Annotated in this window: 95 protein-coding genes and 3 pseudogenes (1 of these 98 running past the window's edge); 65 read left to right on the top strand and 33 right to left on the bottom strand. The window is 63.7% G+C overall.

The annotated features are described in order from the left end of the window. The 7 genes from glpK to AB3X99_RS05410 form a co-directional block, all read left to right on the top strand. A protein-coding gene (gene glpK / locus AB3X99_RS05440) for a glycerol kinase GlpK (RefSeq protein ID WP_368616326.1) crosses the window boundary here: on the top strand, positions 1–846 show its 3' portion. The gene continues 657 nt to the left of window position 1, outside the view; the window shows 846 of its 1,503 coding nt (coding positions 658–1,503); its start codon lies beyond the left edge, outside the window; its stop codon occupies positions 844–846. A 112-nt stretch (positions 847–958) separates the two neighbouring features. After that, positions 959–1,675: an MIP/aquaporin family protein gene (locus AB3X99_RS05435; RefSeq protein WP_028203061.1), complete on the top strand. Its 717-nt coding sequence runs from the start codon at positions 959–961 to the stop codon at positions 1,673–1,675. Positions 1,676–1,905: 230 nt separating this feature from the next. Continuing rightward, a complete protein-coding gene (locus AB3X99_RS05430; RefSeq protein ID WP_368603415.1) occupies positions 1,906–2,769 on the top strand; it encodes a fumarylacetoacetate hydrolase family protein in 864 nt (287 codons plus the stop codon). After that, entirely contained in the window at positions 2,766–3,518 is a 753-nt protein-coding gene (locus AB3X99_RS05425; RefSeq protein WP_069266107.1) for an SDR family NAD(P)-dependent oxidoreductase, read from the top strand. The genes AB3X99_RS05430 and AB3X99_RS05425 overlap by 4 nt, the downstream gene beginning before the upstream one ends. 94 nt (positions 3,519–3,612) lie before the next feature. Next, positions 3,613–4,971: an MFS transporter gene (locus AB3X99_RS05420; protein WP_069266106.1), complete on the top strand. Its 1,359-nt coding sequence runs from the start codon at positions 3,613–3,615 to the stop codon at positions 4,969–4,971. A 24-nt stretch (positions 4,972–4,995) separates the two neighbouring features. After that, a complete protein-coding gene (gene rhmD, locus AB3X99_RS05415) occupies positions 4,996–6,174 on the top strand; it encodes an L-rhamnonate dehydratase (protein WP_342947114.1) in 1,179 nt (392 codons plus the stop codon). Between the two features lie 53 nt (positions 6,175–6,227). Next, entirely contained in the window at positions 6,228–7,010 is a 783-nt protein-coding gene (locus AB3X99_RS05410) for an SDR family NAD(P)-dependent oxidoreductase (RefSeq protein ID WP_368616325.1), read from the top strand. Positions 7,011–7,028: 18 nt separating this feature from the next. Here the strand turns inward: AB3X99_RS05410 and AB3X99_RS05405 are convergent, their stop codons facing one another. Continuing rightward, the gene (locus AB3X99_RS05405; RefSeq protein ID WP_069266186.1) at positions 7,029–8,021 is read right to left on the bottom strand and encodes a LysR family transcriptional regulator; all 993 of its coding nucleotides are present in this window, start codon (positions 8,019–8,021) and stop codon (positions 7,029–7,031) included. A 213-nt stretch (positions 8,022–8,234) separates the two neighbouring features. Here AB3X99_RS05405 and rhaM point away from each other — a divergent pair, with 213 nt between their 5' ends. From rhaM to rhaS, 6 genes are all read left to right on the top strand, one after another. After that, on the top strand, positions 8,235–8,549 hold the full coding sequence (rhaM, locus tag AB3X99_RS05400; protein WP_321909459.1) for an L-rhamnose mutarotase: 315 nt from the start codon (positions 8,235–8,237) through the stop codon (positions 8,547–8,549). 20 nt (positions 8,550–8,569) lie between these two features. Beyond that, on the top strand, positions 8,570–9,475 hold the full coding sequence (locus AB3X99_RS05395) for an amidohydrolase (protein ID WP_069266102.1): 906 nt from the start codon (positions 8,570–8,572) through the stop codon (positions 9,473–9,475). 28 nt (positions 9,476–9,503) lie between these two features. Beyond that, entirely contained in the window at positions 9,504–11,045 is a 1,542-nt protein-coding gene (locus tag AB3X99_RS05390; RefSeq protein ID WP_368616324.1) for a sugar ABC transporter ATP-binding protein, read from the top strand. After that, entirely contained in the window at positions 11,042–12,097 is a 1,056-nt protein-coding gene (locus AB3X99_RS05385) for an ABC transporter permease (protein ID WP_342947117.1), read from the top strand. The genes AB3X99_RS05390 and AB3X99_RS05385 overlap by 4 nt, the downstream gene beginning before the upstream one ends. Further along, positions 12,090–13,109 carry an ABC transporter permease gene (locus AB3X99_RS05380; RefSeq protein ID WP_368616323.1) on the top strand — a complete coding sequence of 340 codons (1,020 nt, stop codon included), beginning with the start codon at positions 12,090–12,092 and terminating at the stop codon, positions 13,107–13,109. The genes AB3X99_RS05385 and AB3X99_RS05380 overlap by 8 nt, the downstream gene beginning before the upstream one ends. A gap of 80 nt (positions 13,110–13,189) precedes the next feature. Further along, the gene (gene rhaS, locus AB3X99_RS05375) at positions 13,190–14,197 is read left to right on the top strand and encodes a rhamnose ABC transporter substrate-binding protein (RefSeq protein WP_069266098.1); all 1,008 of its coding nucleotides are present in this window, start codon (positions 13,190–13,192) and stop codon (positions 14,195–14,197) included. Between the two features lie 73 nt (positions 14,198–14,270). Here the strand turns inward: rhaS and AB3X99_RS05370 are convergent, their stop codons facing one another. Then, positions 14,271–14,966, bottom strand: a complete 696-nt coding sequence (locus AB3X99_RS05370; RefSeq protein ID WP_368616322.1) for an SOS response-associated peptidase — start codon at positions 14,964–14,966, stop codon at positions 14,271–14,273. Between the two features lie 260 nt (positions 14,967–15,226). Further along, positions 15,227–15,409: pseudogene (locus tag AB3X99_RS05365) on the bottom strand (site-specific integrase); the annotation flags it as partial. Between the two features lie 273 nt (positions 15,410–15,682). Between AB3X99_RS05365 and AB3X99_RS05360 the strand changes: the two are divergent. The 6 genes from AB3X99_RS05360 to AB3X99_RS05335 all read left to right on the top strand — a co-directional run bounded on the left by AB3X99_RS05360 (position 15,683) and on the right by AB3X99_RS05335 (position 22,317). After that, positions 15,683–17,326 carry a fatty acid--CoA ligase gene (locus tag AB3X99_RS05360; RefSeq protein ID WP_368616321.1) on the top strand — a complete coding sequence of 548 codons (1,644 nt, stop codon included), beginning with the start codon at positions 15,683–15,685 and terminating at the stop codon, positions 17,324–17,326. 36 nt (positions 17,327–17,362) lie between these two features. Continuing rightward, positions 17,363–17,827 carry a MaoC family dehydratase gene (locus AB3X99_RS05355; RefSeq protein WP_368603427.1) on the top strand — a complete coding sequence of 155 codons (465 nt, stop codon included), beginning with the start codon at positions 17,363–17,365 and terminating at the stop codon, positions 17,825–17,827. 46 nt (positions 17,828–17,873) lie between these two features. Continuing rightward, a complete protein-coding gene (locus tag AB3X99_RS05350) occupies positions 17,874–19,580 on the top strand; it encodes an alpha/beta fold hydrolase (protein WP_368616320.1) in 1,707 nt (568 codons plus the stop codon). Between the two features lie 65 nt (positions 19,581–19,645). Continuing rightward, positions 19,646–20,068 (top strand): TIGR01841 family phasin, encoded by a 423-nt coding sequence (gene phaP, locus AB3X99_RS05345; RefSeq protein ID WP_176365821.1) that lies wholly within the window; start codon positions 19,646–19,648, stop codon positions 20,066–20,068. Between the two features lie 78 nt (positions 20,069–20,146). Beyond that, positions 20,147–20,998, top strand: a complete 852-nt coding sequence (gene phaZ, locus AB3X99_RS05340) for a poly(3-hydroxyalkanoate) depolymerase (RefSeq protein WP_368591589.1) — start codon at positions 20,147–20,149, stop codon at positions 20,996–20,998. Next, complete coding sequence (locus AB3X99_RS05335) at positions 20,995–22,317, top strand: DUF445 domain-containing protein (RefSeq protein WP_368616319.1); 1,323 nt, start codon at positions 20,995–20,997, stop codon at positions 22,315–22,317. The genes phaZ and AB3X99_RS05335 overlap by 4 nt, the downstream gene beginning before the upstream one ends. 12 nt (positions 22,318–22,329) lie before the next feature. Here the strand turns inward: AB3X99_RS05335 and AB3X99_RS05330 are convergent, their stop codons facing one another. Continuing rightward, positions 22,330–25,083: a LuxR C-terminal-related transcriptional regulator gene (locus tag AB3X99_RS05330; protein WP_368616318.1), complete on the bottom strand. Its 2,754-nt coding sequence runs from the start codon at positions 25,081–25,083 to the stop codon at positions 22,330–22,332. A 267-nt stretch (positions 25,084–25,350) separates the two neighbouring features. Here AB3X99_RS05330 and AB3X99_RS05325 point away from each other — a divergent pair, with 267 nt between their 5' ends. The 5 genes from AB3X99_RS05325 (at position 25,351) to AB3X99_RS05305 (ending at position 30,292) form a co-directional block, all read left to right on the top strand. Further along, positions 25,351–26,100, top strand: a complete 750-nt coding sequence (locus AB3X99_RS05325) for an electron transfer flavoprotein subunit beta/FixA family protein (RefSeq protein WP_368603432.1) — start codon at positions 25,351–25,353, stop codon at positions 26,098–26,100. Positions 26,101–26,124: 24 nt separating this feature from the next. After that, the gene (locus AB3X99_RS05320) at positions 26,125–27,072 is read left to right on the top strand and encodes an electron transfer flavoprotein subunit alpha/FixB family protein (protein ID WP_368616317.1); all 948 of its coding nucleotides are present in this window, start codon (positions 26,125–26,127) and stop codon (positions 27,070–27,072) included. 14 nt (positions 27,073–27,086) lie between these two features. Continuing rightward, complete coding sequence (locus AB3X99_RS05315) at positions 27,087–28,871, top strand: acyl-CoA dehydrogenase C-terminal domain-containing protein (protein WP_368616316.1); 1,785 nt, start codon at positions 27,087–27,089, stop codon at positions 28,869–28,871. A 119-nt stretch (positions 28,872–28,990) separates the two neighbouring features. Further along, the gene (locus tag AB3X99_RS05310; RefSeq protein WP_368603435.1) at positions 28,991–29,692 is read left to right on the top strand and encodes an OmpW family protein; all 702 of its coding nucleotides are present in this window, start codon (positions 28,991–28,993) and stop codon (positions 29,690–29,692) included. 156 nt (positions 29,693–29,848) lie between these two features. After that, the gene (locus tag AB3X99_RS05305) at positions 29,849–30,292 is read left to right on the top strand and encodes a hypothetical protein (protein WP_368603436.1); all 444 of its coding nucleotides are present in this window, start codon (positions 29,849–29,851) and stop codon (positions 30,290–30,292) included. Between the two features lie 48 nt (positions 30,293–30,340). Here AB3X99_RS05305 and AB3X99_RS05300 read toward each other — a convergent pair whose 3' ends face one another. From AB3X99_RS05300 to AB3X99_RS05285, 4 genes are all read right to left on the bottom strand, one after another. After that, positions 30,341–30,637, bottom strand: coding sequence for a hypothetical protein (locus tag AB3X99_RS05300; protein WP_368616315.1), 297 nt, complete (start codon positions 30,635–30,637; stop codon positions 30,341–30,343). 35 nt (positions 30,638–30,672) lie between these two features. Next, positions 30,673–33,003: a nitric-oxide reductase large subunit gene (locus AB3X99_RS05295; RefSeq protein ID WP_368616314.1), complete on the bottom strand. Its 2,331-nt coding sequence runs from the start codon at positions 33,001–33,003 to the stop codon at positions 30,673–30,675. A 438-nt stretch (positions 33,004–33,441) separates the two neighbouring features. Beyond that, the gene (locus tag AB3X99_RS05290) at positions 33,442–33,693 is read right to left on the bottom strand and encodes an ATP-binding protein (protein WP_368616712.1); all 252 of its coding nucleotides are present in this window, start codon (positions 33,691–33,693) and stop codon (positions 33,442–33,444) included. A 113-nt stretch (positions 33,694–33,806) separates the two neighbouring features. After that, entirely contained in the window at positions 33,807–34,817 is a 1,011-nt protein-coding gene (locus AB3X99_RS05285) for a LysR family transcriptional regulator (RefSeq protein ID WP_368616313.1), read from the bottom strand. 374 nt (positions 34,818–35,191) lie between these two features. On the opposite strand from AB3X99_RS05285, the gene AB3X99_RS05280 reads away from it, so the two are divergent. Then, the gene (locus AB3X99_RS05280) at positions 35,192–35,899 is read left to right on the top strand and encodes a response regulator transcription factor (RefSeq protein ID WP_368616312.1); all 708 of its coding nucleotides are present in this window, start codon (positions 35,192–35,194) and stop codon (positions 35,897–35,899) included. Here AB3X99_RS05280 and AB3X99_RS05275 read toward each other — a convergent pair. Together AB3X99_RS05275 and AB3X99_RS05270 are read right to left on the bottom strand one after the other, a co-directional pair. Then, entirely contained in the window at positions 35,893–36,912 is a 1,020-nt protein-coding gene (locus AB3X99_RS05275) for an AraC family transcriptional regulator (RefSeq protein WP_368616311.1), read from the bottom strand. The genes AB3X99_RS05280 and AB3X99_RS05275 overlap by 7 nt on opposite strands. A gap of 141 nt (positions 36,913–37,053) precedes the next feature. After that, a complete protein-coding gene (locus AB3X99_RS05270) occupies positions 37,054–37,425 on the bottom strand; it encodes a response regulator (protein ID WP_368616310.1) in 372 nt (123 codons plus the stop codon). A 256-nt stretch (positions 37,426–37,681) separates the two neighbouring features. On the opposite strand from AB3X99_RS05270, the gene AB3X99_RS05265 reads away from it, so the two are divergent. The 9 genes from AB3X99_RS05265 (at position 37,682) to AB3X99_RS05225 (ending at position 48,560) form a co-directional block, all read left to right on the top strand. Then, positions 37,682–38,554: an enoyl-CoA hydratase-related protein gene (locus tag AB3X99_RS05265; RefSeq protein ID WP_368616309.1), complete on the top strand. Its 873-nt coding sequence runs from the start codon at positions 37,682–37,684 to the stop codon at positions 38,552–38,554. 90 nt (positions 38,555–38,644) lie between these two features. Continuing rightward, the gene (locus AB3X99_RS05260) at positions 38,645–39,874 is read left to right on the top strand and encodes a CaiB/BaiF CoA transferase family protein (protein WP_368616308.1); all 1,230 of its coding nucleotides are present in this window, start codon (positions 38,645–38,647) and stop codon (positions 39,872–39,874) included. A 48-nt stretch (positions 39,875–39,922) separates the two neighbouring features. Beyond that, entirely contained in the window at positions 39,923–40,672 is a 750-nt protein-coding gene (locus AB3X99_RS05255) for an acetoacetate decarboxylase (protein WP_368603445.1), read from the top strand. 21 nt (positions 40,673–40,693) lie between these two features. After that, the gene (locus AB3X99_RS05250; RefSeq protein ID WP_368616307.1) at positions 40,694–41,896 is read left to right on the top strand and encodes an acyl-CoA dehydrogenase family protein; all 1,203 of its coding nucleotides are present in this window, start codon (positions 40,694–40,696) and stop codon (positions 41,894–41,896) included. 18 nt (positions 41,897–41,914) lie between these two features. Beyond that, positions 41,915–42,847 carry a 3-hydroxyacyl-CoA dehydrogenase NAD-binding domain-containing protein gene (locus AB3X99_RS05245; RefSeq protein WP_368616306.1) on the top strand — a complete coding sequence of 311 codons (933 nt, stop codon included), beginning with the start codon at positions 41,915–41,917 and terminating at the stop codon, positions 42,845–42,847. Positions 42,848–42,885: 38 nt separating this feature from the next. Next, positions 42,886–44,439, top strand: a complete 1,554-nt coding sequence (locus AB3X99_RS05240) for a phospholipase D family protein (protein WP_368616305.1) — start codon at positions 42,886–42,888, stop codon at positions 44,437–44,439. 58 nt (positions 44,440–44,497) lie between these two features. Next, positions 44,498–45,298, top strand: a complete 801-nt coding sequence (locus AB3X99_RS05235; protein ID WP_368616304.1) for a TrkA family potassium uptake protein — start codon at positions 44,498–44,500, stop codon at positions 45,296–45,298. Beyond that, positions 45,295–47,046, top strand: coding sequence for a SulP family inorganic anion transporter (locus tag AB3X99_RS05230; RefSeq protein WP_368616303.1), 1,752 nt, complete (start codon positions 45,295–45,297; stop codon positions 47,044–47,046). The genes AB3X99_RS05235 and AB3X99_RS05230 overlap by 4 nt, the downstream gene beginning before the upstream one ends. A gap of 62 nt (positions 47,047–47,108) precedes the next feature. Further along, on the top strand, positions 47,109–48,560 hold the full coding sequence (locus AB3X99_RS05225; protein WP_368616302.1) for a DUF2252 domain-containing protein: 1,452 nt from the start codon (positions 47,109–47,111) through the stop codon (positions 48,558–48,560). Positions 48,561–48,610: 50 nt separating this feature from the next. On the opposite strand, the gene AB3X99_RS05220 is transcribed toward AB3X99_RS05225, so the two are convergent. Next, positions 48,611–54,157: an AAA family ATPase gene (locus tag AB3X99_RS05220; RefSeq protein WP_368616301.1), complete on the bottom strand. Its 5,547-nt coding sequence runs from the start codon at positions 54,155–54,157 to the stop codon at positions 48,611–48,613. Positions 54,158–54,722: 565 nt separating this feature from the next. Between AB3X99_RS05220 and AB3X99_RS05215 the strand changes: the two genes are divergently transcribed. The 10 genes from AB3X99_RS05215 (at position 54,723) to AB3X99_RS05170 (ending at position 65,466) form a co-directional block, all read left to right on the top strand. Next, positions 54,723–55,385 carry a response regulator transcription factor gene (locus tag AB3X99_RS05215; RefSeq protein WP_368616300.1) on the top strand — a complete coding sequence of 221 codons (663 nt, stop codon included), beginning with the start codon at positions 54,723–54,725 and terminating at the stop codon, positions 55,383–55,385. 33 nt (positions 55,386–55,418) lie between these two features. After that, entirely contained in the window at positions 55,419–58,019 is a 2,601-nt protein-coding gene (locus tag AB3X99_RS05210; protein WP_368616299.1) for an ATP-binding protein, read from the top strand. Between the two features lie 307 nt (positions 58,020–58,326). Next, positions 58,327–59,280, top strand: coding sequence for a 3-hydroxyacyl-CoA dehydrogenase NAD-binding domain-containing protein (locus AB3X99_RS05205; protein ID WP_368603455.1), 954 nt, complete (start codon positions 58,327–58,329; stop codon positions 59,278–59,280). A gap of 241 nt (positions 59,281–59,521) precedes the next feature. After that, on the top strand, positions 59,522–59,752 hold the full coding sequence (locus AB3X99_RS05200) for a hypothetical protein (protein ID WP_368616298.1): 231 nt from the start codon (positions 59,522–59,524) through the stop codon (positions 59,750–59,752). A gap of 19 nt (positions 59,753–59,771) precedes the next feature. Further along, the gene (locus AB3X99_RS05195) at positions 59,772–60,068 is read left to right on the top strand and encodes a hypothetical protein (RefSeq protein WP_368616297.1); all 297 of its coding nucleotides are present in this window, start codon (positions 59,772–59,774) and stop codon (positions 60,066–60,068) included. Between the two features lie 49 nt (positions 60,069–60,117). Next, complete coding sequence (locus AB3X99_RS05190) at positions 60,118–60,477, top strand: hypothetical protein (RefSeq protein ID WP_368616296.1); 360 nt, start codon at positions 60,118–60,120, stop codon at positions 60,475–60,477. 3 nt (positions 60,478–60,480) lie between these two features. Continuing rightward, a complete protein-coding gene (locus tag AB3X99_RS05185) occupies positions 60,481–60,768 on the top strand; it encodes a YtcA family lipoprotein (RefSeq protein WP_368616295.1) in 288 nt (95 codons plus the stop codon). Positions 60,769–60,787: 19 nt separating this feature from the next. Next, positions 60,788–61,846, top strand: a complete 1,059-nt coding sequence (gene mdtN / locus AB3X99_RS05180) for a multidrug transporter subunit MdtN (protein WP_368616294.1) — start codon at positions 60,788–60,790, stop codon at positions 61,844–61,846. Positions 61,847–61,855: 9 nt separating this feature from the next. Beyond that, positions 61,856–63,982 carry an FUSC family protein gene (locus tag AB3X99_RS05175; protein WP_368616293.1) on the top strand — a complete coding sequence of 709 codons (2,127 nt, stop codon included), beginning with the start codon at positions 61,856–61,858 and terminating at the stop codon, positions 63,980–63,982. Next, a complete protein-coding gene (locus AB3X99_RS05170) occupies positions 63,979–65,466 on the top strand; it encodes an MdtP family multidrug efflux transporter outer membrane subunit (RefSeq protein WP_368616292.1) in 1,488 nt (495 codons plus the stop codon). Before AB3X99_RS05175 ends, AB3X99_RS05170 begins: the two co-directional genes overlap by 4 nt. A 92-nt stretch (positions 65,467–65,558) precedes the next feature. On the opposite strand, the gene AB3X99_RS05165 is transcribed toward AB3X99_RS05170, so the two are convergent. The 4 genes and pseudogenes from AB3X99_RS05165 to AB3X99_RS05150 form a co-directional block, all read right to left on the bottom strand. After that, the gene (locus tag AB3X99_RS05165) at positions 65,559–66,938 is read right to left on the bottom strand and encodes a glutamate decarboxylase (protein ID WP_368616291.1); all 1,380 of its coding nucleotides are present in this window, start codon (positions 66,936–66,938) and stop codon (positions 65,559–65,561) included. Between the two features lie 124 nt (positions 66,939–67,062). Then, positions 67,063–68,754, bottom strand: a complete 1,692-nt coding sequence (gene aspT, locus AB3X99_RS05160) for an aspartate-alanine antiporter (RefSeq protein ID WP_368616290.1) — start codon at positions 68,752–68,754, stop codon at positions 67,063–67,065. Positions 68,755–69,037: 283 nt separating this feature from the next. Continuing rightward, positions 69,038–69,448: pseudogene (locus AB3X99_RS05155) on the bottom strand (hypothetical protein); the annotation flags it as partial. A gap of 7 nt (positions 69,449–69,455) precedes the next feature. Further along, on the bottom strand, positions 69,456–69,584 hold the full coding sequence (locus AB3X99_RS05150) for a hypothetical protein (RefSeq protein ID WP_368616289.1): 129 nt from the start codon (positions 69,582–69,584) through the stop codon (positions 69,456–69,458). 583 nt (positions 69,585–70,167) lie between these two features. On the opposite strand from AB3X99_RS05150, the gene AB3X99_RS05145 reads away from it, so the two are divergent. Then, on the top strand, positions 70,168–70,785 hold the full coding sequence (locus tag AB3X99_RS05145; protein WP_254332262.1) for a response regulator transcription factor: 618 nt from the start codon (positions 70,168–70,170) through the stop codon (positions 70,783–70,785). Between the two features lie 63 nt (positions 70,786–70,848). Here the strand turns inward: AB3X99_RS05145 and AB3X99_RS05140 are convergent, their stop codons facing one another. Further along, positions 70,849–71,238: a response regulator transcription factor gene (locus tag AB3X99_RS05140; RefSeq protein WP_368616288.1), complete on the bottom strand. Its 390-nt coding sequence runs from the start codon at positions 71,236–71,238 to the stop codon at positions 70,849–70,851. Positions 71,239–71,564: 326 nt separating this feature from the next. Here AB3X99_RS05140 and AB3X99_RS05135 point away from each other — a divergent pair. The 8 genes and pseudogenes from AB3X99_RS05135 to AB3X99_RS05100 form a co-directional block, all read left to right on the top strand. After that, positions 71,565–71,957: pseudogene (locus AB3X99_RS05135) on the top strand (PAS domain S-box protein); the annotation flags it as partial. After that, positions 71,940–73,409: a PAS domain S-box protein gene (locus tag AB3X99_RS05130; protein ID WP_368616711.1), complete on the top strand. Its 1,470-nt coding sequence runs from the start codon at positions 71,940–71,942 to the stop codon at positions 73,407–73,409. The pseudogene AB3X99_RS05135 and the gene AB3X99_RS05130, both read left to right, overlap by 18 nt. 31 nt (positions 73,410–73,440) lie before the next feature. After that, on the top strand, positions 73,441–73,893 hold the full coding sequence (locus tag AB3X99_RS05125) for a response regulator (RefSeq protein ID WP_368616287.1): 453 nt from the start codon (positions 73,441–73,443) through the stop codon (positions 73,891–73,893). Continuing rightward, on the top strand, positions 73,890–75,434 hold the full coding sequence (locus tag AB3X99_RS05120; protein ID WP_368616286.1) for an ATP-binding protein: 1,545 nt from the start codon (positions 73,890–73,892) through the stop codon (positions 75,432–75,434). Before AB3X99_RS05125 ends, AB3X99_RS05120 begins: the two co-directional genes overlap by 4 nt. Positions 75,435–75,507: 73 nt before the next feature. Beyond that, positions 75,508–76,749 (top strand): PucR family transcriptional regulator, encoded by a 1,242-nt coding sequence (locus tag AB3X99_RS05115; RefSeq protein WP_368616285.1) that lies wholly within the window; start codon positions 75,508–75,510, stop codon positions 76,747–76,749. Positions 76,750–77,263: 514 nt separating this feature from the next. Then, positions 77,264–77,590, top strand: coding sequence for a hypothetical protein (locus AB3X99_RS05110; RefSeq protein ID WP_141710740.1), 327 nt, complete (start codon positions 77,264–77,266; stop codon positions 77,588–77,590). A gap of 201 nt (positions 77,591–77,791) precedes the next feature. Beyond that, positions 77,792–78,637, top strand: a complete 846-nt coding sequence (locus AB3X99_RS05105; RefSeq protein WP_342947120.1) for an alpha/beta hydrolase family protein — start codon at positions 77,792–77,794, stop codon at positions 78,635–78,637. A 249-nt stretch (positions 78,638–78,886) separates the two neighbouring features. Next, positions 78,887–79,051 (top strand): DUF1328 family protein, encoded by a 165-nt coding sequence (locus tag AB3X99_RS05100; protein ID WP_028210724.1) that lies wholly within the window; start codon positions 78,887–78,889, stop codon positions 79,049–79,051. A 124-nt stretch (positions 79,052–79,175) separates the two neighbouring features. Here the strand turns inward: AB3X99_RS05100 and AB3X99_RS05095 are convergent, their stop codons facing one another. The 7 genes from AB3X99_RS05095 to AB3X99_RS05065 all read right to left on the bottom strand — a co-directional run bounded on the left by AB3X99_RS05095 (position 79,176) and on the right by AB3X99_RS05065 (position 84,671). After that, positions 79,176–79,970 carry an SDR family NAD(P)-dependent oxidoreductase gene (locus AB3X99_RS05095; protein WP_368616284.1) on the bottom strand — a complete coding sequence of 265 codons (795 nt, stop codon included), beginning with the start codon at positions 79,968–79,970 and terminating at the stop codon, positions 79,176–79,178. Between the two features lie 147 nt (positions 79,971–80,117). Beyond that, positions 80,118–82,250, bottom strand: coding sequence for a phosphocholine-specific phospholipase C (locus AB3X99_RS05090; protein ID WP_368616283.1), 2,133 nt, complete (start codon positions 82,248–82,250; stop codon positions 80,118–80,120). A gap of 102 nt (positions 82,251–82,352) precedes the next feature. Further along, positions 82,353–82,862: a PRC-barrel domain-containing protein gene (locus AB3X99_RS05085; RefSeq protein ID WP_368616282.1), complete on the bottom strand. Its 510-nt coding sequence runs from the start codon at positions 82,860–82,862 to the stop codon at positions 82,353–82,355. Positions 82,863–82,949: 87 nt separating this feature from the next. Continuing rightward, positions 82,950–83,156, bottom strand: a complete 207-nt coding sequence (locus AB3X99_RS05080; RefSeq protein WP_342947124.1) for a hypothetical protein — start codon at positions 83,154–83,156, stop codon at positions 82,950–82,952. 259 nt (positions 83,157–83,415) lie between these two features. Continuing rightward, positions 83,416–83,766 (bottom strand): response regulator, encoded by a 351-nt coding sequence (locus AB3X99_RS05075; RefSeq protein WP_069266090.1) that lies wholly within the window; start codon positions 83,764–83,766, stop codon positions 83,416–83,418. Positions 83,767–83,933: 167 nt separating this feature from the next. Beyond that, entirely contained in the window at positions 83,934–84,236 is a 303-nt protein-coding gene (locus tag AB3X99_RS05070; protein WP_069266089.1) for a DUF2795 domain-containing protein, read from the bottom strand. 132 nt (positions 84,237–84,368) lie between these two features. Beyond that, positions 84,369–84,671, bottom strand: a complete 303-nt coding sequence (locus AB3X99_RS05065; protein WP_368603472.1) for a putative quinol monooxygenase — start codon at positions 84,669–84,671, stop codon at positions 84,369–84,371. Positions 84,672–85,057: 386 nt separating this feature from the next. Between AB3X99_RS05065 and AB3X99_RS05060 the strand changes: the two genes are divergently transcribed. Together AB3X99_RS05060 and cqsA are read left to right on the top strand one after the other, a co-directional pair. Further along, positions 85,058–85,255, top strand: a complete 198-nt coding sequence (locus AB3X99_RS05060) for a hypothetical protein (protein ID WP_368616281.1) — start codon at positions 85,058–85,060, stop codon at positions 85,253–85,255. A 588-nt stretch (positions 85,256–85,843) separates the two neighbouring features. Beyond that, positions 85,844–87,145, top strand: a complete 1,302-nt coding sequence (cqsA, locus tag AB3X99_RS05055) for an alpha-hydroxyketone-type quorum-sensing autoinducer synthase (RefSeq protein ID WP_368616280.1) — start codon at positions 85,844–85,846, stop codon at positions 87,143–87,145. 60 nt (positions 87,146–87,205) lie between these two features. Here the strand turns inward: cqsA and AB3X99_RS05050 are convergent, their stop codons facing one another. From AB3X99_RS05050 to AB3X99_RS05035, 4 genes are all read right to left on the bottom strand, one after another. Beyond that, positions 87,206–88,231 carry a response regulator gene (locus tag AB3X99_RS05050; RefSeq protein WP_069266085.1) on the bottom strand — a complete coding sequence of 342 codons (1,026 nt, stop codon included), beginning with the start codon at positions 88,229–88,231 and terminating at the stop codon, positions 87,206–87,208. Beyond that, positions 88,228–89,589, bottom strand: coding sequence for a sensor histidine kinase KdpD (locus AB3X99_RS05045; RefSeq protein ID WP_256094820.1), 1,362 nt, complete (start codon positions 89,587–89,589; stop codon positions 88,228–88,230). Before AB3X99_RS05045 ends, AB3X99_RS05050 begins: the two co-directional genes overlap by 4 nt. A gap of 284 nt (positions 89,590–89,873) precedes the next feature. Beyond that, positions 89,874–90,695 carry an alpha/beta fold hydrolase gene (locus AB3X99_RS05040; protein WP_368616279.1) on the bottom strand — a complete coding sequence of 274 codons (822 nt, stop codon included), beginning with the start codon at positions 90,693–90,695 and terminating at the stop codon, positions 89,874–89,876. A 14-nt stretch (positions 90,696–90,709) separates the two neighbouring features. Beyond that, positions 90,710–92,323 (bottom strand): benzoate-CoA ligase family protein, encoded by a 1,614-nt coding sequence (locus tag AB3X99_RS05035; RefSeq protein ID WP_368616278.1) that lies wholly within the window; start codon positions 92,321–92,323, stop codon positions 90,710–90,712. A 129-nt stretch (positions 92,324–92,452) separates the two neighbouring features. On the opposite strand from AB3X99_RS05035, the gene AB3X99_RS05030 reads away from it, so the two are divergent. The 5 genes from AB3X99_RS05030 (at position 92,453) to AB3X99_RS05010 (ending at position 98,604) form a co-directional block, all read left to right on the top strand. Further along, positions 92,453–93,409: a helix-turn-helix transcriptional regulator gene (locus tag AB3X99_RS05030; protein ID WP_368616277.1), complete on the top strand. Its 957-nt coding sequence runs from the start codon at positions 92,453–92,455 to the stop codon at positions 93,407–93,409. Positions 93,410–93,535: 126 nt separating this feature from the next. Then, positions 93,536–95,212 carry a 2,3-epoxybenzoyl-CoA dihydrolase gene (boxC, locus tag AB3X99_RS05025; protein WP_368616276.1) on the top strand — a complete coding sequence of 559 codons (1,677 nt, stop codon included), beginning with the start codon at positions 93,536–93,538 and terminating at the stop codon, positions 95,210–95,212. Between the two features lie 39 nt (positions 95,213–95,251). Beyond that, on the top strand, positions 95,252–96,691 hold the full coding sequence (gene boxB / locus AB3X99_RS05020; RefSeq protein ID WP_368616275.1) for a benzoyl-CoA 2,3-epoxidase subunit BoxB: 1,440 nt from the start codon (positions 95,252–95,254) through the stop codon (positions 96,689–96,691). Between the two features lie 52 nt (positions 96,692–96,743). Continuing rightward, positions 96,744–98,003 (top strand): benzoyl-CoA 2,3-epoxidase subunit BoxA, encoded by a 1,260-nt coding sequence (gene boxA / locus AB3X99_RS05015; RefSeq protein ID WP_368616274.1) that lies wholly within the window; start codon positions 96,744–96,746, stop codon positions 98,001–98,003. A gap of 151 nt (positions 98,004–98,154) precedes the next feature. Next, the gene (locus tag AB3X99_RS05010) at positions 98,155–98,604 is read left to right on the top strand and encodes a PaaI family thioesterase (protein ID WP_069266079.1); all 450 of its coding nucleotides are present in this window, start codon (positions 98,155–98,157) and stop codon (positions 98,602–98,604) included. A 20-nt stretch (positions 98,605–98,624) separates the two neighbouring features. On the opposite strand, the gene AB3X99_RS05005 is transcribed toward AB3X99_RS05010, so the two are convergent. Together AB3X99_RS05005 and AB3X99_RS05000 are read right to left on the bottom strand one after the other, a co-directional pair. After that, the gene (locus tag AB3X99_RS05005; protein ID WP_368616273.1) at positions 98,625–99,536 is read right to left on the bottom strand and encodes a ketopantoate reductase family protein; all 912 of its coding nucleotides are present in this window, start codon (positions 99,534–99,536) and stop codon (positions 98,625–98,627) included. Positions 99,537–99,597: 61 nt separating this feature from the next. Then, a complete protein-coding gene (locus tag AB3X99_RS05000) occupies positions 99,598–100,455 on the bottom strand; it encodes an NADPH-dependent oxidoreductase (protein WP_368603481.1) in 858 nt (285 codons plus the stop codon). Positions 100,456–100,724: 269 nt separating this feature from the next. Between AB3X99_RS05000 and AB3X99_RS04995 the strand changes: the two genes are divergently transcribed. Beyond that, a complete protein-coding gene (locus AB3X99_RS04995) occupies positions 100,725–101,585 on the top strand; it encodes an oxidoreductase (RefSeq protein ID WP_368603482.1) in 861 nt (286 codons plus the stop codon). Between the two features lie 9 nt (positions 101,586–101,594). Here AB3X99_RS04995 and AB3X99_RS04990 read toward each other — a convergent pair whose 3' ends face one another. Continuing rightward, a complete protein-coding gene (locus AB3X99_RS04990) occupies positions 101,595–102,236 on the bottom strand; it encodes a hypothetical protein (RefSeq protein WP_069266075.1) in 642 nt (213 codons plus the stop codon). A gap of 14 nt (positions 102,237–102,250) precedes the next feature. Beyond that, positions 102,251–103,645 (bottom strand): selenium-binding family protein, encoded by a 1,395-nt coding sequence (locus AB3X99_RS04985; protein WP_368616272.1) that lies wholly within the window; start codon positions 103,643–103,645, stop codon positions 102,251–102,253. Between the two features lie 250 nt (positions 103,646–103,895). On the opposite strand from AB3X99_RS04985, the gene AB3X99_RS04980 reads away from it, so the two are divergent. After that, complete coding sequence (locus AB3X99_RS04980; RefSeq protein WP_321927677.1) at positions 103,896–104,231, top strand: DUF4148 domain-containing protein; 336 nt, start codon at positions 103,896–103,898, stop codon at positions 104,229–104,231. Positions 104,232–104,360: 129 nt separating this feature from the next. Here AB3X99_RS04980 and AB3X99_RS04975 read toward each other — a convergent pair whose 3' ends face one another. Continuing rightward, a complete protein-coding gene (locus AB3X99_RS04975; RefSeq protein ID WP_368616271.1) occupies positions 104,361–104,918 on the bottom strand; it encodes a TetR/AcrR family transcriptional regulator in 558 nt (185 codons plus the stop codon). A 110-nt stretch (positions 104,919–105,028) separates the two neighbouring features. Here AB3X99_RS04975 and AB3X99_RS04970 point away from each other — a divergent pair, with 110 nt between their 5' ends. The 3 genes from AB3X99_RS04970 (at position 105,029) to pbpC (ending at position 114,465) form a co-directional block, all read left to right on the top strand. Continuing rightward, complete coding sequence (locus AB3X99_RS04970) at positions 105,029–105,817, top strand: SDR family NAD(P)-dependent oxidoreductase (RefSeq protein WP_368616270.1); 789 nt, start codon at positions 105,029–105,031, stop codon at positions 105,815–105,817. 336 nt (positions 105,818–106,153) lie between these two features. After that, entirely contained in the window at positions 106,154–112,192 is a 6,039-nt protein-coding gene (locus AB3X99_RS04965; protein ID WP_368616269.1) for an alpha-2-macroglobulin, read from the top strand. Positions 112,193–112,245: 53 nt separating this feature from the next. Beyond that, complete coding sequence (gene pbpC, locus AB3X99_RS04960) at positions 112,246–114,465, top strand: penicillin-binding protein 1C (RefSeq protein WP_368616710.1); 2,220 nt, start codon at positions 112,246–112,248, stop codon at positions 114,463–114,465. A gap of 13 nt (positions 114,466–114,478) precedes the next feature. On the opposite strand, the gene AB3X99_RS04955 is transcribed toward pbpC, so the two are convergent. Next, positions 114,479–115,343: TolC family protein (locus AB3X99_RS04955; protein WP_368616268.1), on the bottom strand; the 865-nt coding region annotated here is incomplete at its 5' end.

Genomic DNA, 115,343 nt, shown 5'->3' with positions numbered 1-115,343 from the left:
TCATCCGAAGTGTATGGTCCGACCAAGACCACGGTGTTCGCCTCGAAGATTCCGCTGGCCGGCATCGCGGGCGACCAGCAGGCCGCGATGTTCGGCCAGATGTGCACGAGCACGGGCATGGTGAAGAACACCTACGGCACGGGCTGCTTCCTGATGATGAACACGGGCACGAAGCCCATCGAGTCGAAGAACAACCTCGTTACGACGATCGCGTGGCAGATCGGCGACGAGGTCAACTATGCGCTCGAAGGCAGCATCTTCATCGCGGGCGCGGTGGTGCAGTGGCTGCGCGACGGTATGGGCATCATCAAGAGCGCGCCGGAAATCGAAGCGCTCGCCGCAAGCGTGCCGCATACGGACGGCGTGTACCTCGTGCCGGCGTTCGCGGGCCTCGGCGCGCCGCACTGGAACGCGCACGCACGCGGGACGCTGTTCGGCGTGACGCGCGGCACGACCTCGGCGCATCTCGCGCGCGCGGCGCTCGATTCGATCGCGTACCAGTCGCTCGACGTGCTGGCGGCCATGGAAGCGGATTCGGGCATCAGCGTGGGCGAACTGCGCGTGGACGGCGGCGCGAGCGCGAACAACCTGCTCATGCAGTTCCAGGCCGATCTGCTCGGCGTGGATGCGGTGCGTCCGAAGATCACCGAAACCACGGCGCTCGGCGCGGCCTACCTTGCAGGCCTCGCAACCGGCTACTGGCAGAACGTGGGCGAACTGCAGAGCCAGTGGAAGCTCGACCGCCGTTTCGCGCCGTCGATGCAGGGCGCGCAGGTCGACGCCTGTCGCGCAGGCTGGCAGCGTGCGGTGCGCGCGGCCAAGGCCTGGGCGGACGACTCGCACTGAGCCGCGAGTCCGCTTTAGAACATACAAGCATAACTAATTAACATAACCCGCAGCGGGATCGCATGCGCTTCGTGCGCATGCACCGCGCGGGCAGAGAGAGACTACGACAATCATGTCACCCTATATTGCGGAATTCATCGGCACTGCCATTCTCGTGCTGCTCGGTAACGGCGCCGTTGCGAACGTGCTGCTGGCAAAAACGAAGGGCAAGGGCGCCGACCTCATCGTCATCGTGATGGGCTGGGCCATGGCCGTGTTCGTGGCGGTCTACGTGACTGCCTCGTTCAGCGGCGCGCACCTCAACCCGATCGTCACGATCAGCCTGGCGCTCGCGGGCAAGTTCGCGTGGTCGAAGGTCGGCGGTTATATCGCGGCGCAGATGCTCGGCGGCATGGCGGGCGCGCTGCTCGTATGGCTTGCCTATCGACAGCACTTCGCGAACGAAGCCGATCCGGATATCAAGCTCGCGGTGTTTTGCACGGCGCCCGCTATTCGCAGCAAGCGGCACAACGTGTTGACGGAAGCGATCTGCACCTTCGTGCTGATCCTCGGCGTGCTTTATCTGGCCTCGCCGCAGGTGGGTCTCGGCGCGCTCGACGCGCTGCCCGTGGGCCTGCTCGTGCTCGGCATCGGCATTTCGCTCGGCGGCCCGACCGGCTACGCGATGAGCCCGGCGCGCGATCTCTCGCCGCGCATCATGCACGCGCTGCTGCCGATTCCGGGCAAGCGCGACAGCGACTGGCGCTATGCGTGGATTCCGGTGTTCGGGCCGCTTGCCGGCGGTGCCGCGGCGGCCGGTCTCTATCACTACCTGCACGCGATGCACTGACCATGCTGTGACTCATGCCGCGCCTGCGAGCCAGGCGCGTTGCAGTGCACAAAGCCCGCGTACGCCACGGCGTTCGCGGGCTTCTGTTTTTCTGCGTACCCACGACACATAAGGCGACAAAGGGCGCGATCCGCTTTCGCTATCGCCTCATGCGGCTTTCGGATTGTTCGGCTATCGCGACACCCCTATATTGGCTGTCAACGATCCATTCCAATATCAGGAGACGCCGCATGAAGCTGGTCCGCTGGGGCAGTAAGGGGGCTGAAAAGCCGGGTGTGATCGATAACGAGGGGCGCGTGCGCGATCTCTCCGGCGTCACGCTGGACGTCGCCGGTAACGGCCTCGGCGCGACCGCGCTGCGCCAGCTCGCCGGACACGATCTCGCCGCCTTGCCGCTCGTCCCCGCCGACACCCGCCTGGGTCCGTGCGTGGGCAGCGTCGGCAAGATTGTCTGCGTGGGCCTCAATTATTCCGACCACGCCGCCGAATCCAATATGCCCGTCCCCACAGAGCCCGTGCTCTTCCTCAAGGCAACGAGTTCGATCACCGGTCCCAACGACGACGTGCTGATTCCCCCGGACGCGAAGAAGGTCGACTGGGAAGTCGAGCTGGGTGTGGTGATCGGCGAAGCAGCGCGCAATGTACCGCGCGAGCGCGCGCTCGATTATGTGGCCGGTTATTGCGTGGTCAACGATGTTTCCGAGCGCGCATGGCAGATCGAGCGCGGCGGCCAGTGGGACAAGGGCAAGGGCTACGACACCTTCGCGCCGCTCGGCCCCTGGCTCGTCACGCGCGACGAGATCGCCGACCCGCAGGCGCTCGACATGTGGCTCGAAGTCGACGGCAAGCGTTACCAGAACGGCAACACGCGCACGATGATCTTCGACGTGGCCACGCTCGTTTCCTATATCAGCCAGTTCATGAGCCTGCAGCCCGGCGACGTGATCTCGACCGGCACGCCGCCTGGCGTCGGCATGGGGCAGAAGCCGGAACCCATCTATTTGCGCGCGGGACAGACCATGCGGCTGGGCGTGAGCGGCCTGGGCGAACAACAGCAACGCCTCGTGGCGGAACAAGGAGAGCAGGTGCAATGAATCAACTGGATCTGAACAATCGCGTGATGGTCGTGACGGGCGGCGCGCGCGGTCTGGGTTATGCCGTGGCGCAGCGGGCATTGCGTTCGGGCGCGTCGGTCGCGCTCTGGGACATCGACGCGGAACGGCTCGAACGCGCGCGCGCCGAGTTGTCGGAGCTGGGCAAGGTTTCGGTGGTGACGGTCGAACTGACCGACGAAGCCTCGGTCGAGGCAGCCGCACAGCAAACCGTGAAAACGCATGGCGCGATTCACGCGCTCGTGAACAGCGCAGGCATCACGGGCGGCAATGGTCTCACGTGGGAACTACCCGTCGACGTGTGGCGCCGCGTGATCGAAGTGAACCTGATCGGCAGCTACCTGACCTGCCGCGCCGTGGTGCCGCGCATGATCGAGCAGGGCTATGGACGCATCGTCAATATCGCCTCCGTGGCCGGCAAGGAAGGCAATCCGAATGCTTCGCACTACAGCGCATCGAAGGCCGGGCTCATCGGACTGACGAAGTCGCTCGGCAAGGAGCTGGCCACGAAGGGCGTGCTCGTCAATGCCGTGACGCCGGCGGCGGCCAAGACCGAGATTTTCGATTCGATGTCGCAGCAGCATATCGACTACATGCTCGCGAAGATCCCGATGAACCGCTTCCTCATGCCGGACGAAGCGGCTTCGATGATCGTCTGGCTCACGACGGAAGACTGCGCGTTCAGTACCGGCTCGGTATTCGATCTTTCGGGCGGGCGCGCGACATACTGAGGCGGGAAGCAGGACCCGCGCGTATCGGCCGGACAACGCGCGGGATCACGATAACGGCGCGGTGGTAACAGGAGAGCGCCGACAGGAGACATCGATGTCGATCGAGGCACCTACCTTGGCACCTACGCTGGCGGAAGCCGCGGGCCGCAAGGCCATGCGCCGCCTTTTGCCCTTCCTGCTCTTGATGTACGTGCTCGCGTTTCTCGACCGCGCGAACATCGGCTTCGCGCAAAAGGCGCTGTTGCACGATACGGGCCTTTCGGACGCGGCATTCGCTTTCGGCGCGGGCGTGTTCTTCGTCGGCTACGCACTCTTCGAAGTGCCGAGCAATCTCGCGCTGCACCGTGTGGGCGCGCGGATCTGGATGTGCCGCATCATGGTCACGTGGGGCATGATTTCCGCGGCGATGGCGTGGGTGCAGGCGCCGACTTCGTTCTATGTGCTGCGATTCCTGCTGGGCGTGGCCGAAGCGGGTTTCTTCCCCGGCATCATCTATTACCTCACGCAGTGGTTTCCGCAGTCCTCGCGGGCGCGCGCCATCGGCGTGTTTTATTTCGGCGCGCCGCTGGCCTTCATCTTCGGCGGCCCGTTGTCAGGACTCCTGCTCGAGATGCACGGCACCTTCGGACTCGCAGGCTGGAAGTGGCTCTTTCTCGTGGAAGGCGGGCTGGCCTCGGCCGTTGGCGTGTGGGCCTTCTGGTATCTCGTCGACAAGCCCGGGGACGCGCGCTGGCTCTCCCCCGACGAGCGCCGCGCGCTCACGAGCGCGATCCAGCTCGACGCGCGCGAAGCCGCCGCGCACGGCCCGCGCGATGCGCTCGCCGCGCTGTTCGACCGCCGCGTGCTCGCCTATGCCGGCATCTATGCGCTGATCCAGATGAGCGTGTACGGCGTGATCTTTTTTCTGCCGCAACAGGTGGCCTCGCTCGTGGGCGCCTCCGTGGGCCTCGAGGTAGGCCTGCTCGCGGCCGTGCCCTGGCTGTGCGCCGTGGCGCTCACGTGGATCGTGCCGCGCCGCGCGGACCGCCTCGGAGGGCATCGCGCTTGGGCCGCGCGCCTGCTCGTGATGTCGGGCGTCGGCATCGCCGTCTCGGGCCTGGCGGCAGGCCTTGGCGGCACCGCGGGCGCGATCGTCGCGATGCTCGGCCTGTGCTGCGCGGCGAGCGGCTTCATCGCGGCGCAGCCGCTCTTCTGGACCTTCCCGGCGCGCGATCTCGCGGGCGCGGCCTCTGCCAGCGGCATCGCGCTCATCAATTCGCTCGGCGGCCTGGGCGGCTTCATCGCGCCGATGCTGCGCGCCGCCGCCGACCGAAACTTTGCTTCCCACGCGGCGGGCCTCGAACTGCTCGGGCTTGCAAGCATTGCCGCCGCGCTGCTCATTCTTGTCGTCGCGCCGCGCGCCGTTGCGCCGGCGGCTCGCTCATTCGAGCCGCCCGTGCGGCGCGCGCGCTAATCCTCTACCCAGGAGCTACGTAACATGGCCATGCCAACCATCAAACACGTGCGAGCCTTCACCGTGCGCGGCGGCGGCGCCGACTATCACGATCAACCCGACGGCCACTGGATCGACGACCATATTTCCACGCCGATGGCGCGCTATCCCGAGTATCGTCAGAGCCGCCGCTCGTTCGGCATCGACGTGCTCGGGACACTCGTCGTGGAAATCGAGGCGAGCGACGGCACTGTGGGATTTGCCGTGACCACGGGCGGCGAGATCGGCGCATTCATCGTCGAGAAGCATCTCGCGCGTTTTCTTGAAGGGCAGCGCGTGACCGACATCGAGAAGATGTGGGATCAGATGTACTACGCCACGCTCTACTACGGCCGCAAGGGTGTCGTGCTCAACACCATCTCGGGCGTCGATCTCGCACTGTGGGACCTGCTCGGGCAGATCCGCAAGGAACCCGTGTATCAGTTGCTCGGCGGCCCCGTGCGCGACGAGCTGATGTTCTACGCCACCGGCGCGCGCCCCGATCTCGCGAAGGAAATGGGCTTCATCGGCGGCAAGCTGCCGCTGCTGCACGGTCCGGCCGAAGGCGAGGAGGGCCTCAGAAAGAACCTCGAACTGCTCGCCACCATGCGCGAGCGCGTGGGCGACGACTTCTGGCTCATGTACGACTGCTGGATGAGCCTCGACGTGCGCTATGCCACGCGCCTCGCCCAGGCCGCAAAAGAGTACGACCTCAAGTGGATCGAGGAATGCCTGCCGCCCGACGACTACTGGGGCTATGCCGAACTGCGCCGCAATGTGCCGCGCGGCATGATGGTTTCCACCGGCGAGCACGAAGCCACGCGCTGGGGCTTTCGCATGCTGCTGGAAATGGGCTGCTGCGACCTGATCCAGCCCGACGTGAACTGGTGCGGCGGCATGACCGAACTCATCAAGATCTCGGCGCTCGCCGACGCGCACAACGTGCTGGTCGTACCGCACGGCTCCTCGGTGTACAGCTATCACTTCGTCGTGACGCGCCATAACTCGCCGTTCGCGGAATTCCTCATGATGGCGCCGAAGGCCGACAAGGTGGTGCCGATGTTCACACCGCTGCTGCTCGACGAACCGGTGCCGGTGCAAGGACGGCTCAAGGTGCCGGATGCGCCGGGCTTCGGTGTGCGGCTCAATCCGGACTGCAAACTTTCCCGGCCATACACGCACTGAGCGCGCCGAACGCGCACCAGGCGAGGCTCATCACAAGCTACGAGGAGAAACACGTGCTGCTCAAGGACAAGGTGGTGATCGTCACCGGCGGTTCGCGCGGCATTGGCCGCGCCATTGCGATTGCGAGCGCCCGCGAGGGCGCCGATGTCGCGATCAACTACTGGGGAGACAACGACGCCTCGTACGGCCGTCGCTCGGCGATCGACGAGGTGCTAGGCGAGATCGAGCGGCTAGGACGCCGCGCGCTCGCGCTGGAAGGCAACGTGGCCGCGCCGCAAACGGGCGTGGATCTCGTGCGCCAGACGGTGGAGCGCTTCGGCAAGGTCGATGTGCTCGCCAGCAATGCGGGCATCTGCCCGTTCCACTCGTTTCTCGACATGCCGCCCGCCGTGCTCGAACGCACGATAGGCGTGAACCTGAACGGCGCGTTCTACGTGACCCAGGCGGTCGCGCGGCAAATGAAGGAGCAGGGCACGGGCGGCGCGATCGTGGCGACGAGTTCGATCAGCGCGCTCGTGGGCGGCGGCATGCAGACGCACTACACGCCGACCAAGGCCGGCGTGCATTCGCTCATGCAGTCGTGTGCGATCGCGCTCGGGCCCTATGGCATACGCTGCAATTCGGTGATGCCGGGCACCATCGCCACCGACCTGAACGCCGAAGACCTGAGCGACGAAGGCAAGCGTGCGTACTTCGAAAAGCGCATTCCGCTCGGGCGGCTGGGCGCGCCCGAGGACGTGGCCGAATGCGTGGTGTTTCTCGCCTCGGACCGCGCGCGCTATGTGACGGGCGCCGCGCTGCTCGTGGACGGCGGGCTATTCGTGAATCTGCAGTGAGCCCTGGGCCCACACGTATCAATGAGGAGCGAGCACGACCGCGTGCGAACCATCGTGAGCGATATCGTCCATCTTGAAGGGCTGCGAAAAGCGCCGCAGCAAGCCGACGAAATGCTCGGCGGGCTCGGCGAGCGGCTCGTTCTTGCGCGTGAGCACGCCGTAGCCCGGCAGGCTCTTGCCGATTTCGAGCGGCAGCACGACGAGCAGCTTGCCGCGTACATGGTCGCGCACGACCGGCTCGGGCAGCATGGCCACGGCGTCGAAACTTTCGAGCAGTTGCAGCGTGGCGAAGATCGAGGCCGACTCGGTGAGATTGGCGGGCGTGCCGAGACCGGCGCGCGCGAGTTCGCCTTCGAACAATTCACGCGCGGGACTCGTGATGGGCTGCGCAACCCACGGCCAGTCCATCAGTTCCGCGAGCGTGACCTGTTCGCGCCGCGCAAGCGGATGGCGCGCGCGCACCACGAGCACGAGCGTTTCCCGCGCGATCGGTTCGAAGCTGAAATCGTTGTGCTGCAGCGGCGTGGTGAGGCGCCCGAGCGCGAGATCGACTTCGCGGCGATGCAGCAGCTGCACGACCTGGTCGCTCGTTTCGCCGAGGATGCGCACGTGCAGCAGCGGCCGTTCGGTCTTGAGCGTGGCGACGGCTTGCGCGAGCAGGTCGGGCGCGGCGCCCATGATCGCGCCCACGGTGAGCTGGCCGTGCCCGCCGCGGCGCTTCACGTCGAGGTCTTCGGCAAAGCGCGTGAGTTCGGCAAGCGCGCGGCGCGCGTAGGCGAGCGTGACGACGCCGAGCGCGGTGGGCTGCATGCCGCGCGCGTTGCGCTCGAAGAGCCGGAAGCCGAACGCTTCCTCGATGTCGCTCAGCATGCGGCTCGCGCTGGGCTGTGCCACGTTGATGGCATCGGCGGCCTGATGAACGTTGCGCGCGTCGTCGAGCGCGACGAGCAGGGCAAGGTGCTTGAATCTGAGCCGGTTGACGAGTGCGACGACGGAAGTGTGATGGTTCATGGAGCGATCCGGTTTGTGCATCGCCCGATCCCAACATCGGATTGGTTGGCTATCGATGCGGGAATTATAGTCGGATCACAACGCAGCTAACCACGTAAAAACGCGTGCAACCGCGCACCGCGAAGCCAGGGCAAACACCGAGTCGACGCGTGCCCCTGCTTCGCATGAGCGGTACAAGCGCACGACGTATCAAGGCTGGACGGAGACACGATCATGGAGACAATTGCGTTTCGCATGCAGCTCGATCCCGGCAAGCGGGACGAATACGAGCGGCGTCACCGCGAAATCTGGCCCGAACTGGCGAGCGCGCTGCGCGATGCGGGCGTAAAAAATTACCGCATCTTTCTCGACGAAGCGACGCACCATCTCTTTGCCGTGCTCGAGCGCCGCGACGATCACACCATGGACGCGCTGCCCGAGCTGCCCGTCATGCGCAAATGGTGGGATTACATGGCCGACATCATGCAGACGGATGCCCACAACGTGCCGCTGCAACAGCCGCTCGTGCAGGTCTTTCATTTGCCTTGAGCACACGCGAGGAACATGCCATGCAGGTCGTCGATCCGCACGTCCACTTCTGGAACCTCGATACGCATCATTACCCGTGGCTCGCGAATCCGGGCACGTCGTTCGTCTGTGATGCGCGCGAACTCAAGCACAACTATCTGCCCGCCGACCTGTTGCGCGAGGCCGGCGACATCGACGTGCTCAAGGTCGTGCATGTCGAAGCGAATCACGATCCGGACGATCCGGTGGAAGAAACGCGCTGGCTGGAAGGGCTCGCGGATATTGCCAAGAATGCGGGGGAGCCACGTGCGTTGCCCGACGCGATCGTCGCGGCCTGCGATCTCAGTTCGCCCAATGCGCCCGCGGTGCTCGAGGCGCACGCGGCGTTTGCGCGTACGCGCGGCATTCGCCAGATTCTCAACGTTCACGAGAACCAGCTCTACGACTACGTGGGGCGGCATTACATGCGCGAGGCGGCGTGGCGCGAGAACTTCGCGCTGCTGGAGAAGCACGGTCTGTCGTTCGACCTGCAGCTATATCCCTCGCAGATGGAGGAGGCCGCCGCGCTCGCGCGTGCGCATCCCGGCATTCAGCTCGTGATCAACCACGCGGGCATGTTCGTCGACCGCAGCAGCGTGGCGGGCTACCGCGCGTGGCGCGACGGCCTGCGCCTGCTTGCGGCATGCCCGAACGTGGCCGTGAAGATCAGCGGACTGGCGATGTTCGACCATGCATGGAGCGTCGAAAGCCTGCGGCCTTATGTACTGGAAACGATCGACGCGTTCGGCGCGGATCGCGCGATGTTCGCCTCGAACTTTCCGGTCGACCGCCTGTTCGGCGGCTATTCGAAGCTTTGGCATGCGTATGCGTCGATCGTGAGCGGCGCCAGCGAGAGCGAACATACGGCGCTGTTTCGCGGCAACGCGGAACGTATCTACCGTATTTGAGTGTGCGCGCAACGACATGGAGACAGGCGTGGAAGCAGAAGCAAAAAGCAGGTCCGGCGACACTCCGCGGCTCGAACTGCGTAACGCGAGCAAGTCGTTCGGGCGCGTGCGCGCGCTCATCGACGGCAGCCTGAGCCTCATGCCCGGCGAGGTGCACGCGCTGCTCGGCGAAAACGGCGCGGGCAAGTCGACGCTCGTGAAGATCCTCGCGGGCGTGTATCAGCCCGATGGCGGCGCAATGCGCATCGACGGTGTGGAGCGCGCGTTCGCGACGCCCGCTCAGGCGCGCGACGCCGGTATCGCGGTAATTTATCAGGAACCCACACTGTTCTTTGATCTGTCGATCGCGGAGAACATCTACATGGGGCGTCAGCCCGTGGATCGCGTGGGCCGCATCGACTACGAAACGATGCATCGCGAGGTCGCGGCGCTGCTCCAGTCGCTCGGCGTCGAATTGAAGCCCGAACGGCTCGTGCGCGGACTTTCGATCGCGGACCAGCAGGTGATCGAAATTGCGAAGGCGCTTTCGCTCAACGCGAACGTACTCATCATGGACGAGCCCACGGCGGCGCTCTCGCTGCCCGAGGTCGAGCGGCTCTTTACGATCGCGCGCACGCTGCGCGACCGTGGCGTGGCGATTCTTTTCATCACGCACCGGCTCGAAGAAGTCTTCGCGCTCACGCAGCACGTGACCATCATGCGCGACGGCGCCAAGGTGTTCGACGCGCCCACGGCCACGCTCAAGACCCAGGACATCGTCGCGAAGATGGTGGGACGCGACCTTGCGACGTTCTACCCGAAGGCGGACGTGCAACCGGGCGAAGTGATGCTGCGCGTGCGCGGCCTCACGCGCCGCGGCGTCTTCAAGGACATTTCGTTCGACGTGCGCGCGGGCGAGATCGTCGCGCTCGCGGGGCTCGTGGGCGCGGGGCGCAGCGAAGTGGCGCGCGCGATATTCGGCATCGATCCGACCGACGCGGGGCAGGTGCAGATCGCGGGCAAGCCGCTGGCCTCCGGCATGCCCGCTGCCGCCGTGAAGGCCGGCCTCGCGCTCGTGCCCGAGGACCGGCGTCAGCAAGGTCTCGCGCTCGAACTGAGCATTGCGCGCAACGCCTCGCTCACGGTGCTCGGGCGGCTCGTGCGCTTCGGCCTCATCTCCACGGGGCGCGAAGTGGAGCTGGCCGGGCAATGGGGCAAGCGTCTGCGTCTGAAGGCGAGCGATCTGAACGCGCCGGTGGGCACGCTCTCCGGCGGCAACCAGCAGAAGGTGGTGCTCGGCAAGTGGCTCGCCACCGGGCCGAAGGTGCTCATCATCGACGAACCGACGCGCGGCATCGACGTGGGTGCGAAGGCCGAAGTCTACAGCGCGCTCGCGGAACTCGTGAAAGAGGGCATGGCCGTGCTGATGATTTCTAGCGAACTGCCCGAGGTGATCGGCATGGCCGACCGCGTGCTCGTCATGCACGAAGGCCGCATCACCGCCGATATCGCACGTGCCGATGCCAACGAAGAGCGCATCATGAGCGCCGCGCTCGGCGAAACCAACATTCATCTGGGGCACGCCGCATGATGCGCCATTCCACTTCTCCTCATCCCCTGCACGGCGGCGAGCCGCGCCCGCAGCGGCGCAACGCGGGTGCATTGGCCGAAGCGCTGGCGCGCAGCCGCGAGACCACGCTGTTCGTGGTGCTGCTGCTGATCGTGGGCGGTACGGCGCTCGCCCGGCCGCAATTCCTCAACCTGCAGAATCTGCGCGACGTGCTGCTCAACGTCTCCATCGTGAGCTTGCTCACGGCGGGCATGACGATCGTGATCCTGATGCGCCATATCGATCTCTCGATCGGCTCGACGGTCGGCATCAGCGCCTATGGCGTGGGCAGTCTCTACGTCGCGTTCCCGCACATGCCTGTGCTCGTGGCGCTGGTCGCGGGGCTCGCCATCGGACTCGTGGCCGGCTCGATCAACGCGCTGCTCGTGGCCGTGGGGCGCGTGCCGTCGCTCGTCGCGACGCTCTCCACGCTCTACATCTTCCGCGGCGCCGATTACGCGTGGGTGCATGGCGGCCAGATCAACGCCACGAGCCTGCCCGACGCGTTTTCGCGGCTCGCCACGGGCTCGGTGCTCGGCGTTCCGGTGTTGGCGCTCATCGCGATCGTGCTGCTTGCTGCGCTCTCCGTGTATCTGAAGCAGTTCCGGCCGGGCCGCGAATACTACGCGATCGGCTCGAACCCGGAAGCGGCGCGCCTTGCCGGTATCAACGTTGAGCGCCGCGTCGCGACGGGCTTCTTGATCAGCGGCGCGATAGCGGGCCTGGCCGGCGCGCTGTGGCTCGCCCGCTTCGGCACCGTGGACGCGAGCACCGCCAAGGGCATCGAGCTGCAGGTGGTGGCGGCCGCCGTGGTCGGCAGCGTGGCGATCACGGGCGGCGTGGGCACGATACTCGGCGCGACGCTCGGCGCGCTCGTGCTGGGCGTGATCAGCATCGCGCTCGTGGTGCTGCACGTCTCGCCGTTCTGGGAGCAGGCGATTCAGGGCACGCTGATCGTGGCCGCCATCGCCGCCGATACGCTGCTCGCCCGCTCGGTGGCAAAACGCATGATGAGGAAACGCGACCATGGCTAAGAACGCCCCGAAACCCGACGCCGCGCTGCTCACGCGCCAGCCCGGCTTGCCGCTCAGCTGGGAAGCGCTGCTCGTCGTCATTCTCATTGCATCGCTGGTGGTGGGGCGCGTGCTCTCTCCGGTTTTTCTCTCGAGGGCGAACGTCAGCAACGTGCTCGCGGACCTCACCGAAGTCGCGCTCATGGCCTTGCCGATGACGCTCATCATCGTCGCCGCCGAAATCGACCTTTCGGTGGCCTCGGTGCTCGGCGCTTCGAGCGCCTTGCTGGGCGTGCTCTGGCACATTGGCTTGCCGATGCCGGTCGCCATGGCGCTCGTGCTCGTGGCAGGCGGCCTCGCGGGTCTCTTCAACGGGCTCGTGATCGTGAAGCTCAATCTGCCTTCGCTCGCGGTGACGATCGGCACGCTCGCGCTGTTTCGCGGGCTGGCCTACGTGTTGCTCGGCGATCAGGCGATTGCCGACTTCCCGCCCGCTTATACGCTCTTTGGCATGAGCAACCTGGGCAACACGTTCATCCCGTTGCCGTTCCTGATCGTCGCGGCGTGCGCGATCGTGTTCACGGTATGGCTTCAGGCCACGGCGTTCGGCCGCAGCCTCTTCGCGATCGGTGCGAACACCACGGCCGCGTCGTTCTCGGGCATCGACGTGCCGAAGATCAAGCTGCGCCTCTTCGTGCTCTCGGGCGTCATGAGCGCGCTCGCGGGCATCGTCTATACGTTGCGCTTCACGAGCGCGCGCGGCGACAACGGCGAAGGCTTCGAGCTTTCGGTGATCGCGGCGGTGCTGTTCGGCGGCGTGAGCATTTTCGGCGGGCGCGGGTCGATGTACGGCGTGCTGCTCTCGCTGCTGATCGTCGGTGTACTGAAGAATGCGCTCACGCTCGTCGATGTGTCGAGCGAAACGCTCACGATCGTGACCGGGGCGCTGCTGCTGGCTTCGGTGCTGATCCCGAATCTCGCTGCGCGCTGGCGCACGATGCGTGACCGGCGCGCACTGGCGCGGGCGGCATGAACGAGGTGTGAAGAAGGGCAAGGAAGTCAAGAGGCAGTCAATCAGCCGGACGCGTCCGGTACCCATCGAGGAGACGATTCATGAGAAAGCCAGTACGTCACGTGTGCACGGCCCTGCTGTGCGCGATGCTAGTGGGAGGCGGTGTCGCGGCGCATGCGGCCGGCATCAAGGAAGGGTTGAAGATCGCGTTCGTGCCCAAGCAGATCAACAACCCCTACGAGGTGATCGCCGATAACGGCGGTCTGGACGCGATCAAGGAGTTCAAGGGCGAGGGCAAGGCAGTGGGTCCTTCGGACGCGGGCGCGTCCTCGCAGGTCTCGTACATCAATACGCTGACCACGCAGCACCAGGACGCGATCGTTATCGCGGCCAACGATGCGAATGCTCTCGTGCCGTATTTGAAGCGCGCGATGGATCAAGGCATCAAGGTCGTGACTTTCGACTCGGACACGGCGCCCGAAGGGCGGCAGATCTTCGTGAACCAGGCGAACGCGGAGAGCATTGGCCGCGGCCAGATCCAGCTCGTTTCGAAGCTGATGGGCGGCGAAGGCGAGTTCGCGATTCTCTCGGCCACGCCTAACGCGACGAACCAGAATACCTGGATCAAGTGGATGCAGGAAGAGCTGAAGAAGCCCGAGTATTCGAAGATGAAGCTCGTGAAGATCGCCTACGGCAACGACGACGACCAGAAGTCCTTCGTCGAGACGCAAGGCTTGCTGCAGGCGTATCCGAACCTGAAGGCGATCGTTGCGCCCACCTCGGTCGGCATCGCGGCGGCGGCGCGTTATATCTCTTCGTCGCCGAGCAAGGGCAAGGTGGTGGTGACGGGCCTCGGCACGCCTAACCAGATGCGCGCGTTCGTGAAGAACGGCACCGTGAAGGCGTTCCAGCTTTGGGATCCGGGTGCACTCGGCTACCTCGCCGCGTATGCGGCCGCCAATCTTGCTTCGGGCACCATCACGGGCAAGGAAGGCGAGTCGTTTGAAGCAGGCAAGCTCGGCAAGCGCACCATCGGCAAGAGCGGTGAAGTGATTCTCGGGCCGCCCACGACGTTCGATGCTTCGAATATCGATAACTTCAATTTCTGATTTACGTTGCTGGTTTGATTGACGTGGAGTGCTAAACGACCCGGTTTGCCGGGTCGTTTGCCCGGGTCGTTTGCTATTGGCCGTTCGTATCGGGCTTCGGGCTCACGCGCGGGGGCAGGGGCTGAGGCTCGGCCGCCATCCCCTCCACCGGATACAGATTGAGAAATGACCTCGCCTCGTCCATCGAACGGCTCGCCAGCCAGCCCTCATACTCGGAAGGCGGCACGATCACCACGGATCGTTTCTCGTCCCCGGGCTTGTGGAAACGCTTCATGAGCGGATGATCGCTCGCATTGACGGTGAGCATCGTGAACGAGTACGCCTTGCCGGCCTCGCCTTCGTCCCACTCGCGCCATAAACCGGCAATGGCGAATGGCGCGCCGTCGGCGAGACCAATGCGCCAGCGCACCGCCTTGCCGGTTTCGTAGCTCGGCTCGAAAAACGCCTCGCATGGAATCAGGCACAGCTGCAGCTTCTTCCATGCGCCGCTGAAGCTGCGCCTCTCGCCCACCGATTCGGCGCGCGCGTTCATCGTGTCGAACACCTTCACGCCGGGCGCAATCTGTTTGCGCGGCACCATGCCGAACGTCGCGAGCAGGGCTTCGCGCGCATCGGGAGTCCCGGGCAGATCGTCCGTCGGGCTCGCCCGGCGGATGACCGGCGCGGCATAGTCCTTGAAGATCTCGTCGCGCCACGGGTCGTCGGGCGGCAGGACGCCGTAGTGCCTGAAGAGGTAGTCACGGCGTGCGGCGGCGTAGTTCGTGCACATGGTCGTCTCCGTCCCGTCCTTCAAGTCGGTATGGCTAATGGATGCACGCATTTGGAGGATCGGATTGACTGTAAGCAACTGTTTTATAAAGAAAAAATTAGATCATTTATCCACATTTAGATACGTTCTGTGGGTGATATGTCACATGAAGCCCCGTTTTCGACCGTTATCAAGGGACTAGAATACATTTTCGTGCGGCGGGCGTGCAGTCTTCCGAATGGAGGGGAATTGCATTGCCGATTACGAGGGTGAGCGCTGTGTTATTGACGAGCACTGTTGCCCGGGGCGGCGCGGCTGAACGCGGCGCCTACCTGGCGCGCGCGCCGTTTGTCGCTTCCGTGCGGGTAGGTTGAGGTCGTCGCAATCGACGCGTGCCGCAGGTTGTCGCGCGCGGCCACGAGTTCGACCCCGGCGCCCAGCGCATGCGAGGCGTGGGTGTGCCGGGCATGAGGAAGGCCATCTTCCCAATCCCTGAATCCCGTTGAAATCTGCTCGGGTGCCGCCACGCACAGCGGCACGTCTGCGCGCGCGTCCCCCATGGGGTGCCCTCGTCCGCCCCTTCCTCTCTTCGCCTCACCCCCTCGCTCCCCCGTTCAGGGGATGTTCCGCCCCCTTGTCTGAGCCGAAGATGACGTCATTCGGGATGTCACTGTCCACCAGTAGTACGACAAATCTGTGCCAGCCCGCCATCCACTTTCAGACTCAAGGAGAGATTGATGCAGGACGACGTGCAGAAAGCGGCGCCTTCGGCCCATGCCTATCCGCTGTTGATCAAGCAACTGCTGCATACGCCATTCGTTCAGGCGCCGGACCAGGAGATCGTCTACCGCGGGCAGCTGCGCATGACCTATTCGACGCTTCGTGAGCGCATCGCGCGCCTCGCCAGCGGCCTGAAGGGGCTCGGCGTGCAGCATGGCACCACGGTCGCTGTGATGGACTGGGACAGCCATCGCTATCTGGAGTGCTACTTCGCCGTGCCGATGATGGGCGCCGTGCTGCAGACGGTCAATGTGCGTCTTTCGCCCGATGAAATCGCGTACACGATCGACCATGCCGGCGCCGAGGTGCTGCTCGTGCACACCGACTTTCTGCCGGTCGTCGAATCGATCAAGGACAAGCTCGAGAACGTGCACACCTTCGTCTATATCGACGAGCCGGACAGTGTGGCCGCCGCACATTCGATCGACTTCGTGGCGGAATACGAAGCGATGCTGGCGCAGAGCGAAGCGCACTACGACTTTCCCGATTTCGACGAGAACACCCGCGCCACGACGTTCTACACGACGGGCACGACCGGCCTGCCGAAAGGCGTCTACTTTTCGCATCGTCAACTCGTGCTGCATACGCTCACGCTGATGGCGGCGCTGGCGAGTCCCGTGTCCGGTCAGCGCTTCCATCGCGGCGACGTGTACATGCCGCTCACGCCGATGTTCCATGTGCACGCGTGGGGCATGCCCTATATCGCGACGATCATGGGCGTGAAGCAGGTTTATCCGGGCCGCTACATGCCGGACCGCCTGCTGCACCTGGTGCGCGACGAAGGCGTCACGTTCTCGCACTGCGTGAGCACGATTTTGCACATGCTGCTCAACAACGCCGAGTCCGAGTCGGTCGACTTGAGCAAGTGGAAGATCGTGATTGGCGGCGGAGCCTTGCCGCAGGGCCTTGCGCGCAGCGCGCTCGAACGCGGCATCGACATCTTTGCCGGCTACGGCATGTCCGAGACTGGCCCCGTGCTGAGCCTCGCACAACTGCCGATTGGCAGCGAGGCGGTCGATCTCGACGAACAGGTGCGCCTGCGCTGCAAGACGGGCTTCCCGGTTCCGCTCGTCGATCTGCGCGTCGTCGACGAGGAGATGAACGACCTCCCGCGCGACGGCAAGGCCAGTGGCGAAATCGTCGTGCGCACCCCCTGGCTCACGCAGGGCTACCTGAAGAATCCCGAGGCATCGGAGCAGCTCTGGGCGGGCGGCTATCTGCATACGCAAGACATCGCCAATATCGACCCGACCGGCAATCTGCAGATTACCGACCGCATCAAGGACGTGATCAAGTCGGGCGGCGAGTGGGTGTCGTCGCTCGAAATCGAAAGCCTGATTTCGCTGCATGCAGCCACGGCCGAAGTGGCGGTCATCGGCATCAAGGACGAGAAGTGGGGCGAGCGTCCCGTGGCGCTCGTGGTGCTCAAGCCCGGTGCCAAAGCGAGCGAGAGCGACATCAAGCAGCACGTCATGACGTTCGCCACGTCGGGCCGGATCTCGAAGTACGCCGTGCCGCAGATCGTCAAGTTCGTCGATGCACTGAAGAAGACGAGCGTCGGGAAAATCGACAAGAAGTGGCTGCGCGAGCAGTTCGCCTGATCGGTCATTCACAAGGTTAAAAGAGGAATACTCACTATGAGCATCAAGGGATACAGCATCGCCACGATCGACGACTTCGTGGGCCGCGAGCTGGGCGTATCGGAATGGGTCGTCGTCGATCAGGCACGCATTGACGCATTCGCGCACTGCACGGGCGACCGGCAATGGATTCACGTGGACGTCGAGCGCGCCAGACGCGAGAGTCCGTTTGGCGGCACGATCGCGCACGGCTATCTCACGCTTTCGCTGCTGGCCGCGCTCGCCATGGAGATCGGCATGATTCCGGAGGATGCGTCGGCGGGCCTGAACTATGGACTGGACAAGGTGCGCTTCATGACGCCGGTGAAGGCGGGCGCCCGGGTGCGCAACCGCGTGACCCTGGTGTCGGTGGAGAAGAAAGGTGGCGGGCGCATCATCGTCAAGACGATGAACGAACTGCAGATCGAAGGCGAAGACAAGCCCGCGCTGGTCGCCGAGACCCTCGCGATGCTCGTGGCGTAATTCGGGCGTTCAAGGACGCACAATGCGTCGAATAAGGAGCAGGAAAATGGCTGCAACCCCGAAAGACAATTCGCATAACGAACAGATCGACGATATCTCGGCGTCGGCAACGGAAGGCATGCTCGGCCCCAATCCGTTTGTCGGGCTGCGGCCGTGCGATATCCTGGCCACGGCGCAGCAGATCGGCGCGCAGGCCGTGCGGCAGCCCGCGCTGCTGGTCGAACAGGAAGCGGCGCTCGTGCGTAATCTGCTGGCCGTGCTGGGCGGCAATGCGAAAAGCACGCCGCCCGCAGGCGACAAGCGTTTCGCCGACCCTGCGTGGCAGGACAACACGTGGTATCGCATGGCGCTGCAGGGCTATCTGGTATGGCGCGACGCCTTGAGCGGTTTTGTCGACCGCTCGACACTGGACCGGAAGAGCAAGGAGCGCGCGCAATTCGTGATGTCGCTCTTCACCGATGCGCTTTCGCCCACGAACACGCTGCTCGGCAACCCGGCGGCGCTCAAGAAGGTCGTCGATTCGGGCGGCGCGAGCCTGATTGGCGGCCTGAAGAACGCCATGTTCGACATGCTGAAGAATCAGGGCATGCCCGCTCAGGTGGACAAGAGCGCCTTCGAGGTGGGCAAGAACCTCGGTACTTCGCCGGGCGCGGTGGTGTTTCGCAACGAAGTGCTGGAGCTGATTCAGTACAAGTCGGCCACGGAGCAGGTCTATGGCCGTCCGCAATTGATCGTGCCGCCGCAGATCAACAAGTTCTACGTGTTCGACCTCTCCGAAGGCAAGAGCATGGTCGACTACCTCGTGAAGAACGAGTTCCAGGTGTTCGCGGTGAGCTGGCGCAATCCCACGGCAGCCCAGAGCCACTGGGATATGGATACGTACGTCTCGGCGCTGCTGGAGGCCATCGAGGCGGTGCGCGACATCACTGGCAGCGACGATGTGAACCTGCACGGCGCATGCTCCGGCGCGATGACGATTTCGGCACTGCTCGGGCACCTCGCGAGCCGCGGCGACAAGACGGTCAACGCCACCACGCTGATGGTCGCCGTGCTGGACAGCACCGCCGATTCGCAGCTCGGCCTCTTCTGCACGCCCGAAGCAATCGCGGCGGCCAAGCAGAACAGCCTTGCGCGCGGCGTGCTCGCGGGCGAGGAGATGGGGCGCGTGTTCGCGTGGATGCGGCCCAACGATCTGGTGTGGAATTACTGGGTCAACAATTACCTGCTGGGCAAGACGCCGCCCGCGTTCGACATCCTCTACTGGAACAACGATACGACCCGCTTGCCCGCGCGCTTTCACGGCCAGCTGCTCGACATTTTCACGGGCAACCTGTTCAGCAAGCGCCACGCGCTTACGGTGCTCGATACGCCGATCGATCTCTCCGAGGTCACGTGCGACACCTACGTGGTGGCGGGCATGACGGATCACATCACGCCGTGGAAGGGTGTTTACAACACGGCGCGGACGTTCGGCGGCAAGACGCGCTTCGTGCTCAGCTCGAGCGGTCATATCCAGAGCCTGATCAACCCGCCGGGCAATCCGAAGGCGAAGTACTTCATGAACCCGGAACTGCCTGCGGATGCGGATGCGTGGCTCGCAAGCGCCAAGCCCGAAAAGGACTCGTGGTGGGGCAACTGGCGCGAGTGGCTGGCCAGCCGCTCGGGTGAGCGCCGCAGCGCGCCGGCATCGCTCGGCAACGAGCGTCACGCTGCGCTCGCCGACGCACCGGGAACGTACGTGACCGAGGCCTGATATACGACCCGTCGTTCTTACGCTGTGCATTGTTTTTTCAACGTAGTACTAATGGAGCTTTAATCATGGAATCTACCAATCCGACTCATCTTTTCGCCGAATACACGAAGGTTCTCGGCCAGTTCAAACTGCCGGGTGTCGATGTGGCCGCTATTCTCGAATCGCGCCGCAAGGACATCGAGGCGCTGGCCCAGGCCAACAGCGCGGCGCTCGCGGGCGTGCAGTCCCTAGGTCTGAAACAGGCTGAAATCCTGCGCACGACCATGACCGAGCTGCAGTCGCTCGTGGCGAAGCTGGGCGCGCAAGGCGCGGCGCCGGGTGCGAATGCGGGCGAAGTCGTGCAGCAGGCGCTGCATAAGGCGCTCGTCGACATGCAGGAACTCGCGGATACGGCTTACCGAGCGCAGTCGGACAGCATCGCAGTCGTGACGAAGCGTGTGGCCGAGCACGTCGAGGAGCTGAAGGCGCTCCTGCAGCCGAAGAAGTAAGAGGGTACGGCGATGCAAAACGCCGATGTTTCCAATGACGCGTCCCGCAGCGAGACACCCGTGCAAGAGGTCGAGCAGATGAGAGCAGAGGCTTGCAGTCCCGATTCGAGCGGTGGCCCGGCCAGCATGCAGATCCAGACCGTCGACATTGACGGTCAGGTCCTGCGCGTGGGCGTGCGTCACGGCAGCGACGCTTCCCCGCCGCTGCTCCTCTTCAACGGCATCGGCGCGAATCTCGAACTGGTGGAGCCGTTCGTCGAGGCGCTGGGGGACGTGGGCGTCGTCATCTTCGACGTGCCCGGTGTCGGCGGGTCGCCCGTGCCGCTCGTGCCGTACCGCTTCTCGACGCTTTCCGTGCTCGCGGACAAGCTCCTGACGCGGCTCGGCTACGACGGTCCGGTCGATGTGCTCGGGGTCTCGTGGGGCGGGGCGCTCGCGCAGCAGTTCGCGCGCCTCTACCCCACGCGTTGCCGCAGGCTCATTCTCGCGGCGACGTCGCCGGGCGTCATCATGGTGCCGGCGCGGCTCTCGGTGCTCGCGAAGATGATCGGACCGCGCCGCTACACCGACCGCAGCTATATGAAGCAGGTGGGCGCCGAGATTTATGGCGGTGCTTACCGGCGCGATCCCAGGTTGCTGGAGGAACATAGCCGGCATATCCATCCGCCGCGCGGCCGCGGCTACCTCTATCAGCTGCTCGCTGCGTCCGGCTGGACCAGCCTGCCGTGGCTCGGTGCGCTGCGTCAGCCCACGCTCGTGATGCACGGCAACGACGACCCCATCGTGCCGCTGACCAACGCGAAAATCCTGGCGGCCCGCATCCGCAACTCGACGCTCTACGTGATCGACGACGGTCACCTGTTCCTGATCGCGCGTGCGAAGGAAGTCGCGCCCGTAGTGCGCCGTTTCCTGCGCGAGGAACTGGCGTGAACGAGTCAGTCAGCGAACAAGTCGGCGCGATGACCGACGGCGACGAAAGCCCGCTGAATGCGGCTGACCAGGCACTGGCAGCACGCAAGACGCGGCGTCTCAAACGCATGCAGCGCACCGCGACAAGTCTGCTCGCGGTCGTGTTCACGGTGCTGCTCGCCTGCGTTTTCCTGCAGGCGAAATATCCGTGGCTGGCCGGACTTCCCTGGCTCAGGGCATTCGCTGAAGCCGGCACGGTGGGTGCCATCGCGGACTGGTATGCGGTGGTCGCGCTGTTCCGGCGGCCGTTCGGCCTGCCGGTTCCGCATAGCGCGATCATTCCACGAAATCAGCAGCGCATTGCGGTGAGCCTCGGCAAGTTCGTCGAGGCCAATTTTCTCGCGCCCGAGCTCATCATTGGCCGGCTGAGCGGGCATAACGCCGCGCAGGCGCTGGCCGTGTGGCTCGCCGAGCCGCGCAACAGCCGGGCCATCGGCGACGTGGTAGCCGACTCGCTGCCGCGCCTGCTGAACGGCGTCGACGACGCGCACGTCGAGCAGTTCTTCGAGCGCGTGGCCACGCCGCAACTGCGCAAGCTCGACGTTTCCCGCGCCATGGGCGAAATCCTCGAAGTCCTGACCGAAGGCAATCATCATCAGCCGCTGCTGGACCGAGGGTTGGCAGGACTGGAGCATTGGCTCGCAGCTAACGTAGACCTCATCAAGGCCAAGTTCAGCGAAGCGTCGAGATACACGCCCGCGCCGCTCGATGCGTATATCGTGAGGAAGTTCGTCGAGGGCATCGTCGCGCTGCTGCATGAAGTGGCGGCTAGCCCGGAGCACGAGCTTCGACACCAGTTCGACGAAGCGGTGCAGGACCTGATCGTCCAGTTACAGCGTTCGCCCGTGTACCGGCGTTTTGGCCGGTCGCTGATGCGCGACTGTCTCCGCCATTTCAGAAACGAGGCCTATGCGCAGCGCTTGCTGGACCACGTGCGCGCGCGCGTGATCGCCGATGTCGAACGTGACGATTCCATCGTGCGCGGCGCGCTGGCAGGCGTGCTCGCAACGCTTGGCAAAAGCGTGAGCGAGGAGAGCGCGATCCAGCACAAGCTCAACGCGTGGTGGCTGGAACTGGCGCGCGAGCTGGTGGTGCGCTATCGCCATCGACTCTCGGCGCTGATCACCGACGTCGTGAAGGGCTGGAACGCGCAGGAGGTCAGCGGCAAGATCGAGGCGGAGATCGGCCATGATCTGCAATACGTGCGGATCAACGGCACGCTGGTGGGCGGGATGGTCGGCGTGCTGCTGCATGGGCTCATGCTCGTGATCGTGAGGTGACGCCGGTGCGATTCAGACGGTCCCCACCAGTCCCAGCGATTGGGCCCGCGCCACCGCCTGCGCGCGCTTGTCCACCGAGAGCTTCACGAAGATGCTCTTCACGTGCGACTTGACGGTCTCCGGCGCGATGCCGAGCGTGCGCGCGATTTCCTTGTTCGACTGGCCGTGCGCAATCAGCCCGATGATGTCGCGCTCGCGTGCACTGAGCGCCTCGCGCTCCGCATTGCGCGCGCGCGTGTCGCCTGGCTGGTACAGTGCGCGGCTGCCGTCCAGCAGACGATCGACGTAGGCCAGCAGCGCCTTCGCTTGCGCCTCGCCGCGCAGCGCTTCACGCACGGCCTGTAGCAACGGCACGATCTGCGGCCCCTGATCGACGATGGACTGGTAGAGCCCCGCGGGCGCGGCGGCCTTCAAGACTTCGCGAAAGGTCTCGACGGCCCGCGCGCGCTCGCCTGCCGCCATCCAGACGAGCGCGAGCACCGTGCGCAGGCGCAGCGCGAGATAGCAGCCGTGCCGGCACTCGATGGCTTGCAGCGAGGCCGTCAATGTGTCGGCGGCGTCCTGCGTGCGGCCCTGTTCCATCGCGAGATATGCGCGCGCGAGCCCACGGTAGGTGGCGATCTCGGGAGCCGCGGACGTTGCGGCAGCGCTGGCCGCATCCGCAAGCCGGTCGAGCTGCGCCACGCTGGCCGCGGCTTCCACGATGCGGCCTTCGGCGAGGTTGAGCCGCGTGCGTTCGACGAGGGCGCCGGCGCTCAGGCGGTCCCATTTGCGCGCGTAGGCCAATGCCTGCGCCCGATCGATCAACGCATAGGCTTGCACGGTATCCGAACGCGCCCCGGCGGTGCGGATCAGCATCCGGTAGGCCATCAGGGCGCTGTCGAGCAGCACGGCCGCGTCGATCACGGGCATCAGGTCGCTCACCAGCGCCTCGGCTTCGTCCAGCCGGCCTTGCTCGTAGCGCAGTTGCCCGATCATCGGCGCGACCTGCGCGACGGCGATGGACTTCGGGCCGGCGTGCCGCTCCGCGAGCCGCATGGCTTCCTGAAAATAGCGCTCGGCCAGCGGGAAGTGCAGTTGCTGCATCTCCACGTGGCCCAGCAGCGTGAGCCGGTAGACCGACGCGAACACGTTGCGCGAGTCCTCTTCGATCGAATACGGAACCCACGGCACCGCGTAGAGCGCTTCCAGGCTGCCCATTTTCCAGTGTGCGAAGCGCGCGACGTTTGAGGCCACGTTGGTGGTCCAGACGTCGGTCGATGGCCGCCTGAGGCAGCTTTCGGCAAGCGCGAGGCAGGCGTGCGCGTCGTCCTGAAGGGCGGCCACGACAGAGCGGATCGCCTGGCATTCCCAGTGAACTGAGTCGGGATCAGCGCTCGACGCGGCGTCTTTCTCGATCGTATCGAGCATGGCGAGCGCTTCGTCAAAGCGCATGGCGAGCGCCATTCCCCAGGCGATGGCGAGTGTGACCTTGATCTGCGAGCGCATCAGGTGCGCCGGGAACTGCCGCTGCCAGCCGAGCAGTGTGAGCAGGTCGCCTTTCGTGACCAGCGCCATTGCGCAGCGGCCAATCAGCGAGACCGCCTCTTCGGCATCCCCCGCGGCGATGGCATGCCTGACCGCGTCTGTCCATTGCGCTTCCTGTGCGTACCACTGGCATGCGCGGCGATGCAGGTTGGCGACCTCGTCGCGGTGCTGTGTTTGCAGGCGCCGGTGCAGGTATTCGCCCATCAGATGATGGAAGCGGAACCAGGTGCCGTCGAGATCGAGCGGTTCGAGCAGCAACTGGCGCGCGGCGATCGACTCCAGCATGGCCTGGCTCGTCCTGACGCCGGTGAGCGCCTCGCACAGCGGCGCGCTCAGCCGCTCGAGTATCGAGGTGCGCAGCATGAACTCGACCATGCCGCCCGGCAGGCGCTTGACCATGTCCTCCAGATAGGCCGCAAAGGGGCGCGACGCGCCCGAGGCCGGCGCGACCTCCGCATCCGGTTTGTGTGCGGCGCGCGCCAGCACCGATGCGGAAATGCGCAATGCGGCGGCCCATCCCTCGGTGCGGGTAAAGAGCGACTTGATGCTGGATGCATGCAGCTTGCCCGGGCATTCGTGCTCGACAAAGCTGCGCGTTTCGTCGAAGTCGAAGCGCAACGTGGAGGCGTCGAGCTCCAGCAGGCTGTTGCCGGCTCGCAGGCGGCCGAGCGGCAGCGGCGGGTCGGTGCGCGTGCAGATCACCACGTGGACGTGCGACGGCGCGTTTTCGACCAGAAACGACACCGCGTCGTGGACGGCCGGCAGGCTGATCAGATGGAAGTCGTCGAGGAAGATGCAGACCTCGTCGGCGACCTCGACGAGCTCGTTGATGAGCGTCGAGACGATCGCCTGTGCCGGCACCAGCGACGCCGCTGTCGTGAGCCCGATGGCCGACGCGCCGACGTTGTCGCACGCCTGCTGCAGGGCCTGCGCGAGGTGATAGAGGAAGCGCGCGGGCTCGTCGTCTTCGCTGTCGAGCGACAGCCACGCCACCAGTACGCCCTCCCTGCGCAAGCGCTCGAGCCAGGTCAGCGCAAGCGAGGTCTTACCGAAGCCCGCCGGGGCCTTGATGACGGTGAGACGTTTGTTCTCGGCCTCCCCGGCGAGGCAGACCAGGCGCGGGCGGTCGATCAGGCCCGCGGGCAGCCGGGGCGGAAAGATCTTCGTCGCGAGCAAAACGGGAGGTCTGGCCGCGAATGCTCCTCCAGTCACCGCTCCTGACGCTTCGGTCACGTGCATGGGCTGCTCCGTGTCAGCGGGTTCGCCCCGGCTGCGTCCCCTTTTTTTTCGATCGGTCACCCCTGTATGGGGGATATTGCACCGCGTCAGCCTGAGAGACCATGGCATCTAACGAAGCGGACGGAAAAATGATAGCCCAACCGCTACGAAGCTGGTGCGGTTGAGCGCGACAAATTACGTTGCAGCGCACAAGGCCACAGCGTGGGAAGCACGGAGAACAGTTCGTTCTCCATACCATTGGGATGATCTAAAGGAGCGGAGCAGGCAATGAAAGTACTTGTACCAGTCAAGCGCGTCGTCGATGCAAACGTGAGAGTGCGCGTGAAAGCCGACGGCAGCGGTGCGGATGTCGCAAACGTGAAGTTCTCGATGAACCCCTTCGACGAGATCAGCGTGGAGGAGGCCGTTCGCCTGAAAGAGGCCGGCGCCGCGACGGAAGTGGTCGCCGTGTCCTGCGGCGTGCAGGGCTGCCAGGAAACGCTGCGTACGGCGATGGCGACGGGCGCCGACCGCGGCATCCTCGTCGAAACCGATGTGGAGCTGCAGCCGCTCGCCGTCGCGAGGCTTCTGAAGGCGCTGGTGGACAAGGAGCAGCCGCAGCTGGTGATGCTCGGCAAGCAGGCCATCGACGACGACGCGAACCAGGTCGGCCAGATGCTGGCTGCGCTGCTTGACTGGCCGCAGGCGACGTTCGCCTCGAAGGTGGAGATCGAAGGCGGCAAGGCGGTCGTGACCCGCGAGATCGACGGCGGCCTGGAGACGATCGAAGTCGACCTGCCCGCGGTGATTACCGCCGATCTCCGTCTGAACACGCCGCGCTACGCGAGCCTGCCCAACATCATGAAGGCGAAGAAGAAGCCGCTCGACGTGGTGAAGCCCGATGCGCTCGGCGTGGACGTCGCCCCGCGACTGCAAACACTGAAGGTCACCGAACCGCCGAAGCGCGAACCCGGCGTGCGCGTGGCCGACGCCGCGGAACTCGTGGCGAAGCTGCGCAGCGTGGCCCAAGTGATCTGATACGCCAAGGAAAAGGAAACAGAAATGACAGTCCTCATCATTGCAGAGCACGACAATCAGGTGCTCAAGGCAGCGACTCTGAACGCCGTGACCGCCGCCGCGCGTCTCTCGGACGACATCCATGTGCTCGTGGCCGGTTCGCGATGCGCGAACGTGGCCGAACAGGCGGCGCGCGTTGCCGGCGTGACCCGCGTACGCGTGTCCGATGCTGCCCATTATGGCCACGCGCTGGCCGAAAATCTCGCGGCGCTCGTCGTGAAGGTCGCGCCTGAATATAGCCACGTGCTCGCGCCGGCCACCACGACCGCAAAGAACGTGATGCCCCGCGTCGCCGCGCTGCTCGATGTCGCGCAAGTCTCGGACATCATCGCCGTCGAATCCGCCGATACGTTCGTGCGCCCCATCTACGCGGGCAACATTCTCGCGACCGTGCGCAGCGCCGACCGCATCAAGGTCATTACCGTGCGTACGACGGCCTTCGACGCCGCGAGCACGCAAGGCGGCGGCGCTGCCGTCGAACCGCTGGAGCCGGCGCCTGAAATGCCCGGTGCCCGTTTCGTGAGCCAGCAACTGACACGCTCCGAGCGGCCGGAGCTGACCGCTGCGCGACGCGTGGTTTCAGGCGGACGCGGGATGGCGTCCGGAGAGAACTTTGCGCTGCTCGAAGATATCGCCGGCAAGCTTGGCGCAGCGGTGGGCGCTTCGCGCGCGGCGGTCGATGCGGGGTTCGTGCCCAACGACTATCAGGTGGGACAGACCGGCAAGGTGATCGCGCCGCAACTCTACGTCGCGGTGGCCATTTCGGGTGCGATCCAGCATCTGGCCGGCATGAAGGACTCGAAGGTGATCGTTGCGATCAACAAGGATGAGGAAGCGCCGATTTTCCAGGTCTGCGATTACTGGATCGTCGGCGACCTTTTCAAGGTGCTGCCCGAACTCTCGCACGAACTGGACAAACTGCAGCAAGGCTGACGAAGGAGCCGATCATGACGACCTATATTGCCCCCCTGCGCGACATGCGCTTTGTGATGAACGAACTGGCTGGCCTCGAGGCGATCGCGGCATTGCCCGGTTTCGATGACGTCTCGCCGGAGCTCGCCGATGCCGTGCTCGACGAGGCGGCGAAGTTTGCGACCGAAGTGCTCGATCCCCTCAACAAGCCCGGCGACGCACAGGGTGCGCGCCTGACCGGGCATGGTGTGGCTGCCGCCGACGGATTCGCGCGTGCCTATGAGCAGTATGTTTCGGGCGGCTGGTGCGGCCTCGCCGGAGACCCGGAATTCGGCGGACAGGGCTTGCCTGAACTGATGCATGCAGCCGCGGTGGAGATGTGGAATTCATCGAACATGGCGTTCGCGCTGTGCCCGATGCTCACGGCGGGCGCAACGGAAGCGATCCGCCTGCACGGTTCGCAGACGCTGAAGGAGCGCTATTTGCCGAATCTCGTGAGCGGCGAATGGACCGGAACGATGAACCTGACCGAGCCACAAGCCGGCTCGGACCTCGCGGCGGTAAGAACGAAAGCCGTGCCTGAGGGGGAGCACTATCGTATCCACGGCCAGAAGATTTTCATCACGTGGGGCGATCACGACATGACCGGCAATGTGGTCCACCTCGTGCTCGCGCGCTTGCCTGACGCGCCCGAAGGCGTGCGCGGCATCTCGCTCTTCCTCGTACCCAAGTTCCTGCTGAACGACGACGGCACGCCCGGCGCTAACAACGACGTGCGCTGCATCTCTCTTGAGCACAAGCTCGGCATTCATGCGAGCCCGACTTGCGTGATGAGCTTCGGCGAAAACGGCGGCGCGATCGGTTACCTGGTCGGCCAGGAGAACAAGGGCCTGGCGCACATGTTCACGATGATGAACGAAGCGCGCCAGAAGGTGGGTATCCAGGGCCTCGCGATGGCGGAGCGCGCCTGGCAGCAGGCCCGCGAATACGCGAAGGAACGCGTGCAGGGGCGCCTCGCGAGCGGCAAGTCGCCCAACGCGGTGGCGATCGTGCATCACCCGGACGTGCGCCGCATGCTGATGACGATGAAGGCGCAGGTCGAAGCGATGCGGGCCTTTGCCTACGTGATGGCAAGCGACATGGATCGTGCGCACCGGCATCCCGACGGCGACGAGCGTGCGCGTCACCAGGCTCGCATCGATCTGCTGATTCCGGTGCTCAAGGGCTGGTGTACCGAACTGGGTGTCGAGATCGCGTCGATGGGCGTGCAGGTGCATGGCGGCATGGGCTACATCGAAGAAACGGGCGCCTGCCAGTTCCTGCGCGATGCGCGGATCGCGACGATCTACGAAGGCACGACCGGCATTCAGGCGGCAGATCTGGCCGGCCGCAAGCTGGCGGCCGATCGCGGCGCGGCAATGGCAGCGCTGATTGCACAGCTGCGCGAAGTCCTGCCCGCACTGGAGCGCAACGCCGATGCGCAAGTCGTATCGATCGGCACGCGTTTTGCCGCGGCCGTGCAGGCACTCGAAGACGCTACCGCCTGGATGCTGGGCGCGTTCGCCAAAGACGCCGATGAAGCACTCGGCAGTTCGGCGGATTACCTGATGCTCGTGGGCTATGTGTGCGGCGGCTGGCAGATGGCGCGCGCGGCGGCGGTGGCGTCGCAGAAGCTGGCGGCGCAGGAAGATCCGGAGTTCTATCAAGCCAAGCTCGCCACCGCACGGTTCTACGCGGAAAAGATCCTGCCCAAGGCGTCTGCGTTGCTGGAGGCGATCAAGGCCGGCACATCGGGCGCGGTCGTCATCGAACAGCTGTAAAGCAGTTGCACGGAATTTTCAGAAACCTCCGTTGAAGTCAATTCGGAATCCATATCAAAATGAAAGTGAAGAAATTCGTATGTCTCGCCCTGATACCCGGGGCGATATGCAGTAGCGCGATGGCCCAGAGTGCGGGCAGCCTCATCACCAGCGTGGGTGGGGCGTGGCTCGACTTCGGGCAATCGTCGGCGACGCCCATGACAAGCACCACGGCGTTCGGCACCTATACTTCGCCGGGCACGGGCGGGCAGATCCACAATACGTTCACCGCCGAACTCTCGATGACGTATTTCGTCACGGACCACATCGCGCTCGATCTGGCGAGCGGCATACCGCCCAAGCTCAAGCTCTATGCGCAGGGCAGGGTGACGCCAGTCGGGCCGAGCGGTCCGGGGCTCGACCTGGGCAACCTGCAGCCGCTCGCCACCACGCGATCATGGCCGCCGATCCTCTTCGTGAAGTATTACCTTGGGGATGCGCAGTCGAAATTCCGGCCGTTCGCGGGCGTGGGCGTGAATTACACATGGTATTCCCATACCGAACTCAACTCGACTTTTAGCGGCGCATTGCAGCGGTTCGCCGGGCCGGGCAGCCATGTCGAAAGCTCCTTGAGTCCGTCCTGGAATCCAGCGTTCAATGCGGGCGCCTCGTACAATTTCAGCAAGAACTGGTACGCCACGGCGTCGGTCACCTATTTACCGCTCAAGACGAATGCGACAGTGACGGCCTATGCCGCCAATGGACAGCCTGCGCTCACGAACAAGACGCGAATCACTGCGAATCCATGGATTACGTTCGTGGGGGTTGGATACCGATTTTGATCAGACTGGGTGCGCGACTCGTTCGGCCCGGCGCTCGCGCCCCCCTCCATCGACATGGATAAGTGGCTAACACCATTGTGCAATTGAGTTGCCGACCGCTTTGCGCTTAAGCTTCTATTGCTGGTCGAGCCGGCGAGCCGATCGTTCAAGGAGAAGATGCTCGTGAAAGTCTCTCATTTGCCTCGATGCGTCGCCCTCGGCGCAGCGTTCGTCTCGAATGCGATTTATGCACAGGAGATCGGCGCCAGCCTCGATTGCCATCTCGGTCCCCACACGTTCATCGAGCAACTGGTCGATGAAAAGGAGATCGATCCTGTACCAATGAAAGTGTCGGCCAACTCGGTTAACGCGTACCGGCTCAGGCCGAATCAGAACTTGACGGCACTCGGATTCAAGGTGCGAGCCGTCTTCGGCTTCTCCCCGAACGACGCCATGTTCACCCAGAAAATCAGCGAAGGTGAAACGCCCCATCGCGTCTATGGTGTCGTCGTCATGGCAGGGAAAGAGGCGGTCAGCGAACGCATTCGCGAAACGGGTAGCCCGGCGACGGTAAGGGAAGTCATGCCGCTCGTCATGACGGCGGTCGTTTGCGACAAATAGCCTTGCCCCCGAACACATCATACCCCGTGAATCATTCCCGCCGGCCGGTCAGAATGGCGGGTGACACTCGAAGGTCAACTCCGTTCCTTGTTGTTCCAGTTCGCGCCCGCTGCGTATGAAATCCGACCGGGTGCCGACCTGCATGCCGCGTTTGGTGCAGTAGTCACTGGCGCTGCTGACGGCCTTTCGATATGCGCTGACCCACGACAGTCGAGCGCCCCGCGTACTGGTGGTGACGGTAAACACATTCGGCTTGTCGGTAGCGGCGACATCCGAAGTGCTGGTGCAGGCCGCCAGTGATAGGACACAGGCGGCGAGCGACGAGCAGATGAGCGGATTTTGCAATCCGCTCCGGGCGATACCCAATAGCGCGAGGCTGCTCACAGCGACTGCCCGGATGCGACGGTCGCAGACGGTGCCTCGGCAATGGCCGCTGCGCGCTGCGCGAGAATCTTGACAATAAAGTCCCAGGCCATCAACAGGGCACCCATGGCGAACACGATGTCACCCGGCATGCGCATCCACTGCCAGAAGGTGGTGGTGCTGTAGAACTCGAGGCTTCGCGCATACGCATAGCCGTGCGTGTAAACCGCCAGCAGTTGCGGCCAGCCAACCGGGTAGAAGTTCATCGCGATCCACATTACGAGGCCGCCGTTGTAGAGCCAGAATGCCCATACGCCGCAGCGGTCGCTCCACGCGCGATGGCCGTTCAAGTAGCGCAGGACCATGTAGATCAGACCAATGGCGAGCAACCCGAACGCGCCGAACATCGACGTATGCGCGTGGTTCAGCGTGAGGAAGGTGCCATGCTCGTAATAGTTGACCAGCGGCGCATTGAGCGTGCCGCCGCCGAACACCCCGGCGCCCACGAAGTTCCAGAATGCAGAGCCGAGAATGTAGAGATAGGCAAGTCGATACGGGAAATCCTTTTCGTGCTGGATGTGGCGCTGCTGCTCGATGGCTTCCAGCACCAGCAGGAACAGCGGCAAGACCTCGAGGAACGAGAACATGCTGCCGAAACTCACCCAGAGGCTCGGTTCGCCTGCCCAGTACATATGATGGCCAGTGCCGAGCACCCCGCCGACCATAATGAGGATCCATTCGAACAGCACTGCGCGCTCGACCATCTGCCGCGACACCAGTTCCAGCGCCATGAGGAAGTAGCCGGTCACCGCTGCTGCGAACAACTCGAAGGCAAGCTCGACCCAGAGGTGCACGACCCACCAGCGCCAGAAATCGGTGATCGAGAACGACGGGTTGGGCGAGCCGAACGGAATCATGCCGAATACATAGAGCACCGTGACGCTCAGCGTGGCGGCCCAGAGAAGATGCTCGATGCGGAACAGGCCGTAGAGCGTTCCGCCGCTTTGCCTGAACAGGGCTTTGAGGGTGGGCCAGAATGCACGCAGCAAAACCAGACACCAGACGGCGAGGCCAACAAAGAAGAGCACCTGCCAGAAGCGGCCCAACTCGAGATACGACAGTCCCTGGTTACCGAACCAGAACCAGTGTGCGCGGATGATGCCCATCACACCGAGGTAGTCGCCGATCAGCGCCCCCGCCACGATGAGCACCAGTACCCAGAAGATGAGGTTCACCATCGCACGCTGCCCGGCAGGTTCACGCTTGCCGATCAGAGGCGCGAGGAAGAGTCCTCCAGCGATCCAGCTCACGCCGATCCACACTATCGGCGCCTGCAGGTGGACGCTGCGCAGGGCGGCAAACGGCAGCCATTTGTCCACTTCGATGCCGTAAAAGCTGGTGCGATCGGTGTAGTAGTGCGCCATGATCGAACCCGCGAGAATCTGCACCAGCAGGACAGCGGCCACCACCAAAAAATACTTCCAGAGCGCACGCTGACTGGGTGTGGGTTCCTTGAAGCCTCGCAGCACCGGTTCGAAAGTCTCATTCGCGGCCTTGGGCTCGATCCAGAGGCGAAAGATCATCAGGATCGCGCCAATCGCGAAAAATATCATCGTGAACGAGATCCACGTCCACTGGAACGTGGCAGCAGTGGGGGAGTTGCCGACCAGCGGCTCGGGCGGCCAGTTGACTGTCCACGAATAGTCCTTGCCGGGGCGGCGGGCGACGGTCGTGAGCGACGAATACAGGATGAAGCTCGCGGTTTGCATTGCTGAGGACGCGTCGAGCGAACGTGCCCCCGTATACCCTTGCGCAAGGTTGTCGCTGAGCAGCGCTGTGCTGATGCGTGGCCGCAACGTCTGAATCGCCTGAGCCACGCTGTCCGGAAGCACAACCTGCTGCTGACTCAGATCGATGCCCTGAAGTTGTGCCTGCATGGTACGCGTGACGCTTGCCTGCTGATCGGCCGTCGCGGCGTCAAACGACTTGCCGTAGCGAGATAACGCCAGATTGTTGCGCACCTCCTTCGCCAGCTCGACGAGGTACTTGGCGGTGAAATCCTCGCCAAAGTAGGACCCCATGCCATACAGGCTGCCGAAATCCATCAGATCCGCTTGCTGAAATCCCGACTTGCCCGCGACGATATCGGCGTAGCTCATCACCGGTGCGCGGTTGGGCGCGACCATCTGCTGTGGCAGTGGCGCTGCCTGCTGATAGGTGGCGCGCGTTGCCAGGATCATTCCCACCCAGCAGAGCGCGGTGACCACGATGAAAACCCAGATCAGGACCCGGCTCGTGCGATCTTGCGGACAACGATTGCCCGCGGTGAGCGGCGGCTTTGCATTCATGGTTCCATTCCTTCGCGAAATGCCCGTGCACAGTCTTCGGCGATCAAATACTCGTTTGCGATTCCGAGTATCAGTCCTTTGCGGCTGCCAAGTGGCGGATTGGATAGATCTGGAGTGTGATCGGTTTAAATCTCAACAAGTGATAAGGAGTCCAAATGCGGGTGATAGCAATTGACCTCCGGCGCCACGAGAGCCGTGCAGCACCCGGAGCGGATATCATCATGTCGCAATTGCGAAAACAAGAAAATCGTACCAACGGCTCGCGTAGCCCCCCAGAAGGGTAGTGGGATCATACATGTGTATGTTGGGAGTCGTTCCGGGTTAGAAAAACGCGTTGGACGTTTCAGGCCGGTTGCGCCGGTACGATCCGGATGGCTATGAATTCACTGCGGGGGAGTTGTCGTTGCGTGGTGGCGCGCCATGCCGAGCCACCACGACTCACTCAGCGTTGGCGCTTGCTTCAATCACGGGCAATCGACATTGAAACGTTGCACCGTGCCCGGCGTTGTTGAATGCCAATATGGTTCCGCCATGTGCATCGATGATCGAACGGCACATCGCGAGACCTATCCCCTTGCCACCGCGTGTCGTCGTGAAAAAAGCGTCGAACAACCGATAGGCATGCTCCGGCGCGATTCCGATGCCGGTATCGCGCACGTTGACGGTCGAACTGACCGTCGCCGCGATCATCGACAACTGGGTCTCTGGCAGGGGGCGAGACGGCAATACCAGACGCAGTCTCTCGATGAAGCGCAAGCCGCGGTAGGCGCATCGCCGTGCCGGACCGCCTGTCTGCGGGAGGCTCACGCCACCTGCAAATCACTCGTGTTGTAGAGAACCAGTTGATCGTTCTTGCTGGATTCGGCAAAGCTGCTTTTCAGATGTTCAACCCACGTTCTCACCTTGGCGTCGAGAAACATCTTCGATGCGAACAGCGCGTAGATGTCGACGCGTTCGAACTGGCAGGAGGGCAGTATGTGCACGAGGCGGCCATCGCGGAACGCATCGACGGCTGCATGCAGGGGTAGCAAGCCAACTCCCATCCCGAGTTCGAGTGCATCGGCAAGCGACGATTGCGAACTGATGCACAGCCCGGGTTTGACGGAAACCGTTTCGCAGCCGGTCGACCCTTGCGACGTCAATTCGACGCTGTCCGACCACGTGGGGGCGAGACAAACGAGACTATGGTTCGAAAGATCGGCGAGCCGGTTGATTATCGGGTGCTCGTCGAGATAGTGCGGAGACGCGCACATTACGCTGTAAGACCTGCCAAGGCGCGTACCGATGAGCGAAGAATCGCGCAGCACCTCGGTCGCCACGACGGCCATGTCGAATTCACCGGCCAGCAGGTTGACAGGAGAGTCGGATAGCGTCAGTCCAACCTGCACGGACGGATGCCGTTCCCGATAGGTTCTCACCGCAGGCACCAGATAGTGTTGCGCGAGTGATTGGGACGCGTGAACCCTGAGACAGCCTGTGGGACTGAGGTGAATCGATTTGGCTTCGGCTTCTGCCTCGTCCAGGGCTTCGAGAATCGAGTGGCAACGCGCCAGATAGCGCTTGCCCGCGGGCGTCAAGGCAATCCGCCGCGTCGTGCGATGCAGGAGTCGCGTGGCAAGATGCTGCTCGAGGTCGAAAATGAGCCGCGAGACTGAACCCGTACTCATGTTCAGCTCCCGAGCCGCCAACGTATAGCTTGCGCCGTCGGCCACACGCTCAAAAATCCGCATGCTCTTCAACAAATCCATAATCGTCTCTCCGCTCCGGAGTTCAGTCCGAACCTCGATGAAAACCCTTTCGAAGGTTCGAGCCATGCATGTCGATTCGTACTGGATAAAAGGTAACGTAGAGGCGTTCTGGTTACAAATGTGGGATCGGTTGTGGAGATCACGTGATAGGCCAAGAGAATCATACGTTCGTATAACCGTGCGGAATGAAGCTTCGCTGCTATGCAGCGATTTCCCGCCACGCGAAACGAGACACCTTGCTATGGCGCGTGCAGACCGGATTTTCGACCATGAATGGCATGCTCAGACCATCCAGACCGTGGGGGCAGGGATATTCTCACGATACGGGACCGTTGCATTCGCCAATACGGGGCGCGGCTGCGCCGGTAACGTGGAATCGGTTTGCCTGTGAGTGGAGATGCAGAGCGTAGCGGTTCGCAAGTCAGGTGCGGGAGAACGAGATGCGTGCTGAGCCGGTTTCGGCCGTTACGAACATGAACCCTGCCGACGGTCTGGTCTCGATGGTATACGTGATCGACGACGACGAGGCGATGCGCATTGCGCTCGTTGACCTGTTGCATTCAATCGGGCTACGCGCCCAGGCGTTCCCGTCCTGCCGCGAATTTTCGGCATTCCATAAGGAGGACGTACCGAGTTGCCTGATTCTGGACGTCAGGTTGCACGGCGAGACTGGGCTCGCATTCCAGGATGAACTCGTGAAGAGCGGTATTCGGATGCCAATCATCTTCATGACCGGGTATGGCGACGTCGCCATGTCGGTGAAGGCGATGAAAGCCGGTGCAGTAGACTTTCTCCCTAAGCCTTTCCGCGACCAGGACATGCTGGATGCGGTCACAGATGCGTTGACATGCGATAGCGAGCGGCTCGCGGCCCACCGGGCGCTCGCCGCGCTACGCGCTTGCTACGATTCCTTGAAGCCTCGGGAGCAGCAGGTGATGCTGTTCGTCGTGGACGGCTTGATGAACAAGGAAATCGCCAGCGAGCTGAAGCTCAGCGAAATCACCGTCAAGATCTATCGCGCTCAGGTTATGAGAAAAATGGCCGTGCGCTCGGTGGCGGATCTCGTCAGAATGACTGCAGCGCTCGGGATAGAGACGCCAAAAGGCAAGCCTGCATGGGTTGCTTGTGACGCGCAGGATAACTATTGATCTCCATCGCTTTCAGCGGCATGTCCGGCGGCTGTGTCGCTCGAAACGGTGCCGCTGCGCATACGCAATTGCTGCGGTGTAACCCCCATCCTTCTGCGCACCACGCGGGTAAAGTGCGACGCATCCGCAAAGCCAGCGCGGCGCCCTATTTCACCCACCGTTATCCGCGCGAATATCTTCGATTCGAGCATCCGCAGCGCACAATTCATCCTCGCATCGAGCAGTTGATCGGCGAAGGTCTGCTGGCATCCCGTTAGCGCTCGATGTAGTGTGCGCACCGAGATGCCGAGCGAGTCGGCGACAGCTTCGGCGGTCAGGCCATGCTCGTGGCAGCGCTGGGCGAGGCAGTCGCTCACGCGATCCCGCAACGATCGCTCGGCAGGCTTGCTGTGCGGCTCCTGGCCGCTCATCTCATGGGCGATGAGCGCCAGCAGGGCGCCCACCTGGTCGGCGAGCACGCTGCGCGGGATGGGCGCGTTCGCAACCGCCTCAGGCAACAGTTGGACCAGGTAGGCGGCAAGGGCGGCACCCCAGTTGGAATTGCCCGGAATGCGCCTTCCGACAAGAAAACCAACGTCGGGAACCCAGCGCTTGAGCCACTCGACGGGAATGCCGATATTAAGAAATTCGTACCGGCGCATCAGATCAATGCCGCAAATGAGGTCCGAATCGACGAGTACGAGGTCACCGGGCGCGAGGCGCAGATCATTGCGATGCGAGACGTGATAGGTGTGGTTGAGGCTCATCATCAGGTGATACTGGCGCTGGCCGCTGCGCGCCAGTTCGCTGCGCCCCCGTCCGCAGGTGTGCGGGGTGCCCGACTGCAGCACTACTGTCAGCGGCCCGCAGGCCGCCACAGTCATGTTCGCTTCGAACTCGCGTGGATTGCTGGCCCGGACATACACGGGAATCATGGCCGAAGTCAGCACATCCGCCCAGACATCGAGACGGTGCGGGGCAGGCAGGTCGCGGGTCGACCGCCGCGCGACCTCTGCAATTCCAATGCCACTCATGAGCGAACCCCCGGGTTGGGTGGGAATGGGAAAAGGGCTGCCACGCCGCTGCAAGAAGTATAGGTGCTCGCCCAGACGAGGTTGTGCACAAGGCGGCGCGCCGTTCTAGCGAAATCCTTAATGAAGACTCGCAACGGCAGACTAAGGCTGGCGTAAAGCATGATTCAACCACCGCTCCAGTTCGTCGGGATCCATTGGCTTTTCGAGCAAGGCAAACGCTCCCGTTGCCAGAACTTCGGCACGCAGAGAGGCAGTTGCAGCCGCGGTAACGAAAACGGCAGGAGGCGCGAGTCCAAGCTCCAGGAGGCGGCTGTACATTGCCAGCCCGGACATGCCCGGCATTTTGATATCCGAAATGAGGAATGCCGTGTTGTGAACGTCCTCTGAATCCAGGAATCGCTCCGCGGAATCGAATGCCCGCACGATCCACCCGTATGCTTGCACGAGGCGCGCAGTCGCCGAGCGGAAAGGCTCGTTGTCATCGACGATAGAAACGACCTGGGGCGCACGCATGCAGCGATCCCTCGATTAGCTTTGCTCAGTGAACGCTACGCCATCGTGCATCGGTACCAGGCTGCGAGCCAAGCGATGAAGATTGTTCGTTGGTGTAATCGGCTTACACCAAAGTATGACTTGCCTGGCACTCGTATGGGCAGCGCTGGTACATACCATCGCGACTTCGCCCGCTGAATTGCAGTCCGTTCGATTTTCCCACCGTCGAGTTGATCACGGTACGGGAAAATCGGGCGGATTAGTGCGTAGATAGTGCGTGACCGGCAATCCCGGTGGTGGTGAAATCGTCCGTGAGTTGAACAGTTCGTGTGGAATCCACAGACTCATGGAACAGACACTTGCACACCAATCGTTCGAAACGATTGTCTATGAACAGCGGAACGCATCCGCGCTCATCATGCTGAATCGCCCAGAGGTCCTCAATGCGTTGAACCAGAAGGCCATCCGAGAATTGAAAGCGGCATTCGAATACGCGCGGGACGATGCGCGCATTGGCGGGGTCATCGTGACCGGCGCAGGCGATCATGCATTCATTGCGGGAGCGGACATCGGCGAACTGGCCGCCGCAACGCCTGTCGAGGCAGTGCATGCAGCACGCGCCGGACAGGCTTTGCTCGATCTCGTCGAAAACCTGGGCAAGCCCGTCATCGCGGCAGTCAATGGTCTCGCGCTCGGCGGCGGATGTGAAACGGCGTTGGCGTGCACGATCCGCCTGGCAACCCCTAACGCGAGATTCGGGCAGCCCGAGATCAAGCTCGGTCTCATTCCCGGCTTCGGCGGAACGCAGCGCCTTCCTCGCGTGGTTGGCAAGAGCGTTGCCCTGCAACTCATCCTCACGGGCGAAATGATTCCAGCGGAAGACGCACTGCGCATTGGGCTCGTGAGCGAAATTGTCGAGCCATCGAAATTGATCGACCGCGCGCAGGAAATGCTCGCGAAGATCAACGCCAATGCGCCGCTTTCGGTGCGCCATGCGATTGCGGCGGTCAATCGCGGTCTCGACGGCTCACTCTCCGAGGGGCTTGCGCTCGAAGCGGCCTTGTTTGGGGTATGTGCCTCCACCGATGACAAGACGGAAGGCACGAAAGCCTTCCTGGAAAAGCGGCCTCCGAAGTTCACAGGTCGATAAATCGCGGCTCTCGCCACTCCCTTCACGACCGTTTGCGCCGGGCGCGTAAGCGACGGGAGGCGGGCAGAACAAAATTTTGGAGGTGACTCGATGAACGTCGGCAATCACATCTTCTCCGGGTTGAAGGTGCTCGACCTTGCGAGCTATATTGCGGGCCCTGCCGCGACGACGATCCTTGCGGACTTCGGCGCCGACGTGATCAAGGTCGAGCCGCCGGGCACCGGAGATGTCTACCGCTACTTTTCGGCGATGCCGCCGAACCCGACGAGTGACGTCAACTATGCGTGGCAACTGACGAACCGCAACAAGCGCGGCATCGCGATCGATCTGAAGAAGCCCGACGCCAAAGAAGTGCTGCATCGCCTCGTGCGCTGGGCCGATGTGGTCGTCGTGAACTTTCCTCCGCGTGTCAAGGCATCGCTCGGCTGCACCTACGAAGACTTCGCGCCGCTCAACGACAAGCTCATCTACGCCGACGTCACGGGATATGGCTCCGAAGGCCCGGAGGCCGACACGCCGGGATTCGATGTCACCGCATACTGGGCGCGCTCCGGCCTGATGGAAGTGACGCATGACGCCGGCAGTCCGCCGACGCTACCGATCCCGGGAATTGGCGACCATGCGACGGCCACGACGCTCTATGCAGCGATCGTGACCGCACTCTACGTGCGTGCTACGACCGGCAAGGGCAGCCATGTCTCGACCTCGCTGATCGCCAACGGTATCTGGGCCGCGGGCGCGTGGGTCGAGGGCGGCCTGAACGGCGGCCACTTCTTCGCTCAGCACGACCGCAAGTCGCCGCCCAATGCGCTGCTCAATCCGTACCAGACCGCCGACAAGCGCTGGATTCTGCTCGTTGCGGCGCAGCGCAAGGACTGGCCGGGCTTCTGCAAGGCGATCGGCAAGCCCGACCTGCTGGAGGACCCGCGCTTCGTCGACGAAAACCGCATCGCCAACTCCGCACAACTGGTCGAGATTCTCGACCCGATGTTCGCGAGCCGGCCGCTCGCGTACTGGAAGCAGGTGCTCGATGCCGGCCGCGTGATCTTCGGTGTCGTTCAGGTCGCACGAGAAATCATCGACGACCCCCAATTGCCGGCCAACGGGATCGTCGTACCGCTCGCGCAGCCCGGCGGGAAAGTAGCCCGCACCGTCAGCAGCCCGTTTCAGGTGTTCGGCTCGCCGAAAGTGAAGCCCACTGCGGCCCCGCAACTCGGCGAACACGGTGCGCAAATCCTGCAGGAACTGGGGTTCGACGACGCCGAGGTCGCACGCCTGAACGATGCGGGTGCCGTCGCACGATTCAAGCGCGCGTCGTGAGCGAGGCCGTCGCGCCTTTCACCCCGCACGGCAACTATGGAGCATTCCATGACTGAAGACGAAGTGCGCGCATCGGCCTACGCGATGCCCTTGACGAGCCCCGCCTATCCCAAAGTGCCGTACCGGTTCGTCGATCGAGAGTTCGTGATCATCACCTATCGCACCGATCCAGAGGCGCTTGCGCGAGTGGTCCCGGCTCCGCTCATGCCTGGCGAGCCGATCGTCAAGTACGAGTTCATCAACATGCCCGATTCGAGCGGGCTGGGCTCGTACACCGAATCCGGCCAGGTGATTCCCGTTACGCTCAACGGCGTGGCCGGCGGCTTCACGCATGCGATGTATCTCGACAGCGAGGCGGGCATCGCCTCCGGCCGCGAACTGCTGGGTTTTCCCAAGGTGCTCGCGCAACCGAAGCTGGAGGTGCGCAACGACGCGCTCGTTGGCACGCTTGACTATAACGGCGTGCGCGTTGCCACGGCCACGATGGCCTACAAGTACAAGGCGCTCGATCTCGCCTCGGTCAGGAAGACTCTCGAGGCGCCAGGCTATCTGCTTAAGATCCTGCCGCACGTGGACTGCACGGCCCGCGTGTGCGAGATCGTCAGGTATTACATCGAGGATCTGACTGTAAAGGGCGCGTGGACAGGCCCTGCCTCACTGGAACTGCATCCGCACTGCTTCGCGCCCGTCGCCAAGCTGCCGGTGCTCGAGGTTCTGTCGGCCGTGCATCTGCTGACCGACCTGTCACTCGGCAACGCCGAAGTGGTCTACGACTATCTGTCCCATACGCAGTCCTGATCATCACCAACGAGACACACCATGCCAGAAACAAAGCTTCCTCACGCGCTGCCAGCGCCCGATAGCGACTTCTACATGATCCACCAGGTCTTGAGCGACGATGAGCAGGCGCTCCTCAAGAAGGTGCGGAGCTTCATGGAAGGGACCGTGGCGCCCGTCATCAACCAGTACTGGGCCGACGACAAGTTCCCGTTCGAGCTGATCCCCGGCATTCAGGATCTGAATATCGTCGGCATTGGTTTCGAGGGCTATGGCTGCCCCGGCGGCAGCGTTCTGCTCGACGGCTTCATGGCCATGGAAATTGCGCGTGTCGACGCCTCGATCGCCACGTTCTACGGTGTGCACAGCGGCCTCGCCATGGGTTCCATTTACCTCGGCGGGTCGGAAGAGCAGAAGCAGAAGTGGCTGCCGCCCATGGCCCGTCTCGAGAAGGTGGGCTGCTTTGGCCTGACCGAGCCGCTGGTCGGCTCGGGCGCCGGCGGCGGGCTTCTCACGACCGCGAAGCGCAAAGGCGATACCTGGGTGCTCAACGGCCAGAAGCGCTGGATCGGCAATTCGCCATGGTGCGATCTTTCCATCATCTGGGCACGTGACGTCGACGACAACCAGGTGAAAGGATTCATCGTGGAAAACAAGACGACGCCGGGGTTCTCGGTTTCGAAGATCGAGCGCAAGGTCGCGCTGCGGGTTGTGCAAAACGGCGTCATCACGCTCGATAACTGCCGCGTGCCGGAAGAGAACCGCCTGCAGGGCGACTCGACCTTCCGCGACACGGCACGCGTGCTGCGCCTGACCCGCCAGTATGTGGCGTGGGAGTCGGTGGGATGCAGCATGGGCGCATATGAACACGCGCTGAAGTATGCTCAGACGCGCGAACAGTTCGGCAAGCCGATCGCATCGTTTCAGATGGTCCAGGACCTGCTCGCGAAGATGCTCGGCAATATCACGGCCTCGCAGTGCATGGTCGTGCGTCTCGCGCAACTGCAGGACCAGGGCAAGCTAAAGGACGAGCATGCCTCGCTCGCCAAGGCATTCTGCACGGTACGCATGCGCGAGACGGTCGGCTGGGCTCGCGAAGTTCTGGGCGGCAATGGCATCGTGCTCGACTACAACGTCGCGCGCTTCATGGCCGACTCGGAAGCCCTCTATTCCTATGAAGGCACGCGCGAGATGAATTCTCTGATCGTCGGCAAGGCGATCAGCGGGTTCAGTGCGTTCGTTTAACGCCACGGAGTGCTTACCATGAGCAAGACAATCGAGCGCGTGACGATCATCGGGACCGGGGTCATCGGAGCGAGCTGGGCGGCGCTGTTTCTCGCCAAAGGTCTGGACGTCGTCGCGACCGACATCGCCCCCGATGCAAAGCAGAAACTCGACGAATTCATCGCAGCCGCGTGGCCCGCGCTGGAGGAACTCGGGCTCACGCCCGGCGCGTCGCCTTCGAAGCTTCAATTCACGGCGAACTTCGAGGAAGCCATAGCCGGGAGCGATCTGGTTCAGGAGAACGGTCCGGAGCGCATCGACTTCAAGAAGGACCTCTACCGGCGGCTCGATGAAGCGTTGGCGCCGGAGGCGATCATCGCTTCGAGTTCGTCGGGCCTGACGATGAGCGAGATTCAATCCGCCTGCCCGAACCATCCCGAACGCTGCGTAATCGGTCATCCATTCAACCCGCCGCATCTGATACCGCTGGTCGAGATCGTGGGTGGCGCGAAGACCTCCGAAGAGACCATTGATCGCGTCAGCGCATTCTATCGCGGCCTCGGAAAGCGGACCATCCGCTTGCACAAGGAGATTCCGGGCCACGTCGCCAATCGCCTTCAGGCGGCCCTCTTTCGCGAAGTGGTGTATCTGATTGCGGAGGGTGTCGTGAGCGTCGGCGATGCCGACGTGGCCGTTTCGTGGGGCCCGGGCCTGCGGTGGGGGATCATGGGGCCGAGTCTTCTCTACCATCTCGGCGGCGGGCAGGGCGGTATCGAACACTTCTTCGAGCAGTTCACCGGCCCGTTGACAGCCTGGTGGCACGTGCTCGGAACACCGGAACTCACGGCGGACGTGCGGGAGACCATCATCAAGGGCGTGCACGAAGAAGTCCAGTCGCGCTCGTTGCACGAGCTTGCAACGTATCGCGATGAGGTTCTGATGGGATTGCTTCGGTTGCGCAACAAGGAGTGACGCCTTTCACCGAAGGCGCGGATCTGTGAGGTGTGAAGATGAAAAGCCTGCAGCGTCTCATCGTAATTGCGCTTGTCTTCGTGGTGGCCGCTTGTGCCGGTTTGCCGCCACAGACGAACCAGCCACAGACGTTTGCGCTGCAACACACGGAAAGCACCCGGCTCGGCACGCTCTTCGTTCCCGACGAGCAGAAGCATCCGGGCGACACGGCGTTTCACCTGCTGCAAGACCCGACCGATGCGATAGTGGCCCGCATTATGCTCGCCGGAAACGCCGACCGTTCGCTCGATCTGCAGTACTACATCTGGCACGACGATCTGGTTGGCCGTGAACTGGCGGCGGCGTTGCTCAAGGCCGCAGACCGGGGTGTACGCGTTCGTGTCCTGCTCGACGACCTGGGCACGAACGCGGACGACCGGGTGCTGCTCACGCTCAACTCGCACCCGAACCTGCAGATACGGCTATTCAATCCGGTCGCGAGCCGCAACTTCAAGTCGGTTGCGACTGCACTCGAATTCTCGCGTGTCGACCGGCGCATGCACAACAAGGCGATGATTGCGGACAACGAAGCCGCCATTCTTGGCGGGCGCAATATTGGCGACGAATACTTCGGGGCCTCGAGCGTGGTGGCCTTCGGGGATCTGGATGTACTGGTGCACGGTGCGGTTGTCCACCAGGTGTCTAACGCTTTCGATCAGTTCTGGAATTCCGAATCGAGTTATTCCATCGAGCAACTGATGGGACACGCGGCGGATCCGTCCGCGTTGGCCGCCTACCGCGCGAAACTGGACGACTACATCAATTCGGTGCACGACTCCGCTTACGTCGTGCAAGCGAGAGCGCGGATGGCCGCTGTGCTCGACCCCGGCAGCACCGACTTTGCGTGGGGGCAAGCCACGCTTCTGTACGACGACCCGGCCAAGGTCACGCGCGATCCGAACGATCCGAATGGCCACCTCATGACGAAGTTCGCGGCCCTGAACCTCAAACCCACGCGGGAGATGTTGATCATTTCGCCATACTTCGTGCCGGGCAAAGAGGGGGTGGCATGGATCAGCGATCTGACTGCTCGCGGCGTGCGCGTCACGGTGCTGACCAATTCGCTCGCTGCAACCGACGTCGTTGCGGTCAATGCCGGCTACGAGCACTATCGCGAAGATCTCCTCAAGGCCGGCGTACACCTGTATGAGCTGAAACCCGTTGGCTCCGTGCACGTGAAGTCGCAGCGAAAGATCTTTGGCTCATCAAGGGCGTCGTTGCATGCGAAAACCTATGTGTTCGACCGGCAAAGCGTTTTCATCGGGTCGATGAATCTCGATCCGCGCTCGAGTCGCCTCAACACGGAGATCGGCGTACTCTGCAATAGCCCGGCAATTGCCGGCCAGGTGGTCGAAGACGTCGAACCGCATCTGGACGAGGTCGCGTGGCGAGTGGAGCTGCGCACCGACGCGAACGGCTCGAAACGGATCGTCTGGATCGACACCACCGAAAACGGCACGGTAACGGAACTGGACTCGGAGCCGGATGTCACTTTTGGACGGCGTACGAGCATCTGGTTCATGGGTCTGCTGCCGATCGAATCGGAGCTATGAGTGCTGGCGCGCTGTTTGCGGCCGGGCGTGAGGGGCATGTAACCGTACGAAGGTAGCCATGTGGATCTTCCGTGTCGATGAGCCGCGTCTTGGGCGTATCCGCATTCGGGAGTGGCGCCGCCGTGCGCGCCACACCGTGGGCCTGCTCCTGCTGTTGCTAGGCGGCGCGGCTACGGGTCTGGTCATGCTCGACAGTTCCAGTAATCCGTTTCCCAACAAGCTGTTCAACGCCATTTGGGATGGGGTCAATCTCGTCACGACAGTCGGCGACTTTGCCGAGTTCAACGAGAATCAGAAGATCTTCATGCTGCTGGCCATGCTCGCAACGCTGGTGATAGGCGGATTCGCGGTGTCGAAGCTAACCGGCATGCTATCCGGCGACGACGTCATGGCGTATCGGGAGAATAGAACCATGGAACACAAACTCGAACAGCTCGCCAATCACGTTGTCGTGGTTGGATATCATTCCCTCGGGACGATGGTTGCCGATCGTTTGCGCGATGCGGGGCACACCGTGCTGATCCTCGTAGGTGATCAAGCGCAGGCCGAACGCGCGGCGGACCATGACCATCTGGTCGTGCTCGGCTCGCCCGATGCATTTGACGAAGTGCTCAAGCGCGCGCGGCTCGATAGCGCCGAGGCGCTCGTCGTCACGACACCCGACAGCAACAACAACCTGGCCATCACGTTGCTCGCGCATACGCTCAATCCCGCGCTGCCGATCGCCGTGCCGGGTGAAAATCCCCTGAGAAAAGGGCTGTTCGAGAACGCGGGCGCGTCCAATGTGATCATCCTCGATGTGATCATCGCGGATGCGCTGATCGGCAAGCTCACAAACCGAGTGGAGGCGACAACATGAAATCTGCTGCTTCGATGGAACCGCGGCTGCATCGCATGCCCTTCTTGCAGGGCCTCTTGCCCATCAACTCCACACAGTTGCCGCACGATATCGTCGCTGGGATCACGCTGGCGGCGCTTGGCATTCCCGAGGTGATGGGGTACACGAAGATTGCCGGCACGCCCACGGTCACCGGCCTCTACACGATCCTGCTGCCGCTGGTCGCATTCGCCTTCTTTGGCGCGTCGCGTCAACTGGTGGTCGCCGCGGACTCCGCCACCGCCGCCATCCTTGCCGGCATGTTGACCGCCGTCGCCGCGCTGGGCAGCAAGGAATATATCGCGCTGACCAGCACCGTTGCGCTGGCGGTCGGGGTGATGCTCGTGATCGCGCGCGTCTTCCGGCTGGGTTTTCTCGCGGACTTTCTTTCCCGAAGCGCGCTGATCGGTTTCCTGACCGGCGTCGGCGTGCAGGTCGCGGCAGGCGAGTTCGCCGGACTGCTCGGGCTCGCGAAACAGGGGCATGGCCCGATCATGCAAATCGTGTCTGTGTTTCAGCGCGTCGGCGGTATCAATGTGCCGACTGCTGCGCTGGCGATCGCCGTGCTCGTGGTGATCGTAGGCTGCAAGCGGTTTGTGCCGCGTGCGCCTGGTGCGCTGATCGCCGTGATCGGCTCCATCGTGGCGAGCGCGGTGTTCAATTTCGCCTCGCGTGGCATCGCGGTCACGGGCGACGTGCCGGGCGGATTGCCTTCATTGTTCCTGCCGCCGGTGCATATGAATGAAATCAACCAGGTGCTCGCCACCGCGGCATCGTGCTTCATCGTCATCATTGCGCAGAGCGCCGCGACCGCGCGCGCATATGCCAACCGCTACAACGAGAAGGGCGACGACAACGCCGACATCATCGGTCTCGCCGCCGCAAACGCCGCGGCCGCGTTCACCGGCACTTTCGTTGTGAACGGTAGCCCGACCAAAACCGAGATGGTGGACGAAGCGGGCGGCCGCACGCAGATCGCCCATCTCACGACCGCTGCAATCGTGCTGATCGTGCTGCTGTTCCTCACGAAGCCGCTCAGCTTTCTGCCTGGCGCCGTGCTGTCGGCCATCGTCTTCATGATCGGCGTGAAGCTGATCGACATGAAGGGGATGGCTGAGCTGTATCGCATGCAGAAAGACGAGTTCGTCGTGGCGTTGCTTGCCGCCGGCGTGGTCGTGTTCGTCGATGTGATGCACGGCATCCTGGCGGCCGTCGTGCTGTCGCTGATTGCGCATGCGCGGCATAGCTACCGCCTGCGCACGCGTGTGCTCACGCGCGGCCCCGCAGACCGGTGGATCGCGCATCCTGTTACGCCCAATCTGCTCGCGGCGCCCGGTATTGTCGTTTACCGGTTCGAAGCGGACATGTTCTATGCGAACGCCGGCCGCTTCACTGAGGAAGTGCTCAAAGTCGTCAACGAAGCGAGCCCAACACCGCGCTGGATTGTGGTCGATGCCACTGAGATGTACAACATCGATTACACGGCCGGCAAGACCTTGGTCCAACTCGGCGAGGAACTCGACAAGCGGGGCGTGGGTATCGCCGCCGTCGCGCTTGCCACAGGCGTGCGGCATCAGATCGAACGATACAAGGCACTGCGTGCGCACGGTGCGCATCGCGAGATCTTTGCTACGGTGGACGCGGCCGTAGTGGCCCTGCGTGATTTGTCGCCATCGCCCCAGCCATCGGCACCGGGACCCGAATCTCCTTCGGACACGAAGCCGGATTGAGGCAGGGGATGTGGGAAGTAAGGTAGAAGGCCGCCTTGACGGTCAATTGAAAGGAGGGCGAGATGCTCAATACCGTTGCCGCGAAGCAAAACGAGCCTGCCGCGGAACACGTCGATTCGAAGACCGTGGCGGCACCAGGCGATCCGTCCACGATGTTTGCGGGCCGCGGGTCGCTCGCCATGAGAGTCGAGCAGGGCAAGGCGGCGCGAAAGACGATGCCGCGCGAGAGGCTCGCCGACTGCAAGGTCGAGGATCGGGACCCGCTCGCGCTGCTCGAAGCGTCCAACGTGGGGCGCGTGACGGAACTCATTCCCATCCGCTACGGGCGCATGGTGCAGAGTCCGTTCGCGTTCTATCGCGGCGCTGCGCCGCTCATGGCCTTCGACCTGTCGAAGCTGCCTCACTCCAGTGTGAACGTGCAACTCGGCGGCGATGCGCATCTGGCCAATTTCGGGCTGTTCGCGAGCCCGGAGCGGCGCATTCTTTTTGGGCCGAACGACTTCGACGAAACGCTGCCTGGGCCCTTCGACTGGGACGTGCGCCGGCTGGCGGCTTCGTTTGTGATCGCAGCGCGCGAGCGCGGCTTCGCGACACGAGATCAGCGCGGCGTCGTGCACCGGTTGTGCGAGACGTTCCGGCAACGAATGACCGAGTTCAGCCGCATGGACACGCTCGACGTCTGGTACTACCAGTTCCAGGCCGAGAGCATGCTGGCTATCGCCGATACGGACCAGGAACGAAAAAAGGAACGGGCCGTGATTGACGCGGCCCGGCTGCAGTCGTCGCGCTCCGTGATGAATCATTCGACCGAGACGGTCAACGGCAAGCTGCGCATCAAGGACGTGCCTCCGCTCGTGTATCACGTCCCGCTGGAAAGTCCGCACGACCAGAAGCAGTACGATTCGATGGTGCGGCGTTTCTTCGCCGACTACCGGTTGACGCTTCCGGATGACAGGCGCGCGCTCTTCGATCGATATGAACTGGTGGATGTGGCCATTCGCGTCGTGGGGATCGGCTCGGTCGGCACGCGCTGTTATGAGGCGCTTTTCATGGCTGATGGCGAGTGTCCGCTGTTTCTGCAATTGAAGGAGGCGCGGGCTTCGGCGCTGGAGGGCTATTTGCCGCCGAGCCGGTATCCGAATCACGGACAGCGCGTGGTGAACGGGCAGCGCCTGTTGCAGTCGGCGAGCGATATTTTCCTCGGCTGGTCGAAGATGCAGCATACGGGCAACGACTTCTACGTGCGGCAACTCCGCGACATGAAGGGCGCATTCGACTTCACGACGTTCGATGTCGAAGACCTCAGCGAATATGCGGCGTCCTGCGCCCACGCACTGGCGCATTCCATGGCGAAAGCGGGCGATCCGGCGCTGCTCGTGGGATATGCCGGCAAGTCGGATGCATTCGACCAGGCCATCGAGCGCTTCGCCCTTGCGTATGCCGATCAGAATGAGAAGGACTGGTCTGTGCTGAAGGCGGCAGTCAAGGCTGGACGTATTCAGGTTCAAACGTGATTCATGTGCTGCTGCCGGTCACGTCGCAGCCACGAACGCCGCGCCGCCGCTCAGCCGAAGGTATCTTCCGCGTCATCGCCCGCGTAATGACCCGGAAGCACGACTTGAAAAACGGTGCCGCCAGCCATGCTTGCGTCCGCCCACATTCGTCCCCGGTGGACTTCCACGATCGACCGGCAGATCGACAGCCCCATGCCCATGCCGCCGGACTTCGTGGTGTAGAACGGTTCGAAGATTCGCTCGATATTCGCGGATGCGATGCCAGGCCCCGAATCGCGCACCGTGATGCGCACGCCGCCCGAATCGTCCGGCGCGGTGCCAATGAGCAGTTCCCGCGGCCCGGCACGGCTGCCTGTCATCGCTTCTACGGCGTTGAGTATCAGGTTGAGCATCACCTGCTGCAATTGAACGCGGTCTCCACGGACCAGCGGCAAGTTATCCGCCAATGCCAGTTCTACCTCTACTTCGTTCTTCGTCAGATCGCCCCGGATCAGTTCGACGACCTCGATGATGGCTTCGTTGATACGCAGAAGATCTTTGTGTTGGGGGGTCTTCGTGACGAGGTCGCGTATACGAGAGAGAACATCGCCCGCCCGCATGGCATCGGCGACTACACGATCGAGCGCCTGTTGGGCCTCTTTCAGCTTGGGCGGCTCGGCGCGCAGCCATCGCATGGCGGCCTGCGCATTGACGGCCGACGCGGCAATCGGCTGCTTGATTTCGTGTGCGATCGAGGCGGTGAGTTGACCGACGGTCGCGAGCCGGTTCGCATGCGCGAGCGAAGCCTGCATCTCGCGATAGCGTTGTTCGGCCTCGCGTGTTTCGGTCTCGGCGCGCTTTCGCTCGGTCAGGTCCAGCACGAATGCCACGCCCTGATCGGATTGTTCGCCGAAAGCGGCTAAGCCGATCAGGATCGGCACGCGTTGCCCATCCTTGCGGGTATATTCCTTTTCGAAGGGCTGCACGATCCCGGCCGTCTTCAGTTCGATGACGGTGCGCAAATCGCGCTCGCGCCACTCGGGTGCGCTCAGGCCATCCCGTTTGACCCGGCCGGCGACGATGTCGTCGCGGTCGTAGCCCACCATCCGCAGAAAGGCATCGTTGGCCTCGACGATCTGGCCGTCGAGTCGCCAAATGAAGATCCCGATGATATTGGCCTCGACAAGGCGCCGGATCTTCACCTCGCGTTCCGCCAGGTCGAGATACAGCCGGGAGTTTTCCAACGAAATGGCGGCTTGTGATGCCAGCAGTTTCAGCATGGCGATGCGCGTCGAGGTAAATACGTGCGACGCGAGATTGTTTTCGAGGTAAAGCACGCCGACCAGTTTGGCCCCGTTGATCAGCGGCAGGCAAAGCATCGACCTCGGGCGAAACCGGGTGATATAGGGATCGGCAGAGAACAGGTTCTGGACCGATGCATCGCCGAGGATCACACTTTCGCGAGTTCGCGCGACGTAGTGAACGACCGATTCCGGCAATGCAGCGCCGGTCCCTGGCTGCGCGACGACCCTGTCGCAGCCGGCGAGGGCTTCGGCCTCGACCCGCAGGTCATCGTCCCGCGGCGTGATCAGGAGACCGCGCCCGGCGCCCGCATACTCGATCGCATGACGCAATAGCGTATCGATCAGGCGCTCAGGAACCACTTCGCCAAACACTGCCTGCGAGACCTTGATGACGGCAGTCAGATCCAGATACTCCGCAGGCGCGCCGATCGTGATTGCCGGGCGCGCGTCCGATTCATCCTCCAGGAGCTGCGGGAATAGCTCATCGAGTTGCTGCACCTTGGCGTCGGCGCCCCAGCGAAGATAGCCGCAACGCGCCTGGCGCATATGGAGGCGCGCGACGGCTTCGAACCCGCGCGCTGCGTAGAACCTTGCTGCCCGCTCGCAGGCGAGCGCCTCGTTGTGGACGAACCCGCTCTCGCGAGCCGAGCGTATCGCGAGTTCGTAAAGGCGCATGACTTCTTCGAGGTCCGCCCCTTGCAGACGGGCCATTTCCGCCGCCACCAACGCTCGTCGGTTCTCGAAATTCTCCGGACAGTTTTCGGCCCACGCCTGTAGTTTTTGGTGATCGATAGCCATCGCGTCCAGATGCTGTCTGCGCTGAAGCGGTGATCCGGCCTCGCAGATTGCAGCGCGCGAAAGGGCGTCGAAAAAATAGAATTCCACTATCTCAAGCGATCCTAAATGTTTCGTTAGGACAGTTTGAGCCATCGATGAGGATTCGAGGGCGATCGCATAGTCGCCCGCAAGGAAGCGGGCCTGAAGCTTTCGAATCCAGTACCAGCATGCAACTGCCGCCAAAGCGGGTTTGCTCGAGAAGTTCAGCTCGAACTGGCGTTCGTCAAACTGATCATCGTCGAACGATCCGAATTTCCGCGTTGATCCGCGAAGCGTCCTGGCAAGCTGGAGCTGTGGCGTGATGAGATCCGCGGCGAATCCGAACCGAACCGACCGCGCGAATTCGAGGCCATGTTCGGCGCCACGTTGCACCTCGACAAGCGGATCGCCGGCCAGTAGAAGATTCGTGTTGAGGTGGGCACAGCTATACGCCGCATAAGTGTAGTCGCCGATCGCACACGCAACGTCGAAGGCGCGATGCTGAGGTTCACGGGCCGTCCGCACGGGGTTCGTCCATGGCGCGACGAGACCGAACGTCTCATAGGTTCTTGCCTGAAAGCGCTTCATCGCGCGTTGTTCGACCAACTCATAGCCGAGCCGCGCGAACTGGAATCCGGCCGCATAGTCACCGAACTGGAAACCGGCTATCAGGCCAAGCCGTACGTAAGCGGCGCATGACGCATCGCAAATGCCCCGCTCGAGGCCAAGATTCACAGCTCGACAGATCACCAGAGAATAGAGATTGAGGTCGGTAAACAATGCAGCGGGAAAGACCTTGGTCAGCACGTCGAGAACGGCAAGGCATGCAAGGTCGCTCATGACGGGGATGTCGATGAGCGCTTCGATCGTGCGGTCGCCCAGCGTTGACCAGATTCGCTCGTATTCCTCTCGCGCCTGCTCCGCTGTGGGATGAGGAGACCAGTCGACACCCTCATGTCGCAGAAAATCGAGGCCGACCGCGACGGTGCGATCACTCTGACCAAGCATGACGTAGACATCGGCTTGCTGGCTCGCAACCATTGCCCGTTCGACGGTATCTTCGGCTCGCGTTGACAATATTGCCAGGCGGCTTTCGGCGGACTTGAGGTCCCCCGTCAGCATTTCGCATTCGGCGCGGTGAATGGCGAGGGAGAAGGCGAGTTGATGCTGGCACGCCCACCCGTCGTCCGTCAGGAACTCCGCGCCTGTCTTCAGGTAATTGAGCGCTGACGAGTAGGCCGCCGAAATCATGGCGTGCTTGCCGGCAAGCAGGTTCAGCTGGGCAACCCGATGACGCTCCTCTGGCGTCACGATCAGTGCTTTCGCACGATCGAACTGGCTGACGATTTCGAAGACTGACTCCTCCCGTTGCGCCGGCGGAAGTCGGGCCGCGAGCAGCCGCCCGATTCGCAGGTGCATATCTGCCCGGCTGGTGGCCGGAATCAGGGAATAGGCTGCCTCGAGTATCCGGTCGTGAGTGAATCGGTAAGCGCCCTCCTGGCGGATGACCAACTGTTGACGGACCGCCTCCCACATATTGGCACCCACCGTTCGCTCCGAGGTCTCGCACACGGCAGCAAGCGTGGCGGCCTCGGCGATGTTGCCGAGGCATGCCAGCAACTGGAGGGTCTTCAGGGTTCTGGCCGGCAGGCGGCCCAGCTTCCCGACCATGAGTTCGACCACGTTGTCGGTGCAACCCCTGGCGTAGATCTGGCGAAGTTCCCACGACCATTGCCCCTTCGCGTGGTTGAAGCTGAGCAATCCCTCATCGGCGAGCACAGTCAGGAACTGGAGTGCGAAGAACGGGTTGCCGCTCGTCTTCCCTTGTAGCAATCGCGCAAGCGGTGCTGCGCGTTCCGGTTCGCAGCGCAACGAATCGGCGATCAACTGCCCGAGCACGTCAGGCACGAGCGGTTCAAGCTTGATCTCATGCACGACTACCCCCGCCTCGCGGATTGCGGCGAGCTTGCGGGTGAGTGGATGCGTCGCAGCGACCTCGTTATCGCGGTAGCTACCGATCAACAAGAAGTGGTGCAAGTCCGATCGCGTCAGCAAAAATTCGAGGAGGTCGAGCGTCGCCGCGTCGAGCCACTGGAGATCGTCGAGAAATAGCACGAGCGGGTGCTCAGGTGTGGCGAAGACGCTAATGAAGCGCCTGAACACGAGCTGAAAGCGGCGTTGTGCATCTTCGGGAGGAAGCTCAGGAACCGGCGGTTGTTCGCCGACGACGGTCGCGAGCGCCGGCACCAGGTTCACGATCAAGGCGCCGCCTGGGTCTAGCGCTGCGTCCAGTGTGGCACGCCAGCGGCTCAAATCGGCTTCCCTGCTACCGAGGAGTGGCCGGAGCAGGCTTTGCAGGGCCTGCGCCAGCGTCGCATGGGGGACGTCCCGCTTGTATTGATCGCACTTCCCAGCGGCGAAATGGCCTCGCGAAGGGCCCAGCTCCTTATGCAGTTCGTGAACGAGCGCCGACTTGCCGATGCCCGATTGACCGGTGACGAGCACCAGTTCCACGTTGCCGCCGCCGCTCACGCGATCAAAGGCGCGGAGCAGCGTGTCGAGTTCGCGTGTCCGCCCATAGAGCTTCTCGGGAATCAAAAGCCGGTCGGGTGTGTCACGCGCGCCAAGCGGGAAATCGTCAATACGTCCCCCCGTTTCCCACTGTGCCAGGCAACAGCGCAAATCGTGCTCGACGCCGAACGCAGTCTGGTACCTGTCTTCGGCGCTCTTCTCGAGCAGTTTCATGACGATCGTCGAAACGGGGCCTGGTACCGACCGCTCGCGCTGCGCTGGAGGCACGGGCTGACGCGCGATATGGCAGTGCACCCATTCCATTGGATCGGACGCGCTGAACGGCAAGACGCCCGTCAACATCCTGTAATAGGTGACACCCAGGGCGTACAGGTCGCTACGCGAATCGACCGACCGGTTCATTCGTCCAGTCTGCTCAGGAGCCATGTAGGCGAGGGTTCCCTCGATGAACTCCGGGCGCCTTGGCGTTTGCCGCTCCCGTGGGATCTGCGTTGCGATGCCGAAGCCCGTCAACCTTGCCGCGCCGGCCGCGCAGTTCACGACGATGTGGGCCTGCTTGATGTCCTTGTGAACGAGACCTCGCGCGTGCAGCTTGCCTAGCGCAGCGACAATTGCAATGGCGAGCCGAAGAAAGTTTTCCGTGTCGATTGGCGAGGCGAGCCGCTCGAGAGGCTCGCCGCCAGGATCCTCCAGCACGAGCGCCACGAGGCCATGTTCTCGCACCAGCAGGAGCGGCCGCACCGCCGCCGCTTCGTCGAGTTCGTTCGCCAGCGCGTACTCGTGCGCGAGGCGATCGACGACAGCCTGACTGGGATGGGCGTCCACAGGCCGCACGACCAGTACGGACTCGCGCATGCCATCCGCGCTGAGTCGCCATCCCCGATAGAACGCGCGCTCGCCATCTTCCCATACGAACTGAAAGGGATCGCTTGTATCGATGTCAAATGAACTGAATGAAACACTCAACTCGCTCGCTCCCGTGTCGGGTGGTCTGTCCTCGCTTGAACCGGAAGGGTCTACCCAGGCCGCGCCGTCTGTCCTGGGTTCCTATGATCATTGGGCTGCGGATCAAAGACGACCGGCGCGTCGTCGTCAGTCACGTCAGTCATGCTGCAATCGTACTCCCGGCGAAAGCGTTGCTTTCGGATTTAGAACCTTCACGGCCGCCCGGCAGGTTTAAATATCGCATAACTGATTGTTCTAGCGCTCGCCCGTAACGGCGCCCCACTTTGCGCGCGGCTCTGTGAGCGTTGTTAAGCGACTAAGGAATTCATTGCCGCGCTGGAACCTGGTACCCGGCCCGGGCTATCCTTCAGTTTTTCGGACTGCACTATACTTAAGCGTTGCTGTAGCGAGCATTTATTGGATAAGATCCGGGGCGTTAAAGGAAAATTTCTCTACCAGACGACACAAGCTCGAACACGGTAGGACCACGGTGTCTGCCGATGTTGGTCGCTTTGGGGTGGCGCGGTATGGCATCCGGTTCGTTGTAGCGGACACACCAGGCAGCGTTCCCACATGGAGAAAGAGGATGAGTGCGATACCGGTTTCGACTTCGATCGCCGGGATGGGCGGGGGCGCACAATCGGTGGTCTATGTCATCGACGACGATGAGTCGATGCGCATCGCGATGACGAACCTGCTGGATTCCTTCGGCCTGCATGTCGAGACTTTTGCCTCGCCCAGGGAATTTCTCGCATTCCCCAAGGCCGACATACCTTCCTGCCTGATTCTCGACGTCAGATTGCGTGGCGAAAGCGGCCTTGCCTTCCAGCAGGAAGGCGCAAAGAGCGACCTGCGCATGCCGGTTCTGTTCATGACGGGGTACGGCGATGTTCCGATGTCGGTCAGGGCAATGAAAGCTGGAGCGCTGGACTTTTTCACCAAGCCATTTCGTGAGCAGGACATGCTGGATGCCGTTGTCCAGGCACTGGCGCGCGACCATGAACGGCTCGTCGCGGAACAATCGGTGGCATCACTTCGCAAGGCTTACGAATTACTTTCGTTGCGCGAGCGAGAAGTCCTGGGTTACGTCATAGCGGGTTTGCTGAACAAGCAGATCGCCTCCGAGATGGACGTCAGGGAAGTGACGGTGAAGATCCATCGGGCGCAGGTGATGAAAAAGATGGCGGCACGCTCCGTGGCGGAGCTTGTCAGGATGGCAGCGGCCTTGGGGGTCGAGCCAGAAGCCTGAGCGACGGTCTCTTCGGCCCGGGGTGCGTTCTACATGGTAGATCTCTCTACTTATCGGTTGACCACGCTGCGGACCAGCGAGTACACGCTGCGCCGCGGCACTCGCGACGGGCTGAACCCTATTTTGCTCGTCACGCCGGCTGAATCAGAGCGTGCGGAGCTGGTTAAACGGCTAGAGCATGAATATTCGCTCGAACCCGAGCTCAGCTCCGACTGGGCGGCGCGGCCTATCGCGCTGTTGCACTTCGAAGGCAGTACGACGCTTGTGCTCGAGGACCCGGGCGGGGAGCCGCTTGATTGTCTCGTCGGTCATCCGTTGGACATTCCAAGCTTTCTACGTGTCGGGATCGCGCTCGCACAGGCGCTTGACCGCATGCATGAGCGAGGGCTGATGCACCTCGACATCAGGCCCGCGAACGTCGTTGTGGACATGGTCCGTGGCCACGCATGGCTGACCGGGTTCAGCATCGCTTTGCGGCGTCCGCGTGAGCATCGGCTTCCTGACCGGCCCGAAGTCATTGCTGGAACGCCCGCCTATATGGCACCCGAGCAGACGGGCCGGATGAATCGCTGCGTCGATTCCCGCAGCGATCTCTACGCGTTGGGCGTCACGCTGTATGAAATCCTGACCGGTGCGCTACCGTTCGCCACGAAGGATCCGATCGAATTGATCGATTGCCACGTCGCGCGCCAGCCCATTTCGCCCAGCGACGGTCCGACCGGGGCACCCCTGCAGATTTCGAGCGTGTTGATGAAGCTTCTGGCAAAGACTGCCGAGGAGCGCTATCAAACGGCCGCTGGGGTGGCGGCCGACCTTGGAAAGTGCCTCGCAGCATGGGAGGCTGCCGCCCAGATCGAAACACTCGATTCTGGTCAGCGCGGCCCCGGTCTCGCGCTCGCTGCCCAGTTCGAAGAGCGGCACCCTGAATTGCGCGAGCGTGCGCCGGCCGCCTTGCTGCCGACAATCGAAGCTTCGACCGAGCAGATCGACCTTGGCACCGTCGTCAGAATGTCTCAAGCCATAGCCAGCGAGATCGTTAGCGACAAGCTGATCGAAACACTGATGGTGCTGGCCGTCGAGCACGCTGGAGCAGACTACGGGCTGCTGGTTTTCCCCCAGGAGGGGAAACTTCGCGTCGAAGCCGAAGCGAGTATCGATCGCGGGGCCGTGCGGGTGCACATCGTGCCGGCGCCGGTCACGTCGGCGAAGGCGCCGGTATTCATCCTCAATCAGGTCGCGCGCAGCAAGCAGCCCGCGATTGTCGACGACGTGCGAACGCTCGGCGCCCAGCCTGCCGACGCGTACTTCAGTCACAAACCCGTGCGCTCCATCCTGTGCCTGCCGCTGATCAAGCAGGCCGAGCTGATCGGCATGCTGTACCTCGAGAACAGTCTCGCCTCGCATGCTTTTCAGCCCGCCCGGATCGCGGTGCTGGAACTCCTTTCGTCGCAGGCGGCGATCTCGCTGGAAAACGCGCGTCTCTACGCCGAACTGGTTCACGAAAACGCGGATAGATGCGATGCCGAAGAGGCGCTCAGAGCGAGCGAGGCATCGCTCAACGAGGCACAGAAGATAAGCCACACCGGCAGCTGGCGGTGGCGGCCCGAAACCGGCGATGTTTCGTCTTCGGAAGAGCTGCGGCGCATCTTCGGGTTCGAAACGAAGGAGCAGGCGTCGTATGAGTCGTTCTTGGGGCGCATCCGTCCTGAAGAACGAACGTCGTTCGAGCGGGTGCTCGAAGGCGCCGTACGCGAAAGACGTCGATTCCGGCACGAGCATCACATCGAACTCCCGGGCGGAGCCGTCAGATATCTGCAGGTGGTGGGGCAGCCCGATATCACGGCATCCGGGGCACTGGAATTCATCGGCACCGTAATGGACATCACGGAGCGCAAGCGTGCGGAGGAGGCGCTCAGCGATGCGCAAACGGAACTCTCGCGCATCGCCCGCCTGACGACCATGGGCCAGTTGGTCGCTTCGATTGCCCACGAGATTAATCAGCCGCTGGGTGCGATCTCCGCTAACGGCACCGCATGCATGAACTGGCTCAACCGCGAGAATCCCGATCTCGATAGCATGCGCGGCGCGATGGCCCGCATCGTTCACGACGCGCACCGCGCGAGCGACGTGATCCGCGGATTGCGCGCGCTCGTATCGAAGTCGGGGCCGCAACTGACGAAGGTCGACATCAACGACGCCATCACGGACGTGCTGGCACTGACCCGGGTCGAACTGCAGGAGCAGGGCGTGGCGCTTCGCACCGACCTGGCGGCAGACATCGGTTTCGTATTCGGCGACCCGGTGCAACTGCAGCAGGTGCTGCTTAACCTGATCATGAACGGGATCGAAGCGATGGCCGCAGCGACTCCCGATCCGAAAGCGCTCACGATCACGGCACAGGCCGCGGAAATGGGCGGTATCCGCGTTGCCGTTCAGGACACCGGCGCAGGGCTCGATCCGGCGACGTCCGACCGGCTGTTCGAGCCATTCTTTACGACGAAGCTAGTCGGTATGGGCATGGGACTATCGATATGCAAGTCGATCGTCGAAGCCCATGGCGGCCATCTATGGGCGAGGCCGAATGCGCCGCATGGCGCAGTCTTTCAGTTCGTGCTGCCGAACTGTGCCCCCTAGGGTCCGTTCACATTAATAAGGGGTTCGTGCCGGCGCTTCGCCAGTCGTGGCGATGCGCCATGCGACCCTTCAATTTCCCCTTCCTGCTTGTCCATTCGCAGCCGTTCGGCCTCGGTGGGACGCGATTGTCGAAATGCACAAAGACTCTCGTTGCATTCTCCAATGTTTTGCGGTCGTGACATTGCTAGATTGAATTAACTTCTGCCTGAATACCCAGGCTGGGCGCCAGCATGGCGTGCGAGCGACAACGGGGTCCCTCGCGTTCGTGACGCTACGCATTGCGCATCTGACTATAAGGAATGTCTCAGTGACGAAGCAATTCAACCGTGTTGCGGTGATTGGCACGGGAGTGATCGGCGCGAGTTGGACCGCATTGTTTCTCGCGAAAGGACTCGACGTCGTCGCATTCGACCAGGGGCCGGACGCCGAGCAGTGCTTGAAGCAATATGTCGACGCGGCGTGGCCGGCGCTCGATGCGCTTGGCCTCGCGCCTCGAGCCTCGCGCTCCCGTCTCACCTTCACGCGCGACTTGCCGGGCGCCGTGGCGGACGTTGGCTTCGTCCAGGAGAATGGTCCCGAACGGATCGACTTGAAGCGCGCGATGTACGAAGGGCTGGACGTTCTACTTCCACCGGACGTACCCATCGCTTCGAGTTCCTCCGGCCTCACGATGAGCAACATCCAGGCGGGCTGCAAGTCGTATCCACAACGCTGCGTGATCGGGCATCCGTTCAACCTGCCGCATCTCATTCCGCTCGTCGAGGTCGTCGCAGGCGAAGAGACGTCAGAGGAGACCGTCAACAAGGTCACGGCCTTCTATACCTCGCTTGGCAAGCGCACCATCCGTGTTCGCAAGGAGGTGCCGGGTCTTGTGGCGAACCGGCTACAGGCAGCGTTGTGGCGGGAGATGGTGCATCTCGTGGCGGAGGGCGTGGTGAGCGTGTCGGATGCCGATACCGCAGTGTGTCATGGCCCCGGACTGCGATGGGGATTGATGGGGCCGACCATGCTGTTTCACCTCGGCGGCGGAAAAGGCGGCATCGAGAACTTCCTCGATCAGTTCACCGGACCGATGACCGCGTGGTGGAAATCGCTAGGGTCGCCCGAACTGACGCCGAATATGCAGCAGGCGATCATCGACGGTGCGCGGCGCGAGGCAGCGGGCCAGTCTGTTGGCGACCTCACGGCGCAATGCGAGCGCATGCTGCTTGACCTGCTGAAACTGCGCCAGGGTGCGGACTCTGAGGCAAGCACCTCCTGAAAAATGCGTGTGCCCGATAAGCGCTGTTTCTTCCGTTCGTTCGTGTTCTGCGCCGGCCCCTATACCAAAGGATGAGTCGGGCAAACAGCGAGTCAGGACCACCGACCCCTTCGTACAATAGATTTCTTCGCGTTGCCGGGCTACCTTGCAAGCGTGGACGGTACAGTTTCGCGGCTCGCTTTCGGTGCCCCGCTCACTGGCGCCGGTTCGAGAACGAAGGTGCGACGCGAAGAGGCGGAAAATGTTCGGGCAAGCCGAAAATGACTTTGGATTCCTGATTCATACGACTTCGGAGCACGTCGTGCGCGGTGGCGTCAGCATTCTGGCACTCGGCTCCAGGCTTCCGCTCGCGTTCGCCGATGCGATGTGGATCCCGCTGATCTCGCTGGTCGACTGCGGGGGCAAACTCGTTTTTCTGGTTTTCGCCTGTGCACCGCCCCATGAGAATGGCACGCGGGCCACGTCGCTCTGACAGGTCAGGGGCGTTTGGAATGAGACTTACCGAGCGATTCGTATGGGCGTTGCTTGTGCTGGCAGTGTGCTGGGTTCTGGATATGTCGGCGCACGAACGACACCGAGGGTTCTATGAACGATTGTTCAACGAGCAGTGCGACGCTCGCGACTATGTCGTCGAGATATATCGCACTGCATGGGCACCAAAGGATGAGAAATCAGCGGGCGGCGAGGACGTATCACTACGGCTGCCGCTCGCGCGCGCGAACGACGATGACGCGTGCGATCCCCTGCAGGACGGCGCTGAATCGTCCATAACGAAAACTGCGCAATGAAGACATTGCACATCGCCGCTTGCGCGTGATTGGCCATGAGGAGAATCGTATGAATGAGTCGCAAGGTTCGGTGGATAACAGCAGTGCCGATGGGTCATCCGACGTTGCGGTGGCGGCACTGGTCACCGCGATCGAAGTATCCGTTCTCGACGGGACGCTCGACAGTCGGTGCGCCGCCAGCCTCATCTGCCGATTGAAAGAAGAAGCGACTCACATAATCGAGAGTGGCTATTCCACGCCTGCAGGCCGTTCAGAAATGGAACGCGCTTTTGGTGCCGTCGAGGCCGCGCTGCTAAGCCATGACGCGCACCGTTTCGTGGCGACTTATGCAGCCTTGCGAGCAGGGGACGCTTTTTCACACGTTGGCGCGCAACTGCAAGGGGCGAAATCCGGTTGGCAGGCGGAGTGACAGATGCCACTCACCACGGGCGGAGATCCGAAGCGTCCAATTGGCGCCGCCGTGATAGCAACGACGTCCGTTTCAGGGTGCGCAAACTACGCGCCTTCGCTCAACGTGCTCGGCGCGTACTTTCCCGACTGGCTGTTTTGCATCGTCGCGGGCGTCGTGTTGACGGTCGTCATCTATCTGGTTCTGAAGCGCTTCGCGTTGGACCACCTGCTGGCGCCCTCCGCCGTGGTGTATCCCACGCTGGTCGCATTCCTGTCACTCGCCCTCTGGCTGGCGTTGTTCCAATATTGAATCCGCTTCAGGTGAGCTAATGGCGACAGGTGCGAGCAAGACCAGGAAGAAGGCATGGCCGGCGGTTCTCCTGGTCGTGGCGGCGCTGTTGCTGCTCTTTTTCGTGATCCGGCTGCTGGACCGCTCGCCTCGCACCGACGATGCCTATGTCTACGCGGATACGATCGACGTCGTGCCCGAGGTCAACGGCCGCATCGTCGAACTGGCGGTGCGCGACAATCAGGCGGTAGAGCAGGGCGATCTGCTGTTCCGCATCGATCCACGCCCGTACGAGGATGCGCTGGCGAGAGGCAAGGCATCGCTCGTCGCGCTCGATCGTCAGATCGAGCTGACTCAACGCACGGTCAACGCGCAGCAGTACAACGCACAGTCGGTGCGTGCGGCTGTCGAACGCTCCCGTGCCGCGGCGAATCAGGCGTCCGACACCTTGCACAGGATGGAGCCGCTGCTCTCGCACGGCTATGTGTCGGCAGAAGATGTCGACCGCGCACGCACGGCGCAGCGTGCAACCGAGGCCGAACTCAGCGCCGCGCAGCTACAGGCCCAGCAGGCGGCAGCGGCGGTGAGCGGGGTGGACGCGCTGGTCGCGCAGCGTGCCGTCATCATGGCCGAGATCGCAATTGCCGAACTGCACCTCGAATACGCAACGGTGCGCGCACCATTCGACGGACGCGTTGTCTCGCTGAAGACATCGACGGGGCAGTTCGCTTCCACACTCAAACCGGTCTTTACGTTGATCGACACGCGCCACTGGTATGTAGTCGCGAACTTTCGCGAGACCGAACTCAAGGGTGTGCGCGCAGGCACGCCCGCCACCGTCTACCTGATGAGCGACACCGGGCAGCGCTTTCACGGCGTAGTCGACTCGATCGGCTACGGCATCGCTTCGGATGAGGCCGGCCTTGCCCTGCCTGGCGGTCTGCCGCACATCGAGCGCACGCTGAACTGGGTGCACGTGTCGCAACGCTTCCCGGTGAAGATCCTCGTGGGCAATCCGAACCCGGAGCTGTTTCGCGTCGGCACGTCAGCCGTGGCCGTGTTGCGGCCTGGGCGCGGCAATCACGGCGAAGGCAACTAAGGAGTACGGATGGCCGCTGCCGACTACCTGCCCGCCACGCTGCGCGATGCCGGCGCATTCCTGAAGCAGGAGCTAGCGACGTTCCCCGGGCGGATGAACGTGACGCTGCGCTGCATGCTGACGAGCGCAATTGTGATCGTCGTGTCGATGGCACTCGAAGTGCCCGAACTTGCGTTGTCGTTGCTGGTGGTGTTTTACGTCACGCAGTCGAACGTGGTGTTCACGCGGCTCGTCGGCATCATGTTCATTCTCGGATCGACGCTCGGCATCGGCCTGTCGATCTTGCTGCTGAAGTTCACGTACGACTATCCTTTGGTGCGCATCGTCATTGCGAGTCTGGTGTTCTTTTGCAGCGCGTACCTGATTCGCGTGCTGAAAATCGGCGTGGTGTTCTTCATTGTCGCCATTGTCGTCATCTACGTGCAGAGCTTCGTCGACCGGACCGACCAGGCCGACCTGCTGATCCGCGCAGTATTGTGGGTGTGGGTGGCCGTCAACTATCCGATCGCGCTGACGTTACTGGTCAATACGCTGCTGTTGCCCGCGGAACCGCAGTTGCAACTCAAGGCGGAGATCCATCGGCAACTCGAGGCGCTCGATGCCCGGCTCGTGGAACTGATCGAGGGCGGCGCGAGCAATGCACCGCTAACGTCGCTCACGCCGGCGGACGTCCAGCAAGGCGCGCTGACGCTGCAAAAGCTGCTGCGGTTCGCGACGATGCGCGACGCCCACTATCGCGAGCATCAGGCGACGCAGCTTGCATGTATCGCGACGGTATCGCGTCTTTATCGCGCGGCGAGCGAGCTGCCGCCCGAGTGGCGAGGCGCGTCGGCGGCCCAACTGAAGATGCTGCACGAACTGCATGCGAACGTCCGCGCGCTCGACGAATCGGTGGCGCTGGGCGAGCCGTATCGCTACGTGAGCACCGTCACCGCTGTTGAGCGCAACGCCGCCGACACGATTCCCGTAGCCGCGGAATTGCAACGGGCGCTGTATGCCTACGCCGACCTCCTCGCGAGCGGCGCGACGCCAGGCGCTTCCGCTCCGAGTGAACCGATGGTCGCGCCCGACGCCTGGACTAACCCGGCCTATGCACGTTTCTCACTGAAGACGCTGCTCGCGGTGTTGATCTGTTACGTGTTCTACAACGCCGCAGACTGGCAGGGCGCCCACACGATCATGCTGACCTGCCTGATCGTCGCGCTGCCAAGCCTCGGCGCATCGGCGCAGCGTGCGTTGCTGCGGCTCGCCGGGGCCGTGATCGGCAGTGCGCTCGCGTTGTTCATGGTCGTGTTCGTCGTACCGCGCCTCGACGAAATAACGGGTCTGCTGCTGATGACGCTGCCCGTCATCGCGTTCGGGGCGTGGATTGCGGCGGGCTCGGAGCGAATCGGCTACGCCGGAATCCAGTTGGTGTTCACCTTTTCGCTGGCGTTGCTCGCGCGATTCGGCCCAGTCATCAATCTCACGGAAATCCGCGACCGGATGGTGGGCATCCTGCTCGGCGTTGGCGTCGCGACCTTCGTGCAGATGTCGTTCTGGCGGGAAGGCGAGGGCGATGTGCTGCGGCAGAAGCTCGCCACCATGCTGCGGGCGATCGCAGCTCAATTGCGCTCACCGCAAACCGGCGTGACCGGGCACGACGAATTACCCTATGCGCAGCGCCAAATGCAGGCGTGGGCCGTGCTGGCCGATTGCGAGGCGACGCTCTCCCGTGTCGCACTCGAGCCCGACTGGCGGGAGACGGACCAGCCGCAACTGACGCTGCGCGCGCAAACTGTTCTCGCACAGGGGCGCGAGATCATGCTGGCGGGTGATGCGTTGCGTACGCTGGTGGCGCAGGTCGAATTGTCCGACCCGGGAATGGCAGAAGCCGTGCGCCTGGCCCAGGACCAGGCATCAGCCGAGCTTGCGCGATATGCGGAGGAACTCGCGGCGAATCCACCGGCAGCCCGCACACCGCGACGCATCGAGATCGTTGCGCAAGCCGGCGAACCGGCGCTCGCGACCGGCGGACCGCTCATCGAGGCCGCGGACGACCTGTCGCGGCAGGTCGCGGGATTGCCGGAATGGGCTGCTGACGCCGGCCTCCCGGAGGCCGCCGCGGCGCCATCGTCACAGGCCCTGCGATCATGATTGCGCGGGTGAATCGGCGAGGCGTGTCGTGGCACCGACGCTGCCTGTGCATCGTGTGGATGGCGTCCGTGCTGCCGGGGTGCGCGCTAATTCGCCATGACAGCCCGCCGTATGCCGAGATCGCGCCCAGGCAGATCAATCTCGCGAACGATATCCATCTCGCGCGCGACGGCTGGCCCGCCGCCCGCTGGTGGACGCGCTACAACGACGCGCAGCTCGACGCGCTAATCGACCAGGCGCTCGCCAATGCACCGACGATGGTGATCGCGCGCACCCGCGTGGCGCAGGCAAAGTCTGACGTCGACCTCGTCAGGACAGGATCGAGCCTGCAAGTCAGTGCGATCGCCTTGCTCGATCGCGAGCATGTCTCGGCAAACGGTTTCCTGGGGCCGTTCGCGCAGAACGAGCCGGCGTTGGGTCTCACGGGCCCGTGGTACACCGAGGGCGTCGTCGGACTGGGCGCGAGCCTGAACGTCGACATTTGGGGCAAGCAGCGCGCGCAGATCGCGGCTTCGATTGGCGTGACGAACGCGAGGCTTGCGGAGACATCGGCGGTCGAACTCGAAATATCGGCCGATGTCGCGCAGCTCTATTTCGGTATCCAGACGAATTACCAGCTTATCGATCTATTGAACGAATCGCACGAGATCGCGCAGTTTGCGGTGCAGGCCCACGAGGCACGCGCGGCGCGTGGCCTCGAGCCCCGTACGCAGTTCGAGGAGGCCCGTGCGCAGCAGTTGGCCATCGAACGGCAGATCGTATCCACGCAGGCGCAGCTCAGACAGTTTCGGGAATCGTTGCGGGCGCTGGCGGGCGCGGGGCCCGAAGGCTTGCCGGAGATCAGGTCCGTTGCGCTTCCGGCCTCGCAGGCTATCTTGCCGGCGACGCTCTCCTATGAGCTTCTCGCCCGGCGCCCCGACTTGCAGGCCATGCGCTGGTATGTGCAGTCGTCCTTCGACCGGATCGACTCGGCGAAGGCTGCCTTCTATCCGAATTTCGACATCAAGGCGTTTTTCGGCTACAACGCCTTGCATCTCGCCGATCTGTTCACGCACGCAAGCCGGCAGATCAACCTGATTCCGGGCCTGTACCTGCCGATCTTCGATGGCGGCATGCTCAATGCGAACTTGAGCGGCGCGCGCCAGGGGAGCAACCTGTTGATCGAGCAGTACAACCAGGCCGTGCTCAATGCGGTTCGCGATGTCGCGCAGACGGGTAGCCGTTTGCAGGCGCTCGACGCCGAAACCGAATTGCAAAAACAGCGCATCGAATCGGTGACGTTCACGAGAGACAGTGTCGAAGCGTCCTGGCAACGCGGACTGACCAGCCAGCTCGCGGCGCTCGAAGCGCGCCAGCCGGTGATTGCCGAGCAGGTGGCACTGCTCGCGCTGAACGGGCAGACGCTCAGTCAGGAGGTCGCGTTGACGAAGGCGCTGGGCGGCGGCTATCGAGCCGATGCGCCCGTCGAACCGAAGCCTCGCTGAAGATTGATGTCCGCACGATGCGCCCCGAGGAAACTGAGCCCGGGGCGCAAAAGGTAGGCAATCAGTGAAAGGCAGACTTCCGGCGCGACCCTTCAGCACTTGGCCGGCGACCTGTTCTCCGGCGGGTGTTGGTGCAGCTTCGGTGCGGTCGCGCTGCCGCCGTGAGTCTCGAGGTACTTGCACGCATTGACGATGTCACGCGCGAGCATCTGCGCCACATTGTGATTGATGTGCGGGCGGACCACCACGCGCAGGCTCTTGACCTCCTCGGCGTTGGCCGGCATCGAATACGCGGAAAGCACCCAACCCTTTTCACGGACCTTATTGGACACATCGAATTCGTTGAACTTCGTAACGCCCTTGTCGAGCGTGACGGCCACCACCGGAATGCGCTGCTGCTCGTTCATGATGGTGAAATAGCCGCTGTCGACGAGTGTCTGACGCAAGGCGATGGCGTTGTCCAACGTCCGGCGCATGATCCGCTGATACCCGTCGAAACCCAGGCGCAAGAACTGATAGTACTGAACGGCGATCTGGAAAGCGTTGCGGCTGAAGTTCAGCGTGGCCGTCGGCATTTCGCCGCCCAGGTAGTTCACGTAGAACACGAGGTCCTCGTTGAACACACTGCGTTCGCGGAAGATCACCCAGCCCAGTCCCGGCGGCGTGAGCCCGTACTTGTGCCCCGAGGCGTTGATGGACTGGACGCGCGGCAGCCGGAAGTCCCAGCGGTAGTCAGGATAGAGAAACGGATTGACGAAACCTCCCGACGCGCCGTCGATATGCATCGGAATCGAAATGCCGGTCCTCGCTTCATAAGCGTCGAGCCAGTCGTGGATCCCCTCGATGTCGTCGTCCTCGCCGGTGAAGGTCTGCCCGGCGATGGCAACGACAGCGATCGTATTTTCGTCTACGTACTTCTCCAGTTCGTCCGCCGTTAGCCGATAGTTACCGGTCTTGAGCGGAACGATCCGCGGTTCCACGTCGAAATAGCGCAGAAACTTCTTCCAGACGATCTGGACGTTGCCGCCCGTCACCATATTGGGGCGTGTGGCGTCCTTGCCGTCCCGCTCCCGCTTCTGGCGCCAGTTCCATTTGTGGGCGAGACCGGCGAGCATGCACGCTTCCGATGAGCCGACCGTCGCGGCGCCATATGGTTCGACGCCCTCGGGCCCGTTCCAGAGTTGGTGCAGCCATTTCACCATGCGCGTTTCCATGGCGAAAAGCTGCGGATACATGTCGTGGTCGATATAGTTCTTGAACATGTTTCGCTTGGCGATCTCGACCGCTTCGGGCTCAGCAAAGGTCGTGACGAACGATGACATGTTCAGCATCGGGTTCGTGTCGGTCCATTCCTGACTGAGGACGAGTGCCTCTGCTGCCCGCGCAGCGATGCCGTGTCGGGGAAACTCGTTTTCCGGAACGTTGATATTGAACTCTTCGTACGACGACACTGCTGCAATTGGCGTAGCCATTGACTATCTCCTGGGGTTGAACATGCCATCGGCAAGATGTGCCTTGCCGCGAAAGGCAACTGCTGGGACGGCGTGACAGGGCACGCCGGGTGCGCTTCATTGAATGCGTACGGGGCGGTGGGGGCTACTTGAGTATCATGACGACGACCATGCCCCAGATCGTCAGCAGCGTATTGCCGACCGCGTATGTGACGGTGTAGCCGAGCCCTGGGACCTGGCTTCTCGCGGCGTCGCAAATCATCCCCAAGGCTGCCGTTGTGGTGCGGGCGCCGGCGCAACAACCCAGCACGATTGCGGGATGGAACCTGAACACGTACTTCGCGATGAACATGCCTAGAATCAGCGGAACCGCGGTCGCTAAGATGCCCCACAGAAAGAGGCTGACGCCGAGTTGCTTCAGGCCGAGCACGAAACCGGGTCCCGCCGTGATCCCCACCACGGCGATGAACACATTCAGTCCTACGGAGTTCATGAACCAGATCGTGGGCTCGGGGACACGTCCGAATGTCGGGTGGATGGCGCGCAACCAACCGAACACGATGCCGGCGATCAAGGCACCGCCCGCCGTTGAGAGTGTCAACGGAACGGCCCCGATATTGATGGTGATCGCGCCAACGAGTGCACCGATCGTGATCGCCAGCCCGACGAAGGCAACGTCCGCGGCATTGGTCGCCCGGTCGAGCGTGCCCAGTGCTTTGGCTGCTGCAGTCGTGTCCTGGGTCCGGCCAACGAGCGTGATCGTGTCGCCGCGGTGAAGCTGCGTGCTGGGAAGCACGGGAATCGGCGTCTCGGTCGGGCCGCGCTTGATTTTGCGGATGAAGACGCCTCGCGCTGCGGGAAGCGTGGACAACTGCTGAAGTGTCTGGCCGTCGACATCCTTTGTGGAGACATAGACATCGACTCCCTCGGCAGGAACCGCGAGGAGTTCGGCGTCGTCGATCTCCGCCCCGTTAGCGCCCAGCGCGGACACGAGCTGGTCGCGGCGCCCGGCGACAGCCACGACGTCACCCGTTGCAAGGACATAGTCGAGCCTTGCTTCCTCGATTGCGGTGCCGCGTCGGATACGTTCGATAAACAGACGCATGCCCTCGGTCTCCAGGGCTTCGACCTGGCGGACGGTCAGACCGACGAAAGGGCTCTCGCCCGAAATGCGAAATGCGCGCAGTTCGTATTGGTGCCACGCGCTGCCCGCGGTGATGAGCTGCTGTGTGCCGCCGAGGCTGGCTTCGTATTCCTTGCACGCCTCGACGAGATCGATGCGCAGGAGCTTCGGGCCGAGTTGGGCGAGGATGATGGCGGAGCCGACCGTGCCGAATATATAGCTGACGGCATAGGCGGTCGGCATGGCGTCGAGCAACGCCTTCGTTTGCGGGGCGGGCAGTCCGAGTCGGCCGATGGCGTCCGTCGCCAACCCCATCGACGCGGAAATGGTCTGTGAGCCAGCGAGAAGCCCGGCGGCGGAACCGACGCCGTAACCGGCGATTTTGGCGGCGGCAATGGGGGCGGCAAGACACAGGACGCACTGGACAACCGAGAAGAGCGCCTGAGGAATGCCGTCCTTGGCGATGCCTCTGACGAACTGCGGGCCGACTCCGTAACCGACGGCGAACAGGAACATCAGAAAGAATATCGACTTGACGTTAGCGGAGATGGGAATTCCCAGTTGCCCGATAGCGATGGCCGCAAGCAATGTCGAGGTGACGGCGCCGAGACTGAAGCCCCGATAGCTCTTTCCCCCCACCCAATATCCGATCCCCAGCGACATAAAGATCGCGATCTCAGGATGGCTGCGCAGCGTTGATACCAGCCAGTTCATTTTGTGATCCTCCGTAGCATGTACTTCAAGAAGTCAATGAAAAGAAAACAACGTTGCATTCCTAAATAAAAGATCAGGAACATGTCTGGGCTCACTTCGATTGCGGCGGCTCCATGGGGACGCCATGAGTGCCGCTTCCCGCATTAGATGCCACGTGAGGATCGTGGGCGCCTCGCGATTACATTGGCAGTTCGCGAGGAGGCAGTGCCATCGAACGCTGGCGTGGGGAATCGCGGGCGTGCGTTGGGCGCGTATGAGGTGGATGCTCTTCGCGAACCGAAAGAATCAATTCGCCGCTCAGACCGTACTCACGCCCGATCGATAGCAGCCTGTCCGCCCACTCCCAGACGCCGTAGATGTCGTGAACGTTTTGCAGACAGATCAGCAGTGCGACAGTGCGTTTGTCGTAAATATTGATCCCGGCATGCAACAAAGCCTTGCACAATGCGGCGACGCCGGCGTCCATGTAGCGGGGCCAGCCGATCCCGGACCCGGGCAGGTAGCGTACCGGAACGCCCTCCATCGCGGATCGGTAGTCGGACGGCCGGATGAAGCTGCCAACAGGACACCCGCCGCATGGACCGCGGTACGCAGCGCCTCCGTTGGCGAGAACCCCGGTGCGGCGTTGCGAAAGCAGGTGATTGACGGAGCGGTCAAAGATTTCCTGATCGCTCAAAAATCGGATGGCGCGCATGGCTGACCTACTGAACACAGATCACGCTTAGATCGACGGTTCTGCGATAGACGCTCCGGTTGAGCCACGGGACGAACGTGTACTCGACATACGCGTTGCTGCCCACGAAAATCCATGTATGTAGCGTACTGAACATCTTGGACTCCTAACGTAGACCGGAGATCATGGGGTCATCGAATGCGCGGCGGTGGAAGCTGGATTGCTTGCCGTCGATGACACCAAAGGTACGCGTGCAAGGCGAGAAAAACCATCGTACGAACGGGTGGCGTGGTTCTTCATTCGCGTGAGCGGTTCATACAGGGGTATGCCTGGTTCGTCCGCACCGGGGTGCTGCAAGGGTGCCGGCGGGAGCGGGGCGTCGCAGGTCGTCAGGAAGCGCGGAGTCTTTCGACAAAGAGAGTGACGGCGTGCCACTCACGTTGGCTATACGAAGATATAGTCGTCTCAGACTAACGCCTTAATCCGGCAATCACTTGCACGTTTGTCGCCGGGCAGGCGCTGCGGTATTGTTCATTCGTCGCTATTCGTGGGGCGTCATTCGGTTCGCCTGTGCAAGCTTTCAAGCTGATAAAGCCACGAGACTCGATTTGGCCGCATTGACAATGGGGCCTGACCAATCGGCCGAGAGGACCGCACGAAAGACCTGAAACAAGGAGAAGCCGTTGAGTTCAGGATCTGGCTTGACTTCGACAAAAGGCGCGTCCGATGGTCCACCGTCGATGGTGTACGTGATCGACGATGATGAAGCGGTGCGAATCGCACTCAAGGCACTTCTGCGCTCTGCGGGATTGCATGTGGAGACTTTCTCAGCCTGCCGAGAGTTTCTCGCGTTCCCGAAGCAGTGCGTGCCGAGTTGCCTGATTCTCGATGTCAGGCTGCAGGGTGAAACGGGTCTTGCATTTCAGAAGGAGCTTGCGAAAAGCGAAATCCGGATGCCGATTGTGTTCATGACCGGATACGCCGACGTTGCGATGTCAGTCAGAGCCATGAAGGCCGGTGCGTTCGATTTTCTCGCCAAGCCGTTTCGGGACCAGGAGATTCTCGATGCCGTGACCGACGCCCTGGCGCGCGACGGCGAGCGCGTGCAGGCCGAACAGGCACTTGCTGCGCTGCGCGCTTCCTATGCTTCGTTGACCGTACGCGAACAGGAGGTCGTTCGTTATGTCATCTCGGGCCTGATGAACAAGCAGATTGCCGCGCAGATGAAACTCAGCGAAGTAACCGTGAAGATTCACCGAGGGCACGCGATGAGAAAACTGGCTGCGCACTCCGTTCCGGATCTCGTCAGAAAGGCGGAAGCACTTGGTCTCAAGCCACAAGTGGACGGACCCTCTTGATCGCGTTGCCGTGTTCAGGGCGTTGCGGCGCCATCGTGCAGGGCAGGACGAACTGTTCGGAGGTTACGGATTGCCCTGAGGCGGGGGCTGCTTCAACGCGAGGCTGAGCCAGCGCACCACGTCATCGGCGGCAACGGGCTTTTCGAGCAGGACCAGTGCGCCGTTTTCGATGACTTCGGCGTGCAGGTCAGGCGTTGGAAAGGCGGTGATGAAAATGGTGGGTGGTGCATTCCCCTGGCCACGAAGCCGGGTATGCAGCGCGACGCCGGACATGCCGGGCATTCGTACATCGGAAATCAGGCAGGAGGTGTCTTCGACGTGTCCGGACTCGAGGAACGCTTCGGCAGATGCAAAGGTGCGTACGTTCCAGCCCAACGAACGCACAAGGTTCGCAGTCGCGATACGGACTGCCTCATCGTCGTCAACGATCGTAACAACTTCAGACGTATCCACGAGAAAGACCCCGATCGTCGATAAGAGGAAAAGGTGTGCGGACGATATCGGCAGCGCATTGCGAAGAATAGTACGCGCATGCCGGAACAGGAATAATACGAATGTATGTAGCACACGTAACGGAGTGCCAGGCATTTTCGGATACTTCTCTGCGGTGGTCGCTCGTGCGCCGAGCTTTGCCGCTCGTCACGGCGGCGACGCGTTTGCTAGTATAAAAAGCGTGCCCTGACGCGAAACGAGAACTACACGGAAACAGCAAGGCGTCGGCTCGCAAAGTCCGCCTGACAATCGGGTGTTGAGAACGAGAATTCCTGCAAGGAGGTCAGATGGAGCAACGCAAGGAACTGAGCGGCCTGACTAACGAGCTCTTTCGGCAAGTCGTGGAGGCGGCTCCAAACGCCATGGTGATGGTGGACCGTGCCGGCAGAATCGTTCTCGTGAATGCGCAGGCGGAGAAGCTGTTCGGATATGCGCGTGCGGAATTGATGACGCGAGGTATCGAAGCGCTCGTGCCCGAGCGCTTCCGGTCCGGTCACCCGGATTTCCGGAGCGCCTACTACACTGACCTGAAAAGCCGCCCGATGGGGACCGGCCGCGACCTCTACGCAATGCGCAAAGACGGCTCCGAATTCCCCGTCGAGATCGGACTCAATCCGGTCTCAACCGACGAAGGCACGTTCGTGCTGGCAGCGGTCGTCGACATTACCGGGCGCAGGAGGCAGGAGGAACGCTTCCGGCAGGTCGTGGAAGCGGCGCCCAACGCAATGGTCATGCTGGACCGCGATGGCCGGATCGTCCTCGTGAATGCGCAGACTGAAAAACTATTCGGCTATCCCCGCGATGAACTGGTTGGCCAGAATATCGAGGTACTCGTTCCCGAACGTTTCCGTTCCCGCCACCCGGACTACCGTGACGCGTTCTACAGCGACCTGAAGACCCGTCCGATGGGTGCGGGCCGGGATCTTTTCGCGCGGCGCAGGGACGGCTCGGAGTTTCCCGTCGAAATAGGCCTCAATCCCGTCTCCACCGACGAAGGTATGTTCGTCCTTGCCGCCGTCGTCGACATTACCGAGCGCAGACGTCTCGAGGAGCGCTTCCGGCAGGTGGTGGAAGCGGCGCCTAACGCCATGGTGATGGTGGACCAGGACGGCCGGATCGTTCTCGTGAACGCACAGACGGAGAAGCTCTTCGGCTATCCGCGCAATGAGCTGATCGGGCAGAGCATCGAAGCACTCGTCCCGGAACGTTTCCGTGGGCGCCACCCGGAGTATCGCGTTTCGTTCTTCAATAATCTGACGAGCCGCCCTATGGGGGCCGGGCGTGACCTCTACGGGCTGCGCAAGGACGGCTCGGAATTTCCAGTCGAGATCGGCCTGAATCCGCTGTCGACCGACGAAGGGAAATTCGTGCTCGCGGCCGTGGTCGACATCACGTCGCGCAAGCACGCGCAAGAGGAATTGCTGAGAAAAACCGACGAATTGGCCCGCTCGAACAAGGACCTCGAACAATTTGCCTACCTGGCTTCTCACGATCTCCAGGAACCACTGCGGGCAGTTGCCGGCCCCTTGCAGATGCTGCAGATGCGATACAAGGGGCAACTGGATGGCCGTGCCGATGAGTTCATTGCACACGCGGTGGATGGCGCGACGCGGATGCAGGCGCTCATCAATGATCTGCTCGCCTATTCGCGGGTCGGCCGCTCCGACGACGCGCGCCAGTTGACTGACTGCGCACAGATACTCGATCAGGCGCTCAAGAGCCTGAGTGTCATGATGGAGGAAAGCGGCGCCGAGGTGAGGCGGGAAGCGTTGCCCACCCTGGTGGCTATTCCGACGCACCTCGCGCTCCTGTTCCAGAATCTCGTCGGAAACGCCATCAAGTTCCGCGACAAGGCGCGTCCTGTCCGGATCGACGTGGGTGCGAGACGCGAGGGCGCGGGCTGGCTATTCTGGGTCAAGGACAACGGGATCGGTATCGATCCGCAATACTACGAGCGGATTTTTCTGGTCTTTCAGCGCCTGCACACGCGCGCAGAGTATCCAGGCACCGGGATTGGCCTCGCGCTGTGCAAGCGAATCGTCGAACAGCACGGCGGCCAGATCTGGGTCGAATCTGTTGAGCAGGAAGGCGCGACATTCTTTTTCACGCTGGGCATCAAGAACGCGATATGACACCGCTCACGAAAGTGAGGAGACAACTATGATGCTTTCCGGAAACAGCGAGCAGATGTTTCATATCCTGATGGTGGAAGATAGCCCCACGGACGTCATGATGACGCGTGAGGCGCTGGATTACTACAAGGTGCTCAATCCGCTACACATTGCGGAGGACGGCGTGGAAGCGATCGAGTTCCTCAAACGCGAGGGAAAATATGCGCACGCGCCCCGTCCCGGCCTGATCATCCTCGATCTCAACCTTCCGCGAAAGAGCGGCCAGGAAGTGCTTCAGGAACTGAAGACAGATCCCGAATTGAAAAACATTCCGGTCGTCGTGCTGACAACCTCCAAAGCCGAGGAGGACGTGGCGAAGTCATATGGCCTGCACGCCAACTGTTACATCACCAAGCCCGTGGATTTCGAGAAGTTCGTTCAGGTCGTGCGCAGCATCAACGACTTCTGGCTTGGCGTCGTGACGCTGCCTCCCGCTAAATCGTGAACATCGATCATGAAATACATATCCTCCTGATCGAGGACAGCGCGACCGACGCACTGTTGATCGACAGGGTGCTCGAGGACGTGGTGGAGTTCAAGTATCACGTGGTGCGCACCGAGTCCATGGCGGAGGGTGTCGCGCGCGCGCGAATCGCGCATTTCGACGTGGTGATCCTCGACCTGGGGCTGCCAGACGCAAACGGGGGGCTCGACACCTTCAGGAAATTCCAGCAGATGGCGCCCGACATGCCGGTGCTGGTTCTCACCGGGCTGGACGATATTTCGGTCGGTCTGCTGTCCATCCAGCACGGCGCACAGGACTATCTCCTCAAGAAGGATATCCGCGCGTCGGAACTGAGTCGCGCGATCCGTTACGCAATCGAACGCCATCGCGTCGCGGTGGAGCTAAGGGCGAGCGAGGAGCGCTTTCAGCTCGCGGTGAGCGGGGCGACGGCGGGGTTGTGGGACTGGAATCCGCAGACGGGCGCGATGTACTTTTCGCCTCATTTCAAGGAAATCATGGGCTATGAGGAAAGCGATCCGCCCAATGAAGCGAGCGTTCATCAGGAGGCTATCCATCCGGACGACGTCGATCGAGTGACGGCGTGCCTGACGGCGCATCTGGAGCACAAGAACGTCTACGACGTCGAATATCGCATTCGCACCATCGCGGGGGACTACCGATGGGTTCAGTCTCGCGGGCAGGCGCTGTGGAATAATTCCGGTCAGCCCTATCGCATGGTGGGCTGGATCATCGACGCAACGGAGCGAAAACTGGCCGAAGAGGCGCAGCGCGATTCACGTGAGCGGGCGGCGGACGCGTTGCAGCAAACCCAGGCCGATATGGCGCGCCTGAACCGCGTCTTGATGCTCGGCGAAATGGCGGCCTCGATTGCGCACGAGGTCAAGCAGCCCGTGTCCGCCGTCGTCATGCACGCGACGGCGGGACTGCGCTGGCTGGATGCCCAGCCCCCGGAACTGGAGGAGGCGCGGCAGTCGCTGAATCACATTCTCAAGCAGGGCAACCGGGTCGTGGAGGTCGTTGGCCACGTGCGATCGCTCGTCAAGCAGGCGCCGCCGCGCGAGGATCCGGTCGATATCAACGAGGCCATCGTCGAAGTGCTTGCGCTGATCAACGCCGAGTTGCAGAGGAACAGCGTGCGCTTGCAGACACGGCTTTCCGCAGACCTGCCGCCTGTCCGCGGGGATCGTGTCAAGGTGCAGCAGGTGATTGTCAATCTTGTCATGAACGCGTCGGAGGCCATGAGCGGGGTAAGTGACAGGCAACGCGAGCTGACGATCGTCACTGAGCGGCGTGATTCGAACGAAGTGACCGTCGAGGTCTGGGACACCGGTTCTGGACTGCCCCCTGGGAGTCCAGACCAATTGTTCCGCTCGTTCTACACCACCAAAGCCAACGGAATGGGCATGGGACTCTCCATTAGCCGCTCGATTGTCGAAGCCCACGGCGGACAACTATCGGTAACGCCTCGTGAACCGCACGGTACAGTCTTCCGTTTCACGCTGCCGATCGAGGCGAATTGAGGCGAATATTGCGCAATCGCCGAAATCCGTGCCGTTGCCAGTTGCAGATTCATCTTCAGGGAAGGCTCCACCCATGATAGTCAGTATCCCGACGATCAGCGCGAGCTTGCGCGAACGCACGGCTTTGCTTGCAGCGAACCCGACAGCCGTGAACGAGCGCATGTATGAGACGCTGATGAGCGTCGAAGGTTACGAGAATCTGATGCCATCAGTCAGGCAGGACATTGCAGCGTCGATCGACTTGACGGCCGGTTTGTGGTTCCAGTCGCTTCTGACGGGTCGCCCACCATCGGCGGACGACATGGATCGCTTCCGCGAATTCGGCCGCCGACGCGTTCACCAGCGCGTACCGCTGCAATCCGTGCTGCGTGCCTTCCGGCTCGGATCGCGCGAAATCTGGCGCACTTACATTGCGCTGGGCGAGGACGATGGAAGCCTCGTCGACGAATTGCTGTTCGTCATCTCGCCGTATCTTTTCGACTTTTTTGACGTCATGGCGCAGAGCATCGCGCAAAGCTATCTCGAAGAGCAGTATCAACAAGCGCGCTGGCGTGAGGCGTTGCGTCATCAGCTTTACAACATTGTCTTTTATACACCGGATGATCACGACGGCTTTCGGGAAACAGTGGAGGCGTTGGGTCTCGATTCCACTGCGCCACGCGTGGCGCTCGCCATCGACATCGAACTACCCGAGCATACGTCGTACGAACGTGAACGGGAACTCGACCGCATCGCACTGGCGTCAGCGCGTCATCTTGCTGCCGCGCCAGGCGATCTGGTGCGGGCGTGGCATCGTGGCAGGCTGATTCTGTGGGCACCCTGCCTGCGAGGCGATTCGATCAACCGTATCGATCGGCTCACGGCAGAACGGGCCGGTGCGCTGGCGGCTGCGGTGCCGGAGCTTCATCGTATCGGCGTTGGCCTGATGAACGAAGGCGCGTCGGGTTGGGCGGCCACGGTCGACGAAGCGATCCGGGCATTGGACTTCACACCCAAAAGCCAGGGGCAGTCGCAGGTCGCAATGTATTCTAGTATCCTCATTGAAGAAAGCGCGCGTCTCGCATCGAACGCGCGGCGCTACCTCGTCTCCCTGCTCGAACAGCTAGCCAACGAGCCTGAGCTGGTGGCGACGCTGCAGACCTATTTCGAGCAGGGGCAGCGGCGCGGCCAGTCAGCGGCCGCCCTTGGCATTCATCCAAATACGCTGAACTACAGGATGGAACGCATTGAGGCGCTGCTTGGGGCGAGCCTCGACGACGTCGGCTGGATTGAGAAGCTCGACATTGCTCTGAAGCTGCGTCGGGCGCCGACGTGAGTCCTCGTTCGCAGGCAACTACCGTCACGTCGTGGGCTGGGATATCGTGATTCGAAAGATCAATTTGGATTGCGAACCGATGAGCGGGTAGAAGCCACTGTGGCCTTTGCAGGCATCCACGGACCGATAAATGCGCATGTAAGAGGTCAACGCCACTTCGAGGATGATCCTGTTTACGCATTCACGGTGCTCTTCTTCTCGACAGTGCCCTTCAAGTGCGCGAGCCGCAAGGTCGATCCCAAACGCGTCGGCCGGACGCACCCATACCCGGAGCGCCCTGGCGACGACTTGTTGGGTGTGAGGGTTGCCGTACTTTTCGTTCAGATATAGCGTGCCTGGCACGTGGAGGCGCCCAGTCTCGGCTGCCACGAGGTAGACCTTCAATCCGTGGGTTTCAAGCCTCATAAGGTGACAAATATTCGTTTGCTCACAAAACACCGTTGAAACTGACCAGGCAGAATCATTCTGACCTGTGATAGGCTGTATAAATATACAGTGTTTTTTGGGGCGGAAAATGGGACGGGATCATCGTCACTTCCCTCCGCTCACGGCGGCGGAACTGGCTGAAATCTACGACCGGAATCCCTTGCCCGTCGTATTGCGGTTGCTATGGGAAATCCACCGGTTGCGCTCCACCATCAGCCGGGCGAACCAGATCCGGCTCACGATCGGCACGCGCGTCGGTAAGGCGAATACGCCTGCGGGCATGTGGGAGCGTTTCGAGCAGGAACTCGACGCGGAGCCGTGTTTGACCGATCCGCTCACGGCGCGTCAAAAGGGTTTGCTGCATGAGGGCGAGCCCGAAGGGCGGCTGCGGCGCAGGCGGCGCAACGGCGATTGATCGTTGGCCTGCGCAGCCGGCTTGGTGAGATAGAGGGTGCGCTCGAAAATGCGGCGTGCGGGGTTTCGTCTCCCATCATGTGGGTTCCCGCAAGGTCGCCAACCATTCGTATGGCACGCTGAAATTTGGCTGTAAGTGGTCCTTGTTAGAGTCTACGAAAGCAGTTGTCTTTCGTGGCAGTCAACACAAGAGCGACTTCTCATGGCTATTGTCCGCGCGTGCTGGTTCGTTCTGGCGCTGCTTCTCAGTGCTCCCGTCTGGGCTTACCAGACGCGTGTCGTTTCGATCCCTAGCGCCGCGATGCAGCGCTCGTTCGACGCGACCGTCGTCTTGCCCGACGACTACGCGCGTGGCAACCACGCCTCGCGCTTTCCGGTGATCTACGTGCTGCACGGTTCGGGCGGCAGTTATGCCGACTGGACCTCGAACACCCGCATCGGCAAGCTCGCCGACCGCTATCACGTCGTGCTCGTGATGCCGGACGGCGGTCACGAGAGCTGGTATATCGACAGCCCGTTCGATCGGAGCAGTCGTTATGAAACCTATGTGGGCAGCGAGGTCGTGTCGTATATCGACACGCATTTCCGCACGATCGCGATGCGCGAGGCGCGGGCGATCACGGGTTTGAGCATGGGCGGATTCGGCGCGCTGCGTATTGCGCTGGACCGGCAGGAAACGTTCGGTGCGGCCGGCAGCATTAGCGGCGCTGTCGATCCGCGCAACTGCGAAGACGAGCCCGGCATCGATCACGTATTCGGCGACCCCGCGCGACACGCGTCGTTCTGGAACAACAATGCGATCGTGGATAGCGCGCAGGACTTCGCACACGCCCATATCGCGCTCACGATCGACTGCGGCGTGAGCGACTTTTTCGTACAGTCGAACCGCACGCTGCATGAAAAGCTCGTCGAACTAGGCGTGCCTCACGATTACGCGGAACGTCCAGGCGGCCACACGTGGTCCTATTGGTCGAACTCGATCCGCTACCAGGTGCTCTTCTTCGCCACGGCGTTCCAGCGCGCCGGCTGGCATCCGCAAGTGGCGTAACGCATCATGAAGCGCGCGCTTGTCCGGTACGCGCGTGTTTGCCAACACCCTTCCGGGGCGATTCCGTCACATCATTCCCCTCGGACCCCTGCCCGATGCCGGGCACCGCGCTTGCTGCAGTTGATTCTGCAGGGGCGGGCGCGTAGATCCGTCCTGCTCAACCAGATGCCGGGCATCAGGCGACCGCACGCGGCGCCGGGGCGCGGCGACCACCCTTGAGCCGGGTTGCACCGGATGCAGGAGGACGTCATGCTTCAATACGCTGTCATTTTCTTCATCATCGCGATCATCGCGGCCGTGTTCGGTTTTGGCGGCATTGCGGCGGGTGCGGCATCGATCGCCAAGATCCTGTTCTTCATCTTCCTCGTGATTTTCCTCGTCACGTTGGTGCTTGGCGTCGTAAGAAGGGGCTAATAGCGAGCCACGCTAGTGGCAGTCGAATCGCAGCCCGCGCACGCGGGCTGCATTTTTGTATTCGACGGATGCCTTCGTGTCATTCGTATTGCGAATTAAACAGCCAGGCTTGCAGCCGGAGGCATCACGCGATCGTATCCACCACGCCGCCATCCACACGCAAGGCCGCGCCCGTGGTCGCGGAAGCCTCTTTTGAGCATGCGTAGACGATCATGTTCGCCACTTCCTCCACGCTCGCCGCGCGCCGGATGATGGAAGAGGCGCGATTCATCTGCACGAACTGCGCGGCGACTTCCTCGACGGTCTTGCCCGAAGCGGCCACTTCGTCCTTGAGCATGTGCGTCACGCCATCGGAAAGGGTGGGGCCCGGCAGCACCGAATTGACCGTGACGCCTGTGCCCGCAAGGCGCTTGGCGAGGCCGCGTGCGAGTGAGAGTTGCGCGGTTTTCGTCATGCCATAGTGGATCATGTCGGCGGGAATGTTCAATCCCGATTCCGACGAGATGAACACGATGCGCCCCCAGCCGCGCTTGACCATTGCATTCGCATAGGCGCGCGAGAGCCGTACGCCCGACATCACGTTCGTTTCGAAGAAGCGCAGCCACTCGGCATCGGGAATCTCGAAGAAGTCCTGCTGCTGAAACACGCCGAGATTGTTCACGAGGATGTCCACCTGCGGATGCGCCTTCACGAGCGCGTCGCATCCCTGGGCACTGGAAAGATCGCCGACGAAGCCCTGCACCCGCGCGCCGGGCGCAGCGGTACGCAGCGCCGCCTCGGCTTCGCGCACGTTTTCGGTGTGACGGCTGCTGACGATCACGTCGGCGCCCGCGAGCGCGAGGCCCTTGGCCGCGGCAAGGCCGATGCCGGCAGCCGAGCCGGTGACGAGCGCGAGTTTTCCAGTCAGATCGATTTTCATGCGGGCTCCTTGAGGGGGAAGGCTGGCCGCGCTTTCCAACGCGCGTTGAATGCGTATCGAACGTCCTGGACGCAACGTCGCGCGCGGCCATCGTGAAGGGAACGGGCAGTGTACTGCGTGGGCGCTTCGGATGCGTTCTCAGGCGCCTCACGCACCCATCGCCGGATCGCTCACGCTGTCCCTGCCGGTTTCTACCCGGCCCGCGAAGCGCCTTAGCACGCCGTTCTCCGCGGTCAGCGTGAAGTCGTACCAGCCGCCCGAATCCGCGAGCGCCCAGTTCGACTGCACCTGTTCGCCGGCGCGCAACGCGTAAGTCCAGGGCCCGTCGCTGCGGTAGGCATTGGCCGCCACGCTCACGTTCGAAGCTGCGCTCGCGCGATTCGCGATGCTCAGCTCGAGTGCATTGCTCGCGGCGTCGTAGCGCACGCGCACTTCGGGATTGGGGCCATGCGCGGCCGCGCGCACATTACCCTCGAAGGCGCGATGGAAACCGTTCGGGCCAAGCACCCACAGGTGGTAGGCGCCGTCGTCGGCGGCGCTGGGCGTCCACGTGTCGCGCAGTGTCTTGCCGGCTTCGACGGTGTAGCGGCGGGGCGACCTGTCGAGATGAAGCGTGTCGTACACGTGGAAGACGGCGCCGGCGTTGCCTTCGTTGCCGAACGCCAGTTGAACCTTGTGATGACGCCCGTCGACGCTCGCATCCACGTTGAGGCGGTACGGCAGTGCGCGCGATGGCCGCGCGCGGCGCGCCTGCTGCGGCATGGCTTGCGTGCCAGGCTGCGGCACCGGCACGGGCTTGAGCGCGTTCTGCTGCTTGTTGAGCGCATCGGCGTCGGCCTTCGTGGGTGCGGAAAACGCCTGCACGGGCTTTTCATTCGGCGTGCTGAAGTTGAACGCCGAGGTGAAATCGCCGAATACCGCGCGCCGCCACGGGCTGATATTCGGTTCGCGCACGCCGAAGCGCGTTTCGATGAAGCGCAGCACCGACGTGTGATCGAAGACTTCGGAGTTCACATAGCCGCCCGTGCTCCACGGCGAAACGACGATCATCGGCACGCGCGGCCCCGGCCCGAACGGCAAGCCGTCTGGCTTGACCGGCTTGCCGTCGCCGGGAGGGTTCGGCATGGTGAAGTATTCGTGGCGCGTAGTGGCCGTGGATTTGCCTGCGTACTCGCCGTCCTTGATGGGCGAGGGTGGGCAAGGCGGCGGCATGTGATCGAAGAAGCAATCGTTCTCGTCGAAGTTCACGAAGAGCACGGTCTTGCTCCAGATGTCCGGGTTGCGCGTCAGCGCCTCGAGCAGCCGTTGAAGATAGTACGCGCCCTGGCCCGGCGTCGAAACGGCGGGGTGTTCGGAATAGGCTTGCGGCGCGATGATCCAGCTCACCTGAGGCAGCTGGTTTGTCGCAATGTCGTCATTGAGCGCCTGCAGGAAGCCGCCGTCGGGCATGGTATTGCCTACCCCTTTATAGAGCGGCTCGCGTGCGTCGAGCGCCTGGGTCCACGGCAGGTTGGGCGAGCCATCGATCGCCTCGAGCACCTTGCGATAGTTCGCGAACCCCACAAGCGGATTGTCGGTGTAGTTATCGGGCTGGTTTTCGTACACTTTCCACGTCACGCCTGCGGCCTGCAGGCGTTCCGGATAGGTGGTCCATTTCAGGCCCGTGGACGGCGCGCCGATGTTGTCCCAACCATTGTTGTCGACCACGGCATAAGGCGAGGCCGTAGGGCCGTTGGTGCCGGTGAACAGAAAGAGCCGGTTCGCATTGGTGCCGCCATGCAGCGAGCAGTAGTAGGCATCGCAGATCGTGAAGGCGTTGGCGAGCGCGAAATGAAACGGCAGGTCGGAGGCCTGGAAATAGCCCATCGAGGCGTCGCCCTTGAACTTGGGCCAATGCGTCATGCGGCCGTGGTCCCAGGCCTCGTGGGCGTCGGCCCAATTGTGCGCGCCGCCCGCGAGCAACGCGTTGCCCTTGCGGCTGTCCAGGTAGAACGGCATCAGCGTGCGTGTGCCGTCGCTCTGTTGCCATACATTGGCGCCGTGGGGCAGGGGAATCGTGATGCGGTCCGAGAAGCCGCGCACGCCGGGCAGCGTGCCGAAGTAGTGGTCGAACGCGCGGTTTTCCTGCATGAAGACGACGATATGCTGCACGTCTTCAATCGTTCCGGTTGCATTGTTGGCAGGAATGGCCAGCGCCCGCTGAATGGTGGGCGAAGCCAGGCTGAGCGTCGCGCCCGCGGCGGCGGCGCGAAGGAAATCACGGCGGTCCATCGAAGTCATGGTGTGTTCGCGTTGTTGTCGTTGTGCTCGCGACCATCAGCATGACACGTTGGCGCCGCCGCGGGCGTCCGATGAACGGTTACGGGTGCGCGTGCGCGCCCGTCAGAGCTTCACGCCTCCGGCCTCCGGCGGCTCGCGCCCCGGCTCGTCCAGCGGCAGGCTCGCGGCGTCGTCGCTCCAGTAAGGCTCCCGGCCGAAGTACTGGTGCACGGAGCTGGCCCAGGTGCGATCGGCCATCGAGGGCCACTGGCCCTTGTCGAAGCCCGGTGCGTTCTTCACGCGCTCGGAATTGAGCGCGATGACGAAACATTTGCGTGCCGCGTCGAGCGTGAGGGCATTCCACGGCACCGCGAGCAGCTTGTCGCCAATGCCCAGGAAACCGCCGCTCGACATCACGATGTAGGCAATGCGGCCGCTTTCCACGTCGAGCATGATTTCCTTGACCTTGCCGACTTCGTCGCCGTCCGAACTCATCACGCGGTCGCCGTCCAGCGTACTGGCCGCCATCACTTCGGGGCCGGGGCCACGCGTGTCCGACTGGTCGCGGCCGACGATACGAGCACCGTCGCCGCTGCGCGGCGCCGAACCGATTGGGGTTTGCGAGTAGGTCATGACGTTCTCCTTTCGGTTATCCAGAAGACTGCGGAAGTTGATGGCGCAACCATGCGCCATGGCGATCGTGGTGGCTTGAAGGAAGATTCACTTGCTCTTGCCGCCGCCGTCCAGGCCCGCGCCTTTGCGCCACACTTCCTTGCCTTGCTCGGAGAGCTCGCCGCTGCTGTGGGTGGCGTCGGGTTCGGTGCCGTGCACGGCCATATCGCCGCCCGGCGGCTCTGTGGCGCCCTTCTTCTCGCGCTTGCGTTGCGCCACGCGCTCGTCGTGCGAGCGGCCTGCGTATTCACTCATTTCGACCTCCCTTGAATATGCGCACCGCATCGCGGCGCAATGCGGCTAGGGTTCGATCCCATGCCGGCCCGAAATGGACCGGCCACGCCGATTAGGAGCATGGGTCATGCCGTGACGCGCAGGGCGCGGCTATCGATCGAGAACCGGTCAGGAGGCCGAATGAAGGAAGCGACCGTGAGTGGTCGCGTTGCGCGCCCCGAGCGTCAGTCGCTACAACGACGATGTAAATCGTTCATGCGGTGGACAAGGCTGGAGCGCGTCACGGTGTGGCGACCCGGTGGAGGATGTCGAGCAGTTGCGAAACCGCGAAGGGCTTGCGCAGGAAGCCCACGACGTCGGCGTCGGGGGGCAGGGTGACGAGCGCCGAGACGAGCACGAGCGGCACGCCCGCAAGCTTGCTGCTGCGCCTCATTTCGCGCATGAGGGAGAGACCGTCCATGCGCGGCATCATGCAGTCGGAGATCACGACATCGGGAGGGTCGGCGAGTGCGCTTTGCAGGGCATCCGAACCGTCTGCGGCAGTTCTGACGCGATAACCTTCCTGCCCGACCAGTTCTTTGAGCGCATCGAGCGCGTTTGTGTCGTCGTCGACTAGTAATACGGTAGCCATACGTCTCTTGCGTGAGCGGCCCGGCCGATCATGGCGGCTGGGCCTTTGTTCTTCGCGATCGCGTCGCCGCGGGCCGAGGGTATCCGGCGGCCGTCCCGCAGCGCGCAATTTCTGTTCCTGCGGCGTGCAGGAACGATCCTCGCCCGGCATCGTTGCCGCTTCGGTCGTCATCTTCGCGTCGCCGCGCCCCGTTGGGCGGTCGAGCCGCGCGCGCCCAGTTGCGCCGCGACGATGAGTGCCGAGACTTCGGGAAAGCTGCCGAACGCCTCGTCCGGCAAGCGGCGCAAAGCGTCGATCACGTCGCGCGGTGCGCCGCTGCGCTCGGCGTTTTCGATCAGCGTGGCGGGGTGCGCGGGCCAGGTGACGCGTTCGAGAGCGTGCAGCACACGATCGCTCAGCGCCTCTGCATTCGAACGCGCCTCGTCTGGGGTGTCAGCTCGTGTGGCCTCGCAAGCGGAAGCAGGCTTCATCGGCTCCTCCTTCGAAGATCTTGACGGCTCGCGCAGTTGCCGTTCCCGGCGCCTTGACCGGCGCGCGCCCCATTTACAGGCAGGGAAAGGACGTGACCGCGCGCACGTCCTGTCGGGCAATCTGGCTGCCGTTCAGGCGGGAAGCTTGTCGGCGAGCACTTCGGCGCGGCGGATCTGCGGCGGCGCGGCCAGCAGTTCGCCCGCGCGCGCCATCAATGCCGCGGCCACCTGGCCGTTCAGATGCGCGTTGCGGCCGGCTTCGTCGTCGAATGCATCGAAGATCGCAAACGTCGTGGCGTCGAAGCGCACGCCGAACCAGGCTGGCGTGCCGGGCTCCGCATCGACCAGCGGTTTCGCGCTCGCGAGAAATGCCGCGAGGTCCTCTTCCTTGCCGGGCTGCGCGTGCAGCTCGACGTACAACGCATGCTGGGTCATGACATGGCTCCTGTTACGTCGTGGCGACTCAGGCATGGTCGCGGTCCTGCGGGGCGTTCGTCAAGCGGCGGGAGGGCGCGGCGGGCTTTTCTCGCTTGCCGTGCGAAGATTACGATTCGTAGTCCAAATAGAGTCGCGTGGCGTCGCGGTTTTGTCTGACCATGCCGGGTCACCGCCGCGCGACGGCTGACCAGCCATGCGGTCTTGCATCTCCACGTTTCATGCGGCCCTCTACGCGTCGCTCGGCTGGCTCTCACTGCGTTGCCGCCCGCCTGAGCGCCCCGTGTACAGCTACCGGTTCGTGACCCTGGCGGCCTGGCTGGGCGCGTTCGCTCACGCGCCGCGCCTTTCTCGCCCAGGCGAGCGCATCGCTCGATGAATTGCGCGTGTTGACGCTCTCCGTTCGCCGCAGCGCCGACGCTCACGCCCGCGACTCCGGCGAAGAGCCCCACGACGGACTGACGGTCAGCGCCGGCGTCGATGAACTGCAAGCGCCAGACTCGCTCGCCACCTTGATGGCGCGCGCCGACGCCGCGCTCTATGTCGCCAGGTCACGCGGGCGCGACCGCGTCGTGGCCATCTGACAATTCCGTCGGTCCCCTTCGCGCGATCTATGCGTGATGAATCAACGCTCGCGTCCTTTCGCGGCGCGACGGGCAATCCTTGTCGAAACTCCATGCGCTACGCATAGTTGCGCACTGCGAAGGCTTAACAGCGCTGTTTTTAAACGATAATTATCAATGGCGCGACCGACGTTGCGTGCAGCGTGAAGGCGCTTTCGCTGCATGACGTATAGGGTCCAGGTGGCCTGCGTGGCGCGCCTCAAAAATTTTCGGGCGGGCGTTTCTTCCCTTGTAACCAGTGGCGATCACGCGAAGCGGGATTCGTGCGGATATGAAGGCGCCTGCTCCCGGCGCCCCGCGCCCGCATTGGTTTTCTCTCAAGCGCGCTCTGGCGCCGCCGGCCGTGACCACTCCCCGCCGCGCGCCGCGACTCACGCGCTCGCCAGTCATTGCATCACCCACATTCATAAGTCCGCTGCCGGAATGCGCACGTCAGGCCTCATCGCGCGTGTCGTTTCGTTGCGGACACATTACGGGCCTGCCTTTCGGAATCCTTCCTGACCAGACAAGTCGCCTCCGGGGCCGGCCTTTAACCACAAGGAGCCTGAGATGAAAGTTGGCAGCAACTGGCGTAACGCACATAACAACGACGCGGCATTGCCCGCATTCCTCGCAGCACGTGTCGATCGCTACTACACCGAGCGCGTGCAGGAAAGCTGGGCCGGGGGCCACATTATGAAGGGCCGTGTTGCCGATGCTGATGCCTTGCACCTCTCGAGTAATGATTACCTTTCGATTGCGCGCCACCCAGAGATTCTTGATGCAATGTGCATGAGCATCCGCAAGGAGGGCAACGGGCTTCTGATGTCGGGTGTCTTCCTCCACGGCGACGACTGCCCGCAACTCGCGCTCGAAGACCGCTTCGCGTCATACATGGGGGCTGAAGCGAGCGTGCTGTGCCAGTCGGGTTTTGCCGCGAATACGGGGCTGATCCAGTCGATCGCCAATGCGCAGACGCCGGTGTACGTCGACATGATGGCGCATATGTCGCTGTGGGAAGGCATCCGCAGCGCCGGCGCGCGCGCGATCAGTTTCTTCCACAACGATGTCGATCACCTCGAGCAGCGCATCCAGCGCTACGGGGCCGGGATCGTGATCGTCGATTCGGTGTACAGCACGAACGGCAGCGTGGCGCCGCTCACGGCGATCGCCGAAGTGTGCGCCGAGCACGAATGCGTGCTGGTCGTCGACGAGTCGCATTCGCTCGGCACGCACGGCCCGCACGGTGCGGGCATGGTGGCCGAACTCGGGCTGATCGACCGCGTGCATTTCCGTACCGCGAGTCTTGCGAAGGCGTTTGCCGGCCGTGCGGGCATCATCAGCTGTTCGCGGCGCTTCCAGGAGTATTTCAAGTGCGAGGCGCTGCCCGCCATTTTCAGCTCGACGCTGCTGCCGCATGAAACGGCGGGTCTCGCTGCGACGCTCGACGTGATCGAGCGCGAAGACTGGCGGCGCACGCGCGTCGCGGCCAACGCGCGTTACGTGCGCTCACGGCTTGCCGATCTCGGCTACAACCTGAACGGCAGCGAAACGCAGATCATCGCGCTGGAAGCCGGGCCTGAGCCGCAGACGATCATCCTGCGCGACGCGCTCGAAGCACGCGGCATTTTTGGTTCGGTGTTCTGTGCACCTGCCACAGCGCAGAACCGCTCGCTCGTGCGGCTCTCGCTCAATGCGGCGCTGTGCGAGGAGGAACTGGAGCGGCTCGTCGAAGTGTGCGCGGAAATTCGCGACGAGGTGCAGATGTGGAACTGGCCGTCCACGCGCCGCAACGAACGCAATGCGGGTCGTGCGCGCGTGCGTCTGCCGCAGGCTGTGGTGAACATGCCGATGGTGGCTGTGGCGGCCTGAGCCGTGCGCGATTGAGGCAGCGTGGAGCGAGACAGCGGTAGCGTGGGGTGCGCCCGATTATCAGGGCGAGTCCCACGCCGCCTGGATCTCGCGGTCCAACTGGTCGAGATGCCGGTCGTAGGGCAGCACGTTGTCGAGCGCGAGCCCCGCCGGCTTCTTCACCAGGGCGTAGAGATAGCGGCGGTCGCCGTGAAACTCCGATGCGGGGTGCATATACGGCTGCCATTCGATGCACTGCGACGGGTAATAGCCTTCCGTGCGCCAGAAATACGGCAGGCTGCGACGGCTGTCGAGCTCCGCGAGAAAGCTGATGGGCGCACCTTGTTCGACGGCGATTTCGCGCACGCCGCGCAGCGATTCGTCGGTGTGAATGACGAGCAGGTATGCGGTGCCGACACCGTCGAACATCAGGAGTCCGTGCGGTTGATACGAGAGATAGTGCTCGACGATGCCCAGTGAATCGGCAATGCCCTTCACGTGCGCGGCGAGCGCATGATCCTTGAGGAATGCATATTCGGATACGGCGAGCGCGTCGAGCACCGTGCTGCAGCAGCGGTCGAAATACGCACGCTGCATATCGTCGATCGCCTGGTTCAGCGTTTCCACCGCGTCGACTTCATGCTTGCGGATGAAGCGGTCGATCAGCCCTTCGTTGAAGCTCTTTACGGCCACGTGCTCGTCGGCTTTGCCGGTCAGCACGATTTTCCTGATCGACGGGTCGGTAATGCGCCGGCAAAACTCCATGCCGTTGAGTTCTGGCATGTCGTAATCGACCACCACGACCGAAACCGACTCGAAGCGCGAGGCGTTATGTACGAGACTACGTATCGCATCGACGCGCATGGCGATGACCTGGTGCGCATCGTTTTCTTCAGTACGGTCCAGATAGGGGCTGAAGATAGGCTCCGCCGCGCGGTCATGCGGCGTACGGCCATTGAGGAATTTCAGCGCCTCAGAGGGCGAACTGAACAGGCGGAAGGCCAGGTCGGGGTCGAGTTGCAGGCTCAGGTTCGAAAGGAACGCGGCGCTGTCGTCGACGAAGGCGACGGTGGTCGGATAGGAGAACGGCTGAATGGCTTTCGTCATGGCGCAGGGAATGTCAAAACGAACTCGGTGTATTCGCCTTTTACGGAAGAGCAGGTGATCGCTCCACCCATCGCTTGCATGACATCGCGGCAGAATGCCAGCCCGATTCCTGCTCCGAGCGTCACGTCATCGGTGGCGGTTGTCGAAGTATAAAAGCGCGTGAAGATGTGCGGCAATACCTCAGGGGAAATACCGGTGCCCGTATCGCTGAAAATTAAACGATTGGCCCTTTGCCCTGATTCAAGACGAATCGAAATCTGCGCGCCTTCGATGCTGCCCATATGCCTGAAGGCATTTTTGAGCAGATTGAAGAGCACGTGAACGGTAAGCATCTCAGATCCGTGGAATTCGAAATCGGGGCGCAGATTGCAGATTACCCGACGCCGGTCGCCTTCGCGAAACGGAAAACGCGCGAGTGCGGTTTCGACGCAATGTACGATCGAACACATCGTTGCGTTTTGCATGTTGCCGCCCGTGAAGCGGGCCGTGGCGAGCAGCATGTCGATGATCGCGTTCGAATGCAGTGCTTCCTGTTCGATGCGGCCTGCCACGCCTTGCAGGGAATGCAGATGCGCCACGCGTATTTTTGGCACGGGCAAGCGGCTGCGCTGGGCGAGTTGATAGGTGTCGAGCAGCGCGGGCAAATAGCGCATGAGGCCAGCGGCGCCCACGCGTATCGCCACGAGCGGCGTGCGCAGTTCGTGCGCCACGCTGCCCGCCGTGGCCAGCATGGCGCGCTCCTGTTCGATCTGAATGCGGTCCTGATCGTAATTGGCCACCGCACCGATTGCCACCGCGAACGAAAAGATCGCCAGATGGGTGAAATAGTTCGGCCCGAGCACGATGGGGTAGGTGGTGAGGCAGTAGGCCACCACCGCGAGGCTGATGCCCACGAGGAACTGCAGCACGAGCATGAGCCAGTCGAGCAGCAGCACCATCACGAACGCCGCGATCAGCGCGCTTTCCACCCACACTTCGTTGCCGTTGTTCTTGAGCAGCATGAACGTGAAGAAGAACGGCAGTGCGTAGAGCGTGCAGAAGTACCAGTACCACGGCAGCAGCTTTTTCAGCGCGGCGGGCCAGCGCTCGAACGCCAGGATCGGTATGAACAGAAACGAGCCGATCAGGCGCAGCGTGAGATTTTCATACGGCTGAGGAAAGAGGTCTTTCCAGACGTAGTAGTAAAGCGGGAAGCCCACGCTCGCCACCACGGCGAGCGGGCGCATGCGGCGCTTCACGTATTGCAGGTTGCGCAGCGCGGGCGCGAAGGCGCGCACGAAGCGCGGACGCATCGACGCCCAGGCTCGCCTCAGTCGCACCGAGGTTCTTGAAACGTTCATCAGAATGGAATCGCTCATCGTTCTGGCCGGCGCGCATGTCCCGCCGGTCTTCTTGCGTCTCGCTTTTTTTGGTGCCCCGTTTTGCCATTGGGTTCGCGTGGTCGGACCCCGTCTCCACCGCGCAAAGAAAGACAATATCACCAAAGGATTGCAGCGATGAGGCGGGTTTGGCCCTTAGTTTGGCCTTCGATGGGCTGAGGTACCGCGTTGGCGGGGGAGTGTTATGCGCGGTGCATCGATTCGCCCCTGCGTGGAGGCATTCGGCGCGCGTTGGAGGGTGTTGCGGGGACGCTGAGTTGTTTTCAGGCCGCGGGCTTGCGCTGTGCCCAAATGAATTGCTCGATGACGTCGTCCAGCGGCTGCGGCGCATCGCGATGGGGAGAATGGCCGCCCTGCGCGAGCGCGTGGACGCGCGCGTGGGGCACGGCCGCGCCAATCGCTTCGACTTGCGCCATGGTGCCGTAGTGGTCGTCGAGCGCCTGCACGGCGAGCAGCGGCGCGCGAATCGACGCCAGTTCGCCGACGATGTTCCAGGAACGGAAGGCGGGATCGAGCCAGATATCGTTCCAGCCGTAGAACGCGGAATCGACGTCGTCGTGATAGCGCGCGAGCTTTTCGCGCAGGCGGGTCGTTTCGTACGCAACCTTCGCCTCGCCGATGCTGTCGACCGAAATGTCTTCGACGAACACGTGCGGCGCAATCGCCACTGCACCCGCGAGTGCTTCGGGGAAAGCGGCGGCGTAGAGCAGGGCGATGGAGGCGCCGTCGCTATGACCGATCAGCCACATGCGTTTGCGTTCGCCAGCGCTTACGCCGAGTGCGTCGAGCACCGCAGGTAGAACATCGCGCGCCTGCGCCGACATGAAATCGACCGGCCATTTGACGCCTTGCGCGCGCGGTGTGGAACGGCCGTAACCCGGACGCGAATAAACGAGCCCGCGCATGCCGAGGCGTTCGCAAAGCGCGGTGGGCCAGTCTTTCCACATTGCGATCGAGCCGAGACCCTCGTGCAGGAACACGGCGAGCGGCACATCGCTGGCGGCCGTGCCGATCCAGCGATATTCGATGCGCAGTGCATCGCGCGTGGACGTGGTGGGCAGATCGGCGAATTCGCTTTCGTTCATGGCGTTTGTCACTGTCACGACTGAAACTGCTGACGCAACCGGAAACGCTGGATCTTACCGGTGGCCGTCTTGGGCAGATCGTCGACGAACAGGATGTCGCGCGGATACTTGTGCGGGGCGAGCCGTGTTTTCACGAACGCCTTCAACTGCTCGGCCAACGCGTCGTGCGAAGTTTCCATGGCCGTTTGCTTGAGGACGACGAACGCGCAGGTTTTCACGAGGCCGCCCTGATCGACGCCGATCACGGCCGCTTCGAGCACGACGTCGTGCTGCATGAGCGCCATCTCCACTTCGATGGGCGAGACATACTGGCCGCTCACCTTGAGCATGTCGTCGCTGCGGCCCGCATAGACATAGGTGCCGCCCGGCAGGCGCCGGTACTTGTCGCCGCTCCTCACCCAGTCGCCGAGGAAGGTCGCGCGCGACTTCTCGCGATTGCACCAGTACATCACGGCCGCGCTCGGCCCGCGGATGAAGAGGTCGCCGATCTCGCCGTCGGGCACGAGCGCGCCGCTCTCGTCGCGCAGTTCGATCTCGTAGCCGGGCACGGGGCGCCCCGTGGTGCCGTATTCGACCGCGCCTGGCCGGTTCGAGAGGAAGATGTGCAGCATTTCCGTGGAGCCGAGGCCGTCGAGAATGTCGCTGCCGAAGTGCTCCCGGAAGCGCTCGCCCAGTTCGCGCGGCAGCGCTTCGCCTGCGGACGTGCACACGCGCAGCGCGACGTCGGCGCGCGCCGGGAGGTTCGGCGCGGCCATCATGCTCGCGTAAAGCGTGGGCACGCCGTAGAACACCGTGGGCCGATGCTGCACGAGGCGTGCGAATACGGCGTTGGCAGTGGGGCGTTCGGCCATCAGGATCGTGGTCGCGCCTACCGAGAGCGGAAACGAAAGGCCGTTGCCGAGGCCATAGGCGAAGAACAGCTTGGCCGCCGAAAACACGATGTCGTTTTCGCGTATGCCGAGAATGGGCTTCGCGTAAGTCTCGACGGTCCAGTAGAGATTGGCATGCGTATGCACCGTGCCTTTGGGCTTGCCTGTCGATCCCGACGAGTAGAGCCAGAAGGCGATGTCGTCACCACCCGTTTGCGCGGCGCGCGCGGCGGGCTCGGCGCGTGCGATCAAATCGGCGAGAACATGTTCGGGTTCATGCGGAAGCGACTGTGAAGCGCGCGGAGAAGCAGGCTGCGAAACGATTAACTGGCAGTCCTCACATTGTGCCTCGGCCAACGCGGCGCTCACGGCGGGCAGCACCGCGCCGGAGGCGATCACCACCCGCGCGCGGCTGTGCGTGAGCATATACACATAGTCGGCCGGCGTGAGCAGCGTGTTGACGACTACCGGCACGATACCCGCATAGAGCGCGCCGAGAAACGCAGTGGGCAACTCGACGGTATCGAGCATCACGAGCAGAACGCGCTCTTCCGCGTGGACGCCCAGCGCGCGCATGGCGGACGCAAAGCGGCGGGCCTGCATTTCGAGTTCGCCGTAGCTCAGCGTGAGCGTGTCGTCGATATAAGCGGTTTTCGCGGCGCGCGCGGCGTTGAGCGCGAACAGATGCGTGGCGAAGTTGAATTGCGCGGGCGGCGGCACGGCCGTGGCGTGTTCCTGCGATGCTGCTGGGATTGGCACGGTGTTGTCTCCGCTCAGTCTGATTCGATCGGATTTGTCGTCGATCAACCTTTTCGCGGAAAATTAGCCGTTAGTAAAATGCATGTCAAGCACTATAGTACATAAACACGGATCCAGAGATTCCCTAAGATGAAGCAAACTTACATTGCGGAGCTGCCAGCCGAAGCCGCCGACGACGCCTCGCGCGGCGAGCGCACCGAACGCGATCCGTTCCTGACCGCCATGGGCGAGCGCGTACGCATGCTGCGCGCGCGGCGCGGCATGACGCGCAAGACGCTGGCGGCGGAAACCGGGCTTTCGGAGCGGCATCTGGCGAATCTGGAGTCCGGGGTGGGGAATGCCTCCGTGCTGGTGTTGCGGCAGATCGCGACCACGCTGAACTGCCCGCTCGCCGAGGTGATCGGCGACGTCACGACATCCTCTGCGGAATGGCTCCTGATCCGCGAGTTGCTGCAGGGGCGCGATCCGGCCGCCTTGCAGCGCGCGCGCGTGGCGCTCGCGGAGATGTTCTCGCACACGAGCGCCGACCCGCACCGCAACGAGCGCATCGCGCTCATCGGGCTGCGCGGCGCGGGCAAGTCTACGCTCGGGCGCATGCTCGCGCAGGAGCTGAAGGTGCAGTTCGTCGAGCTGACGCGGGTGATCGAGCAGCTGGCGGGCTGTCCGCCTTCGGAAATCCATTCACTCTATGGCGCGAGCGCTTATCGTCGCTACGAGCACCGGGCGCTGGAGGCCGTGATCGCGGAACACCCACGCGCCGTGATCGCCTCGCCGGGCGGCCTCGTTTCCGAGCCCGCCACGTTCAACGTGCTGCTCGCGCATTGCTTCACGGTCTGGCTGCAGGCCGCGCCCGAAGAGCACATGCGCCGCGTCGTGGCGCAGGGCGACCTGCGGCCCATGTCGGGCAACTCGGGCAACAGCGAGGCGATGGACGACCTCAAGCGCATCCTGGCTGGCCGCAGCGAACTGTATGGCCGCGCCGACATGACCTTCGACACCAGCGAAAAGACGCTCGCCGACGCTTACCTGCAACTGCGTGACCGGCTCGCCGCCCGGCTGGCCGCGGAGGCGCCCCGCATCGAATGAGTGGCGGGCGCGGACCGCGGCATCGCGGGTTTACCCCGTGCATGCACTAAAATGCACTAATGTGCTTTACATGAGCATTCCATTGCACTATCGTTCATTGAAACGATGTGTAGACAGGAGACGCTCATGGCCGCAGCCGAAACCGCCGTCGCCCCGCAGCGGGTCGATTACCGCACCGATCCCTCGCAGTACCGGCACTGGAAGCTCACGTTCAATGGCGCGGTGGCGACGCTCGGAATCGACATCGCCGAAGACGGCGGCATTCGCGACGGCTACAAGCTGAAGCTGAACTCGTACGACCTCGGCGTGGATATCGAACTGCACGATGCACTCCAGCGCATTCGCTTCGAGCATCCGGAAGTGCGCACGGTCGTGCTGACCAGCCTGAAGGACCGTGTGTTCTGCTCCGGCGCCAACATCTTCATGCTCGGCCTCTCCACTCACGCCTGGAAGGTCAACTTCTGCAAGTTCACCAACGAAACGCGCAACGGCATGGAAGATTCGTCGCGCCATTCGGGCCTGAAGTTCATTGCGGCGGTGAACGGCGCGTGTGCCGGCGGCGGCTACGAACTCGCGCTCGCCTGCGACGAGATCATGCTCGTGGACGACCGCTCGTCGTCGGTGGCGCTGCCGGAAGTACCGCTGCTCGGCGTGCTGCCGGGCACGGGCGGCCTCACGCGCCTCACCGACAAGCGCAAGGTGCGCCACGACCGCGCCGATATCTTCTGCACGGTGGTGGAAGGCATTCGCGGCGAGCGCGCGAAAGCCTGGCGTCTCGTGGACGACGTCGTGAAGCCGAACCAGTTCGGTCAGGCCGTGCAGGCGCGCGCGCTCGAGCTGGCCGCCGCGAGCGATCGTCCCGCAGACGCGCAGGGCATCGCGCTCCCGCGCATCGAACGCGTGGAGCACGACGGCGGTCTGAGCTATGCCACTGTCGATGTCACGATCGACCGCGCGAAGCGCACCGCGACGTTCACGGCGAAAGCGCCCGCCGCGTCACCTGTTTCGGATATCGAATCAATCGTCGCCGCCGGTGCATCGTGGTGGCCGCTGCAGTTCGCGCGCGAGCTGGACGACGCGATTCTCTCCATGCGCACCAACGAACTCGACATCGGCACGTGGATTCTCAAGACCGCAGGCGACGCGCGCACCGTGCTTGCCGCCGACGCCGCGCTGCTCGCTCACCGCGACCACTGGTTCGTGCGCGAGACCATCGGCATGCTGCGCCGCACGCTCGCACGCATCGATGTCTCTTCGCGTTCGCTGTTCGCGCTGATCGAGCCGGGCTCGTGCTTCGCCGGCACCTTCGCCGAATTCGCGTTCGCCGCGGACCGTACGTACATGGCCGCGCTGCCCGCGAACGAAGACGAAGAACCGGCCATCACGCTCTCGGAAGCGAATTTCGGCCTCTACCCGATGGTCACGCATCAATCGCGTCTCGCGCGGCGCTTCTATGAGGAAACCGAACCACTCGATGCCGTGCGCGCGAAGATCGGCGAAGCGGTCAAGCCGGTCGAGGCGGAGCGCCTGGGTCTCGTGACGGCCTCGCCCGACGACATCGACTGGCCCGACGAAATCCGCCTCGCACTGGAAGAGCGCGCGGTCATGTCGCCCGACGCGCTCACGGGCCTGGAGGCGAATCTGCGCTTCAACGGGCCGGAGACGATGGAAACGCGCATCTTCGGGCGGCTCTCCGCGTGGCAGAACTGGATCTTCAACCGGCCCAACGCCGTGGGCGAGAAAGGCGCGCTCAAGGTGTACGGCAAGGGCAGCAAGGCGCAGTTCGACGTCGCCCGCGTTTGATAGCTGTATCCGCCAAGGCGTTTGCCACAAGGAACCGCAATGTCCACGATCAACTCTACGATTAACTACGGCGAAAAGATCCCGAACAACGTCAACCTCGCCGACGACCGCGCATTGCAGCGCGCGCTCGAGCAGTGGCAGCCGAACTTCCTCTCGTGGTGGGGCGACATGGGGCCAGACGGCTCGCACGGCTACGACGTGTATCTGCGCACGGCGGTGAGCGTCGACGCGGGCGGCTGGGCGCACTTCGATCACGTGAAGATGCCTGACTATCGCTGGGGCATCTTCCTCACGCCGGGCGATGCGGACCGCAAGATCCATTTCGGCGCACACAAGGGCGAGGCCGCGTGGCAGGACGTGCCGGGCGAACACCGCGCGAACCTGCGCCGCATCATCGTCACGCAGGGCGACACGGAGCCCGCCTCGGTCGAGCAGCAGCGCCATCTCGGCCTCACTGCGCCCTCCATGTACGACCTGCGCAACCTGTTCCAGGTGAACGTGGAGGAAGGCCGGCACCTGTGGGCGATGGTGTATCTGCTGCATCGCTACTTCGGCCGCGATGGCCGTGAGGAAGCCGAAGCATTACTGGAGCGCCGCTCGGGAGACGACGACAACCCGCGCATTCTCGGCGCATTCAACGAGAAAACGCCCGACTGGCTGGCGTTTTTCATGTTCACGTACTTCACCGACCGCGACGGCAAGTTCCAGCTTTCGGCGCTGTCCGAATCCGGCTTCGATCCGCTCGCGCGTACGACGAAATTCATGCTGACCGAAGAGGCGCATCACATGTTCGTCGGCGAATCGGGCATCTCGCGCGTCGTGCAACGCACCGCGCAGGTCATGAACGAACTGAAGACCGACGACGTGAACCGCTTGCGCGCCGCGGGCGTGATCGACCTCGAAACGATCCAGCGTTACCTGAACTTCCACTACTCGGTGACGATCGACCTGTTCGGCGCCGACCATTCGTCGAATGCCGCGACCTTCTATAGCTCGGGCCTGAAGGGCCGGTATGAGGAAACCAAACGCGACGACGACCATCAGCTCGAAGGCCAGCAATACCGTTTGCTCGACGTGCAGGACGGCAAGCTCGTGGAGCGCGAGGTGCCGATGCTCAACGCCATGAACGAAGTGCTGCGCGACGACTACATCAAGGACTCGATTGCGGGCGTGAACCGCTGGAACAAGGTGCTGGAAAAGGCTGGCATCGATGTTCGTCTCACTGTGCCGCACAAGGCGTTCAACCGCCAGATCGGCACGTTCGCGGGCGTGCGCGTGTCGCCGGACGGCCGTGTGATCGGCGAGACCGAATGGGCCGCGAACGAAGCGAAATGGCTGCCCACGGCGGAAGACCGCGCCTATGTGGCCTCGCTCATGGGCCGCGTGATCGAGCCGGGCAAGTTCGCCAACTGGATCGCGCCGCCGGCCATGGGCATCAACCGGCAGCCCATCGATTTCGAATACGTGCGCTTTAACTGAGGGGAGCGGCGGCGCGTAGCCACGCGTTCGCGCGCCGCGGTGGGAGACAATCATGAACGGTCCGCTACCCGTGGGAATTATCAGGCAACACCTGATCGATCCTGAAATCTGCATACGTTGCAATACGTGCGAGGAAACGTGCCCTGTTGACGCGATCACGCACGACGGCACCAACTATGTGGTGAAGGCCGATGTCTGCAACGCCTGCATGGCGTGCGTGCCGCCGTGCCCGACCGGCGCGATCGACAACTGGCGCGACGTGCTCAAGACCGAGACGTACACCATCGACGAGCAGTACACGTGGGACGAACTGCCCGCGCACAATGCATCGGTGGGCGCGCCGGTCGAAACGCAGGAATCGAGCGGTGTGGCCGGCGAGGCGCAAGCGGCGCCGAATGCCGCCGATGCGCCCGTGGGCGGCTCCGACATGCTGCGTGGCTCGACCGTGCCGCCGTGGTCGGCGGCGCGCCCCTATGTCCAGCTCTACACGCACAAGGCGCCGACCACGGCGACCGTGGTCGGCAACTATCGCCTCACCGACGACGCCACCGAAAGCGATATCCATCACATCGTGCTCGACTTCGGCGCCGTGCCGTTCCCGGTACTGGAAGGCCAGTCCATCGGCATTCTGCCGCCGGGCGCGACCCTGGAAGGCCGAGCCCATCACGCGCGCCAGTACTCGATTGCGAGCCCACGCGACGGCGAGCGCCCCGGCTACAACAACGTTTCGCTCACGGTGAAGCGTGTGACGCGCGATCACAGCGGCAACGCAACCGATGGCGTGTGCTCGAACTATCTCTGCGATCTGAAGAAGGGCGACGTGGTGACCGTGATCGGGCCGTTCGGCAATACCTTCCTGATGCCGAACCATCCGAACTCGCATCTGCTGATGATCTGCACGGGCACCGGCTCCGCGCCCATGCGCGCGATGACCGAATATCGCCGCCGCCGCAGGCTCAAGGGCGCGACCGGCAAGCTCATGCTTTTTTTCGGCGCACGCACGCAGCAGGAATTGCCTTACTTCGGACCGCTGATGAACCTGCCGAAGGATTTCATCGACACGAACCTCGCCTTCTCTCGTACGCCGGGCCAACCGCGGCGCTATGTGCAGGACGTCATGCGCGAGCGCGCCGTGGACGTCGCGCAACTGCTCAAGGACGGCAACACACACGTCTATGTTTGCGGATTGAAGGGCATGGAAGATGGCGTGCTGCAGGCGCTCCAGGAAATCGCCGAAAAACACGGCATGGGCTGGGAGGCATTGTGGGATCGTCTCAAGCGGGAAGGGCGGCTGCATCTCGAGACGTATTGAAACGTCCGCTGCAATGAAGCGAGGCCTGATTCGAAACACATCAGGGGCCCCCGATAGTTTAAGCACGATCGTGCGAAAAGCGTTACGATGGCGCATCGCTCAGGCGTGGACAGTTGCGAACCGACGCGCGCCGCAGATGGAGACTGCCTCGATGAACCTCGTTGCTGAAATGCCCGCCGGCCTGACCGGCGTCGAACAATTGCAGCACTTGCTGCACGGGAGCCGTGGCCCGGCCATTGGCGAAACGCTCGGCTTCAGGCTGGTCGAAGTCGAAGAGGGCCGCGTCGTGTTCGAGGGCACGCCCGGGCTGCACGTGTACAACCCCATCGGCACGGTGCACGGCGGTTATGCGGCCACGCTGCTCGATTCCGCGTGCGGGTGCGCGGCGCATTCGCGGCTCAACGCGAGTCAGGGCTATACCACGCTAGAGCTAAAGGTCGCGTACCACCGCCCCATGACTGCCGACACCGGCACCGTGCGCGCGGAAGGGCGCGTGCTCAGCATCGGCCGCCGCGCGGCCTTCACGGAGGCCAGCATCACGGATGCACAGGGCAAGCTTTACGCGTCCGCCACCTCCACCTTGCTCGTGTTCGACCGCTGACTCAACGAGACCGGAGCGAACTAGATCGCCGCGCGCGCCTTGTCCTCGATGAGCCGCACGAGCGTTTGCAGCATCCGGTTCGCAGGCGTGGGCACGCCCAGCGCCGCGCCGCGTTGTACGACATAGCCGTTGAGGTGATCGATCTCGCTGAGCTTGCCGCGCGCGAGATCCTGCGCCGTGGACGAGTATTGGCCCGGCATGGTCTGCGCGATGCGCGTCACGGCGCTGTCCATGTCCGTCGGCAGCGTCACGCCGTCCGCCTGCGCGACGGCCATGCATTCGCCCACGATGTCGCGCATCGTCTCGCTCACGCCCGCACCCTTCACGAGACGCCCATAAGGCAATTGCGTGATCGCCGAGAGCGCGTTGTACGCGCAGTTCACGATCAGCTTCGCCCAGAGCGCACCGCGCACATTCGGTGAGATTTCCGTGGGCACGCCTGCGTCGATGAGCGTGCGCGCAACGGCGTCGCTCGCGCGCGAAGGCTCGATCACCAGCTCGCCGCGGCCGTGATGGCGTACGTGGCCGGGCCCCGCCATCTCCGTGGCGACGTAGACCACGGCGGCCGCCACGTCCTGCGGGATCACCGTGCGCAGACGCTCTGCGTTATCCGCGCCGTTCTGCAGCGTGAGCACGAGCGTGCCGGCGCCAAGATGCGGTTTGATCGCGGCGCCCGCGCTTTCGGTATCGGTCGACTTCACGCAGAACAGCACGAGGTCCGCGCCCGCGACGGCGGCGGCTTCGGTGCTGGCGGTGAGACGCGGCGCGCCGATGCGCTCGTCGAACTGCTGCGCTTCGAGGCGCAGCCCGTCGCGCGTAATGGCCTCGACATGCTGGGGCCGGCCGATCAAGACCACATCGTGTCGCGCGCGAGCGAGCATGCCGCCGTAAAAGCAGCCTACTGCGCCTGCGCCCATGACGGCGACTTTCATTTGCGTCTCTCCTGTGTGGCGTGCTTCGTTGCCTGAAATGTCCCGCGGCGTGCCGGTGCGCTCAGCGCAGCTCGAAGCCGAGCGCGTTGAGCGCGTCGCGCAGGCGGTCGCGGCCGTGCAGCGACTCGCGGCTGCGCCAGCGCGCGAGCGATCGCACGGTCCAGCCTGCCGCGCTCAATCCCTGGGCGGTCTGGAAGCCGCCCATGACTTCGTCGTACTGCGCAATCGCGGCCGCTTGCGACGGCGCGTCGTATTGCTCGCGATGGAGCACGACCTCCTGCGGCAAGCGCGGCTTCACATCCGCAGGGCGCGTTTCGTCGGGATAGCCCACGCACATGCCGAATACCGGGAGCACGCGCGGCGGCAGACCCAGTTCCGCGGCAACCTGCTCAGGCTGATTGCGGATGCCGCCGATATATACGGCGCTCATGCCGAGCGATTCGAGCGCGACCACGGCGTTTTGCGCGGCGAGCGCCGCGTCGATCATGCCGACGACCAGCGTCTCCATGTAGTGCAGACCTTCGACGCTCGCCCCGCTGCGCGCGCCGGCCGCTTCGAGACGCGAGAGGTCCGCGAGCCACACGAGAAAGAGCGGTGCTGCGCGAACGTGCGACTGGCCGCCCGCCAAGTCGGCGAGGCGCGCACGGCGTTCGGGGTTTTCGATGGCAACCACGCTCCACGTTTGCAGGTTCGACGAGGTCGATGCCGATTGCGCCGCGGCGATCAGCGTTTCGAGCGTGCCGTCGGGCAGCGGACGGTCCGCGTAGTTGCGCACCGAGCGGTGCGCGAGCAGCGTGTCGAGCGTATCGTTCCAGGCCGGCAGCGGCGCGGACCACGGCGTGCCATAGCGCGCTTCGAGGGCGCGTACAGCATCGGCGAAATCGGCAGCGGGTCGTGCGGGCGTGGTGACGGTGGACATCGGGTTTCTTCTCCGGCAAATGACAGTGGATTCGTGGCGCTGAAATTCGGGGCACCAGGCGCCGTATGGTACATGGCCCGCGCGATCCGCGCAGGCGTTCACCGGCGCGGGCCCACGGACCCACGGGTGCGCCAGCAGAGTTCGTGCGTGACCGGTATCATCAGAGGCTGCGCATGCGTTCGAAGGCGACCTGCTTCGTGCGGCGGCGCCATCTTCCGCTTCCCCCTGTCTTCGGCAGCCCTGTCTGCCCCTTCTTCCGAGGCCTTCCCATGTCCGTTGATTCCCCGAATGCGTCGCCGGTCTGGTTCGTGACCGGCTGTTCGACCGGCTTTGGCCGCGAACTCGCCCGCGCCGTGCTCGCGCGCGGCTGGCGTTGCGTGGCAACCGCGCGCAACAAGGCGTCGCTCGACGATCTCGCGCCCGAGGCCGGCGATCGCCTGCTGCCCGTCTCGCTCGATGTGACCGACGCGGCGCAAATCGACGCCGCCGTCGCGGCCGCGCAAAAGCAGTTCGGCGCGATCGACGTGCTCGTCAACAACGCGGGCTACGGCTATCAGAGTTCGATCGAGGAGGGCGAGGAACGCGAGATCCGCGCACAGTTCGATGCCAACGCATTCGGCCTGTTCGCGCTCACGCGCGCGGCGCTGCCTGGCATGCGTGCGCGCCGCAAGGGCCACGTCATCAACATTACGTCGGTGGCGGGGCTCGCGGGCTTTCCGGGTTCTGGCTACTATGCTGCCTCGAAACACGCCGTGGAGGGATTCTCCGATTCGCTGCTGTCCGAAGTTGCCCCGCTCGGCATCAAGGTGACCTGCGTGGAGCCGGGGCCGTTTCGCACGGACTGGGCAGGCCGCTCGCTCGTGCAAACGGCGAGCCGTATCGACGACTACGCCGAAACGGCGGGCGCGCGTATGCAGCGCACGGCGCAAGGCAGCGGGCATCAGCCGGGCGATCCGGTGCGCGCGGCGCAGGCGATGATCCGCATCACCGAAACCGAAAAGCCGCCGCGGCATCTCGTGCTGGGCGCATTCGGCGTGGATGCAGTGGCGAACCGCTTGCGCGCGGCGCTGGCCGATATCGAGGCGTGGCGCGAGGTGAGCCTCGGCACCGACTATCCGGCGGGGAGTTGAGCCGGCGGCTCACGCCGTTGCGATCAGCAATGTGCCCGTTGCCACGAGCGCGCCGCGCCAGAGCCAGTCGAAGTTGATCCAGCCTCGCCGCAGCACGCCGAGACCGAGATACTCGTAGGCGAGCAGCGCGATGACGGCCGTGGTGGCGAGCGTCGTGGCGGTATGCAGCGCGGTGAACGCGAACGACAGCGCAAGCGGGTTCGCAAGGCCCGCTGCGCCGGCCGCTCCACCGCACAGCGGCAGCATGGCGGGCATCAGCATGAGCCCCGCGCCGTGCAACGTGGCCATCAACGCAGACCACGCCGCGAGCCCGGCAAAGCCCACGGTCATCCCCACGCGCACGCGGTGCCGGTGCCCGTACGCGTACTGCCACGCGGCCCACGCGATCAGCAGCGCGCCCAGGCACGCGTGCAGCGCCGCGCCGGGCAGATGCGCGCCGAGCGCCGCAGTGGAACTTGTGAACAGCAGAATGGACGCGGCGTGACCGAGCGCGATGGGCGGCAAGGCGAGCAGCAGCGCCGTGCGGCTCCCGCGCTGCAGCCCGAGCGCGGTCGCGAAGAGCCAGCCCATCGCCGGATTCACGCCGTGAAAGACGCCGCTGCCCACCACGGCTGCCCAGGCGCCCCAGTGCGCGCCGAAGACCTCCTCCATATCGTGCTCCGCGCTTATGGGTAGCAGTACGAATCGGATGAGCAGTCGCCGCCTTCGAGCCGGATCTGGTGCGGCCGGTGCGACTTCGGCCATTCGACGAAGAAGCGCTCGTCGAATTCGAGGCCGCCTTCGGGTGCGGCGTCCAGCTTCACCATCCAGCCGTCGATGCCTTCGGGATAGAACTGCGCGTCGATCGCGCCATAAAGCGAGTTGCTGAAATAGACGCGCCGGCCGTCTCGGCTCACTTCGACCATTTGCGGGCCGCCGTTCAGCGCGCGCTCGGGCGCAAACGGATGCGCCGCGCGCGCGGCGATGCCGCCGATACGCACGCAACCCGTCAGGCGCGCGTTCTCAGGGTCCGACACATCGTATTGGCGCAAATCGCCCGTTCCCCAGCACGCCGCGTAGAGGAAGCGGTCGTCGAGCGAGAGCGCGATATCGGTGACGAGCGGCGGCACCGCTGCAAATCCCTTGAGCATGGGCGGCAGATGCTCGGGATCGGCCGGCTCGGCCGGAATTTCGATGATCTTGCGTGCGGCCCACTGGTCGCCGTCGAGATACCACTGCCAGATCGAGGCCGAGAGGTCCTTCAGACTGATCACGGAGTTCACGAAACCGTAGGGGCGCGTGGGATTGTGCGCGGGGCGCAGCTCGAACACGAGCTGGTTTTCCGCGCCGAAGTCGAGCACCTGCTTGTGCTGGCGCGTATGCAGATCCCAGAAGTGCAGGCGATGGCCATACTGGCCGCCGAGCAGGACCTCGGGCACGAGGCCGTTTTCGAAAGTCGCGGGCAGTCCCCACTCGCTCGTCACGAGCGTGTCGTAGCCGAGGTGCCACCAGCCGTCGTAGGCGAGCTGTTGCGGGCCGCGGTCGATCTCCCACTGGCCGAGAATATCGAAGCTCTCGTGGTCCATCAGGAAGACGCCGCCGGGCGCCTCGCCTTGCGCGTTCGCAAGCGACGTCACATAAATGCCATCCGGCCCGCAATGCACGGTGTGCGGGCGCGTGTAGCCCGCGCGCTGCGCGACGCTCTCGGGCTCGTGCACGCGCGCGATATGCGGGCGGCGCGCGTCAGGCTTGGTGTCGACAATATGAATGCGCGACGAGCGCAGACCGGGCACGATGAGATAGCGGCGCTCGGTATGCGCGTGGGGGGCGTTGGGGCACAGGCACGAACTGCAGGCGTTCCAGCCGAAATGGTGGAGTTCGTCGCCGACGTTGGGCATTGCCAGCCGATGCACGATGCGCCCGAATTCCGGCGAGCGGGGGTCCAGATCGACCACGTCGAGCGAATCGGGCACGCTGCGCGTGGGGTCGAAGCTGGCGACGTATGCCAGTGTCTCCGCTGGGGCTTCGCCTGCCATGCGCGCAGACGGGTAGAAGGTCGGGTCCGGTTGCCACGTCGCCATTGCTGCCCCCTCATCGAAGATTCGGAAGAGCCCCTATCATGCATCAGAGTGGCACAGTGCGTTGCGTACGTGTTCCATATTCCATCCGGATAGAAGCTTATGCATTGGAGCAGTGAAAACCGATTAGGTGCGCTGCGGGAATAGTAAATTCGCTTTTGCAGCATTTATTCGCGAGGCCAACGTTCCTAGACTTGTACTCAACGGATGCAGACAAGCCGCTGCGCCGATTTCAAGTTACTGGAGGTTAGTCATGAGAACGCTCATCAAGGCCGTTGCGATCGCTGCGGTGCTTGCAGTGCCGGCCATTTCATTTGCACAGTCGCAAGGCACCAATGGTCCTGTGACGCGTGCGCAGGTGCGTAGTGAGCTGAAGCAGCTCGAAGCCGCGGGTTATCGTCCCTCGGTGAACGACCTGTATTACCCCGCGGATCTGCAACAAGCCCAGGCGCGAGTGAACGCACAAAACGGTGGGGCCGTTGCGCAGGCAACCGGCTATGGCCCGGCCACTAGCGGCTCGTCGGAAAGCGGTGCACGTACCGACGGCGCGGTTAGCAGCTATTCGCCGCCGGTATATAACGCGCACTGAGTTTTACGGCGGCAGGAAGCCGATTCATACCGCGTGAAGATAATCAGCCCGCGACGGCACGAAAGCGCCGTCGCGGGCTGATTCATTTGCTGCTTGCTTACACGGCGCACATATCGGCCGCTTTTCGTTTTAGTCGCGCGGCGCCCCACGCTCGCCAATCCACTTGCGTGTGGACTCGAGGATCTCGTTCGATAGCACGGGGTCGTCGCACAGCCGCGCAAGCACGACCGCGCCCACCATCGCGGCCCAGCCGCCGATCGCCGCCTGGCGCGCCGCTGCGCCGTCGGCGCCGTTCATGCCCCCGCTCAGGCGCTCGATTTGACGCTCCAGACCGGCCGCCATGACGGCGCGCGCTTCCGGCGTTTGCCGCGCGGTCTCGGCTGCGAGCGCCGCGGTCGGGCAGCCGTCCGCCACGTTGTCGCGATGTTCGGCACTGAGGTAGCGCGCCGCATAGCGCACCAGATCGGAATCGCCGCCTTCGCCCTGGGCAAAGACGTGGGCGAGCGTTTGCGCGATCAACTCGTCCTTCGATTTGAAATAGCCATAGAAGCCGCCGTGCGTCAGACCGGCGGCGCTCATCACGTCCGCGACGGTGACCGCATCGTAGCCGTGCTCGCGAAAAAGCCGGCCGGCGGCTTGCAGGATCTGCTGGCGATTCATTTCTACCTGTTCGCGACTGACCCTCATTGTTCTCTCCGCTCTCCATCATTCGACGCTTGACATTATATATGATGGTCATCATTATTATGTTTACATGATGCTCATCATGAAAACCGAATTCCCAAGGAGAAGTTTCGATGTCTGCTAAACCTGCTGTCTTGATCACTGGCGCGTCCACGGGTATCGGCGCCGTCTACGCCGACCGTTTCGCAAAGCGCGGTCATGACCTCGTGCTGGTGGCGCGCGATCGCGCCCGCATGGAAGACCTCGCTGCGCGCCTGCGCGAGCGCGATGGTGTGAACGTGGATGTCGTTCGCGCCGATCTGGCCTCGCACGCGGATCTTGCGCTGTTGGAGGCGCGGCTTGCCGATGACGCACGCATCGGTGTGCTCGTCAATAACGCGGGTGCGAGCCTGCCGGGCACGTTCGTCGAGCAGGGCCCGGACGCCGTGGCCGGCCTCATTGGTCTGAACGTCACGGCGGTTGCGCGCCTCGCCGCGGCAGTCGCGCCGCGTTTCGCGCGCGAAGGCAAGGGGGCGATCGTGAATGTCGGCTCCGTCATTGGCCTCGCACCCGAGTTTCGCTCGAGCGTGTACGGCGCAACGAAGGCGTTCGTGCTGTATTTCTCGCAGTCGTTGAATCTGGAACTCGGCGGCAAGGGCGTGTACGTGCAAGCTGTCGTGCCGGGCGCCACGCGCACCGAAATCTGGGAGCGCTCCGGCAAGGACGTGAATGCGCTGCCGGCCGTGATGGAAGTGGACGACCTCGTCGACGCGGCGCTCGTGGGCTTCGACCGGCGCGAGACGGTGACGATCCCGCCTCTGCCCGACGCGCAGCAGTGGGATGACTACGAAGCGGCGCGATCCGCAATGTTCGCGAACTTCGGGCAGTCGCAGCCGGCGGCGCGGTATCGCGAAGCCATGTAGTCCGATGTATTGCGGGCGGCCAGCGGCCGCCCGCGTTGCATGGCGAGCCGCGAGGCGCGGCCGCCGTCACAGCGCACCTTCGCTCCCACTCTCACCGGCTCGCGTCCGCAAGCCCGGCCAGCCTCTTCCCAGCAGTCCTCGCTTCGCCTTAACCCGTTCGCAAAATCAGCGGTTTCCGATATCGCGAGTGCCCGATTCGCGCAATGCTGCGCGCGAGGCTCCCGCGTGAGCGCGTGGCCGGCCATTCCCGGCGCGCGGGCGCGCGGCGCCCTGTACCATTCACCGCACGCCGCCCGGCAATGGCCACGCGGCGCGCGCGCAAACGAGGACCGGTCGATGCAACGAATAACACGAACAACTGGCGGGTGGTGGACGTTGGCGCTTGCCCTGGTGCTGGGCTTATGCATGGCGTGGGCGTGGCGCGCCTACGCCGCGCGCGCGGTGAGCGTATCGCCGCAGGGCACCGTGGCGCAGGTGCGCCAGGTGGTGGTGAAGTTCGATGAGGCCATGGTGGCGTTCGGCGCGCCCGATGCAAAGGACCCCGCGCGCCTGCAATGCAGCAATGCGGCGGCCAGCGCGGGCCAGGGTCGGTGGATCGACGGGAAAACGTGGGCTTATGATTTCGCGGCCGATCTGCCGCCCGACGTGCAATGCAGCGTCACGCTAGTCGACGCGCTCAAATCGCAGGCGGGCAACGTCGTGACGGGCGTGCGCCGCTTCACGTTCTCCACGGGCGGCCCCTTCCCGCTGAGCGTGCGTCCCTATGGCGGCGAAATAGAGGAAAACCAGGCATTCGTGCTGAAGCTCAATGGCCCCGCCACGCCGGCTTCCGTGCGCGAACACGTGTGGTGCGAGTCGGGCGGACTCGGCAACCGCATTCCGGTGCAGCCTGTCGATGCGTCCACGCGCGCGGCGCTGCTCAAGCATTTCCGGCTCGAAAAGGACAGCGCGAGGGTGCTCACGCTCACGTGCCAGCAAACGCTGCCCTCCAGCGCGAAGATGCAGCTCGTGTACGGCAAGGGCGTGCTCGGACCGAACGGCACGCCCAACGACGTCGAGCGCCGCTTCGATTTCACGGTGCGCGAGCCGTTCACCGCGAGCATGAGTTGCGAGCGCGAGAATGCGAAGGCGCCATGCACGCCGCTGCGGCCTCTGCGCATCGACCTGAGCGCGCCGATTGCGCGCGCCGACGCGCAGAAGTTCCGTCTGCAAGGCCCGAAGGGGGAAGTCGCGCCGGCTTTCCGCCCCGATGACAAGAACAACGAGGTCAGCTCAATTTCGTTCTCCGCGCCTTTGCCCGAGCGCGCGACGCTTACGATCACCGCACCCGCCGGGCTTAAGGACGTAAGCGGCCGTGCGCTCGCGAACGCCGATCTTTTCCCGCTGCATACGGCGACCGCGCCAATGCCGCCGCTCGCGAAATTCCCGTCCTCGACCTTCGGCATCATCGAGCGCTACGCGGAGCCCGGCACGCCGCCGCTGGTGCCGGTCACGCTGCGCAACGTAGAAGCCGACCTGCACGTGCAGGGGCTCAACGCGGGCGAGGCGAAGTTCGCGAAGCTCGCGGTGCAGTCCGATACCGACATGCGTCGCTGGATGCGCCTCGTCGACCAGTTCGACAATTTCGGCATGAGCGAGACGTCGATCGACAAGCAGATGCCGGGGCTGCTCGCGCGCGCGAAGTCGCCCGTGGTGATTCCGCGCACGACGGGCGAGGGTGACGACGACGCGAAGGCGCGCATCATCGACGTGCGCTCGCTCTCACTGCTCGATGGCCAGCCAGGCGTAGAGACGCTCACGCTGCCCAAAGCCGATCCCAAGGCGTTGCGGCCGTTCGAAGTGGTGGGCATTCCCGTGCCGAAGCCGGGCTTCTACGTGATCGAACTCGCTTCGCCTTCGCTCGGCGCCTCCTTGCTCGGCAAGCCGGCGCCCATGTACGTGCGCACGACCGTGCTCGTCACCAACCTGGGCGTGCACTTCAAGCAAGGCCGCGAGAATAGCGTGGTGTGGGTCACATCGCTCGACAAGGGCGAACCGGTAGCCGGCGCCGAGGTACACGTATCGGATTGCAACGGCGAGATGCTCGCCACGGGAAAGACGGATTCCCATGGACTCCTGACGATAGACGGACCGCTCTCGAATCGTCGCGACTGCGGCGAAAACAGCTTTAGCGGACTGTTCGTTTCGGCGCGCATCGACGACCCGAAAACAGGCCCCGACATGGCCTTCGTGCAATCGGACTGGAATCGCGGCATCGAGTCGTGGCGCTTCAACGTGCCGACCGACACGAGCGTGCAGCCCACGGTGCGCGCGCATACCGTGTTTGACCGCACGCTGCTGCGCGCGGGAGAGACGGTGTCGATGAAACACTTCATCCGCGCGCAGACGATGCATGGTTTCGCGCTCCCGCAGCAGTACCCCACACGCGTGACGATACGTCATGCTGGCAGCGGGCAGACATGGCATCTGCCACTGAAGTGGGCCGCCGACCATACGGCGGACTCCACCTTCGTGTTGCCGCCCGAAGCGAAGCTCGGCGAATACGACGTCTCGCTCGACGACGGGGACGCGAACGCGAGCACGGCAGGCGACGGCAACGACGAAGCCGACAACAGCGCGGACGCCATGCATATGAGCTACGACAGCGGCAGCTTCCGCGTGGAAGCCTTCCGCTTGCCGGTGCTCAAGGGCACGATCGCCGTGCAGAACGAGAAGACGTCGCCGCTCGTCGCCGCTACGCAGGCGAGCGTGGCGGTGCAGATCGATTATGTGTCGGGCGGCGCGGCTTCGAATCTGCCTGTGCAGGTTTCGGCGCTCGTGAAGGACACCACGCCCTCGTTCGCCAGCACGTACAGCGATTTCAGTTTCGCACCGTATGTGAGCCGGAGCGCGGCCGATAACACGTCAGAAGACGAGGACAGCGGCCCGCGCGAGGACAACGAGGTCGCGAAGCTCGTGGCCGACAAGGAGCCGCTCACGCTCGACCGCAACGGTGCGGGCACGCTCGTGCTGAAGAACCTGCCGGCCGTGGACGCGCCCAAGCGCCTCGCGCTCGAAGCGACCTTCGCGGACCCGAACGGCGAAGTGCAGACCATCAGCGGCGCGGCCACGCTCTGGCCCGCTGCCGTGGTGGCGGGCATCAAGTCGGGGCATTGGGTCTCCGTGGGCAGGACCGTGCCGGTCACCGCACTCGCGCTCGATCTGCAGGGCAAGCCGCACGCGGGCGTGAAGCTCGAGGTGCGCGGTGTGGCGAAGATCACGACGACTTCGCGCAAGCGCATGGTGGGCGGCTTCTACGCCTACGACAACCACACGGAAACACGCGATCTCGGCACGCTGTGCAGCGGCACGAGCGACGATCACGGCTTGCTCACCTGCGACGCGAAGCTCAAGGAAGCGGGCAATATCCAGCTCGTAGCGACGGCGCGCGACGGCGACGGCCATGCCTCGACGGCCACGACCTCGGTATGGGTCACGCGCGAGGACGAGCTCTGGTTCGGCAGCGAGAACACGGACCGCATCGACGTGTTGCCCGAAAAGACGAGCTACGAGCCCGGCGAGACCGCGCGCTTCCAGGTGCGGATGCCATTCCGCTTTGCGACGGCGCTCGTGGCCGTGGAACGCGAGGGCATCATCGAAACGCACGTGGTGCAACTCGACGGGCGCGATCCGACCGTCGAACTGAAGGTGAGCGAGACGTGGGGGCCCAACGTCTACGTTTCGGTGCTCGCGCTGCGCGGGCGTATTCACGAAGTGCCGTGGTATTCGTTCTTCACCTGGGGGTGGAAAGCGCCGCTCGAATGGGCGCGTGCGTTCTGGTACGAAGGGCGCCAGTACGAGGCGCCCACGCCGCTCGTCGATCTTTCGAAGCCGGCTTTCCGCTACGGGCTCGCGCAAATCCGCGTGGGCGACGCGGCGCACCGCCTCGCGGTGAGCGTGACGCCCGACGCGAAACGCTACGCGGTACGCGCGACGTCGCACGTCCAGTTGCGCGTGCAGCTTCCGGGTGGCCAGCCGGTGCCGGCGGGCACGCAGATCGCCGTGGCAGCCGTGGACGAAGCGCTGCTCGAACTCCTGCCCAACCGCAGCTGGGATCTGCTCGACGCCATGCTGCAGCAACGCGCCTACGGCGTGGAGACGGCGACGGCGCAAATGGAGATCGTCGGGCGGCGGCACTTCGGGCGCAAGGCGGTGCCGGCGGGCGGCGGCGGCGGGCATGGCGCGACGCGCGAACTCTTTGACACGCTGCTCTACTGGAACCCGCGCGTTACGCTCGATGCGAAGGGCGAGGCGCAAGTGAGTGTGCCGCTGAACGACTCGATCACGCGTTTTCGCATCGTCGCGATTGCGGCGAGCGGGGTGGCGCGTTTCGGCACGGGCAGCGCGACCATCGAGAGCACGCAGGACCTGCAGCTGATCTCGGGCCTGCCGCCACAGGTGCGCGAGGGCGACACCTTCCGCGCGCAGTTCACGCTGCGCAATACGACCGCGCGCGCGATGAAAGTGCTGGTCACGCCGAACGTGCCGCCGCTCGCGCTGGCCGCGCAGACCGTGGAGCTCGCGCCCAATTCGTCGCGTGAGATTGCGTGGACGGTTGCGGTTCCCGACGATCTCGCCGAGGCGGAGCGGCCCGCGCTCGTGTGGAACGTGAGTGCGGCGGAGCAGGGCGGCGCGCATGCGGCGGATGCGGTGAAGCTCGCCCAGCAGGTGAGCGCGGCGATACCCGTGACGGTGCAGCAGGCCACGCTCGCGCAGGTGGACGGTACGCTGTCGATTCCGGTTGCGCCGCCGGCCAACGCGAGCATGACGCGTGCAGGCGCGGTGCGTGGCGGCATTGCGGTGTCGCTGCAGCCGAAGCTCGCGGACGGCCTGCCCGGCGTGCGCCGCTGGTTCACGCGCTATCCGTATTCCTGCCTCGAGCAGCAGACGTCAATAGCGATCGGCTTGCGCGACCCCGCGCGCTGGCAGGCGGAGCTTGCGCGCCTGCCGGTGTATCTGGACCGTGACGGCCTCGCGAACTACTTCCCGCCCGCCGACGACAGCGCGAGCCGCGGCAGCACCGCGCTCACCGCGTATCTGCTCACGATAAGCGACGAGGCATCGAAGCTCGACCCGCGCTTCGCGCTTCCCGACGCCTTGCGCAGCAAGATGGTGGAGGGCCTCACGCGCTTCGTGGAAGGCCGCATCGAGCGCAATTCGTGGGCGCCGCGCCGCGATCTGGATCTGCGCAAGCTCGCCGCCATCGATGCGCTGTCGCGCTACGGCGCGGCGAACGCGCGCCAGTTCGGCTCGATCGAGATTGCGCCGAACCAGTGGCCCACTTCGGCGGTGATCGACTATGCGGAAAGTCTCGCGCGCATGCGCGACGTGCCGGACCGCGTGGAGAAACTGGCGCAGCTCGAGCAGATCCTGCGCGCACGGCTCACGTGGCAGGGCACGCAGCTGACGTTCTCGACGGCCGCCGAAGACGATTTGTGGTGGCTCATGACAGGCACGGAGGTCAACGCGGCGCGCCTCGCGCTGGCCTTTGTCGACAACCCCGCGTGGAAGGAGGAAATGCCGCGGCTCGTGGCGGGCCTGCTCGCGCTGCAACGCAACGGCGCATGGAGCACGACGACGGCGAACGCATATGGCTCGCTCGCGGTCGAGCGCTTCTCGCGCGTGTTCGAGCACGATCCGGTGACGGGCGCGACGAAGATCCGGCTCGGCGATACGTCGCGCATCGTGGAATGGAACGCGGCGGCTCAATCGGCGGCGCAAGCGGCATCGGGCGCCAGCGGCGCCACGGCGGCGACGCGCAACGCGCCCGTGCGCAGCACGCTGCTAGCATGGCCAAAGCAGAACGCGGCGGTGCCCCTCACGTTGACGCAGGAAGGAAGCGGCAAGCCATGGGCCACGGTGGAAAGCCTCGCGGCGGTCGCGTTGCGTGCGCCGTTCGCGGCAGGCTATCGCATCACGAAGACCATCACGCCGGTGGACGCCACGGTGAAGGGCGTGTACACGCGCGGCGACGTCGTACGCGTGCGCCTCGACATCGACGCACAAACCGACATGACGTGGGTCGTCGTGAACGACCCTATCCCCGCGGGCGCGACGATCCTCGGCTCGGGGCTCGGGCGCGATTCGGCCGTGGCGACGCAGGGCGAGAAGCAGGACGAGAACGGTCCGTGGCCCGCGTTCATCGAGCGCGGCTTCGACGGTTATCGTGCGTACTACGAGTTTCTGCCGAAGGGCAAGGTGTCGGTGGAGTACACGGTGCGGCTGAACAACGTCGGCACCTTCGGGTTGCCGCCCACGCGCGTGGAGGCGCTGTACGCGCCGGCCACGTTCGGCGTCGCGCCAAATGCGCCGGTGGTCGTGAAGGCGGCGCCGTGAGCGGGCCATTCGCGCTACGGCATCGCGCGGCCTGCGCACTCGGCGTCGCCGCGCTGTGCTTCGTGCTCGTGCCGCTGCCCGCGCTTGCACTGCCGACTTTCGATGATGTGCGCGGCCAGTGGAAAAGCTCCGACTGGGTTCTGCTGGCGCGCGACGGCACGCCGTTGCAGCGCACGCGGGTGGAACACGCCGCGCGGCGCGGCGACTGGGTCGCGCTCGCCGACGTGTCGCCGGCGCTGCGCGAGGCGATTGTCGTTTCGGAGGACAAACGATTCTATGAGCACAGCGGCGTGGACTGGCGCGGCGCGACTGCCGCCGCCTGGGCGAACCTGTGGAGTACCCGCACGCGTGGGGCATCTACGGTCACGATGCAGCTCACGGGACTGCTCGACGACGACCCGAAGCACTCGGGCCAGCGCTCGCTCGCGCCAAAGGCCGTGCAAGCCGGGGACGCGCTACGGCTCGAACGCACCAGGCGCAAGGACCAGATTCTCGAGGCGTATTTGAACCTCGTGCCGTTTCGCGGCGAGACCGTGGGGCTTGCTGCGCTTTCGCAAACGCTGTTCGGCAAGGCGCCGTCGGGGCTCGACGAACGCGAATCGGCCGTCGCCGCCGCACTCATCCGCGCGCCCAATGCGCCTTATACGAAGGTCGCCACGCGCGCGTGCCGCATCTTGCGCGACATGCGCGCAGCGAACGTCGAGAGCGGTTGCCCGAATCTCGATGCTTTCGTGCAGATCGCCTTCGCGCGCCCGGCCATCGCCACCGACGATCCCTCGTTCGACGGGCGCAGCGAAAACTCGCCGCAGCTGGCGCCACACTTCGCGCGCCAGATCGCGAACGCCGTGCATCCCGCGACCGGCATGCGCGTGCGCTCGACGCTCGACGCGAACCTGCAACGCTACGCGCGCGACACGCTTACGCGCACCCTCATCGAACTCAATGCGCGCGCGCATCCGCGCAACGTGCAGGACGGCGCGGTCGTCGTGCTCGATAACGCAACCGGCGACGTGCTCGCGTGGGTCGGGTCGTCAGGCGGCCTGTCGAAGGCACGGGAGGTCGACGCAGCGCTCGCGCTGCGCCAGGCGGGCTCGACGCTCAAGCCTTTTCTCTACGCCGAGGCCATCGACGAGCGCCGCGTGACGACCGCCTCGCTGCTCGACGACGCCCCGCTCGATCTCGCGGCGGGCGGCGGCCTCTATATGCCGCAGAACTACGACAAGGGCTTCAAGGGCTGGGTGAGCGTGCGCACCGCGCTCGGCTCGTCGCTGAACGTGCCGGCCGTGCGCACGCTCGTGATGGTGACGCCGCATCGATTCGCGAAGACGCTCACGGCGCTCGGCTTGCCGCTCACGCAGGCGGGCGACTACTACGGCTTCAGCCTCGCGCTGGGCAGCGCCGACGTGAGCCTCGTCACCCTCACGAACGCGTATCGCGCGCTGGCCAATGGCGGCGTCGTGAGCCCGATCGCCGATTTGCCCGCGTCTGCGCAGGCCGCATCGAATAGCGCGTCGAAGCGAGTATTCAGCCGCGAGTCGGCGTTCATCGTCACGGACGTCCTCGCTGACAACAATGCGCGCACGCGTACCTTCGATTTCGACAGTCCGCTGGATACGCGCATGTTTTCCGCGGTCAAGACGGGCACGAGCAAGGACATGCGCGACAACTGGACCGTGGGCTTCACGTCGCGCTATACGGTGGGCGTGTGGGTCGGCAACGCGGATGGCTCGCCCATGTGGGACGTGTCGGGCGTCACGGGCGCCGCGCCGGTGTGGGCCGCCATCGTCGGCTATCTGCATCGGCGCGTGCCGAGTGTCGCGCCTGCCGCGCCGCGGGGTGTCGAGCGCGTGCGCGTGCAGTTCGCCAATGCCGTGGAGCCATCCCGCAACGAGTGGTTCATCGCGGGGACGTCTACGCCGCTCGTGGGCCTCGCATCGAGTGCCGCCGATCTCGCGCGTGGGCCCGCGCAAATCGGCAGCCCCGTGGACGGCACCATTTTCGCGCTCGATCCCGACATTCCCGCGCAGCGTCAGCGTGTCTGGTTCGAGCGTGCCACCGGCTCGAGCGCGCGCGTGAACTGGCGCCTGGACGGCAAGGCGTTGGGCGGCGCCGCGCGCCTCGCGTGGCTGCCCTGGCCGGGCAAACACACGCTCGAACTCGTCGATGCGAGCGGACAGGTCACCGATACCGTGCGCTTCGAGGTACGCGGCGCGCTTGCGAAGCCGCAGAAGTCGATGCGGGCCGACGCCGCGCAAGGCGGCGTGGCGCGCTGAGGGAGAGGCGAGCTTAGTTCGCGGGCGCAGTCGCGGCGGTTGCCGCCGGTGCTGCTGAAGCCGGTTGCGTGCCTTGCGCCCCCTGCTGCTGCAGCGTTTGCTGATTGCCCTCCCAGCCGCCGCCGAGCGCGAGGAACAACCGCACCTGGTCGAGCGCGACTTCGCCTTCGGCCGCCGCGACCTGTGCGTGCACACTGGTGAGCGTGCGCGTGGCGTCGAGGTCGGAGAGGAAGGGTTCGCGTCCCGCCGCATAGAGACGATGCGTTTCGTCCGCCGACTGCTGCGCCGACGTATAGGCCGTGCGCAGTGCATCGGCGCGCTGGTCGTCGGCGGCGTAGGTCGCGAGGCTCGACTGCGTTTCGCGCAGCGCGTTGAGCACCACGCCGTCGAAGTGCGCGAGCGCGCCGCCCGTCGCGGCCTGTGCGGCGCGCACGCGGTCGCGCTGGCCGTTGACCGGGAAGGTCCAGCTGATCAGGGGTCCGAATGACCAGGCATTGGTCGCAGGGGTGAACAGATCGCTCGTCAGGCCGACTGTGCCCACGCCCGCGCCGAACGTGACGTCGGGGTACATCTCGGCGATCGCCACACCGATGCGCGCCGTCGATGCCGCGAGCTGGCGTTCCGCCTCGCGCACGTCGGGGCGGCGCTTGAGGAGCGCGGCACCGTCGCCGACGGGAATCGGCCGCTTGAGCCTCGGCAGGCGTTTGCACGCGAGCGCGGCGGGCGGCAGGTCCTTGGGGGCGCGCGCGAGCAGCATGGCGAGCTGATACTGGGCCACGCGGCGGCGTCCCTCGAAGCGCGGGATATCGGCGGCGATCGTATTGGCCTGGGTCTGCCCGCGCGTCACGTCGGGTTGGTTGCCGCGGCCCGCGTCGCGC

Source organism: Paraburkholderia sp. BR10882 (assembly GCF_040948855.1).
Taxonomy (GTDB): domain Bacteria; phylum Pseudomonadota; class Gammaproteobacteria; order Burkholderiales; family Burkholderiaceae; genus Paraburkholderia; species Paraburkholderia nodosa_A.
The sequence above is the reverse complement of the archived record's forward strand: the minus strand, read 5'-3'. Positions and strand labels throughout refer to the sequence as shown.

What these genes read in the sequence shown, in the direction of transcription:
- AB3X99_RS05435 (WP_028203061.1), top strand. Translation starts at nt 959, where the DNA reads ATGTCACCCTATATTGCGGAATTCATCGGCACTGCCATTCTCGTGCTG.
- AB3X99_RS05430 (WP_368603415.1), top strand. Translation starts at nt 1,906, where the DNA reads ATGAAGCTGGTCCGCTGGGGCAGTAAGGGGGCTGAAAAGCCGGGTGTG.
- AB3X99_RS05425 (WP_069266107.1), top strand. Translation starts at nt 2,766, where the DNA reads ATGAATCAACTGGATCTGAACAATCGCGTGATGGTCGTGACGGGCGGC.
- AB3X99_RS05420 (WP_069266106.1), top strand. Translation starts at nt 3,613, where the DNA reads ATGTCGATCGAGGCACCTACCTTGGCACCTACGCTGGCGGAAGCCGCG.
- rhmD (WP_342947114.1), top strand. Translation starts at nt 4,996, where the DNA reads ATGGCCATGCCAACCATCAAACACGTGCGAGCCTTCACCGTGCGCGGC.
- AB3X99_RS05405 (WP_069266186.1), bottom strand. Translation starts at nt 8,021, where the DNA reads ATGAACCATCACACTTCCGTCGTCGCACTCGTCAACCGGCTCAGATTC.
- rhaM (WP_321909459.1), top strand. Translation starts at nt 8,235, where the DNA reads ATGGAGACAATTGCGTTTCGCATGCAGCTCGATCCCGGCAAGCGGGAC.
- AB3X99_RS05395 (WP_069266102.1), top strand. Translation starts at nt 8,570, where the DNA reads ATGCAGGTCGTCGATCCGCACGTCCACTTCTGGAACCTCGATACGCAT.
- AB3X99_RS05385 (WP_342947117.1), top strand. Translation starts at nt 11,042, where the DNA reads ATGATGCGCCATTCCACTTCTCCTCATCCCCTGCACGGCGGCGAGCCG.
- AB3X99_RS05380 (WP_368616323.1), top strand. Translation starts at nt 12,090, where the DNA reads ATGGCTAAGAACGCCCCGAAACCCGACGCCGCGCTGCTCACGCGCCAG.
- rhaS (WP_069266098.1), top strand. Translation starts at nt 13,190, where the DNA reads ATGAGAAAGCCAGTACGTCACGTGTGCACGGCCCTGCTGTGCGCGATG.
- AB3X99_RS05370 (WP_368616322.1), bottom strand. Translation starts at nt 14,966, where the DNA reads ATGTGCACGAACTACGCCGCCGCACGCCGTGACTACCTCTTCAGGCAC.
- AB3X99_RS05360 (WP_368616321.1), top strand. Translation starts at nt 15,683, where the DNA reads ATGCAGGACGACGTGCAGAAAGCGGCGCCTTCGGCCCATGCCTATCCG.
- AB3X99_RS05355 (WP_368603427.1), top strand. Translation starts at nt 17,363, where the DNA reads ATGAGCATCAAGGGATACAGCATCGCCACGATCGACGACTTCGTGGGC.
- AB3X99_RS05350 (WP_368616320.1), top strand. Translation starts at nt 17,874, where the DNA reads ATGGCTGCAACCCCGAAAGACAATTCGCATAACGAACAGATCGACGAT.
- phaP (WP_176365821.1), top strand. Translation starts at nt 19,646, where the DNA reads ATGGAATCTACCAATCCGACTCATCTTTTCGCCGAATACACGAAGGTT.
- phaZ (WP_368591589.1), top strand. Translation starts at nt 20,147, where the DNA reads ATGAGAGCAGAGGCTTGCAGTCCCGATTCGAGCGGTGGCCCGGCCAGC.
- AB3X99_RS05330 (WP_368616318.1), bottom strand. Translation starts at nt 25,083, where the DNA reads ATGCACGTGACCGAAGCGTCAGGAGCGGTGACTGGAGGAGCATTCGCG.
- AB3X99_RS05325 (WP_368603432.1), top strand. Translation starts at nt 25,351, where the DNA reads ATGAAAGTACTTGTACCAGTCAAGCGCGTCGTCGATGCAAACGTGAGA.
- AB3X99_RS05320 (WP_368616317.1), top strand. Translation starts at nt 26,125, where the DNA reads ATGACAGTCCTCATCATTGCAGAGCACGACAATCAGGTGCTCAAGGCA.
- AB3X99_RS05315 (WP_368616316.1), top strand. Translation starts at nt 27,087, where the DNA reads ATGACGACCTATATTGCCCCCCTGCGCGACATGCGCTTTGTGATGAAC.
- AB3X99_RS05310 (WP_368603435.1), top strand. Translation starts at nt 28,991, where the DNA reads ATGGCCCAGAGTGCGGGCAGCCTCATCACCAGCGTGGGTGGGGCGTGG.
- AB3X99_RS05305 (WP_368603436.1), top strand. Translation starts at nt 29,849, where the DNA reads ATGCTCGTGAAAGTCTCTCATTTGCCTCGATGCGTCGCCCTCGGCGCA.
- AB3X99_RS05295 (WP_368616314.1), bottom strand. Translation starts at nt 33,003, where the DNA reads ATGAATGCAAAGCCGCCGCTCACCGCGGGCAATCGTTGTCCGCAAGAT.
- AB3X99_RS05290 (WP_368616712.1), bottom strand. Translation starts at nt 33,693, where the DNA reads ATGATCGCGGCGACGGTCAGTTCGACCGTCAACGTGCGCGATACCGGC.
- AB3X99_RS05285 (WP_368616313.1), bottom strand. Translation starts at nt 34,817, where the DNA reads ATGGCTCGAACCTTCGAAAGGGTTTTCATCGAGGTTCGGACTGAACTC.
- AB3X99_RS05280 (WP_368616312.1), top strand. Translation starts at nt 35,192, where the DNA reads ATGCGTGCTGAGCCGGTTTCGGCCGTTACGAACATGAACCCTGCCGAC.
- AB3X99_RS05275 (WP_368616311.1), bottom strand. Translation starts at nt 36,912, where the DNA reads ATGAGTGGCATTGGAATTGCAGAGGTCGCGCGGCGGTCGACCCGCGAC.
- AB3X99_RS05270 (WP_368616310.1), bottom strand. Translation starts at nt 37,425, where the DNA reads ATGCGTGCGCCCCAGGTCGTTTCTATCGTCGATGACAACGAGCCTTTC.
- AB3X99_RS05260 (WP_368616308.1), top strand. Translation starts at nt 38,645, where the DNA reads ATGAACGTCGGCAATCACATCTTCTCCGGGTTGAAGGTGCTCGACCTT.
- AB3X99_RS05255 (WP_368603445.1), top strand. Translation starts at nt 39,923, where the DNA reads ATGACTGAAGACGAAGTGCGCGCATCGGCCTACGCGATGCCCTTGACG.
- AB3X99_RS05250 (WP_368616307.1), top strand. Translation starts at nt 40,694, where the DNA reads ATGCCAGAAACAAAGCTTCCTCACGCGCTGCCAGCGCCCGATAGCGAC.
- AB3X99_RS05245 (WP_368616306.1), top strand. Translation starts at nt 41,915, where the DNA reads ATGAGCAAGACAATCGAGCGCGTGACGATCATCGGGACCGGGGTCATC.
- AB3X99_RS05240 (WP_368616305.1), top strand. Translation starts at nt 42,886, where the DNA reads ATGAAAAGCCTGCAGCGTCTCATCGTAATTGCGCTTGTCTTCGTGGTG.
- AB3X99_RS05235 (WP_368616304.1), top strand. Translation starts at nt 44,498, where the DNA reads ATGTGGATCTTCCGTGTCGATGAGCCGCGTCTTGGGCGTATCCGCATT.
- AB3X99_RS05230 (WP_368616303.1), top strand. Translation starts at nt 45,295, where the DNA reads ATGAAATCTGCTGCTTCGATGGAACCGCGGCTGCATCGCATGCCCTTC.
- AB3X99_RS05225 (WP_368616302.1), top strand. Translation starts at nt 47,109, where the DNA reads ATGCTCAATACCGTTGCCGCGAAGCAAAACGAGCCTGCCGCGGAACAC.
- AB3X99_RS05215 (WP_368616300.1), top strand. Translation starts at nt 54,723, where the DNA reads ATGAGTGCGATACCGGTTTCGACTTCGATCGCCGGGATGGGCGGGGGC.
- AB3X99_RS05210 (WP_368616299.1), top strand. Translation starts at nt 55,419, where the DNA reads ATGGTAGATCTCTCTACTTATCGGTTGACCACGCTGCGGACCAGCGAG.
- AB3X99_RS05200 (WP_368616298.1), top strand. Translation starts at nt 59,522, where the DNA reads ATGTTCGGGCAAGCCGAAAATGACTTTGGATTCCTGATTCATACGACT.
- AB3X99_RS05195 (WP_368616297.1), top strand. Translation starts at nt 59,772, where the DNA reads ATGAGACTTACCGAGCGATTCGTATGGGCGTTGCTTGTGCTGGCAGTG.
- AB3X99_RS05190 (WP_368616296.1), top strand. Translation starts at nt 60,118, where the DNA reads ATGAATGAGTCGCAAGGTTCGGTGGATAACAGCAGTGCCGATGGGTCA.
- AB3X99_RS05185 (WP_368616295.1), top strand. Translation starts at nt 60,481, where the DNA reads ATGCCACTCACCACGGGCGGAGATCCGAAGCGTCCAATTGGCGCCGCC.
- mdtN (WP_368616294.1), top strand. Translation starts at nt 60,788, where the DNA reads ATGGCGACAGGTGCGAGCAAGACCAGGAAGAAGGCATGGCCGGCGGTT.
- AB3X99_RS05175 (WP_368616293.1), top strand. Translation starts at nt 61,856, where the DNA reads ATGGCCGCTGCCGACTACCTGCCCGCCACGCTGCGCGATGCCGGCGCA.
- AB3X99_RS05170 (WP_368616292.1), top strand. Translation starts at nt 63,979, where the DNA reads ATGATTGCGCGGGTGAATCGGCGAGGCGTGTCGTGGCACCGACGCTGC.
- AB3X99_RS05165 (WP_368616291.1), bottom strand. Translation starts at nt 66,938, where the DNA reads ATGGCTACGCCAATTGCAGCAGTGTCGTCGTACGAAGAGTTCAATATC.
- aspT (WP_368616290.1), bottom strand. Translation starts at nt 68,754, where the DNA reads ATGAACTGGCTGGTATCAACGCTGCGCAGCCATCCTGAGATCGCGATC.
- AB3X99_RS05150 (WP_368616289.1), bottom strand. Translation starts at nt 69,584, where the DNA reads ATGTTCAGTACGCTACATACATGGATTTTCGTGGGCAGCAACGCGTAT.
- AB3X99_RS05145 (WP_254332262.1), top strand. Translation starts at nt 70,168, where the DNA reads ATGGTGTACGTGATCGACGATGATGAAGCGGTGCGAATCGCACTCAAG.
- AB3X99_RS05125 (WP_368616287.1), top strand. Translation starts at nt 73,441, where the DNA reads ATGCTTTCCGGAAACAGCGAGCAGATGTTTCATATCCTGATGGTGGAA.
- AB3X99_RS05115 (WP_368616285.1), top strand. Translation starts at nt 75,508, where the DNA reads ATGATAGTCAGTATCCCGACGATCAGCGCGAGCTTGCGCGAACGCACG.
- AB3X99_RS05110 (WP_141710740.1), top strand. Translation starts at nt 77,264, where the DNA reads ATGGGACGGGATCATCGTCACTTCCCTCCGCTCACGGCGGCGGAACTG.
- AB3X99_RS05105 (WP_342947120.1), top strand. Translation starts at nt 77,792, where the DNA reads ATGGCTATTGTCCGCGCGTGCTGGTTCGTTCTGGCGCTGCTTCTCAGT.
- AB3X99_RS05100 (WP_028210724.1), top strand. Translation starts at nt 78,887, where the DNA reads ATGCTTCAATACGCTGTCATTTTCTTCATCATCGCGATCATCGCGGCC.
- AB3X99_RS05095 (WP_368616284.1), bottom strand. Translation starts at nt 79,970, where the DNA reads ATGAAAATCGATCTGACTGGAAAACTCGCGCTCGTCACCGGCTCGGCT.
- AB3X99_RS05090 (WP_368616283.1), bottom strand. Translation starts at nt 82,250, where the DNA reads ATGACTTCGATGGACCGCCGTGATTTCCTTCGCGCCGCCGCCGCGGGC.
- AB3X99_RS05085 (WP_368616282.1), bottom strand. Translation starts at nt 82,862, where the DNA reads ATGACCTACTCGCAAACCCCAATCGGTTCGGCGCCGCGCAGCGGCGAC.
- AB3X99_RS05080 (WP_342947124.1), bottom strand. Translation starts at nt 83,156, where the DNA reads ATGAGTGAATACGCAGGCCGCTCGCACGACGAGCGCGTGGCGCAACGC.
- AB3X99_RS05075 (WP_069266090.1), bottom strand. Translation starts at nt 83,766, where the DNA reads ATGGCTACCGTATTACTAGTCGACGACGACACAAACGCGCTCGATGCG.
- AB3X99_RS05070 (WP_069266089.1), bottom strand. Translation starts at nt 84,236, where the DNA reads ATGAAGCCTGCTTCCGCTTGCGAGGCCACACGAGCTGACACCCCAGAC.
- AB3X99_RS05065 (WP_368603472.1), bottom strand. Translation starts at nt 84,671, where the DNA reads ATGACCCAGCATGCGTTGTACGTCGAGCTGCACGCGCAGCCCGGCAAG.
- cqsA (WP_368616280.1), top strand. Translation starts at nt 85,844, where the DNA reads ATGAAAGTTGGCAGCAACTGGCGTAACGCACATAACAACGACGCGGCA.
- AB3X99_RS05050 (WP_069266085.1), bottom strand. Translation starts at nt 88,231, where the DNA reads ATGACGAAAGCCATTCAGCCGTTCTCCTATCCGACCACCGTCGCCTTC.
- AB3X99_RS05045 (WP_256094820.1), bottom strand. Translation starts at nt 89,589, where the DNA reads ATGAGCGATTCCATTCTGATGAACGTTTCAAGAACCTCGGTGCGACTG.
- AB3X99_RS05040 (WP_368616279.1), bottom strand. Translation starts at nt 90,695, where the DNA reads ATGAACGAAAGCGAATTCGCCGATCTGCCCACCACGTCCACGCGCGAT.
- AB3X99_RS05030 (WP_368616277.1), top strand. Translation starts at nt 92,453, where the DNA reads ATGAAGCAAACTTACATTGCGGAGCTGCCAGCCGAAGCCGCCGACGAC.
- boxC (WP_368616276.1), top strand. Translation starts at nt 93,536, where the DNA reads ATGGCCGCAGCCGAAACCGCCGTCGCCCCGCAGCGGGTCGATTACCGC.
- boxB (WP_368616275.1), top strand. Translation starts at nt 95,252, where the DNA reads ATGTCCACGATCAACTCTACGATTAACTACGGCGAAAAGATCCCGAAC.
- boxA (WP_368616274.1), top strand. Translation starts at nt 96,744, where the DNA reads ATGAACGGTCCGCTACCCGTGGGAATTATCAGGCAACACCTGATCGAT.
- AB3X99_RS05010 (WP_069266079.1), top strand. Translation starts at nt 98,155, where the DNA reads ATGAACCTCGTTGCTGAAATGCCCGCCGGCCTGACCGGCGTCGAACAA.
- AB3X99_RS05005 (WP_368616273.1), bottom strand. Translation starts at nt 99,536, where the DNA reads ATGAAAGTCGCCGTCATGGGCGCAGGCGCAGTAGGCTGCTTTTACGGC.
- AB3X99_RS05000 (WP_368603481.1), bottom strand. Translation starts at nt 100,455, where the DNA reads ATGTCCACCGTCACCACGCCCGCACGACCCGCTGCCGATTTCGCCGAT.
- AB3X99_RS04995 (WP_368603482.1), top strand. Translation starts at nt 100,725, where the DNA reads ATGTCCGTTGATTCCCCGAATGCGTCGCCGGTCTGGTTCGTGACCGGC.
- AB3X99_RS04990 (WP_069266075.1), bottom strand. Translation starts at nt 102,236, where the DNA reads ATGGAGGAGGTCTTCGGCGCGCACTGGGGCGCCTGGGCAGCCGTGGTG.
- AB3X99_RS04985 (WP_368616272.1), bottom strand. Translation starts at nt 103,645, where the DNA reads ATGGCGACGTGGCAACCGGACCCGACCTTCTACCCGTCTGCGCGCATG.
- AB3X99_RS04980 (WP_321927677.1), top strand. Translation starts at nt 103,896, where the DNA reads ATGAGAACGCTCATCAAGGCCGTTGCGATCGCTGCGGTGCTTGCAGTG.
- AB3X99_RS04975 (WP_368616271.1), bottom strand. Translation starts at nt 104,918, where the DNA reads ATGAGGGTCAGTCGCGAACAGGTAGAAATGAATCGCCAGCAGATCCTG.
- AB3X99_RS04970 (WP_368616270.1), top strand. Translation starts at nt 105,029, where the DNA reads ATGTCTGCTAAACCTGCTGTCTTGATCACTGGCGCGTCCACGGGTATC.
- AB3X99_RS04965 (WP_368616269.1), top strand. Translation starts at nt 106,154, where the DNA reads ATGCAACGAATAACACGAACAACTGGCGGGTGGTGGACGTTGGCGCTT.